At 61.7% G+C, this 113,337-nt stretch carries 100 protein-coding genes, 2 tRNA genes and 5 pseudogenes (2 of these 107 cut by a window edge); 47 read left to right on the top strand and 60 right to left on the bottom strand.

The window, feature by feature from the left end; genetic code table 11:
• The 14 genes and pseudogenes from pcaF to LE197_RS25845 all read left to right on the top strand — a co-directional run.
• Positions 1–55 carry the end of a 3-oxoadipyl-CoA thiolase gene (gene pcaF / locus LE197_RS25910; protein ID WP_226033743.1) on the top strand. It extends 1,151 nt beyond the left edge of the window, so only the last 55 of its 1,206 coding nucleotides appear in the window; its start codon lies beyond the left edge, outside the window; it ends in the stop codon at positions 53–55.
• A gap of 251 nt (positions 56–306) precedes the next feature.
• Entirely contained in the window at positions 307–1,386 is a 1,080-nt protein-coding gene (locus LE197_RS25905) for a lyase family protein (protein WP_413247427.1), read from the top strand.
• Positions 1,387–1,397: 11 nt separating this feature from the next.
• On the top strand, positions 1,398–2,186 hold the full coding sequence (gene pcaD / locus LE197_RS25900; protein ID WP_226033741.1) for a 3-oxoadipate enol-lactonase: 789 nt from the start codon (positions 1,398–1,400) through the stop codon (positions 2,184–2,186).
• Positions 2,187–2,223: 37 nt separating this feature from the next.
• Positions 2,224–2,616, top strand: a pseudogene (pcaC, locus tag LE197_RS25895) (4-carboxymuconolactone decarboxylase).
• A gap of 232 nt (positions 2,617–2,848) precedes the next feature.
• Positions 2,849–3,805, top strand: coding sequence for an AraC family transcriptional regulator (locus tag LE197_RS25890; protein WP_226033740.1), 957 nt, complete (start codon positions 2,849–2,851; stop codon positions 3,803–3,805).
• Between the two features lie 184 nt (positions 3,806–3,989).
• A complete protein-coding gene (gene benA, locus LE197_RS25885; protein ID WP_226033739.1) occupies positions 3,990–5,351 on the top strand; it encodes a benzoate 1,2-dioxygenase large subunit in 1,362 nt (453 codons plus the stop codon).
• Positions 5,352–5,840 (top strand): benzoate 1,2-dioxygenase small subunit, encoded by a 489-nt coding sequence (gene benB / locus LE197_RS25880; protein ID WP_226033738.1) that lies wholly within the window; start codon positions 5,352–5,354, stop codon positions 5,838–5,840.
• Positions 5,841–5,921: 81 nt separating this feature from the next.
• Positions 5,922–6,932: a benzoate 1,2-dioxygenase electron transfer component BenC gene (gene benC / locus LE197_RS25875; protein ID WP_226033737.1), complete on the top strand. Its 1,011-nt coding sequence runs from the start codon at positions 5,922–5,924 to the stop codon at positions 6,930–6,932.
• Positions 6,933–6,963: 31 nt separating this feature from the next.
• Complete coding sequence (locus LE197_RS25870; protein ID WP_226033736.1) at positions 6,964–7,728, top strand: 1,6-dihydroxycyclohexa-2,4-diene-1-carboxylate dehydrogenase; 765 nt, start codon at positions 6,964–6,966, stop codon at positions 7,726–7,728.
• A gap of 64 nt (positions 7,729–7,792) precedes the next feature.
• Positions 7,793–9,133 (top strand): MFS transporter, encoded by a 1,341-nt coding sequence (locus LE197_RS25865; protein WP_226033735.1) that lies wholly within the window; start codon positions 7,793–7,795, stop codon positions 9,131–9,133.
• A 28-nt stretch (positions 9,134–9,161) separates the two neighbouring features.
• Positions 9,162–10,283, top strand: coding sequence for a muconate cycloisomerase family protein (locus LE197_RS25860; RefSeq protein WP_226033734.1), 1,122 nt, complete (start codon positions 9,162–9,164; stop codon positions 10,281–10,283).
• A gap of 16 nt (positions 10,284–10,299) precedes the next feature.
• On the top strand, positions 10,300–10,590 hold the full coding sequence (catC, locus tag LE197_RS25855; RefSeq protein WP_226033733.1) for a muconolactone Delta-isomerase: 291 nt from the start codon (positions 10,300–10,302) through the stop codon (positions 10,588–10,590).
• Positions 10,591–10,620: 30 nt separating this feature from the next.
• Positions 10,621–11,547 carry a catechol 1,2-dioxygenase gene (catA, locus tag LE197_RS25850; protein ID WP_226033732.1) on the top strand — a complete coding sequence of 309 codons (927 nt, stop codon included), beginning with the start codon at positions 10,621–10,623 and terminating at the stop codon, positions 11,545–11,547.
• 58 nt (positions 11,548–11,605) lie between these two features.
• Positions 11,606–11,869 (top strand): annotated as a pseudogene (locus tag LE197_RS25845) (RND family transporter); the annotation flags it as partial.
• On the opposite strand, the pseudogene LE197_RS25840 reads toward LE197_RS25845, so the two are convergent.
• The 15 genes and pseudogenes from LE197_RS25840 to LE197_RS25770 all read right to left on the bottom strand — a co-directional run.
• Positions 11,854–12,237 (bottom strand): annotated as a pseudogene (locus LE197_RS25840) (transposase); the annotation flags it as partial. The pseudogenes LE197_RS25845 and LE197_RS25840 sit on opposite strands and share 16 nt — an antisense overlap.
• 93 nt (positions 12,238–12,330) lie before the next feature.
• Positions 12,331–13,086, bottom strand: a complete 756-nt coding sequence (locus LE197_RS25835) for a chalcone isomerase family protein (protein WP_226033731.1) — start codon at positions 13,084–13,086, stop codon at positions 12,331–12,333.
• Between the two features lie 276 nt (positions 13,087–13,362).
• Positions 13,363–15,171 carry a sigma-54-dependent Fis family transcriptional regulator gene (locus LE197_RS25830; RefSeq protein WP_226033730.1) on the bottom strand — a complete coding sequence of 603 codons (1,809 nt, stop codon included), beginning with the start codon at positions 15,169–15,171 and terminating at the stop codon, positions 13,363–13,365.
• Between the two features lie 226 nt (positions 15,172–15,397).
• Positions 15,398–16,702 (bottom strand): MFS transporter, encoded by a 1,305-nt coding sequence (locus LE197_RS25825; RefSeq protein WP_226033729.1) that lies wholly within the window; start codon positions 16,700–16,702, stop codon positions 15,398–15,400.
• A gap of 102 nt (positions 16,703–16,804) precedes the next feature.
• Complete coding sequence (locus LE197_RS25820; RefSeq protein ID WP_226033728.1) at positions 16,805–17,647, bottom strand: alpha/beta fold hydrolase; 843 nt, start codon at positions 17,645–17,647, stop codon at positions 16,805–16,807.
• 42 nt (positions 17,648–17,689) lie between these two features.
• On the bottom strand, positions 17,690–18,829 hold the full coding sequence (locus tag LE197_RS25815; RefSeq protein ID WP_226033727.1) for an OmpP1/FadL family transporter: 1,140 nt from the start codon (positions 18,827–18,829) through the stop codon (positions 17,690–17,692).
• A gap of 93 nt (positions 18,830–18,922) precedes the next feature.
• Positions 18,923–20,041: an NAD(P)-dependent alcohol dehydrogenase gene (locus tag LE197_RS25810; protein ID WP_226033726.1), complete on the bottom strand. Its 1,119-nt coding sequence runs from the start codon at positions 20,039–20,041 to the stop codon at positions 18,923–18,925.
• Positions 20,042–20,063: 22 nt separating this feature from the next.
• Complete coding sequence (locus LE197_RS25805; protein ID WP_226033725.1) at positions 20,064–21,533, bottom strand: benzaldehyde dehydrogenase; 1,470 nt, start codon at positions 21,531–21,533, stop codon at positions 20,064–20,066.
• 767 nt (positions 21,534–22,300) lie between these two features.
• Entirely contained in the window at positions 22,301–22,465 is a 165-nt protein-coding gene (locus LE197_RS25800) for a hypothetical protein (protein WP_226033724.1), read from the bottom strand.
• Positions 22,462–23,211 (bottom strand): IS21-like element IS1474 family helper ATPase IstB, encoded by a 750-nt coding sequence (istB, locus tag LE197_RS25795; RefSeq protein ID WP_126621874.1) that lies wholly within the window; start codon positions 23,209–23,211, stop codon positions 22,462–22,464. The genes LE197_RS25800 and istB overlap by 4 nt, the downstream gene beginning before the upstream one ends.
• Positions 23,099–24,784, bottom strand: coding sequence for an IS21 family transposase (gene istA / locus LE197_RS25790; protein ID WP_126621873.1), 1,686 nt, complete (start codon positions 24,782–24,784; stop codon positions 23,099–23,101). Before istA ends, istB begins: the two co-directional genes overlap by 113 nt.
• Before the next feature lie 275 nt (positions 24,785–25,059).
• The gene (locus LE197_RS25785) at positions 25,060–25,446 is read right to left on the bottom strand and encodes a hypothetical protein (protein ID WP_226033723.1); all 387 of its coding nucleotides are present in this window, start codon (positions 25,444–25,446) and stop codon (positions 25,060–25,062) included.
• Positions 25,447–26,361: 915 nt separating this feature from the next.
• Positions 26,362–28,503, bottom strand: a complete 2,142-nt coding sequence (locus tag LE197_RS25780; protein ID WP_226033722.1) for a DEAD/DEAH box helicase — start codon at positions 28,501–28,503, stop codon at positions 26,362–26,364.
• A gap of 100 nt (positions 28,504–28,603) precedes the next feature.
• On the bottom strand, positions 28,604–30,205 hold the full coding sequence (locus LE197_RS25775) for a dsDNA nuclease domain-containing protein (protein ID WP_226034113.1): 1,602 nt from the start codon (positions 30,203–30,205) through the stop codon (positions 28,604–28,606).
• A gap of 230 nt (positions 30,206–30,435) precedes the next feature.
• Positions 30,436–31,707: an IS4-like element ISPa45 family transposase gene (locus LE197_RS25770; RefSeq protein ID WP_020924943.1), complete on the bottom strand. Its 1,272-nt coding sequence runs from the start codon at positions 31,705–31,707 to the stop codon at positions 30,436–30,438.
• A gap of 719 nt (positions 31,708–32,426) precedes the next feature.
• On the opposite strand from LE197_RS25770, the gene LE197_RS25765 reads away from it, so the two are divergent.
• Together LE197_RS25765 and LE197_RS25760 are read left to right on the top strand one after the other, a co-directional pair.
• Complete coding sequence (locus LE197_RS25765) at positions 32,427–34,244, top strand: hypothetical protein (RefSeq protein WP_226033721.1); 1,818 nt, start codon at positions 32,427–32,429, stop codon at positions 34,242–34,244.
• Positions 34,245–34,440: 196 nt separating this feature from the next.
• Positions 34,441–35,499 (top strand): hypothetical protein, encoded by a 1,059-nt coding sequence (locus tag LE197_RS25760; protein ID WP_226033720.1) that lies wholly within the window; start codon positions 34,441–34,443, stop codon positions 35,497–35,499.
• A gap of 96 nt (positions 35,500–35,595) precedes the next feature.
• Here LE197_RS25760 and LE197_RS25755 read toward each other — a convergent pair whose 3' ends face one another.
• The 4 genes from LE197_RS25755 to LE197_RS25740 form a co-directional block, all read right to left on the bottom strand.
• Positions 35,596–35,790 (bottom strand): AbrB/MazE/SpoVT family DNA-binding domain-containing protein, encoded by a 195-nt coding sequence (locus tag LE197_RS25755; protein ID WP_017675966.1) that lies wholly within the window; start codon positions 35,788–35,790, stop codon positions 35,596–35,598.
• 19 nt (positions 35,791–35,809) lie between these two features.
• Positions 35,810–36,208 carry a DUF6957 family protein gene (locus LE197_RS25750; RefSeq protein ID WP_226033719.1) on the bottom strand — a complete coding sequence of 133 codons (399 nt, stop codon included), beginning with the start codon at positions 36,206–36,208 and terminating at the stop codon, positions 35,810–35,812.
• A gap of 78 nt (positions 36,209–36,286) precedes the next feature.
• A complete protein-coding gene (locus tag LE197_RS25745; RefSeq protein ID WP_226033718.1) occupies positions 36,287–37,018 on the bottom strand; it encodes a phage antirepressor N-terminal domain-containing protein in 732 nt (243 codons plus the stop codon).
• 4 nt (positions 37,019–37,022) lie between these two features.
• A complete protein-coding gene (locus tag LE197_RS25740) occupies positions 37,023–37,511 on the bottom strand; it encodes a hypothetical protein (RefSeq protein WP_226033717.1) in 489 nt (162 codons plus the stop codon).
• Between the two features lie 110 nt (positions 37,512–37,621).
• Here LE197_RS25740 and LE197_RS25735 point away from each other — a divergent pair, with 110 nt between their 5' ends.
• Positions 37,622–37,885: a helix-turn-helix domain-containing protein gene (locus LE197_RS25735; RefSeq protein ID WP_026088481.1), complete on the top strand. Its 264-nt coding sequence runs from the start codon at positions 37,622–37,624 to the stop codon at positions 37,883–37,885.
• A gap of 916 nt (positions 37,886–38,801) precedes the next feature.
• Here LE197_RS25735 and LE197_RS25730 read toward each other — a convergent pair.
• The 11 genes from LE197_RS25730 to LE197_RS25680 all read right to left on the bottom strand — a co-directional run bounded on the left by LE197_RS25730 (position 38,802) and on the right by LE197_RS25680 (position 49,259).
• Positions 38,802–38,877 (bottom strand) — tRNA-Thr (locus LE197_RS25730).
• 73 nt (positions 38,878–38,950) lie between these two features.
• Positions 38,951–40,480, bottom strand: coding sequence for a DHA2 family efflux MFS transporter permease subunit (locus LE197_RS25725; protein WP_003096173.1), 1,530 nt, complete (start codon positions 40,478–40,480; stop codon positions 38,951–38,953).
• Between the two features lie 10 nt (positions 40,481–40,490).
• Positions 40,491–41,675 carry an efflux RND transporter periplasmic adaptor subunit gene (locus tag LE197_RS25720; RefSeq protein WP_023108861.1) on the bottom strand — a complete coding sequence of 395 codons (1,185 nt, stop codon included), beginning with the start codon at positions 41,673–41,675 and terminating at the stop codon, positions 40,491–40,493.
• A gap of 14 nt (positions 41,676–41,689) precedes the next feature.
• Complete coding sequence (locus LE197_RS25715) at positions 41,690–43,168, bottom strand: efflux transporter outer membrane subunit (protein WP_003112617.1); 1,479 nt, start codon at positions 43,166–43,168, stop codon at positions 41,690–41,692.
• A 3-nt stretch (positions 43,169–43,171) separates the two neighbouring features.
• Entirely contained in the window at positions 43,172–43,642 is a 471-nt protein-coding gene (locus LE197_RS25710) for a MarR family winged helix-turn-helix transcriptional regulator (RefSeq protein ID WP_003110596.1), read from the bottom strand.
• Positions 43,643–44,045: 403 nt separating this feature from the next.
• On the bottom strand, positions 44,046–45,266 hold the full coding sequence (locus tag LE197_RS25705) for a methyltransferase (protein WP_023108860.1): 1,221 nt from the start codon (positions 45,264–45,266) through the stop codon (positions 44,046–44,048).
• A gap of 68 nt (positions 45,267–45,334) precedes the next feature.
• Entirely contained in the window at positions 45,335–46,027 is a 693-nt protein-coding gene (locus tag LE197_RS25700; protein WP_003096163.1) for an ABC transporter permease, read from the bottom strand.
• The gene (locus tag LE197_RS25695) at positions 46,024–46,719 is read right to left on the bottom strand and encodes an ABC transporter permease (RefSeq protein ID WP_023108859.1); all 696 of its coding nucleotides are present in this window, start codon (positions 46,717–46,719) and stop codon (positions 46,024–46,026) included. The genes LE197_RS25700 and LE197_RS25695 overlap by 4 nt, the downstream gene beginning before the upstream one ends.
• A 61-nt stretch (positions 46,720–46,780) precedes the next feature.
• Positions 46,781–47,533 carry an ABC transporter substrate-binding protein gene (locus tag LE197_RS25690; protein WP_003096156.1) on the bottom strand — a complete coding sequence of 251 codons (753 nt, stop codon included), beginning with the start codon at positions 47,531–47,533 and terminating at the stop codon, positions 46,781–46,783.
• Positions 47,534–47,547: 14 nt separating this feature from the next.
• Positions 47,548–48,321: an ABC transporter ATP-binding protein gene (locus tag LE197_RS25685; protein WP_003096153.1), complete on the bottom strand. Its 774-nt coding sequence runs from the start codon at positions 48,319–48,321 to the stop codon at positions 47,548–47,550.
• Between the two features lie 248 nt (positions 48,322–48,569).
• Positions 48,570–49,259: a DUF502 domain-containing protein gene (locus LE197_RS25680; RefSeq protein WP_003105540.1), complete on the bottom strand. Its 690-nt coding sequence runs from the start codon at positions 49,257–49,259 to the stop codon at positions 48,570–48,572.
• Positions 49,260–49,417: 158 nt separating this feature from the next.
• Here LE197_RS25680 and LE197_RS25675 point away from each other — a divergent pair, with 158 nt between their 5' ends.
• Complete coding sequence (locus tag LE197_RS25675) at positions 49,418–50,155, top strand: SDR family NAD(P)-dependent oxidoreductase (RefSeq protein WP_010793676.1); 738 nt, start codon at positions 49,418–49,420, stop codon at positions 50,153–50,155.
• A 319-nt stretch (positions 50,156–50,474) separates the two neighbouring features.
• Here the strand turns inward: LE197_RS25675 and LE197_RS25670 are convergent, their stop codons facing one another.
• The 5 genes and pseudogenes from LE197_RS25670 to LE197_RS25650 all read right to left on the bottom strand — a co-directional run bounded on the left by LE197_RS25670 (position 50,475) and on the right by LE197_RS25650 (position 54,092).
• Positions 50,475–51,401 carry an ImmA/IrrE family metallo-endopeptidase gene (locus LE197_RS25670; RefSeq protein ID WP_226034112.1) on the bottom strand — a complete coding sequence of 309 codons (927 nt, stop codon included), beginning with the start codon at positions 51,399–51,401 and terminating at the stop codon, positions 50,475–50,477.
• A 135-nt stretch (positions 51,402–51,536) separates the two neighbouring features.
• Positions 51,537–51,590, bottom strand: a pseudogene (locus tag LE197_RS36950) (hypothetical protein); the annotation flags it as partial.
• 83 nt (positions 51,591–51,673) lie between these two features.
• Positions 51,674–52,321, bottom strand: a complete 648-nt coding sequence (locus LE197_RS25660) for a hypothetical protein (RefSeq protein ID WP_079753920.1) — start codon at positions 52,319–52,321, stop codon at positions 51,674–51,676.
• Between the two features lie 143 nt (positions 52,322–52,464).
• Positions 52,465–53,292, bottom strand: a complete 828-nt coding sequence (locus tag LE197_RS25655; protein WP_016852236.1) for a hypothetical protein — start codon at positions 53,290–53,292, stop codon at positions 52,465–52,467.
• 578 nt (positions 53,293–53,870) lie between these two features.
• Positions 53,871–54,092 (bottom strand): hypothetical protein, encoded by a 222-nt coding sequence (locus LE197_RS25650; RefSeq protein WP_123809162.1) that lies wholly within the window; start codon positions 54,090–54,092, stop codon positions 53,871–53,873.
• Between the two features lie 1,199 nt (positions 54,093–55,291).
• Here LE197_RS25650 and LE197_RS25645 point away from each other — a divergent pair.
• The 5 genes from LE197_RS25645 to LE197_RS25625 all read left to right on the top strand — a co-directional run bounded on the left by LE197_RS25645 (position 55,292) and on the right by LE197_RS25625 (position 63,376).
• Entirely contained in the window at positions 55,292–57,556 is a 2,265-nt protein-coding gene (locus LE197_RS25645; RefSeq protein WP_058017355.1) for a DotA/TraY family protein, read from the top strand.
• Between the two features lie 604 nt (positions 57,557–58,160).
• The gene (locus tag LE197_RS25640) at positions 58,161–59,201 is read left to right on the top strand and encodes a hypothetical protein (protein WP_126605002.1); all 1,041 of its coding nucleotides are present in this window, start codon (positions 58,161–58,163) and stop codon (positions 59,199–59,201) included.
• 188 nt (positions 59,202–59,389) lie between these two features.
• Positions 59,390–60,598 carry a class I SAM-dependent DNA methyltransferase gene (locus LE197_RS25635; protein ID WP_079753921.1) on the top strand — a complete coding sequence of 403 codons (1,209 nt, stop codon included), beginning with the start codon at positions 59,390–59,392 and terminating at the stop codon, positions 60,596–60,598.
• 16 nt (positions 60,599–60,614) lie between these two features.
• Positions 60,615–62,345 carry a zinc ribbon domain-containing protein gene (locus tag LE197_RS25630; protein ID WP_058017354.1) on the top strand — a complete coding sequence of 577 codons (1,731 nt, stop codon included), beginning with the start codon at positions 60,615–60,617 and terminating at the stop codon, positions 62,343–62,345.
• Positions 62,342–63,376, top strand: a complete 1,035-nt coding sequence (locus tag LE197_RS25625; RefSeq protein WP_126605000.1) for a hypothetical protein — start codon at positions 62,342–62,344, stop codon at positions 63,374–63,376. The genes LE197_RS25630 and LE197_RS25625 overlap by 4 nt, the downstream gene beginning before the upstream one ends.
• Positions 63,377–63,474: 98 nt before the next feature.
• On the opposite strand, the gene LE197_RS25620 is transcribed toward LE197_RS25625, so the two are convergent.
• From LE197_RS25620 to LE197_RS25575, 10 genes and pseudogenes are all read right to left on the bottom strand, one after another.
• Positions 63,475–63,867 (bottom strand): hypothetical protein, encoded by a 393-nt coding sequence (locus LE197_RS25620; protein ID WP_058017352.1) that lies wholly within the window; start codon positions 63,865–63,867, stop codon positions 63,475–63,477.
• A gap of 163 nt (positions 63,868–64,030) precedes the next feature.
• Positions 64,031–65,146, bottom strand: a complete 1,116-nt coding sequence (locus LE197_RS25615; RefSeq protein WP_058017351.1) for a site-specific integrase — start codon at positions 65,144–65,146, stop codon at positions 64,031–64,033.
• 95 nt (positions 65,147–65,241) lie between these two features.
• Positions 65,242–65,317 (bottom strand) — tRNA-Phe (locus tag LE197_RS25610).
• A gap of 113 nt (positions 65,318–65,430) precedes the next feature.
• Complete coding sequence (locus LE197_RS25605) at positions 65,431–66,513, bottom strand: oxidoreductase (protein WP_003123651.1); 1,083 nt, start codon at positions 66,511–66,513, stop codon at positions 65,431–65,433.
• Positions 66,514–66,540: 27 nt separating this feature from the next.
• On the bottom strand, positions 66,541–66,813 hold the full coding sequence (locus tag LE197_RS25600; protein ID WP_003096100.1) for an oxidative damage protection protein: 273 nt from the start codon (positions 66,811–66,813) through the stop codon (positions 66,541–66,543).
• Positions 66,814–66,856: 43 nt separating this feature from the next.
• Positions 66,857–67,924: an A/G-specific adenine glycosylase gene (mutY, locus tag LE197_RS25595; RefSeq protein ID WP_023108855.1), complete on the bottom strand. Its 1,068-nt coding sequence runs from the start codon at positions 67,922–67,924 to the stop codon at positions 66,857–66,859.
• Positions 67,921–70,173, bottom strand: coding sequence for an AsmA family protein (locus tag LE197_RS25590; RefSeq protein ID WP_023108854.1), 2,253 nt, complete (start codon positions 70,171–70,173; stop codon positions 67,921–67,923). Before LE197_RS25590 ends, mutY begins: the two co-directional genes overlap by 4 nt.
• Positions 70,174–70,266: 93 nt before the next feature.
• A pseudogene (locus LE197_RS25585) lies at positions 70,267–71,371 on the bottom strand (NAD(P)/FAD-dependent oxidoreductase).
• Positions 71,368–71,604 (bottom strand): hypothetical protein, encoded by a 237-nt coding sequence (locus tag LE197_RS25580; RefSeq protein ID WP_003112622.1) that lies wholly within the window; start codon positions 71,602–71,604, stop codon positions 71,368–71,370. The pseudogene LE197_RS25585 and the gene LE197_RS25580 overlap by 4 nt, the downstream one beginning before the upstream one ends.
• Before the next feature lie 36 nt (positions 71,605–71,640).
• Entirely contained in the window at positions 71,641–72,039 is a 399-nt protein-coding gene (locus LE197_RS25575) for an acetyl-CoA sensor PanZ family protein (RefSeq protein ID WP_003457678.1), read from the bottom strand.
• A 160-nt stretch (positions 72,040–72,199) separates the two neighbouring features.
• Here LE197_RS25575 and hisB point away from each other — a divergent pair, with 160 nt between their 5' ends.
• From hisB to LE197_RS25535, 8 genes are all read left to right on the top strand, one after another.
• Positions 72,200–72,793 (top strand): imidazoleglycerol-phosphate dehydratase HisB, encoded by a 594-nt coding sequence (hisB, locus tag LE197_RS25570; RefSeq protein WP_003096088.1) that lies wholly within the window; start codon positions 72,200–72,202, stop codon positions 72,791–72,793.
• Positions 72,793–73,431, top strand: a complete 639-nt coding sequence (hisH, locus tag LE197_RS25565; protein WP_003096087.1) for an imidazole glycerol phosphate synthase subunit HisH — start codon at positions 72,793–72,795, stop codon at positions 73,429–73,431. Before hisB ends, hisH begins: the two co-directional genes overlap by 1 nt.
• Positions 73,432–73,434: 3 nt before the next feature.
• Complete coding sequence (locus LE197_RS25560; RefSeq protein ID WP_023108852.1) at positions 73,435–73,695, top strand: DUF2164 domain-containing protein; 261 nt, start codon at positions 73,435–73,437, stop codon at positions 73,693–73,695.
• Between the two features lie 48 nt (positions 73,696–73,743).
• Entirely contained in the window at positions 73,744–74,481 is a 738-nt protein-coding gene (gene hisA / locus LE197_RS25555) for a 1-(5-phosphoribosyl)-5-[(5-phosphoribosylamino)methylideneamino]imidazole-4-carboxamide isomerase (RefSeq protein ID WP_003106336.1), read from the top strand.
• Positions 74,482–74,491: 10 nt separating this feature from the next.
• Positions 74,492–75,262: an imidazole glycerol phosphate synthase subunit HisF gene (hisF, locus tag LE197_RS25550; RefSeq protein WP_023108851.1), complete on the top strand. Its 771-nt coding sequence runs from the start codon at positions 74,492–74,494 to the stop codon at positions 75,260–75,262.
• Between the two features lie 171 nt (positions 75,263–75,433).
• Entirely contained in the window at positions 75,434–76,180 is a 747-nt protein-coding gene (locus tag LE197_RS25545; protein WP_003106332.1) for a substrate-binding periplasmic protein, read from the top strand.
• 90 nt (positions 76,181–76,270) lie between these two features.
• A complete protein-coding gene (locus LE197_RS25540; RefSeq protein ID WP_003106330.1) occupies positions 76,271–77,023 on the top strand; it encodes a substrate-binding periplasmic protein in 753 nt (250 codons plus the stop codon).
• 149 nt (positions 77,024–77,172) lie between these two features.
• Complete coding sequence (locus LE197_RS25535) at positions 77,173–77,928, top strand: substrate-binding periplasmic protein (RefSeq protein WP_003096075.1); 756 nt, start codon at positions 77,173–77,175, stop codon at positions 77,926–77,928.
• Between the two features lie 36 nt (positions 77,929–77,964).
• Here the strand turns inward: LE197_RS25535 and LE197_RS25530 are convergent, their stop codons facing one another.
• The 6 genes from LE197_RS25530 to gpmM all read right to left on the bottom strand — a co-directional run bounded on the left by LE197_RS25530 (position 77,965) and on the right by gpmM (position 85,742).
• Complete coding sequence (locus tag LE197_RS25530; RefSeq protein WP_017148656.1) at positions 77,965–79,446, bottom strand: hypothetical protein; 1,482 nt, start codon at positions 79,444–79,446, stop codon at positions 77,965–77,967.
• 68 nt (positions 79,447–79,514) lie between these two features.
• A complete protein-coding gene (locus LE197_RS25525; RefSeq protein ID WP_003118013.1) occupies positions 79,515–80,288 on the bottom strand; it encodes a divergent polysaccharide deacetylase family protein in 774 nt (257 codons plus the stop codon).
• Positions 80,288–81,598 carry a proteolytic complex protein CptA gene (gene cptA / locus LE197_RS25520; protein WP_003096067.1) on the bottom strand — a complete coding sequence of 437 codons (1,311 nt, stop codon included), beginning with the start codon at positions 81,596–81,598 and terminating at the stop codon, positions 80,288–80,290. Before cptA ends, LE197_RS25525 begins: the two co-directional genes overlap by 1 nt.
• Before the next feature lie 28 nt (positions 81,599–81,626).
• Positions 81,627–82,913, bottom strand: coding sequence for a murein hydrolase activator EnvC family protein (locus LE197_RS25515; protein ID WP_003123645.1), 1,287 nt, complete (start codon positions 82,911–82,913; stop codon positions 81,627–81,629).
• Positions 82,914–83,062: 149 nt separating this feature from the next.
• Positions 83,063–83,881, bottom strand: coding sequence for a CPBP family intramembrane glutamic endopeptidase (locus LE197_RS25510; RefSeq protein ID WP_004365496.1), 819 nt, complete (start codon positions 83,879–83,881; stop codon positions 83,063–83,065).
• Between the two features lie 313 nt (positions 83,882–84,194).
• The gene (gene gpmM / locus LE197_RS25505) at positions 84,195–85,742 is read right to left on the bottom strand and encodes a 2,3-bisphosphoglycerate-independent phosphoglycerate mutase (protein WP_010793679.1); all 1,548 of its coding nucleotides are present in this window, start codon (positions 85,740–85,742) and stop codon (positions 84,195–84,197) included.
• Between the two features lie 324 nt (positions 85,743–86,066).
• Between gpmM and LE197_RS25500 the strand changes: the two genes are divergently transcribed.
• The 3 genes from LE197_RS25500 to secB are packed head-to-tail and all read left to right on the top strand — an operon-like array spanning position 86,067 to position 87,270.
• Positions 86,067–86,486 carry a rhodanese-like domain-containing protein gene (locus LE197_RS25500; protein ID WP_003096058.1) on the top strand — a complete coding sequence of 140 codons (420 nt, stop codon included), beginning with the start codon at positions 86,067–86,069 and terminating at the stop codon, positions 86,484–86,486.
• A 1-nt stretch (position 86,487) separates the two neighbouring features.
• A complete protein-coding gene (gene grxC, locus LE197_RS25495) occupies positions 86,488–86,742 on the top strand; it encodes a glutaredoxin 3 (protein WP_003096057.1) in 255 nt (84 codons plus the stop codon).
• Positions 86,743–86,778: 36 nt separating this feature from the next.
• A complete protein-coding gene (gene secB / locus LE197_RS25490; RefSeq protein ID WP_003096050.1) occupies positions 86,779–87,270 on the top strand; it encodes a protein-export chaperone SecB in 492 nt (163 codons plus the stop codon).
• A 58-nt stretch (positions 87,271–87,328) separates the two neighbouring features.
• Here secB and trmL read toward each other — a convergent pair whose 3' ends face one another.
• Positions 87,329–87,790, bottom strand: coding sequence for a tRNA (uridine(34)/cytosine(34)/5-carboxymethylaminomethyluridine(34)-2'-O)-methyltransferase TrmL (trmL, locus tag LE197_RS25485; protein ID WP_003096047.1), 462 nt, complete (start codon positions 87,788–87,790; stop codon positions 87,329–87,331).
• Between trmL and LE197_RS25480 the strand changes: the two genes are divergently transcribed.
• Positions 87,789–88,256, top strand: a complete 468-nt coding sequence (locus LE197_RS25480) for a hypothetical protein (protein ID WP_003096038.1) — start codon at positions 87,789–87,791, stop codon at positions 88,254–88,256. The two genes, trmL and LE197_RS25480, sit on opposite strands and share 2 nt — an antisense overlap.
• Positions 88,257–88,923: 667 nt before the next feature.
• On the opposite strand, the gene ntrC is transcribed toward LE197_RS25480, so the two are convergent.
• The 4 genes from ntrC to LE197_RS25460 all read right to left on the bottom strand — a co-directional run bounded on the left by ntrC (position 88,924) and on the right by LE197_RS25460 (position 92,794).
• Positions 88,924–90,354 (bottom strand): two-component system response regulator NtrC, encoded by a 1,431-nt coding sequence (gene ntrC / locus LE197_RS25475; RefSeq protein ID WP_003104661.1) that lies wholly within the window; start codon positions 90,352–90,354, stop codon positions 88,924–88,926.
• A 2-nt stretch (positions 90,355–90,356) separates the two neighbouring features.
• Entirely contained in the window at positions 90,357–91,433 is a 1,077-nt protein-coding gene (gene ntrB, locus LE197_RS25470; protein WP_003096033.1) for a two-component system sensor histidine kinase NtrB, read from the bottom strand.
• Positions 91,434–91,703: 270 nt separating this feature from the next.
• Complete coding sequence (locus tag LE197_RS25465; RefSeq protein WP_023088661.1) at positions 91,704–92,276, bottom strand: DUF4124 domain-containing protein; 573 nt, start codon at positions 92,274–92,276, stop codon at positions 91,704–91,706.
• On the bottom strand, positions 92,273–92,794 hold the full coding sequence (locus LE197_RS25460; protein WP_003104660.1) for a DUF4124 domain-containing protein: 522 nt from the start codon (positions 92,792–92,794) through the stop codon (positions 92,273–92,275). Before LE197_RS25460 ends, LE197_RS25465 begins: the two co-directional genes overlap by 4 nt.
• A 287-nt stretch (positions 92,795–93,081) precedes the next feature.
• On the opposite strand from LE197_RS25460, the gene LE197_RS25455 reads away from it, so the two are divergent.
• Complete coding sequence (locus LE197_RS25455) at positions 93,082–95,289, top strand: mechanosensitive ion channel family protein (RefSeq protein WP_003104646.1); 2,208 nt, start codon at positions 93,082–93,084, stop codon at positions 95,287–95,289.
• On the opposite strand, the gene LE197_RS25450 is transcribed toward LE197_RS25455, so the two are convergent.
• Positions 95,286–95,690 carry a hypothetical protein gene (locus tag LE197_RS25450; protein ID WP_003096019.1) on the bottom strand — a complete coding sequence of 135 codons (405 nt, stop codon included), beginning with the start codon at positions 95,688–95,690 and terminating at the stop codon, positions 95,286–95,288. The two genes, LE197_RS25455 and LE197_RS25450, sit on opposite strands and share 4 nt — an antisense overlap.
• Before the next feature lie 147 nt (positions 95,691–95,837).
• Positions 95,838–97,247, bottom strand: a complete 1,410-nt coding sequence (gene glnA / locus LE197_RS25445) for a glutamate--ammonia ligase (RefSeq protein ID WP_003096016.1) — start codon at positions 97,245–97,247, stop codon at positions 95,838–95,840.
• A gap of 336 nt (positions 97,248–97,583) precedes the next feature.
• On the opposite strand from glnA, the gene thiI reads away from it, so the two are divergent.
• Entirely contained in the window at positions 97,584–99,038 is a 1,455-nt protein-coding gene (thiI, locus tag LE197_RS25440) for a tRNA uracil 4-sulfurtransferase ThiI (protein ID WP_003096011.1), read from the top strand.
• Positions 99,039–99,254: 216 nt separating this feature from the next.
• Positions 99,255–101,072: a translational GTPase TypA gene (gene typA, locus LE197_RS25435; RefSeq protein WP_003096009.1), complete on the top strand. Its 1,818-nt coding sequence runs from the start codon at positions 99,255–99,257 to the stop codon at positions 101,070–101,072.
• A gap of 83 nt (positions 101,073–101,155) precedes the next feature.
• On the opposite strand, the gene LE197_RS25430 is transcribed toward typA, so the two are convergent.
• Positions 101,156–101,581 carry a helix-turn-helix domain-containing protein gene (locus tag LE197_RS25430; protein WP_003114472.1) on the bottom strand — a complete coding sequence of 142 codons (426 nt, stop codon included), beginning with the start codon at positions 101,579–101,581 and terminating at the stop codon, positions 101,156–101,158.
• An 83-nt stretch (positions 101,582–101,664) separates the two neighbouring features.
• Between LE197_RS25430 and LE197_RS25425 the strand changes: the two genes are divergently transcribed.
• The 9 genes from LE197_RS25425 to LE197_RS25385 all read left to right on the top strand — a co-directional run bounded on the left by LE197_RS25425 (position 101,665) and on the right by LE197_RS25385 (position 112,770).
• Entirely contained in the window at positions 101,665–102,249 is a 585-nt protein-coding gene (locus tag LE197_RS25425; protein WP_003114471.1) for an SAM-dependent methyltransferase, read from the top strand.
• A gap of 138 nt (positions 102,250–102,387) precedes the next feature.
• Positions 102,388–105,993 (top strand): DUF2339 domain-containing protein, encoded by a 3,606-nt coding sequence (locus LE197_RS25420; RefSeq protein WP_023108850.1) that lies wholly within the window; start codon positions 102,388–102,390, stop codon positions 105,991–105,993.
• On the top strand, positions 105,990–107,384 hold the full coding sequence (locus LE197_RS25415; protein ID WP_003146454.1) for a DUF3999 domain-containing protein: 1,395 nt from the start codon (positions 105,990–105,992) through the stop codon (positions 107,382–107,384). The genes LE197_RS25420 and LE197_RS25415 overlap by 4 nt, the downstream gene beginning before the upstream one ends.
• Positions 107,385–107,492: 108 nt before the next feature.
• On the top strand, positions 107,493–109,433 hold the full coding sequence (estA, locus tag LE197_RS25410; RefSeq protein WP_003115524.1) for an esterase EstA: 1,941 nt from the start codon (positions 107,493–107,495) through the stop codon (positions 109,431–109,433).
• 153 nt (positions 109,434–109,586) lie between these two features.
• A complete protein-coding gene (gene gloA / locus LE197_RS25405; RefSeq protein ID WP_003101793.1) occupies positions 109,587–110,117 on the top strand; it encodes a lactoylglutathione lyase in 531 nt (176 codons plus the stop codon).
• Between the two features lie 139 nt (positions 110,118–110,256).
• Positions 110,257–111,267, top strand: coding sequence for a class 1 fructose-bisphosphatase (locus LE197_RS25400; RefSeq protein ID WP_003095990.1), 1,011 nt, complete (start codon positions 110,257–110,259; stop codon positions 111,265–111,267).
• A gap of 4 nt (positions 111,268–111,271) precedes the next feature.
• A complete protein-coding gene (locus LE197_RS25395) occupies positions 111,272–111,874 on the top strand; it encodes a DUF924 family protein (protein ID WP_023108849.1) in 603 nt (200 codons plus the stop codon).
• A gap of 72 nt (positions 111,875–111,946) precedes the next feature.
• A complete protein-coding gene (bamE, locus tag LE197_RS25390) occupies positions 111,947–112,204 on the top strand; it encodes an outer membrane protein assembly factor BamE (RefSeq protein WP_003095983.1) in 258 nt (85 codons plus the stop codon).
• Positions 112,201–112,770: a lipocalin family protein gene (locus tag LE197_RS25385; RefSeq protein WP_003114468.1), complete on the top strand. Its 570-nt coding sequence runs from the start codon at positions 112,201–112,203 to the stop codon at positions 112,768–112,770. The genes bamE and LE197_RS25385 overlap by 4 nt, the downstream gene beginning before the upstream one ends.
• A 146-nt stretch (positions 112,771–112,916) precedes the next feature.
• Here LE197_RS25385 and LE197_RS25380 read toward each other — a convergent pair whose 3' ends face one another.
• Positions 112,917–113,337, bottom strand: partial view of a formimidoylglutamate deiminase gene (locus LE197_RS25380; protein WP_003114467.1) — the 3' portion only. It continues 941 nt past the right edge of the window; only the last 421 of its 1,362 coding nucleotides appear in the window; its start codon lies beyond the right edge, outside the window; its stop codon occupies positions 112,917–112,919.

The raw sequence follows: 113,337 nt of genomic DNA, 5'->3' as shown, positions 1-113,337 counted from the left end.
GACCATGTGCGTCGGCGTTGGCCAGGGCCTGGCGCTGGCCATCCAGCGGATATGAGCTGGGTGGCCCCTGTAGCCCGGATGTAATCCGGGACGATTGCACGGGCTAACCCCGGATTTCATCCGGGCTACCACAGTGTCGGGTGCAGCGCAGTACTAGTGCCCTCTCCCCTTGGGGAGAAGGGCGAGGGATAGGTGCCGCGCTGAATTCGCCGGAGCCATACTGCGACCCTAGGCATAACGCCAGATTCTTGGGAATCATCCGTTGTGAGCAACCAACTCTTCGACGCCTATTTCACTGCACCGGCCATGCGCGCGATCTTCTCCGATCACGGCCGGGTGCAGGGCATGCTGGATTTCGAGGCTGCCCTGGCGCGTGCCGAGGCCAGCAGCGGGCTGATCCCGCAGGCGGCCGTGGCGCCCATCGCCAGCGCCTGCCAGGTCGAACGCTACGATTTCGCCGCGCTGGCCCAGGCCATCGTCACCGCCGGCAACTCGGCCATTCCGCTGGTCAAGGCACTGGGCAAGCAGGTCGCGGCGCAGAGTGCCGAGGCCGAGCGTTATGTGCACCTCGGCGCCACCAGCCAGGACGCCATGGACAGCGGCCTGGTCCTGCAGTTGCGGGCGGCCATCACTTTGCTCGAACAAGACCTGGCGCAACTGGCCACGGCCCTGGCCCGCGAACTCGACCTGCAACTGCCGGAGCAGCCCTGGCATACCCAGCGCGACCGTCTGGTGGAGTTCGCCAGCCTGCTCGGCCTGATCGCCGGCAGCCTGGGCAAGTTCGGCCGCGATCTCAGCCTGCTGATGCAAACCGAGGCCGGCGAAGTGTTCGAGGCGGCCGCGCCGGGCAAGGGCGGTTCCTCGACCATGCCGCACAAACGCAACCCGGTCGGCGCCGCCGTGCTGATCGGCGCTGCCACTCGTGCCCCCGGTCTGGTGGCGACCATGTTCAGCGCCATGCCCCAGGAGCACGAGCGCAGCCTGGGCCTGTGGCACGCCGAGTGGGACACCCTGCCGGAGCTGTGCTGCCTGGTTTCCGGCGCGCTGCAGCAGGCGCTGCAGCTGGTGCCGGGGCTGGAAGTGGATGCCGCGCGCATGCGCAGCAACCTCGACCTGACCCAGGGGCTGGTGCTGGCCGAGGCGGTGAGCATCGCCCTGGCCCAGCGCATCGGCCGCGATGTCGCCCATCATCTGCTCGAACAGTGCTGCCAGCAGGCCGTGCGCGAGGGTGTGCACCTGCGCCAGGTGCTAGGCAGCCATGCCGAGGTCAGCGCGCAGCTGTCCGCCAGCGAACTGGATCACCTGCTCGATCCGGCCCTGTACCTGGGCCAGGCCCGCCGCTGGGTCGAGCGCGCCGTGGCCGAGCATCATCATTTTTCGCACTAGGAGTGCTTTGCATGCCTGCCGTACAACTCGCCGATGGCGAACTTTTTTACAGCCTTGAAGGCCCCGTGGATGCACCGGTACTGGTGCTGTCCAACTCGCTGGGCACTGACCTGCATATGTGGGATGCGCAGATCCCGGCCTTCGCCGAGCACTTCCGCGTGTTGCGCTACGACACCCGTGGCCATGGCCAGTCGCTGGTGACGGCGGGCCCCTACAGCATCGAGCAGAACGGCCGCGATGTGCTGGCCCTGCTGGACGCCCTGCATATCGAGTGCGCCGCCTTCTGCGGCCTGTCCATGGGCGGGCTGATCGGCCAGTGGCTGGCGATCAACGCGCCGGAGCGTATCCAGCGCCTGGTGCTGTGCAACACGGCGGCGAAGATCGGCAGCCCGGAAGTGTGGAACCCGCGCATCGACACCGTGCTGCGCGACGGCCAGGCAGCCATGCTGGCGCTGCGCGATGCCTCGATTGCGCGCTGGTTCACCCCCGAGTTCGCCGCGACCGAACCGGCGTTGGTCGGGCCGGTGGTCGGCATGCTGGCCGCCACCTCGCCCCAGGGTTACGCCGCCAACTGCGCGGCGGTGCGCGATGCCGACTTCCGCGAGCAGGTCGCCGGCATTGTCGCGCCGACCCTGATCGTCTGCGGCACGGCCGATGCGGTGACCACCCCGGAGCATGGCCGCTTCATGCAGGAACATATCCGTGGCGCCGAGCTGGTCGAGTTCCACGCCGCGCACCTGTCCAACGTCGAGGCCGGCGAGTTGTTTACCCGCCGCGTGCTGGACTTCCTTACCGCCTGAACAACCGGGTGCGCCTTGCCGCACCCTGGAGCCGAAGATGGATGAGAAACAACGCTACGAAGCCGGCATGCAGGTACGCCGCGCGGTACTCGGCGACGCCCATGTCGACCGCAGCCTGCAGCACCTGACGCCGTTCAATGAAGAGTTCCAGGAAATGATCACCCGGCATGCCTGGGGTGATATCTGAACTCGCCCCGGCCTGCCGCGCCACACCCGCAGCCTGATCACCATCACCATGCTGATCGGCATGAACCGCGAAGGCGAACTGCGCCTGCACCTCAAGGCAGCGAAGAACAACGGCGTGACCCGCGACGAGATCAAGGAAGTGCTGATGCAGAGCGCGATCTACTGCGGCATTCCGGCGGCCAATGCCACCTTCCACCTGGCCGAGGAGGTGTGGGACGAGATGGGGGTGGAGTCGCTTCTCTAGATCTGTGGGATATTCAGCTAAAAACGTACTAAGTGGTGTCTACGTATGGGCCTGCCTCGTTAGATACTTGAAAATGGTGGTGCATCGTACGGGTTCTACCCCGTTAGCACGGACACTTTCGAGTGTGACCGTCTATCCCCAGCCATCGCGACAATGCCTGAAGTAGCGTAGGCTTAAACAGTAATCAGTCCGCCAGAGAGCGGCACCAAATAACTACAAGAGTGCCTTGCCCATGGAGCATCGCCTGCTGAGCGAGCGCAGCGCGGTATTCTACCGTGCCGACCCCTATGCTGTGTCCGACTATGTGAACCAGCATGTCGGTCAGCATTCCATCGGTCTGTCTAAGAGCACCCATCCTCAGGCCAGTCTCAATCACCGCAAGTTTGCCGACCTCGATCTGTGCCGTATCAGCTATGGTGGCAGCGTGCGGGTTACGTCCCCAGCTCTGGAAACTATCTATCACCTGCAGGTACTGCTGCGTGGTAGTTGCCTGTGGCGCGGGTACAAGCAGGAACATTACTTGGTGCCGGGCGAGTTGCTGCTGATAAATCCCGACGACCCTGTCGACCTGACCTATTCCAAGGATTGCGAGAAATTCATCCTCAAGGTGCCGGTAAGGGTGCTTGAGGGCGTGTGCGATGAGCAGCGCTGGCAGCGTCCCGGCAGTGGCGTGCGCTTCCTGCGCAACCAGTATCGACTGGAGGAGCTGGAAGGTTTCATCGGTTTGCTGGCAATGATCTGTCAGGAGGCCGAGGTCGGTGAGCCGCTGTTGCGGGTGCAGGAGCATTACACCCAGATCGTCGGCAGCAAGCTGCTTTCTTTGATGCAGACCAACATTCGCCGCGAGGCGCTGAACTCGCCCAGTGTCAGCTTCGAGCGTATCCTTGATTACATCGAACGCAACCTAAAGCAGGATTTGTCTAGCGAGCACCTGGCTGAGCAGGCTAGCATAAGCCTGCGTTCCTTCTATGCCTTGTTCGAGCGCCAGCTGGGCGTGACGCCTAAGCAGTACATCCGCCAGCGCAAGCTGGAGCGTATCCATACCTGCCTGAGCGACCCGAACTGCATGGTACGCAACCTCACCGAATTGGCGCTGGACTACGGCTTTCTGCACCTGGGGCGTTTCTCGGAAAACTATCGCCAGCAGTACGGCGAGCTTCCCTCCGACACCCTCAAGCGCCGCACCTGAGTCCTATCTATCGATGTGCAGCTGCTTTTGTGGCGGCCCGTATCCGCTTTAGTTGAAACATCTTGAAGCATTCAGTGCGCGAGGCTGCACAAAACGGATAGCGATCTGCACAGAGCGGATATTGCCCGTCAGTTCCAGGCCATAGCCTTCATACCGTTGACACAATAACAACGGAGCCATGGCGATGAACCTGGGACTCGACTACCTGAACGGCCTGCTGCAAGAAGACAAAGAGCAGGGCATTTTCCGCTGTAAGCGGGAAATGTTCACCGACCCGCGCCTGTTCGACCTGGAGATGCAACACATCTTCGAAGGCAACTGGCTGTACCTGGCCCACGAAAGCCAGATCCCGCAAAACAACGACTACTACACCACCCACATGGGGCGCCAGCCGATCTTTATCGCGCGCAACAAGGAGGGTGAGCTCAACGCCTTTATCAACGCCTGCAGCCACCGCGGCGCCATGCTCTGCCGCTTCAAGAGCGGCAACAAGGCCACCTACACCTGCCCGTTCCATGGCTGGACCTTCAACAACAGCGGCAAGCTGCTCAAGGTCAAGGATCCCAAGGAAGCCGGCTACCCGGACAGCTTCGACTGCGACGGCTCTCACGACCTGAAGAAGGTCGCCCGCTTCGAATCCTACCGTGGCTTCCTGTTCGGCAGCCTGCGTGAAGACGTGGCGCCGCTTGAGGATTTCCTCGGCGAGTCGAAGAAGATCATCGATATGATCTGCGATCAGTCCAGCGAAGGCCTGGAAGTGCTGCGTGGCTCCAGCACCTATGTGTATGAGGGCAACTGGAAGCTGCAGGCCGAGAACGGCGCCGACGGCTACCACGTCACCGCCGTGCACTGGAACTACGCCGCCACCCAGCAGCAGCGCAAGCTGAAAGAAGCCGGCGACGACATCCGCGCCATGAGCGCTGGCGGCTGGGGCAAGAAGGGCGGCGGTTTCTACTCCTTCGAGAACGGTCACCTGCTGCTCTGGACTCGCTGGGACAATCCCGAGGACCGTCCGCTGTTCGCCGACCGCGAGCGCCTGGCCGCCGAGTTCGGCGAGGCTCGCGCCGACTGGATGATTGGCCATTCGCGCAACCTCTGCCTGTACCCCAACCTGTACCTGATGGACCAGTTCGGCTCGCAGTTGCGCGTGGCCCGGCCGCTGTCGGTCGACAAGACCGAAGTGACCATCTATTGCATCGCGCCGAAAGGCGAGTGCAGCGAGGCCCGCGCCCGCCGCATCCGCCAGTACGAAGACTTCTTCAACGTCTCCGGCATGGCTACCCCCGATGACCTGGAAGAGTTCCGTGCCTGCCAGCAGGGCTTCGCCGGCCGCGCTATGGAATGGAACGACATGTCCCGTGGGGCCAAGCACTGGGTCGACGGCGCCGACGAGTCGGCCAAGGAAATCGACCTGCACCCGCTGATGAGCGGCGTGCGCACCGAAGACGAAGGCCTGTTCGTGCTGCAGCACCACTACTGGCAGCAGCAGATGATCGAGGCGCTGCAGAAGCAGCAGGACCAGCTGATCCACGTGGAGGGCGCGTAAATGAGCCTGACCTATGACGCCGTGCGCGACTTCCTCTACCGCGAGGCGCGCTACCTGGACGACAAGCAGTGGGACGAGTGGCTGGAGCTGTACGCGCCGGACGCCGAGTTCTGGATGCCAGCCTGGGACGACAAGGACGAACTGGTGGAAAACCCGCAGACCGAGATCTCGCTGATCTGGTACGGCAACCGCAGTGGCCTTGAAGACCGCGTGTTCCGCATCCGCACCGAGCGCTCCAGCGCCACCATTCCGGATACCCGTACTTCGCACAACATCAACAACATCGAGATCGTCGAGCAGGGCGATGGGCTGACCAAGGTGCGCTTCAACTGGCACACCCTGAGCTTTCGCTACAAGACCGTCGACCACTTCTACGGCACCAGCTTCTACACCCTCGATACGCGTGGCGAGAACCCGCTGATCAAGGCCAAAAAGGTGATCCTGAAGAACGACTACGTGCGCCAGGTCATCGACGTTTACCACATCTAAATCCGCTGCAGGTTGCCGGCGGGAGCCACTAGCTTCCGTCACGGGCCGCTGCACGTTGAATACTGCTTAGCGAGGTGCGCCATGAGCCACAAGATCGCCCTTAATTTCGAAGACGGGGTGACCCGCTTTATCGACGCCAAGGTCGGCGAAACCGTGGCCGATGCCGCCTACCGCCAGGGCATCAACATCCCGCTGGATTGCCGCGACGGCGCCTGCGGCGCCTGCAAGTGCTTCGCCGAAGGCGGCCAGTACGACCTGGGCGACGACTATATCGAGGACGCCCTGAGCCAGGCCGAGGCCGAGCAGGGCTACGTGCTGACCTGCCAGATGCGCGCCGAGAGCGACTGCGTGATCCGCGTGCCGGCTGCAAGCGACCTGTGCAAGACCCAGCAGGCCAGCTTCGAGGCGGCCATCAGCGCGGTGCGCAAATTGAGCGACAGCACCATCGCCCTGTCGATCAAGGGCGAGGCGCTCAATCAGCTGGCCTTCCTGCCGGGCCAGTACGTCAACCTCAAGGTGCCGGGCAGCGAGCAGACCCGCGCCTACTCGTTTAGCAGCCTGCCGAAGGACGGGGAGGTCAGCTTTCTGATCCGTAACGTGCCGGGCGGGCTGATGAGTAGCTTCCTCACCGGCCTGGCGAAGGCCGGCGACAGCATGACCCTGGCCGGCCCGCTGGGCAGCTTCTATCTGCGCGAGATCAAGCGGCCGTTGCTGCTGCTGGCCGGTGGCACGGGCCTGGCGCCCTTCACCGCGATGCTGGAGAAGATCGCCGAGCAGGGCAGCGGCCATCCCCTGCACCTGATCTACGGGGTGACCAACGACTTCGACCTGGTGGAAATGGACAGGCTCGAGGCCCTGGCCGCGTGCATCCCCAACTTCAGCTACAGCGCCTGCGTGGCCAACCCGGACAGCCAGTACCCGCATAAGGGCTACGTCACCCAGCACATCGAGCCCAAGCACCTCAACGATGGCGAAGTGGACATCTACCTGTGCGGCCCGCCGCCGATGGTCGAGGCCGTCAGCCAGTTTATCCGCGAGCAGGGCATCGCCCCGGCCAATTTCTACTACGAGAAGTTCGCCGCGTCGGCCTGAGGCGGACGCACCATTGAGTGAGGTGGGCATGATGAACAAACGATTCCAAGACAAGGTCGCCGTGGTCACCGGCGCCGCCCAGGGCATCGGCCGCCGGGTCGCCGAGCGGCTGCTGGAGGAGGGCGCACAGGTGGTCGCGGTGGACCGCTCCGAGCTGGTCTTTGAGCTGGCCGAGCAGCCCGGCGTGCTGTGCCTGACCGCCGACCTGGAGCAGGCCGGCGACTGCCAGAGCGTGATGCAGGCGGCTGTCGAGCGCTTCGGTCGCCTCGACATCCTGATCAACAACGTCGGCGGCACCATCTGGGCCAAGCCGTTCGAGCACTACGAAACCCAGCAGATCGAGGCCGAGGTGCGCCGCTCGCTGTTCCCCACCTTGTGGTGCTGCCACGCCGCGCTGCCGCACATGCTGGAGCAGGGCAGCGGCGCCATCGTCAACGTCTCCTCCATCGCCACCCGCGGGGTCAACCGCGTGCCCTACGGCGCGGCCAAGGGCGGGGTCAACGCGCTGACCGCCTGCCTGGCGTTCGAGACTGCCGAGCGCGGCATCCGCGTCAACGCCACCGCTCCCGGCGGCACCGAGGCGCCGCCACGGCGCATCCCGCGCAACAGCGCCGCGCCGAGCGAGCAGGAACAGGGCTGGTACCAGCAGATAGTCACGCAGACCCTCGAAAGCAGCCTGATGAAGCGCTACGGCAGCATCGACGAACAGGTCGGCGCCATCCTTTTTCTCGCCTCGGACGAGGCCTCCTATATCACCGGCGTGACCTTGCCGGTGGGTGGAGGCGACCTGGGCTGAGCACGAACCCTCCCACCGTTGCAATGCAGTGTCGACAACAAAAACAACAGAGAAAACCGATGCCATGCGACAGATAGACGTACACCAAGTCATCGACAACGCAGGCTTTAGCCGCTTTCACTGGATGGTCATGGCGCTCTGCGCGCTGTTGCTGATCTTCGACGGCTACGACCTGTTCATCTACGGCGTGGTGCTGCCGGCGATCATGCAGGAGTGGGGGCTGACCCCACTGCAGGCCGGCGCCCTGGGCAGTTATGCGCTGTTCGGCATGATGTTCGGTGCCCTGTGCTTCGGCACCCTGGCCGACAAGATCGGGCGCAAGAAAAGCATTGCGATCTGCTTCGCGCTGTTCTCCAGCGCCACCATCATCAACGGCTTCGCCAGCAACCCCAGCGAGTTCGGTATCTGCCGTTTCCTCGCTGGTCTCGGTTGCGGTGGCCTGATGCCCAATGCCGTGGCGCTGATGAATGAATATGCGCCCAAGCGCCTGCGCAGCACCCTGGTGGCCATCATGTTCAGCGGCTACTCGGTGGGCGGCATGCTAGCGGCGGGCGTCGGCATCTATATGCTGCCGCGCTTTGGCTGGGAGTCGATGTTCTTCGCCGCCGCCGTGCCGCTGCTGCTGTTGCCGCTGATCTTCTGGCTGCTGCCGGAGTCGGTCGGTTTCCTGGTGCGTCAGGGCCGTCATGAGCAGGCTCGCGCGGTGCTGAACAAGGTCGAGCCCGGCCTGCAACTCGATGAAACGGCCCATCTGCATATAAGCGAGACCAAGGGCAAGGGCGTAGCCATGTTCGAGCTGTTCCGCGACGGCCGCGCGCTGCGCACCCTGTGCCTGTGGCTGGCGTTCTTCTGCTGCCTGCTGATGGTCTACGCGCTGAGTTCCTGGCTGCCCAAGCTGATGGCCAACGCCGGCTACAGCCTGGGTTCCAGCCTGTCGTTCCTGCTCGCCCTGAACTTCGGCGGCATGGCCGGTGCCATCCTCGGCGGCTGGCTGGGCGACCGCTTTAACCTGAGCAAGGTGATGGTCGGCTTCTTCGTCGCCGCCGCCGTGTCGATCAGCCTGCTCGGCTTCAAGAGCCCAACACCGCTGCTGTACGGCCTGATCTTCATCGCCGGCGCCACCACCATCGGCACGCAGATCCTGCTGTATGCCGGCGCCGCGCAGTTCTACGGCCTGTCGATCCGCTCCACCGGCCTCGGCTGGGCCTCGGGCATCGGCCGCAACGGCGCCATAGTCGGGCCGCTGCTGGGTGGCGCGCTGATGGGCATCAACCTGCCGCTGCAACTGAACTTCATGGCCTTTGCCATCCCCGGCGCCATTGCCGCCATCGCCATGAGCCTGTTCGCCATCAGCGCCAAGCGCAGGCAGAGCGCGGTCGGCGAGCTGGTCGGCGCCAAGGCCTGAGCCTTAACCGTCTAACTGGAAGAGTGAAATGAGCCAAGTCCTGATCGAAAGCGTGTCGGCGGTAATCGTCGACCTGCCGACCATCCGCCCGCACAAGCTGGCGATGCACACCATGCAGCAGCAGACCCTGGTGGTGATCCGCGTGCGCTGCAGCGACGGCCTCGAAGGCATCGGCGAGTCGACTACCATCGGTGGCCTGGCCTATGGCAACGAGAGCCCGGAGAGCATCAAGCAGAACATCGACAGCCACCTCGGCCCGCTGCTGGTCGGTCAGGACGCGGCCAATATCAATGCCGTCATGCTGCGCTTGGACAAGGCGGCCAAGGGCAACACCTTCGCCAAGTCCGGCCTGGAAAGCGCACTGCTCGACGCTCAGGGCAAGCGTCTCGGCCTGCCGGTCAGTGAACTGCTCGGCGGCCGCGTACGCGACAGCCTGGAAGTGGCCTGGACATTGGCCTCAGGCGACACCGCCAAGGACATCGCAGAGGCCGAGCAGATGCTCGATCTGCGCCGCCACCGCATCTTCAAGCTGAAGATCGGCGCCAACCCGGTGAGCCAGGATCTCAAACACGTCATCGCCATCAAACAAGCCTTGGGCGAGCGTGCCAGCGTGCGCGTCGACGTCAACCAGTACTGGGACGAGTCCCAGGCCATCCGCGCCTGCCAGGTGCTGGGCGACAACGGCATCGACCTGATCGAACAGCCCATTTCGCGGATCAACCGGGCCGGGCAGGTGCGCCTCAACCAGCGCAGCCCGGCGCCGATCATGGCCGACGAATCGATCGAGAGCGTGGAAGACGCCTTCAGCCTGGCCGCCGACGGCGCCGCCAGCATCTTCGCCCTGAAGATCGCCAAGAACGGTGGCCCGCGCGCTGTGCTGCGCACCGCGCAGATCGCCGAAGCGGCCGGTATCGCCCTGTACGGCGGAACCATGCTCGAAGGCGCCATCGGCACCCTGGCCTCGGCCCATGCTTTCGTCACCCTGCGCCAGCTGACCTGGAGCACCGAGCTGTTCGGCCCGCTGCTGCTGACCGAAGAAATCGTCACCGAGGCGCCGGTCTACCGAGACTTCGCCCTGCAGGTGCCGCGCACCCCGGGCCTCGGCCTGACTCTGGACGAAGAGCGCCTGGTGTTCTTCACCCGCAAGTAGAACGGAGGAAATCCCCATGCTGTTCCACGTAAAGATGACTGTGAAGCTGCCGGTGGAAATGGACCCGGCCAAGGCTGCCCAGCTCAAGGCCGACGAGAAGGAACTGGCCCAGGGCCTGATGCGCGAAGGCAAGTGGCGCCACCTGTGGCGCATCGCCGGGCACTACGCCAACTACAGCGTATTCGACGTGGCAAGCGTCGAGGCCCTGCACGACACCCTGCTGCAGCTGCCGCTGTTCCCCTACATGGATATCGAAATCGACGGCGTCTGCCGCCACCCCTCGTCGATTCACAGCGACGACCGCTAAGCCCCGACAACAACAAGCGAGGAAATCATCATGACCGTCAAAGTTAGCCACACTGCCGAAGTCCAGGACCTGTTCAAGGAGGCCGCCGGCCTCAACAACGACCAGGGCAGCCCACGGGTCAAGCAGATCATGCTGCGCATCATCAATGACGCGGCGAAGATCATCGAAGACCTGGAAATCAGCGACGACGAATTCTGGAAGGCGGTGGCCTACCTCAACCGCCTGGGCGGGCGTAACGAAGTCGGCCTGCTGGTGCCGGGCCTGGGTCTGGAGCATTTCCTCGATCTGCTGCAGGACGCCAAGGACGCCCAGGTCGGTCTCACCGGCGGCACCCCGCGCACCATCGAGGGCCCGCTCTACGTGGCCGGTGCACCGCTGGTTGAAGGCGAGGCGCGGATGGACGATGGCACTGAGCTGGACCAGGCCACCGTGATGTTCCTCGAAGGCGTGGTGCGCGACACCGACGGCCAGCCGGTTGCTGGCGCCGTGGTCGACCTTTGGCACGCCAACACCCAGGGCAACTACTCCTACTTCGACAAGAGCCAGAGCGCCTACAACCTGCGCCGGCGCATCGTCACCGACGCCGAGGGCCGCTACCGGGCCCGCAGCATCGTGCCGTGCGGCTACGGCTGCGCCCCGGACGGCCCGACCCAGGAATGCCTGGACCTGCTCGGCCGCCACGGCCAGCGCCCGGCGCATATCCACTTCTTCATCTCCGCGCCGGGTCATCGGCACCTGACCACTCAGATCAACCTGGCCGGTGAGAAGTACCTGTGGGACGACTTCGCCTACGCCACCCGCGACGGCCTGGTCGGTGAAGTGCAGTTCCGCGAGGACGGCGCGCGTGGTATGCCGGGGCGCTATGCCGAATTGAACTTCGACTTCCAGTTGCAGAAAGCCTGGGTGCTAGCTGCCGAGCAGCGTAGCCAGCGCCCGCGAGCTCTACAGGAAGCCTGAGTCGCGACGGGCCGCCGCAGTGGCGGCCCGCATACCGTGACAAGAGCGCGTCGGATACCGCCGCGGCGAAATCTACGACTCACAGTACTTGCAAGTGCTGCAATCGTTGAGTGATGAGATTTATCTGCTGCCAGGTGTCGATAGCGCTTAGAAGTCATTATGGACTCCTGCTACATGGACTCCTGCTACGCGCTGGGCTTCGGTTACCGAGGACGGTATCGATGGCGGTCCAGTGATTCCGGAAAACTACGATGGCTCGGCCGCCTCCCTTGCCGAGCTGCGCCGTAACGTACAGCTCTCTAATGAGATCTCACGTACGGTCATGCCGCGGGCATACAGCGAGAGGATCTTGTCGTCGAAGCCCGCCCAACGGGTTTGGTTCTTCTCGACGATCTGCGGCTCGAAAGTCCCATGACGATCGCGGGGTATCTCGATGGGCAGCTCACCGAACTCGCCCTTGAGCTTCTTGCGGCTGAAGCCGTAGCGGGTATTGCCAGCTAGGTTGCTGGCCGGCTGATGTTTGTCGTGGCCCAAGTGATGGGTCAGTTCGGCATCCAGCGCACGCTCGACCAGCTTCTTGGTCAACTGCTTGAGGATGCCTTCTGCGCCGATTAGGTCTTCAGGTTTCTGGTAGTTAGCCAGGAGCTGATCCAGTAACTCGTCGGTGATGGGGTGTTTCGTCTTGATCATGGCGTCCCCGGTTCGGAGCGACGGTGTCGCTCATGAGCCGGTTACACAAAAAATCGTACACCCTCGCCGCTGGATCGAGTCTGACCATTCTGATTAAGGGGATCCGAGTAGTCGACTTTTAATCAGCCTACTTGTCGGGCGCGGACCGAGCCACTGCGTCAGAAAGGATGCGATAAAGACCTTGCCTTCCACAGTGCCTAGAGGAATCCCATTCATAGAAATTTGGGTGCCAATCTTTGGGGTATAAGAAAATACCGCAGTATCTCCAGCTGTAAATCCGGAACCAGGAGCAAGTGACATGAGTTTATTGAGGTCTGGCAATAAAGCTTGAAGTTGGTTTTTTTCTAAATTAACAAATAAATCTTCAAGCAATATTGTTCGAGCCCTTTGCGTGCTCATGTCCATGCTAAAACGAATAACCACAGCTCGATCCGTGTCAGAATTAACTATTTCTACAGCATTATCAGAATGCTTAAATAAATATAGCGCGACTGCGTACTGAGAAACTCCACTAAGGGATTTTCTTTCGGCGACACCATTGAGGACCAGCTGTTTGGTAGAAGAAGAAAACAGATTCGGGAATGGCGAGGGGGCAGGGTCGGCACTAGCGGTACCACTAAATGCAATGGCCACTAATGTGGTGACAGCCAAGCAGTACACGTAGCAAACGCCGATCACATTCATCAATCTATGGTGTAACGAGGCTTGATTAGGGCTGGTTAGATGAGTGAATGGCCTTCGATAAATCGAGGTGATAACCTTTGCAGCTACCGCAGAATCGATAGAACTAATCATAATATTATCTTTTTTGTATTGTTTATAGTTAGCCAGAATGAAATCTAGCAACATTGGCAAGCGAAAACCATGCCAACAAAGGGGCGGGGCTAGAGTTGCGCAGAGGTTATGCGGAGGCGGAGATCGTCCATTAATTGAACATATACGTCCAGGATATGGATATCGCGGTGACGACAAAGAAAAATCAAAAAACTTCGCTTCAGATTTCCTGAAGGCAAACGGTATTATATGGAACGGTTCAAGCCGGCTAGGATATTGGAAAAGCTAAAATGGCTTGGGTAGCCCAGCGTAAATGGGCAGAGAAAAGTCCCGCTGCCGGTTGACCTAGAGCTAAGAAGGCCGAATTTTCTTGTACAAAGTAGTACGAGATATGCCCAGTGCGCTCGCTGTAGCCGATATATTCCCATTATGGGAGCGCAAGGCTTGCTCAATAGTGCGTTGCTCCGCTGCAAGTAATGGAGGGAGCGTCTCAGCAACGGGGGAGGCCAAGCCAATTAAGTGTTCAGGCAAGACCTTTCCTTGATCTCCTGCTAACGCCGCAGCAAGTCGTATAACCTGCTCTAGCTCGCGAACATTTCCTCGCCACTCATTCGCTCTAAGTTGATCAAGGCATTGTACGTCGATATCATTAACTGAATACCGTAACAGAAGCGACTGGATTATATGGTCAATATCTTGCCGCTCACGCAATGCCGGCAGCTTAACCTGGAGACCGGAAAGGCGATAATACAAATCTTCTCTGAAACTTCGAGTGGAGATCATGTGCTCCAAGTCACAATGAGTTGCGCTAACTATATGCAAATTCAACGGCTTTGGTATGGAGCTTCCAAGTCGAGTGATCTGACGCTCCTGCAGAACCCTAAGTAACCGAGTTTGAAGGGAAATAGGCATATCACCGATTTCATCAAGTAGTAGCGTTCCGCCATTTGCTTCTTCAAACCGTCCTGCCGCCCCACCTTTCTTTCCACCCGTAAACGCCCCGTCGGTATAGCCAAACAACTCCGACTCGATCAAGCTCTCGGGAATAGCCGAACAGTTTATTGCAACGAACGGCGCCCCTGGAGTGCATGCATCGTGCAACGCTCGTGCAAATACTTCTTTGCCAGTACCACTCTCGCCTCGTAGCAAGACGGGTATACCAACCTTGAAGGCCTTTTGTGCAGCATCAAACTGTCGATTAAGAGAAGTATCCTGCCCCAAGGGTGTTTGGGACGAGCCTCTTCCAATAATTATGGTAGGTGTAGACGGTGCCTGAGAAATGGCATGAGCATAGATTCCTGAACCGTCAGTGAGTCGGATCAAACTAGGGGATCGCTGTGAAGCGGCTGAAAACGGTTCTACTTCAAAGTAGTTATCCCATCCAGAGAGTAAGCGGATATTCTCTTGAACTCCGAGTAGTTTCCGTGCTGTTGAGTTTGCAGCAACCAACCGTCCACGCGAGTCAATCGCGAGAAGTCCTTGAAAAGGAGTTCCGATCAAACGCGGGTCGTGCTGTACAGCGAGAATCTCGCAATCAGTTAATCCTGCATACAACCGGTTTTCTGCACCCATTGCTGCGATGCATAGTTGCTCAATAACTGCCTTTGTATTACGCTCGCCTAAACCAGTTATATCGAGCGCTCCGATCACATCTCCGTATACACCATGCACCGGAACAGACACACAGAAGAAATTATTGAACTCAGCAAGGTAATGCTGCCCGCCGCATATAACCGCAGGCTTGCCGTCAAGCAATGTGCAGCTTGGGGCGGTAGTGCCAATATCTTTTTCTTGAATTCGTCGTCCAATCCGAAGGCTATTTAGTGGCCCGACTTCCTCCGCATGTTGCGCATCAACAATGACCCCCTGCGTATTCATGCAAAATAACGTCCAAGACTTCCCTCCGAATGCGTGCCACAGGCGCTCTAGTTCGGGGCGAACACTGGCTTGGAGCTGAAAATCCAAATCATTCAACTCAAACTCCTGATCATCGCGGCCAGACAGACGCTGAGCCCAAGGGCTCAGGCCGGAATCGCGCGAACGGACCCATGAGCGAGCAACCGCCGGCGAAAGCAAGCCATCTGGAAGCGATTCGCCTTCAAATAAGCGGCGGCGTGCGATGTCTAAGGCTTGGAGATCGATCAACGGGTAGCCGTTCATAGGCATCACCTATTGCATGGAGAGGGAGTAAGACACTCTGATTCTCTTATTAACGGAGTTTAGGTTATGAGTCAAGTAATGCATTCACTTGGCAGATCAATGGATCCTGCAGGATTAGTTTAAAACTCTTTTTACGTCGTGTCAGCGCATTCAACTTAGTGATAACCATAAGATATATAATGTGTCCATCACGGCTCTTGAAAGTAGCTAAAAGAAAGCACTTAGGTTAGTGCTCAGCCTCTGGTTTGGGGACTAAGGTAGTTGCCAAAGCTGCCAGAAGAGTGCATATAGAAATTAACACCAAGTATGCGCCGACAGTTAGATAGCCTCCGATGAGAATGCCTCCAACAACTGGTCCTGATATTGCTCCGATTCGTCCCACACCTGAAGCGTAAGCAATGGCTGTCGACCTTAACGGAGCAGCATGGTTATGAGCAATTAAAATATAAACTAACGTTTGAGAACCTATTGTTGTTCCACCCAAGGCGATAACAAGAACATAAAGAAACTCCTTGCTTTCGACCTGGCTAATAAGTATCAAACAAAATGCACACACCACAAAGAATAGAGCCAATACTTTATCAGTTGAGAACTTGTCGCCAAGGATGCCGCCTAATACACCGCCAATGATTGCGCCGACATTCAGCATTACAAAGAACAAAATACTGGAATCAACAGCAAATCCGCGGGCGAGCATAATTTTCGGCAACCAATTTATGATTGAGTAAGCAACGAAAAGGCAGCCGAAGAAAATTATCCAGAAAATTAAAGTTGCGAATCGTCGCCGTTGACTGAATAGTTCCAGGGCGGAGTGCTGGTCGTGCTTTTGATGCCTGGAAATTACGACGCTGTTAATATCAGGTTTGTATTCTCCATTTGCATTTTTAAGCAGGGTGTTGACAGCGTCTAAGTCGCCCGAATGAATAAGTGAGTTGATGTCGGCTGGTACAATACTTAAAACAAAAGGGATAATTAACAGTTGGGCGCCACCTGCATAAAACAGTACGCGCCACCCATATTTCTCTGACAGAGACAGTCCGATAACGGAGGCGACAATTCCTCCAAAGGAATAGCCACTGACCATTATTGCTGTTAAGACGTTTTTTTGCTTGCGAGGCGAGTACTCGCTCATCGTCGATATTATACTCGGCATTAGCCCGCCGATTGCCAAGCCGGAGAGAACTCGTAACGCCGCAAATTCCTCGTAACCTGTGACCGTGCCTTGTATTAAGGAAGCTACACCCAGTACGAACAGGCAAAAGGCGATTGTATTTTTACTTCCCAGAGCGCGGGAGATGTACCCGAACGAGAAATCTCCAATCATCATCCCGACAAGAGCATAACTGCCGAGAAGGCCTGCCTGGAGAGTAGTAAGACCCCAGTCATGAATAAGAATCGGAAGTGCAACGCTGTAAGATAATAAATTATTTCCAGCAAAAGCCACTGCCAGGGTAGTGATCACTAGCAATTTATAATGGAAAAGACCTAGCCTTGCATTAAGTATGACTTCTTGCGCGACGATTTTATTCATAAAGTTCGCAGATAAAAAAGAAGCCGAACAGTTTCGGCTTCAAAGGGTGGAGCGACAACGGGTAACACAAAATACCCTAGTGGCTTTAAAGCATCGCCTTTGCTATCTAGAAACTTTCCACTCGCCAGGTATCTCTCCTAAGCGGGTTGCAAGTTGGGTTGCAATAATCCTGAGTGATGCAGCAAACTCCACTGGACGTTCCATGAATGGCAAATGATAGCCGGTGAATTCAGTCCATGGCAGACCTAGTTTCTCTGCAATAATTTGAGACGGACGAGCGTAGTGAAGTCCTCGATCCTCTCGGCCGGCCGCCATGATGAGCGGGAATTTCAGGTTGGCGAGTGCGTCAAAGTCAGGGATAAAGCTTCCCGAAGCCTCGAGTTCGTTATTAAAGAACTGATCAAAATTCCCAAATACACGTTGAGTGACATCAGCGGGCCACTCATATTGACCCTCACCTCGAACGCCAGAAACAAACTTTTGCGCCCCGGCGATATTCCCTTCTTTAATAGCGAACTCACGCAAGTCGTCAAAGTAACTCCGCATCGGGTCACCCTCTGGAAGTAGCTTCACAATCGGTGGTTCGTGCGCAATCATTCCATCCACTACTTCAGGATGATATTTGGCAAGAGCCAAACTAATAATCGCGCCGCCGCTATTACCGAAAACAATGGCTTTGCCGCCGGCGAGTTTTTTAATGACGTGATAGGCATCTTCTGCCTGCTTCTGGACCGTCATTTTAACATCGTAATTGCCAGTGCTTCGGGAGTTGCAGCGTCGATCATATGTGACGACTGTGAAGGTATCTGAGAGCATCTCAGCTACAGCCGAATAATATCCGGCATCCCCACCTGCGCCGCTAACCATAAGCAGCGCAGGGCCTTGGCCGTGAACTTCACAGTGAAGAACTGCGCCATCAGGGGTAACTACATTTTCTTTCCGCATTATTCAATCCTCTCTTCTTGTTTTGAAACTATGTGTTGCCGATCAAAATGATTTAGAGATCCCCAGTACAAAAAAGCCGTAGTTAACGTCTAAATTTGTTCCAGTGCTTTGGCCTGTGCCGCGCATCGAGCGTGGAATGTGGCGCTCAATGCCTCCTGCAATTTCATATCCTCCAGCGAGCTTGTAACTAGCGCCAAGGCCAAAGCTTTTGTTTGAAATTGCCGGGCCATTAAAATTGGCGTTTAAAAACTCTGAATCAATGATGTTGTCTGCATAGCTAAATCCGCCTCGCAAAGTCAAATCCCGGGTGACGTCGTATGAAACACCCGCACGCCAAACATTCTGATTCTTGTAGCCTCCGTTGTTTTTTTTGCTAAGAAAATCGACATCACTCCAGAAGATCCTCAAGTAGTCAGCAGCCACTGTTAATCTATCCGTTGGCTTGTATGCAAAGCCAATAGAGAACTGCTCTGCTAAGTCGTACCTGCCGCGCGCAGGTTCCAATAGATTATCTTTGTAATGATCAAATTCGCTCATTTTCGTTCGGGGCGTATACATTGATCCGATCGAAAGCTGCGGTGTTAAATCCCAGAGAAGTCCCAGGCGAACACCCAAGCCATGGGCGGTGTCTTTTTTATCATCAATACCAGGAACGCCCTTTGCTTGAAAAACTGAATAATTGAGCGTGGGGGAAATACCGATATAAACGCTGTCTCCAAACTTGCGAGTCAAAGTCGGAGCCAGTGTAATCTGAGTGGCATTTGCGAAAAAGTCATCGAGACCGGGAATAGGCAGCAACGGTTTATCGTAATCCGACAACATACCTGAGCCGTACATAGAAAGCCCGAAGGTTGTCCTGTCGTCGATTTGGTAATTAAACCCCATTTCAGGAAATGCTGTTGTCATATTTAGCGAGTTTTCATTATCCTCGCTTAAAAATGTGTTATGCGCAGTTCCTCTAAATACTCGGACGCCTAGATCTACCCGAGTCCCGACCTTTGCCATGCCTGCTGGGTTGTTTGCGGCTGCAATAGAGTCGAGCGGCAGGGCGGTACCAACACCCCCCATGGTTATATTCTTTATACCGTAGCCGGACATAACCGTGCCGTTGCTGGCTACAGCTTCGGTGGCAATAATCGCAGACAGGGCAATCAATGTGTTTTTAAGCTTACTCTGGCGCACATGAGTCTCCTATTTTTATTTTTGTTTTTAAAATTAACATTATCTTGAATCTATGGGCTTAAGCGACGGAAGAGTCCCGTCGCTTAACTGCACCTAACTGATTCTTAGTACCGGCTTTAAGGTGATACCTCTTTCGCTATCTTCAGCAGCTTGATTGATTTCTTCAAACGGATAGATCTTGATTAGCTTGTCGAAAGCAAATCGACCTTGAAGATACAGCTCTACGAGTTGCGGGATGAATTTCTGGGGCACGCTATCCCCTTCCACGATCCCGCGAATAGACTTACCGCCCAAAAGAAGATCATTCACATCGAACTCGGCGGTCGTCCCAAGTGGGGGGGCACCAACGACACCAAGGCAACCAAGCCCACCGAGCGAGTCGACCGCATTTCTCAAGACTTCTGGTCGACCGGTGGACTCCAGCGCAAAATTGACTCCGCCCTTGGTAATCACCCGGATTGCGTTTACCACATCCGTTTCTCGACTATTCACTGCATGCGTGGCGCCGAGTTCGAGAGCCAACTCGAGCCGAGAGGGCACGACATCGACGGCGATAATGGTCGATGCGCCTGCAACCTTTGCTGCCAGGACGGCGGAAAGGCCAACCGCACCCGCACCAAAGGCTGCAAAACTGCTACCAGCCGTGACTTTTAGGGAGTTGATAACAGCCCCTGCGCCTGTCTGAATTCCGCAACCCAACGGTCCAAGAAGCTCGATGGGTGCTTCTTTCGAAACCTTAATGGCATTGTTTTCACGACTCAGAGCAAAGGTGGCAAACGATGATTGAGCAAAGAAGTGGTCGTGCAATGGGGACCCGGAAGCGTCTTCAAGGGCGCACTGTCCATGCGGATCAGCTCCACTGAAGTTTCGCCCAAAAAACTCCTGACAGTACGAAGCATGACCACTGCCGCATGGAAGGCAGTGTCCACAGTATCCATAAGTCAGTACAACGTGATCTCCGACCTCCAACCCCTTCACGCTCGGTCCCACAGCCTCGACAACCCCTGCGCCTTCATGGCCCAGCACTGCCGGGAGAGGAACTGGATAGTACTGATCGCGGACGATCATGTCGGTGTGGCACATACCCGTGGCCACGATGCGCACCAGTACCTCATCGTTCTGGGGCGCTCGAATGCGGGCAGATTCGATGACGAAAGGTGCACCTTTGCTACGTGTTACGGCAGCTTTAATTTCACGAAAGGCAGCGCTCATTTGTAGTTGTTCTCCTGGCCCATTAGAGAGGATAAGCAGGCGCATCACCCTTGAGGGTTAGCCACTGCCATTGGGTGTACTCTTCCCAATTGGCGACGCCGCCAAGGCTCGTTCCGTTGCCGGAGGCGCCAACGCCCCCGAAAGGATTGACCACCTCGTCATTCACCGTTTGGTCATTGATATGCAGAAGCCCGGTTCGCAGTTGCTCGCCTAGTTTAAGTGCGCGTCCAACGTCCTTAGAGATGATTGCAGCTGACAGACCATAGTCAGTGTCATTCGCAAGGCGAACAGCGTCTACGTCGGAGTCGAACGGGACGACCACGGCGACGGGACCGAAGATTTCTTCATGGAAAGCTGGATTGTTCGGTTGCACGCCGCTGAGCACCGTTGGCTGGAAGAAAAGACCTTCGTAGCTTCCGCCTACCTCCAGCTTGGCACCTGCCTTTACTGAATCGATGACTGCCCGATGAGCGTGATCTCGTTGTTGTGCATTGATCAGTGGTCCGAGAGCGACACCAGCGTCGGTCGGGTTACCAACCGATAGGGTACGGGCCTTCTCAATTAACCGGTCGAGGAAGCTCTGATAGATACCCCGCTGAACAAGAACCCGCCCTGTGGACATGCATATTTGCCCTTGGTGGAGATAAACTCCCCAAGTTGCATTTCGCAGTGCGATTTCTAAATCTGCATCATCCAGAATAATTAATGAATTCTTTCCACCGAGTTCAAGTGATACTTTTTTCAGATGTCGGCCTGCGGCTTCTCCAACCTTGCGGCCTGCGCCGGTTGAGCCAGTAAATTGGATCATTGCGATGTTGGAGTCGCTAACGAGTGCTTCACCGGCATCTGCTTGTCCAGGCAGTACATGTAGGACACCTTTCGGTAAACCCGCTAACTCAAAGATCCGAGCTATGGCAAACCCACCGCAGACTGCTGTGCGCGGATCCGGCTTAAGTACAACGCTGTTTCCAAGAGCTAATGCTGGAGCAACAGCGCGCATCGCTAAGTAAAGGGGGAAATTAAAAGGTGATATGACACCGATTACACCTAGAGGACGCCTGCGGGCGATGCTTAGCCTTCCTGCAGTAGACGGAAGAACTTCACCTTGACTTCGGGAAGGAAGTGCCGAGCTTTCGTAGAGTGCCTTAATGCTTAGACTGACCTCAAAAGCTGCCTTGGCTTGTACGGAACCGCTTTCACGAATGATCCAGCCAACTATTTCATCGAAGTAGTTTTCGGCAATTTGTGCAGCCTTACGCAGCACCGAAGAGCGTTCATCATACGACAATCCATACCAGCTGGCCTGCGCCGCACGAGCTGCTCGATTAGAAGCTGCGACAACGTTGGCGTCAGCCAGGGCGATACGACCAAGGGAGTTACCGGTCGCGGGCTCAATTACATCCATTGGTGATAGCGGACTAGTCACCCAATCCCCATTGAATAGGCGCTCTTGCCATAGATTTAAAGGCAGCAGCGAAGAACTTCCGCTCATTAATCAGATCCTCTTGTTGTGTTTTCGTATTTCATCGGCTGCATGTGCGGCAAGTTGTCTTAAGCAAGGGTTATGCCAGGCCTTGATCTGGGCGTCTTATCGACTGAGCAGTGGCGATGTCCGACAATGACCAGCATCTGAATACGATAATCGCGGGGTTTGAGTGTTCACTATCTGGACACATCTGTTCTATAAGTGGACAAATAGCGTTTGCACTGAGCGGCTGGGTAATGCGGTAGGGCTCAGAGACCACTGGAATACTATTTCAATAGACCAGCAGAAGCCTGTTTGGAGTTTCCTTAGCCCGGCTCACGGATTGTGCTGGCTCTTACCGTTTCGTCGTTGCTTCATCTCCGTATACCAATGTCCCCTGGTTGCAGCAGGAAACTCGATCATCCCCAGACTGCGTCCTTGTCCGTATCTTGGAGGCTTATGTGGCTGGCGAATGCTTGTCAGGTCAGCACTGTCGGCAGGACGAACGTGAGCCTTCATGCCTGCTCCCAGTCGACTATCCCCGTAAACGCTCAGCGAGCTGATGCACCGATGTCCCATGACGTACGCCTGGGTTTCTGGGCTTTCTCCGGAAGCCTTAAGGATGGAGCCCATCTGATGCCGGAAGCTCTTCAGTGTCGGAACCTGTTTGCGTCTCGACCATAGAGATCGTGACTCCCGGCGAAACCGATCCCGAATAGCCGTGTTGGTGCGCGGGCACTTCGACATCCTATGTGCGGCCCATTCAATCAATTTCAGAATGTTGGGTTTGTCGATCACCAGGGTTCGGTCGGCGCCGCGGTGTAGCTCTGCGGATTTTTTGCCACCGATGATTTGCACAAGGTGCGGATTTCGGTGAACGTGACCGAGCGTTTCGCTAATACGTGACCGGTGCTTCCGCCCCGGTTGCGCGGGTTGTGGATTGTAATCGCATCGGTCACGATGCGGTTTGCTCCTCAGCTTTTTTCCGGCGCAGTGACTCGCCCTTCAACGTCAGTCGGTAAGCGCTGTGCACCAGGCGGTCAAGGATGGCGTCGGCCAGGGTCGGGTCGTTGATCCAGCCATGCCAGTGTTCGATTGGTAACTGGCTGGCCAGGATGGTGGAGCGGTTGCCGGCACGGTCGTCGATCACTTCCAGCAGGTCGTGCCGGGCACCTTCTTCCAGCGGGGCCAGCGCCCAATCGTCCAGCACCAAGACATCGACCTTGGCCAGCTGTTGCAGGGTACGGCCGAAGCTGCCGTCGCCATGAGCGATGCGCAGTTGCTCCAACAGGCGCGGGGTGCGCAGGTACAGAGTGCTGTAGCCCTGGCGGCAGGCCTGGTTGCCCAGGGCGCAGGCCAGCCAGGTCTTGCCGGCGCCGGTCGCGCCGGTCAGCAGCAGGTTGTGCTGCTGGCGGATCCAGTCGCCGCCTGCCAGGCTGGCGATCAGGCGCTCATCCAGGCCGCGGCCAGGGCGGCGGTCGAGGTCTTCCAGGCAGGCGTTGGCATATTTGAGCTTGGCCTTCTTGCGCAGCCGTACCAGGCGCTGGTTGTCACGCCAGGCCAGTTCGCGGTCGAGCAGCAGGCCGAGGCGCTCATCGAAGCTCAGGCTGTGGCTGGCCGGCAGCGTCCATTGCTCTTCCAGGGCGCGGGCCATGCCGTCCAGGCGTAGCTGGTGCAGTTGATTCAGGGTGTGTTGCAGCATCATCGAACAGCTCCTGTTGCGGGGGGTGGTAGTAGTCGGCGCCACGGACGTTCTCGTGGTCGCTGGGTAAGCTCGTTTCGGCGGTGCGCGTGGGCAGCGGCTGCTGATCCAGGCCTTGCTGGAGCAGGTTGCGCACGCTGCGCCCGGTGAAGGCGCGCAGCTGGACGGCCCGTTCGGCGGCGGCTTCCAAGCGTGCATTGCCGTAGCGACGAGCCAGCGAGAGCAGGCCGAGACAGGCGCGGTAGCCCATCTCCGGATGCGGCTTGTGGGTCAGCTGGTGATCGATCAGTTGGCGCGTGTAGGGGCCGATCCGCGCGCCCCAGTCGAGCAGGCGTTGCGGCGTCCATTCGCGATGGGCCTGGTGTGCGGCGGGCATGTGTTCGCGCTGGGTGCTGTAGGCGCCGCGACGGCCCAGCAGCACATGGCTGGCCACGCGCCGGTTGCCATGCAGCACTTCCAGGGTGTGCGCTGTCAGCCGCACCTCGACGCTCTGCCGGGCCAGGGCGGAGGGCACGCTGTAGAAGCTGCCATTGACCTCGATGTGGTAGTCGATGTTGACCTTGCAGCGCTTGAAGCTGGCGACCTCGTAGGGATGTACCGGCAGCGCTCGCAAGGCCGGGCGATCCAGGCGCTCGAACCAGTCGCGCCGGCAGCCATCGAGGCGCTTGAACGGGCGTCGATTCAGCTCCTCCAGCAGCTCGGCGATGGCCTGGTTAAGCGCATGCAGGCTGAAGAACTGCCGGTGGCGCAGTCGCGCCATGATCCAGCGCTCGACCACCTGCACCGCCACCTCGGCCTTGGCCTTGTCCTGGGGTTTGCGTGGCCGGGCCGGCAGGATCACCGTCTGGTAATGCCGCGCACACTCCAGCGTTGCCCGGTTCAGACCCGGCTCGTAGCGATCTGGCTGGGCGACCAGGGCGCGCGGATTGTCCGGCACAACCATCTCCGGCACACCGCCAAAGTAGGTCAGTGCCTGGCCCAGCGAAGTCAGCCAGTCCACCTGGGTTTCGCCCGGCGTCGCGCAGGCATAGGTGTAATTCGAGGCGCCCAGGGCGGCGACGAAGATATGCGCCCGGCGGACTTCGCCGGTGGCCGGGTCGACCACCGGCAGCGTCGGCCCTGCATAGTCGATGAACAGCTTCTCGCCCGCGCGGTGCACCTGGCGCATCGAACGTTTGAGCGTCTGGGCGTAGCGCCGGTAGTGCTCGACGAACTGGGTGTAGCGGTAGGTCGGCTGGCCCGCATGCGCGGCGAGATATTCCTCCCACAGCAGCTGCAAGGTCACGCCCTTGCGCCGCAGCTCGCGGTGGATGCTCAGCACGTCGGGTGGCACCCGCTCACCGCGCGGCTTGTTTGTCGGCGCCGACGCAAACAAGGCGGCCGCCAGTGCGGCCTCGTCCATGGCCGCCAGCGCCGGCCAGTCCAGTCCGGCCACGCGCGCCGCCGTGACGTATTTGCTGACCACGCCTTTGGACAACTGCAAGGCGCGGGCGATCTTCTCGTGGGACAAACCGGCCTCGAACTTGAGGCGCAGACATTCTTTGATGTTTCGCATGGCTACTCGCGGCGCCGCCATCTTCCCCTCCCGAAATCGGGCGAGGGTGACGGCGCATCAGGTCATGCGCAACGAGAGGGAAGGCTTTCGCTAAGCCGTGACCGGCGATTTCGGTAAGCCGTGACCGCCGGTTTCGGAACGGGCGGAAAATCGGTCACGTTGCTACCGAAATGAGCGGTCACGCGTTAGCGAAATGACCGGTCACGATCTACCGAAACGGCCGGTCACGATGCTCCGAAATCCGCACACAAGGTTCCCTGTGACAGAGATCGTGCGCATCTCACAAGGACGCACGCCTATGCAGTTCGCCAGGACAAGCGAAGCGGCTTCATCGAGATTACCCCGGCATGAAGGTGCTTGTACAGTGCTTTGAAGTCCTCGAAGGGGACTTTACGAATCTGTTTCAGCTTGGGTTTTCTGGTCATCTTGCTATCAGGCGCTGTGACCGGATTGATCAGCTTTCTGATTGCAGCTGCTGCGTTGCTGTTGCTACGAGCGAGCTGATCGTTCATCAGCGAATTTTTGAGCGTGCTGAACGAGTTGGGGCGGTACTCGCTAGCGCAGGCCTGCAAAGCCGCGCAAATCTGCGCCGAAGATGGATCGTCCTCGCCGCAGCGAGTCCGATAGAAATGTTGTGCTCTGGTCTGATACCGCTTCAAGGTTGTCGGTTGCATCGCTGTCATCTCTCTTCTTGTTGTTTTGATGACAAAGCTAAGCCGCTTCGCGAATGGCGTTGTGTCAGTTCGGCCTACACTGAAATGCACTACGCCTTCGCTTCGTTTTTTCTCGTTCCGTCCGAACTGCCACAACGCCCTCTTACTCGCGCCGCGAGTAAGAGGTGCGCGCTCTCACTCACGCGACACGCCTCATCTAAATTCAGCGTGCGCCGTGAGCAAAAGCGCGCGCAAGCGGTTTGTCATCAAAATCAAAAAGCAGCCAGCGCCATGGCGCTGAAAGGGCGAGCCCAGCAGCACGAACCTGCTCATCGGCGATTTAGCGGAAATCGGAGCATTCAAAAATGCTGGCCAGTGGAGGGCGATTTGGTTATGTTATATTTATATAAGTCATTGATTTAATTGACTTACATTTAAAAGTATAACCGATAAAAGCAGTGCCAGTTTGGGCACACTTTGCGCCATAAGTGGCACTCGCTGTGCCGGTTTTGGCTGCTTTCGGTGCCCCGTCAGGCAGTGTGTATGCCGCATGCGGCACTGCAAGAGTGTCGCAAACCGCATGTGCGATATGCAGGGTGTATCGCAGCTAGTGCATGCGACAGGGGTAGCGTATCGCAGCGCGAGTTTGCGACAGCCCAGGTGTGTCGCTCCGGTGTCTGGCGATACTCCCGGAGTGCCGCAGGTTACCCCATCGATACTCAGGTTATGTCGTCGGGGGCACCTTTCGTGCAGAGGGTTCTGTCTGTTGCAGTTGCCAATGAGTAATTGCGCTCATCTGACCAGCCATTTGCATCCATTTGGCCGACGGAGCATGTAGGAAGAGTCCGTCACGACAGGCGACAACCGGCCAAAATCGGTCGGTCAGCAACATCAGTATTGTGGTCTGTCCCCGATTGCTCAAGGCTCTGCATGCTGCCAGGCACGTTACATTTCGGCCACTGCCCAACGCATTAAGCTCTTCTCAAAGCCGGTCAGTTGAAGGCGCTCTACTCTTGGAGCCAGTGCCCGAAGTTTCGCCAGCAGGTCGTTCAGATGTTCCGACGGCAAGATGAGGTTCTTGATCTGGGTCGAGATCTGAGTGGGAATTCCGTATTCGTCCAATGCGGTGAGTAGCGGGTCAAGGAACATGTTTTCCAACTGTTCAGCAAAGAAGCTGAAGTCGCCCGGCTCGATCGCTCTTTTCGCCAGCACGTCAGCCTGAATTTTGTTGACGGCCATGATGTCTCGAGGCAATCGGAAGCAGACCATGTTCCTAATGAATTTTAGGCGTAGGTTGATCGCTTCGCTGGGTGTGTTCTCCTGCCACCGATTCGCCACCGCGTCTCTTAAGTAAGCTGGCAGGTCTTTCTGAGTTCGGAGCTCATTGATGTGCCAAGCCAATTGCGAGCTGGACGATATCCCGTAATCCATCAGGTTACTGCCCTCCAAGCTGTAGACCAGCTCACACAGGTAGTTGACCTGGTTCGGCTCAGGGATGCCTTTCCAGCCCAGCAGTTTTCGACTATTCGGCAGGTCTCGAATGATCGTTTCCGCCACCTCGACTTGCCGTTCAATAGGAATGTGCCGATTCTCGATCAGAGTGGTCGGCAAAAGTACGGGGTTGGCGTACGCTTCTTGGAGCCGTCCACGCGAGATGTCGGTCAGGTACTCGTTCTCCAGTTGCATGAGAAGCCCCATCGGGGAGCTCTCGTCCTGATGGCCGATGGGATACTCGACGGTGAGGCCTTGCTCAAGGGGGGGCGCTTCGAGCATGAAGACCTTGCCAATGAAATACTTGTTCATGCGGCCTGCACGACCGGAAATGTTTTTGTACGTGAAGTAATCGAACGTCGAGGTGTTCAGGCGACGGTCGTAAATGATCACGTTTTCTGCTGAGGTGTTAACGCCCTCGATCATTGTCGACGTACAGATGATCCGCTTGATTATGCCCTCGTTGAACAGCTTGACGATGTACTGCTGCAGTGCACGCGGCACCCCGCCATGGTGAATCCCGATACCCAAAGAGATTGCCTTGGCAACGTTCCATTCAGGGTGGTAGTGCTTGGAAATCCAAGCGGCGATTTCTTTCGTTTCCGGCACAGGGGTCAGCCCAGCTTCCTGGATCAAATACTCGGCGACTCTGTTCGCGCTGGGGGGGGCCTGGCAGTAGATCAGGGTAGGCGAGTCCAGAGTTGCGACCAGCTCCAGCAGCTTTTCCTTTCGCTCTTCGGAGCGCATACCCAGATTGAAATTCTGGATGTCGACCGCGACGGTACTGTAGTCGGACGGGATGAAGTGGTACTCGTAACCATCCAAGCCAGAGATCTTCTGGATGTGTGGCCCGAGCATGTAGAACTGAGCGCCAGTCTTGGCGAGCTTGTGGAAGGCCAGGCTCAGATCAATGGCTCGGGTGCTTTCGTCTGTGTCGTTCGCCAAGTCGATTTTGTAGAACTCGTCTAGGACGAAGAACTCCACATCCGAAAGGTCTGGACGCTGGATAACACGCTCCTGCGTGAGGAGGTAGACGTTAGTTGTGTCTGGCTCTGCTTCCTGGCTAGGATGCGTGATCAGGTTGAAGTCCCTGAACCGTTTGACCAAGCGACGACGGGTTTCGTCGATCAGAGCAATGGTCGGAACGATCACAACCACCTTTTTGAATCGCCGCTGTGCCAGTACAGCGTCGATTACGAGGCTCTTTCCGACGCTTGTAGAAGCACTGAGCACCACGTTTCGGCCTTGCATGATCAAGCTGAAAACGTGGGCCTGCAGATGATGAAACACCATACCCTGCTCTACACCTTCAACCCTGTGAGCCTCGTAAGCTAAGCGGTCAGAAAGCGCCATGCTACTGAGGTGAGGCGTGATGTAGGGGAATAGCCCGACGGCGCGTACCATGTTGAGCAGCAACGACTGTTCGACTGCGTCGAAAAGCTTGAGTTTGTCGAGTGCTCGGATCACTAGGTCGCGGCCTTCCCACTCAGAGCTACTTCTGTTGACGACGGCGTTGATGGCCTGCAGCACATCAATCGTCGATGCACCCTCATCACCTAGTTTCGTCAGCTTGTTCTTGATCGTTTCGTAGTTCATGACCGCATCATCCCTTGAGGTCTCCGAGGCAAGGTGACCCGCTCGGGATACCGTCACCCTCTTGTACCTTCTGCTGTGCAACCGACGAGCCGGTATCAGCTCATGCCTGTAACTCTTCCAGCTTTTTGCAGCGAGCGTTGAACGCCTTGATCAGCAGTTCAATGCTTTCCATTGGCACCAGAAAGACCATCACCTTCACCTGTTTGATGTTCTCCGGCAATTGTGTGGTGAACGTGCTGAAGTGGGTCTCGATCTCTGTCTTGAGTTTGTTTATGTAATCAGCAAGCCAGCCTGACGAGAGCGCTTCACTTTCATAGGTCAATAGGATGGGGAGGCCGAGGACATTCAGCATGTCATCGACCGGCGAATTGCGATGCAGAGCCTGGTTTAAGGCATCTGCTTTAGGCTGGTGGTGTAAGGGTTCGCGCAGAGAAATGATGATTTCGCGCTCTGCCGACAGCACCGTTTCTGAGATCGTTCCGTCAAGGACTTCGCAGATCTGCTCCAGCGTTGCATCCATATCGTTTGCTTCGATCAGGCGAGCAAGACCTAGCCATAACTGATCACCCTGACCAGGTAGCTGAACGATATGAGCGTTGCCAAACTCCGAAAGCTTGCCGGCGGTTTTGTAGAAGACTTTGCATGCAACGGGCTCGCTGTTTTGGCTGCTGCGCAGGATGGAATGGAGAATAAGTTCCGCGATGAGCCTGTCGCGCGGGAGCTCACTGTCGCTGAAGGCACTGATTGATCGAGCCAAAATCGCTTCTGCGTTGTGCGCAAGTATGTTGACGATCTCGCTGGCCTTAAGGGAAAACTCAGGCAGCCATTCGATGAGATGTTTCGCAAAGTTCTCGTGACGCCATTTTTTTAGCGAATACTTCACGTCAAAGCCAGAAAATGAATGCAGCAGACCGTCTTTGGTGCTCGCGTGAAACTCGACCAAGAACGGATCCGGGCGCTTCTTATAGGGTTTGGATGTGGCCGTTGACTTGTCATCAGCCTCGTCCAAAAGCTTCTTCAAGTGAGCCAGCGCAGGGCCACGGAGAATGATCTTTGACGCAGCAGCTGTTTTCACGTTGGCCGTGGCAGCCTTGTCGGCAATCTCCAGGAATTCGTCGTAAATTGCCTGCAGCTGGGTGAAGTTGGGCCGGTTTCCGAGTTCTTCCGCGAGCTGGGACAAAGCCTTGATATTGACCGCTTCCAGCGCATCGACATCACCGTATACCTGCCAGACACAATTTTTCGCCCAGTAGGAAAAATCTCGATTTTGCGGGGAGGCGAACGTCTTAAACGCCTTTAGCAGTGCCTTGCCTCGGGCCGTGGTGGTATCAGGAAGAGCTCGCTTATTCAGCTCTTTTTTGAAGCCTTCAAGAATTTTTGCGACGTCGCGCTTAGTCACGATCCGGAAGCGGGCAAGGCCAGGGCGCACGTCGCATTTTAGTGATTTGTGCAGTAGGGAAGAATCGGCCTTGATACCATCGAGCGCGATTACTTCTTGCCAATTCCATTTGTTGTCACCTTCGGTCGTCTTGACCTGGATGTACTCGTTGACTAGCTCCCCCGAACAGTAGAACACAGCGACTATATCGTCCGCTGTCTCGCATTCCACCTGGGAGTAGCTGCTATCTCGGAGCATCTTGAAGATGAAGCTGACGGCTACGTGGTCTTGATACTTGAATCCTTGCCTTGCTGCCAATGTCATCAACTTAAGCCCCCAGCCCTGGCCGGGGCAAGAAATCCCGGGCTTGGACGCGCGGTTGCAGCAGTGCCTTCACTGGTTTTGCTCCCCAGTTCAGCGCATGTGCGACCCAGACGCCAGCTTAATGGATGCCGGTTCGCCTCGGCGGGCGGGATTTCTCGTTTTCCGGGCGAGCGCGTGCCGGCCGCTGTCTGGCCAGCTTTTTTGCGGTGCAGTTCGGGTGCTGCTTGTTCTTAGCGCGTCGGTTTGTAGCCCTCGCAGCCGCGACTGGCCAGGCGCATACGCTGGCGCGGGAAGCTGCGGCCCGGGCGCACAGCGCTGAGGCTGTTGGCCATCAACTCCATCACGTTGGCCAGCCCCTGCACACCGGGGCGTACCAGCAGGTCGACCAGGGTGTTCTTGAGGCGTGACACCCCTTGGGTGAAGTTGACCTTCCAGCGCAGCTTGCGGCCTTTGTGGCGCTGCTCGATGACCGGTTGCAGCAGATGTTGCATCAGCAGCGCTAGGTTTTTCAGCAGTTGCCCGGCATGAAAGTCCTGCTTCACGGCCGTCACGCTACGGCCGCTAAAGTTGTCGAGGCAGAGGGTCTGCTTGAGGCGGCGGTAGTCCGTTTCGATGCCCCAGCGGCGGTGGTAAAGATCCGCGAACACCTCGGCCGGGAAGGCCTGTCGATCCAGCAGGGAGGTCAGCAGCACTTCGCTTTCACCGCTGGCTAGCTCGACCCGGATCAGGCGCAATTCGACCCGGCCCGCGGGATCGACGCCGGCCTCGGTACAGAACAGGCGCGCCTCGGGATGACTGGCAGAGAAGAACTGCGTGTCTTCTGTCTGCCCCGAGCGGAGAAACTGTTTGACCTGCGCGTTGTAGCCACACGGCAGGCGCATCAGGAAATGTCGCCGGTGCTGCTCGAACAGCGCAAACAGCCAGTGTCCGGGGTAGCCGCGATCAAACAACGTCAGGCTGTCAGCGGGCAGATGCTCGAGGTGCAGATGGGCGCAATCGCGCTCGCCGACTGCGGATGGCACGATCAGGCTGTGTAGCGTCTGGCCGTCGGCGACGTCGTAGAGCATGGACAGACGGGCAACGGGAAACTCGCTATGGCAGCCGAAAAAGCGCGTCATGACCGACTCCAGCGGTAAATGGACGGTCGAGCCGTCCACGGCGAGTACCCGTAACCCGCGCCACGTCTGGCGCAGCCCGAGGCTGTCGAGCTGTTGCTGAAGGGTTTGGTTGAGGCTCTCGAAGACCTCGGGCTTGAGCTTGCCGCGCGCCTTGCTGAAGGCCTGCGCGGTGACCACCTGGGTCTCGGCCGAGGCCTGGTTGAGCACGCGATAGAACTGATCGAGCTCGGTTTGCAGGGCGGTGCGTGGCTGATTGAGCAAAAACAGGACGAGGTTCTTGAAGGTCAGTTGGCGTCGGCGGGTAAAGTCGTGAGGGCGCTGGCGGTGGGTATCGATGAAGTCGGGACAATCGAGCTGACTGGTTATTTTTTGTACAATTTTCAAGCCAGGGTTTGCTGGGCGGTGTCAAACGGTGTGGAATGAGGGGCCAAAAGGGTTTCTCCTATGCGCTGAATTTAGCGCTAATTATATGATATTTATAGGAAAAATTCCTTAAGTTGATGACATTGGCCTTGCTGCAGGCCCACCTGCATTGGATGGGCTAGTAATACGCGCCATGACATCCCTGTTTCGCGAGAAGAATTGCAGAAATCGGACATGCGCTCTGTCGACCAGAGCAACACACACGGAGCCTGTTAAAACTGCAACGCTACCACTAATGGCAATTGGCCGGCCATCAGCAATAGTGGTCTGGTTTTTCCCAGGCTAAGTGGGCAATTGCATAAGGTAGATTGAGTCGCCCCTGCATTCGTGAGCACCTGATGATCGCTTTTGGCCGATTCTGTTGAAAAAGTGCTTTGCCTGTACTGCCTTAATAGTGACCAATGAAAAGCCCTTTTCTGTGTATCGCTACGTGAAATTTGAGCCCGCAAACCTCTGCCGAATTTTAAAATTTCAATCGCAGGTGCCAACTTTTCCGCCGCGGAAACCAAGGTCGACTTTTTCAACAGAATCGGCCAGGAGCGGTCCTTTACGACAACCTGCTACAGCTCGCAGAAGCCATACCCTGTTGAAGTGCATTCATCTAGACAGCCTTAATGGCACTGGGCTACCGTCCAGCCTGACGGACTCCACGCTTCACCCCTTGCCGTAGGGAAACGGACATGATCGATGAGCTTCAAGCCAGCAAATCCTGTTACTTCTATCGCCAAAAAGCTCCGATCACAACGGTCGCGATCACGGCTTTGTTCCGGGCGGTTAGAGGTGCCCAAACGTCCCCCTCGAACAACCTTTTCTCTTTCATACGGCAGTCTCACGGGGCGTCAATCTGGTCTGCTCTTTGCTTTCAATTCGACAAGACACCAGCTTTCCTGCCTGGCGCTGACGATGTGATCGACCGGGTAACCGGGTATTTGCTGATAGTCGAGCACCGTGATTATGTGGCCATTTTTAAATCCCAGATCGACGTCCCTGCCGATTTCGCCAAGCGGCATCTGCAGCGCATCGGTGCGCAGGATGTCGACCGTGGACTGACTAGCAAGGACTCGGTATTCGCCCGGGTTCGGCTGAGGCATATGACACTGTCCCGCTTTGCTTTGCGCAGCAAGACACTTGAAGGCGAGAACCTCCAGAACAACGTGGGCATGGCCTCTTCGGCTCGATTTGCACCGTTGGGTTACAGCTTCACCGAGGCGGACGAACACTTTTCAACGACGCCACGAACCGGACGGATTTCACTTCGGGCGGATCGTGCCGGCTATCTAGAGTTAGTGGACTATGCCAGCAGTATTATCGACCGCCTGCACCCTCGACCTGGAAGACCATCGTCTTCCCCTTTCCTAGCGGCTTTCGCACGACCGCTGGAGCTATCGGATCTAACGGCTAGCCCTACCCAATTCGCGGTTGATACCGCCATCCTCGGGCAGGCCATCTTTGACGACAAAATCATCCGCTTGGTCAAGCGTGACGAAAGGGGCTATCGAGAGCTGGCAAAGGCAGAGGTCGATCTGATACTTACAGAGCTGACAGATGTCTTGGGGGTCGCCAAAAACGCCGCCGGCAAGCTCCTGGTGTCCCAGCTTGCAACAGGAGTCGAGGTAGGTGAGATAGCGATCAACAAAACGCGAATCGCCTTGAAACGCCTTACGCTACCTCTACTCGCTGATGTCTACGTCGAGGAGACCCAGTTCGCCCTCGGGGCGGACGGTGATCGCGCACTGCTTAAGCAGTTCATCGACAAACAGGACACGTTCATCGTCCTGTTCGACCAGCCGCGTTTTGCCTACCTGGACGGCAGCCTTTATCAGGACGACTCCTTGGTCAACGGTGGCACTCAGTTCTTGGGCTACATTTTCGGCAATGCAGAGCTGGCAACTGTCACGGATGAGAAAGGTACCTTTACCGCTGCCCATCGTACGTTTGATCCAGACTCCACGTTCGGCGCGGTACTGTCGACGGTCGCCCCCGAGGATGACGTCATGGTCTGCGATGATCTTGGGGATGAGTGGGCTGACTTCATTGGATTTCGAACGGATCCAGCTTTTCCCAGGGTCACCTTCTACCATGCTAAGCATGGCGAGCTGACACTCGGTGCCGGCGCGTTTCACGTTTCTGTCAGTCAGGCTATCAAGAATCTGGGCAACCTCACATTGCCCGCACCGGCTATCACCAAGAAGTTTGCTCGATGGAATCGGCTTTATACCAATCGTAAGGTAAGGACAGGTATCCATCGCACATGCCGAGGCACACCTGCTGATTCCAGAGCTGCGGTGGAGTTCTGCCGGAATGCCCCTCACACGTTCAAACGGGTGGCCATCGTGACCTCATCACTGAGCAAGGCCGCAGTTGAGCAAGCGTTTCATGACATCGAAGCAGGCCACACTGCCAGCCCCTACTTCGTCCAGCTGTATTGGTTACTGTCGTCCTTCTTTGCTGCCTGTGCCGAGGTCGGAGCCTTCGGATGCGTAATATGTCAGGAGTGATGGAACAGGCTCAAAGGTAGAGGCTCACGAACCCGGATTCTCAGCCATCGTCCGCTACTGGCAGAGGGTAGACTCTATGGCGTTTTAGACATGTGCCATCCATGAAAATCGGAGCCATCGCGTACTGCTGAATGGAGTCCTGCCCAACGAACGAGCCCGCCAGCGTAGCCTCAGCCTATCCAGCAAGGAAGAACTCATGCGCCTCGATCAGATGCCGTACCACTCGATGTCAACCCTGGCTGTACTACCGTTCCGTCAATTCCGTATCGGCTGGACATGGCAACTACGAGCACTGAAGCTCTTCCCTGATTACCAGCTGGCTTGGAAACGGTACTTCTACGATAACGGTAATGGGCATGCGAGGGCGGCCGTGTTCACCTCCTATAAAGAGGCTATGGAGGCGGCGGATGAATTTAATCAACTCACCAATGAGCGCGCGGCGCAGGCAGTAGCGGATCCGGTCCTCCAGGCCTCAACCCTCTTAAAGGTCGACAAGGCTTTGACGGCGGCTCGCCGCATTCAAGACGAAGAAAAGTTGATGGAGCGCGAGGCGATCAAGCGAAATGCTCATCTGCCCAGTCCAGCCATCGAGGATCTAGAGCTGCCCGAAAAAATGGACATATTGCGGCAACCACTGCACGAGCAGCTTGAGCGTGCGCCCTATTTGCAAGTTGTTGCCCTCCCGACTTTTAACGTCTGTCTTCGCCGTACCGAAGACCTCAAATGGGAAGAGATCGGTGCTTTGTCCTCGAAGCGCTCACAAGTATGTCTCAGAGAATTGACTGCCAGGGGCTTTGGCCTTTCTGGGGGAGATCATTGGGGTAGAACCAAGGCGCAGATTCGTGCGCTGTTACTTCCCCGAGCCAACCAGCTCCTTCAGTTGGCCAGCGTCAGACAAATGCTTGCCGAGGCGAGAATGCGCGGCCAGAGGGTATTAGTCTGCGGGGGATTTGTGTTCTGGTTTGAAGATGATGGGGTACCTTGGTGGATTGTAAAAAACACCGGAGGAGAGTCCAACAGCGATGAAGGTACAACCCTATGGCACGAGGGCACGATCCTGTCCAAGAACCATGGTCGGATCGTAGTACTCCCATACATCAAGGAAAATGGAGAACAGATTCAAGGCCACACGAAGAACGCTCCGCATGATGGTAAGGCTCTGCCTCGCCATCGAGATCAATACGTCACCCTCCCGTTCGAGATCCTGGAAGGGGATCTGATGATCGGATTGTTTGGTGAACTGCACTATGAGTGAGAACTAAGGCGATTCGAAGGGCTGATAATGGCCGGCTCCAGCCCGCTGCACTGGCGACTCCCGGCCAATAACGGATGCTGCCAGCAGTCCGCCCTATCAGGATGAGTTCACGGCTCGCTGTTTGAGCTTTAGGGAAATGCCTTCCTCTCCCTTCTCAATTGCAAGCTCGTCTCCCAAAGTCCAACCAAGCTTCTCAAGTAGCTCGGATGGAAGCTCAACGATAACGTCTCCGCTGTCATCCCCTGGATCTTGGCAGACAACTCGCTGGACTACCCCCGCTCCAATAGACATTCCCGGCCTACTCCATGGCTTAAATCAGGCATGCGATGGTATCGGCACTGGCACGCTTGCGGGAGCCAGGACCCAGTAGCAGGTACACCGAGTTGAGCGTCTTGAAATGAAACCCCTTACTGAACTGATGCAGTAGCGAGGTTCTCACGAAGTCGCCCACGTCCCATCGTCGCTCGCTGTCGAAAACTACCTGGTGCGCATAAATCAAGGCCGGCTCGCGTTGTGATTTCTCCAGAGCGTGGCGTTGCGCGTCGGTGGTCTCTATGTCGAGCCACAGCCAGTCACGTACCAGACAGAAATTTCCAAACGGAAAGTTCTTTCGGGCATAGCTGAGCGCATCTTCGTCGGACATGGAGCTGCCAGGCATGGGCACTCCCGCTGCGTACAACAGCTCTGTGATTTCTTTCAGTGAACTCATGGCTGACCGCTCTGCATCCCGGGGGATGACTGGTAACGTTTCGGGTGGTAGCTGGGGCAGCTGACTGCCCGCTACCTCTCATAGCGTCTGCTGCATGCTGCAGGCCTGACGATGCTGCTGCTCCAAGTCGATGCCGCAGAGCAGCGCGGCGAAGTCCGCATCAGGCAAATGCATCCGCTGTGTGCGCGTCTCAACAATGGATTTGATGATCGCATCGACACGCAGCGAAATTGGCATCTGGCTCGGCGTCTTTGAGCGATCATGCTGATAGATGATCGAGCTGAGAGAAGCGACTGCTGTACGTAGTTGGTGGTCTTGGGTCTCGGCAATTCCAAAACCGTTAGCCCCACGGAATTGGTTGGCAATCTGCTTGAGCAGTTCCGGACGATTGGCTGGATCTGCTTGTTGCGCTCGCCAGTTCAGAATTCGGTTCAGGACTGCTGGCGCAGCCGCTGGTGCTGTCACTGCAGACTGCTCCTCCACAGTCAGTGCTCCGCCAAAGAAGTGAGTACGCAGCTGGTCAAGGTGGCGCCGAACGACAGGGGACACTTTGCGCGAGCTCAAGCTTTTCAGCCAGAACTCGAACTCTGACTGCGGCAGGCACAGCGCCCGTTTCATAAGAGGCTGGCCTGGCAGTGCTACATCATGCTCACGAGGGCTGTATCGAGGGGGATGCAGCTTGGCCGCTTGAGAGTGCCAGTTCAGCCCCATCGCTTCGCAGATCGGCCGCATAGGCCAGTAACGCTCATTGTCGCTGCCGATCAGATAAGGAATCGTCAGCCCCTGAATTTTGATTTTGGATGTGCGCATTGGATTACTGGCCCCCTTGGCTGGCAGGGGTTGGGACATAAGCTGGCGTGCGCTTAGATTGCGCAGCGATGAGTTCGTGAAGTGCATAGCTGGCCGGAGCAGTTTTCATCCACTGCTGCATGAGGCCGAGTACTTCGGGCCTGCTGGTCTGCGTCAGCGTAATGAGCTTGTTGGTGCTTGCTGCCACCGCACGGAAGCCATCCCTGAACTGGACGGCCTCCGTGCGGCTCTCAATGCTCAGTTGATCAATGATCTGATCAATGAACGCTGGAATCAGCCGGACCGGCAGGGAGTACAACGTGGATTTAGATTCAGCGTCATCTTCGATCAGGAGGTCGCTTTCCCATGCCGTAGCGGCAACCTGGGCCAAGCCAGTTGGTGCGCCGATTGAGGTGAGTAGAGCGTTCAGCTCCATGTGGATTTCTAGCGTTTGCTTGTTCAACGTGAGCTGAAGCTTCGGGCTTGGGGAAGAGGGTTGTGTTGTGGTGTTCATCGAGGAGTTCCTTGGTAAGGGGATAATCAAGATAATCTGAATATCCGTAAATCAGGTATCTGTAGATTAGATATACCCTCGTGGGCTGTCAAGCTGTGAGGTGGTCCCCGTTGGAAAAGTCGGTGTATCGAGATGAGAACCTGGTGCTGCTCAGACTGCTGAAGCAGTGCAGGGTGGAGGCTGGGTTGACCCAGGCGCAGTTTGCTCAGGCGCTTGAGCGTCCGCAGTCTTTCGCGAGTGACATCGAGCGGGGGTTGCGCCGGCTTGATCTCGTTCAACTGCGCGATATCTGCCAGGCGTTGAACATCGGCCTTGTCGAGTTTGTGCAGCGATTTGAAGATGAGCTTTCGGTTTCAAAAGGGGCGGGTGAGTAACACCTGCCCCTTTTGAAAATGGACGCGCGGTTCGCTCAGTGGGGCGCTCCGAATACTGCCCATTTACTGGATGCCAGTGAGGGCTTGTCTTGGAGGTGGGCGGATGAGATGGCTGCCCCCTTACCCTTGGTCACTGTGCTTTAGGCGGCGGCTCGCTGCATGCTCTCCCATGCTGCTGAGTACAGCCCTGCAGCATCGCTGCACAGCAGTCGAATCGCTTGCATGCATCCACCTAGTGGCTCGTCTGAAAGCTCATTCAAAATGGATGTACCACTGAGCGCGCAGAGTAGGCCTAAGACGGCGTGCTGTCGGTGCATGGCTTCGTCATAGAGTTCGGCTGCTTGGGCATCGCTTCGATAGCCAAGCAGGCTGTTGTGCTCGTCGGCATGTAGCGGGGTAAAGCCCGGGGATGAGTTGCTCTGGTGCATAGGGTGACCTCTAGAGTTTTAGAGGCCGCCATTACTCGCTACCAAACGAGAGGGTGGCGGCTGTATGCGGGTTGGTAGACCGAGACTCTAGGAACTCGGTGCGCCGAAGCGCCCCGCATACAGCCACCATAACAAGTTACCTCATGGTGGTAGTGATCCTAGAGTCAGGTCTGTTGACCCGCCCATTCACACTATTCAGCTCTCAGGGGCTGTGCAAGATCCCACTTTACGGCATCCGGACGAAAAAGGCCTTCGCCATGAATGGCCTTCAAGATGACTAAAAATGCGTCTTGCGATTTTAGGGCAGCTAGGAAATCCGCACCAAGATGATCCGGGTCGCGATAAATTCCAGACGTACGGAATTGAGGTCGGCGCGATTTTTTCTAACCAACAGGGCAGGGGGTGTCAAATCCCTACCCCAATCCTACCCCAGGCCAAATTTTGCCCACAAAAAAGGCCTACGCTTTCACGTAAGCCTTTGATTTGTATGGTGCCGGCACCAGGAATCGAACCCGGGACCTACTGATTACAAGTCAGTTGCTCTACCAGCTGAGCTATACCGGCGAAGAGGGCGACATTATAGCCAGCCGCCGCCAGGAGTAAACCACTGATTTTCCTGCCCGAATGCCGTTCGTCCTCAGTGCCCGGAGGCGGCCGCGCCGGGCTTGGCGCCGAACGGCGGGCGGGCCAGCCAGATGATCACCAGCAGGGCGAGGAACAGCCAGCCGAGCATGGTGAAGTAGTCGATGGTGGACATCATGTAGGCCTGGCTCTGCACCATCCGGTCGAGCAGCGCCGCGTTCGCCTGGGTGTTGCCGCCGAGCTGGGCGAGGGTTTCGTGGGTGGCCGGGTCGTAGAGGCTGATGTTTTCGCTGAGGTAGGCGTGGTGTTGCGTGGCGCGGCGGTTCCAGATCCAGGTGGTCAGCGAGGCGGCGAAGCTGCCGCCGAGGGTGCGCAGGAAGGTGGCCAGGCCGGAGCCGTCGGCGATCTGGTCGGGGGGCAGGTCGGAGAGCAGGATGCTCAGGATCGGCATGAAGAAGAACGCCACGCCGAGCCCCATGATCAACTGCACGATGGCGATGTGCTGGTAGTCGACCTCGGTGGTGAAGTTGGCGCGCATGAAGCAGGTGATGGCCATCGCCAGGAACGACAGGCCGGCGAGCATGCGCAGGTCGAAATGGTTGGCGTAGCGGCCGACCAGCGGCGAGAGGAACACCGGGAGGATGCCGATTGGCGCGGCGGCCAGCCCGGCCCAGGTGGCGGTGTAGCCCATCTGGGTCTGTAGCCATTGCGGGAGCAGCAGGTTGATGCCGAAGAACGCGGCATAGCCCAGCACCAGCGCCAGGGTGCCGGCGGCGAAGTTGCGGTGGGCGAACAGGCGCAGGTTGACGATCGGATGGCGGTCGGTGAATTCCCAGATGATGAAGAAGGCCAGGGCGATCGCCGCGATCAGCGCGCCGCCGACGATGAAGTTCGACTCGAACCAGTCCAGGTCGTTGCCCTTGTCGAGGACGATCTGCAGGGCGCCGACGCCGATCACCAGGGCGATCAGGCCGACGTAGTCCATCGGCGCCTTCTTGATCACCACCGGGCGTGCCTTCAGTTGCTGGTAGACGACGAAAGCGGCGAACAGGCCGACCGGCACGTTGATGAAGAAAATCCACGGCCAGCTGTAGTCGTCGGTGATCCAGCCGCCGAGGATCGGCCCGGCGATCGGCGCCACCACCGTGACCATCGCCAGCAGGGCCAGGGCCATGCCGCGCTTCGCCGGTGGGTAGATGGAGATCAGCAGGGTCTGGGTGATCGGATACAGCGGCCCGGCGACGAAGCCCTGCAAGGCGCGGAAGCCGACCAGAGAAGGCATCGACTGGGCGATGCCGCAGAGGAACGAGGCGAGTACGAACAGCAGCGCGGCGGCGATGAACAGGCGCACCTCGCCGACCCGCCGGGCCAGCCAGCCGGTCAGCGGCAGGGCGATGGCGTTGCTCACGGCGAACGAGGTGATCACCCAGGTGCCCTGTTCCGAACTTACCCCGAGGTTGCCGGAGATGGTCGGCAGGGCGACGTTGGCGATGGTGGTGTCGAGCACCTGCATGAAAGTCGCCAGGGACAGGCCGATGGTCGCCATCACCAGGCTGGGCGGGGAGAAGCTGCTGCTTTCGCTCATGCTGGCGGGCTCAACGCTGGGCGGTCTTGCCGTGGTCTTCGGCGAGGTTGGCTTCGATCAGGCGTTCGATCAGCTTGTCGGCCGAGGCCAGTTGCTGCTGGTAGACATCGGTGGAGAACAGCGCTTCGCGCGGTGGCTGCTGGGCCAGGGCCGGGCCGCTCTGGTCATGCAGATCGACCTTGACGTCCATCGACAGGCCGATGCGCAGCGGATGCATCTGCAATTCTTGCGGATCGATATGGATGCGCACCGGCACCCGCTGGACGATCTTGATCCAGTTGCCGGTGGCGTTCTGCGCCGGCAGCAGGGAGAACGCGCTGCCGGTGCCCACGCCGAGGCTGTCGACGGTGCCGCTGTAGCGCACGTCGCTGCCGTAGAGGTCGGAGCGGATCTCCACCGGCTGGCCGATACGCATGTGCTTGAGCTGGGTTTCCTTGAAGTTGGCGTCGATCCAGATCTGGTCCAGCGGGACCACGGCCATCAGCGCATTGCCCGGTTGCACGCGCTGGCCGACCTGTACGCTGCGCTTGGCGACGTAGCCGGTGACCGGCGCGACGATGGTCGAACGGGCGTCGTCCAGGTAGGCCTGGCGCAGTTGCGCGGCGGCGGCCTTGACGTCCGGATGGGAGGTGATCTGGGTGTCGTCGACCAGCGCGCGATTGGTGTTCAACTGCTGTTCCGAGCTGGTCAGCGAGGCTTTCGCGCTGTCCAGCGCGTCGCGGGCGTGGGCCAGTTCCTCCTGGGAAATGGCGCCGTCGTCGGCGAGGTTCTTGCGCCGCTTGTAGTCGGCCTCGGCCTTGGCCAGCGCGACCTTGCGGGTGGCGACCTCGGCGCGATAGCCGTCGACGTTGCTGAACAGCCCGCGTACCTGGCGCACGGTGTGGGCCAGGTTGGCCTCGGCGCGCTGGAGGGCGATGTCGGCGTCGCTGGGATCGAACCTGACCAGTTCCTGGCCCTTGCGCACCAGGTCGCCGTCGTCGGCGCCGATGCTGACCACGGTGCCGACGATCTGCGGGGTGATCTGTACCACGTTGCCGTTGATGTAGGCGTCGTCGGTGTCCTCGTGCCAGCGGCCGTAGAAGAACTCCCAGGCCACGCTGGCCAGGGTGGCGAGGACGATCACGGCGAGCAGGATCAGCAACCAGCGCTTGCGCTTCGGGTTGCCGGCGGGGGTTTCGCTGTTGGCGGTAGTCATGGTGGGTGCCTCGTTCATTCTGCCGGCGCTTTCGCGGTAGCGAGCGCAGCGGAGCGGGAATCGGGTTGGAAACCGCCGCCCAGGGCCTGGACCAGCTGGACGGAAAGATCGATCTGCTGGCTCTCCAGGCTGGCCAGCTGGCGTTCGGCGACCAGCAGTTGCTGTTGCACGCTGAGGGCGTCGAGGTAGCTGCCGACGCCTTCGCCGTAGCGACGCATGGCCAGGTCGAAGTTGGACCTGGCGATATCGCGGGCCTGGCGCTGGTCGATCACCTGCTGCTCCAGGGAGCGCAACTTGCCGAGGTCGTCGCTGACCTCGCCGAGGGCCTGGACCAGCGTCTTGTTGTACTGGCCGACGGCCAGGTCGTAGTCGGCGTCGCGTTCGGCCAGGTTGGCGCGGCGGCGGCCACCGTCGAAGATCGGCAGGGAGATCGCCGGCGCCACCTGGAAGAAGCGGCTCGGCGCCTGCAACACGTCGCTGGTGTGCAGGGCGGCGAGGCCGGCCATCGCGCCGAGATTGAGGTTGGGATAGAACTCGGTCTTCGCCGAGTCGATGTTGCGGCGCGCCGCCTCGACCCGCCAGCGCGCGGCAACGATGTCGGCGCGGCGGCCGAGCAGTTCCGCCGGGAGCACCGAGGGCAGGCTCAGGCTGGCCGGGTTCAGCGGTTGCGGGCGCTGCAGTTCGAGACCGCGATCGGGCCCCTTGCCCAGCAGCACGGCGAGGGCGATGCGGGCGCTGGCGATGTCCTGCTCGGCGGCGCTGAGCTGCTGGCGGGCGGTGGCCAGCTGGGTCTGCGTCTGTTGCAGCTGGACCTTGCTGTCGAGCCCGGCGCTCATGCGCTTCTGGCTCAGCTCGGTCATGCGCTGCGAGCGCTTCAGTTCTTCCTCGGCGAGATCGCGCACGGTAAAGGCGTGGGCGAGGTCGCTGTAGGCGCGGGCGATGCTCGCCGAGAGGCCGATGCGCGCGGCCTGGCTGTCGATCCGGGCGGCATTGGCCTGGCCGAGGGCGGCTTCCCAGGCGGCGCGCTCGCCGCCCCAGAGGTCGAAGTCGTAGTTGAAGCCGAGCGACAGGTACTTGATCGCCGAATAGCGGCCGCCGAGCGGTGCCGGGGCCACGCTGGTCGGCGCGCGGATGCCGGAGTAGCTGGCCTTGGCGTCCAGCGTCGGCTGGCGCGCGGCATCTTGCGCCTGGGCCGTTGCCGCCGCCTGGCGCGCACGCGCCTCGGCGATCTGCAGGTCGGGGGTGCCTTGCAGGGCTTCGCCGATCAGTTGGTCGAGCTGCCGGTCGCCGAGCCCGGTCCACCAGTCCTGGCGCGGCCAGGCCGCTGGCGAAAGGGCTACGCCGTCCAGGCTCCTGCCCGCCTGGAGGGCGCCTGCCGGTTGCAGTCGGGCGTTCGGTTCCAGGCCTTCGGAAGTGACGCAGCCGGCGGCCAGCAGTATCGCCGAGGCCAGCGCCAATCGCTGCGGCCAGGGATGGAGAAGAGGGAACGGCATGGATCAGGACTCCTGCAGGCTGGCCCTAGGGCAGCCGGCGTGTAGCAGAACCTTGGTCAGCAGATGGGTCAGCGTCTGCAATTCTTCCGTGCTCAGGCAGGCGACCAGCTCGTTCATCGCCGCCGAGGCGATCAGCGGAAGCTGCTCCTGGACCTTCCGTCCCGCTTCGCTGAGATCCAGGCGCAGGCAACGGCGGTCTTCGGGACAGCGGCCGCGCAGCAGCAGCCCTTTTTTCTCCAGGCGCGCCAGCATGCGCGTCATCGAGCCGCTGTCCACCGACAGCTCGCGACACAGTTCGACCGGACTGTTGGCGCGGTTGAGACCGACGAAGATCAGCACCTTGAACTGGGCGGCGGTGATGTCCAGCGCGGCGAGGTGCTTCTCGAGGATGCGGTCCTTGGTCGCGGCACTGACGCCGATGAGCTGGCCAATGGAGCCCTTGAAGGGAAAGTCGGAGGCGCTGTAGTGACCCATGGTGGAGGGGATCGCTGTCTAGGCAGGGAAAGTGTTTCAAAATAATACTGCCTAGGCAGCGATTAACAAGAGCTCAACCGTTGCAATAAAAGAACAATCCGTTCCTTCGAACGTCATGCGATGCCGTTCTGCAACTATTGCCGGTGCTGAAGTCCACTTTCGGATTAACCGGAAAGCCAGGCTTATGCACAAGTGGGCAAGGGATAGGAAGGAAACGCTCTAAGAATCGCTGCGGTTATCTCGGTTGTTATCAAGATATTGTTTTATATGGATTTTATTTTTTCTGTTCATTTTTTGAACAGCATTGACCGCCCCTGGATACGGGCCCCTCGGCAGATGTTTCCCAGAACTTGTCACCAGACTTATCCACAGGTTGTGTGGGCAACCATCCGGAACACCCGTATCAGCTGCGCTCCGCAAGGATCAGCAGGTTTCGCGGAGACAGGAAGGTCGGACAGAACTCGCCCAGGCGGACGCTATAGCCCTGTTCGACCAGATACAGGCAGCGGTCCAGCAGCAGCCAGAGTTCCAGCGGGCGGCGGAACAGGGCGCGCACCAGTTCCAGGTTGCGAACCATCGCCAGGCGCTTCCAGCCGGCCGCTTCCAGCGCCTGCCAGTCGCGCGCGGCCGGTTCGGGAAGTCCCTTGAGGGCGGCGAGTTCGCGACAGTAGTCGGCGTATGGACGTTCCAGCCAGGCCACCGGAAGGGAAGGCACGCTGAGGTACTGGTCGATTCCGCGTAGCTCGCGCTGCAGCAGGTCGAAACCCAGGCGCCGGGCCATCGACTGGTCGCGCTGGCGACGGACCCGTTGGCTGGCGGTGACTGTCTCGCTCAGGGGCAGGCGCAGGTCGTCAAGCGATAGCGCGAGCAGCGATCGGCCTGCTGTTTGCGAGAGTGGCTGGTAGAAAGGCCCCGGAATGCGGTTGTAGCAGCATGGCGCCACCGCCAGTTGGCGACAGCCGGCCTGGCTGGCCAGGCGCAGCAGGCGCAGGTGTAGTTCGCCGCAAGCGTGCAGGGCCACTGGCGTATGCCCGGGAAGCAGGCGCTCGGCGCAGTCCGCGGCCAGCACATCCTGGCGGAGGTGGTGGGCGGAGAGCCCCAGGCGGTCGCTCAGGCGCTGTCCGTCGGCGACCAGCGCGGGATCGTGTTCGAGGCAGGTCAGCGGTTGCCCCGCATGGGCCAGCAGGCGGCCCAGATGGCCCTTGCCGGAGCACCAGTCGAGCCAGTGGACGACCGGCCGGGCGAACTGCAGGCGCCCGGCGAACAGGCCGATCTGCTGCCACTTGCGTCCCGGTACGTCGACGTTGAAGCGGTTCGGTGCCTGCGGGCGTTCCGCCAATGGCAGTTCGCCGACCGCGCCCAGCGCCGCGGCTTGGGCGGCGAGCTGCGGATAAGGCGCGGGCGCGGCCAGGCGGGTGGGCTGGTTGTGCTCCGCGTCGGCCTGTTCGAGGCTGCGCCCGCGCAGCCAGGACGCCAGCTCGGCGTGTTCGGCTTCCCACGCCAGGGTCGGTTCGCTGAACGGGCGGGGTCGCCAGAGCCGCTGGTGTTCGAGGAGGAACGCGTCCAGCGCGAGGAAGCGCTGCGACAGGGCGTCGCCAGTGAGGAACGGGAAGGTTTCGGACACGATGCAAGCGGCAGCGGGAAAACGGGGCGGCGATTATAGCCGCCCCGCAGGCATCGGAAAGCGCCCGCTCAGCGGCCCTGGGTGGCGTCGACCCGCAACCAGCGTTCGATCAGGCGGAAGATCCGCGTCAGCACGATGGTGATCACCAGGTACAGCGCGCCGGCCAGGCAGAAGAACAGCATCGATTCGTAGGTGCGGGCGATGATGGTCCGGGCCATGCCCATGATGTCGAACAGGGTCACGGTGTAGACCACCGCGCTGGCCTTGAGCATCAGGATCACTTCGTTGCTGTAGGCCGGCAGGCCGATGCGCACCGCGCGCGGCAGGATGATGTGCCAGAGCGCCTGGCGCCGCGACATGCCGAGGGCGCGGGCGGCCTCCACCTCGCCGACCGGCACCGAGTGGATCGCGCCGCGGAGGATCTCGGCGATATAGGCGGCGGTGTGCAGGGTCATGGTCAGCAGCGCGCACCAGTACGGATCGCGCAGGTAGGGCCAGAAGGCGCTCTTGCGCACTTCCTCGAACTGCGCCAGGCCGTAGTAGACGATGAACAGTTGCAGCAGCAGCGGCGTGCCGCGGAAGAAGAAGATGTAGGCGTACGGCACCGCGCGCACGTACCAGTGCCGCGAGGCGCGGGCGATGCCCAGCGGCAGGGCCAGGGCGAGCCCGGCGACCACCGCGATCGCCAGCAGCTCCAGGGTCAGCGCCGCGCCCTGGAGCATCTTCGGCATCCACTTGAGGATCAGCTCCCACTCGCTCATAGCTCGTTCCTCACGAAACCACGGCCGGCGCGACGTTCGAGGAAGTGCAGGGCGACCATGATGACGACCGTGAGGCTCAGGTAGATGGCGGCCGCGGTCATGTAGAAGGTGAAGGGTTCCTTGGTCGCGTTGGAGGCGACCTGCGCCTTGCGCATGATCTCGTCGAGGGTGATCAGCGACACCAGCGCGGTGTCCTTCAGCAGGATCAGGTACAGGTTGCCGAGGCCGGGCAGGGCGACCCGCCAGATCTGCGGCAGGACGATGCGCCAGAATATCCGTCCGGGCGACAGGCCGAGCGCCTGGCCGGCCTCGCGATGGCCGCGCGGAATGGACAACAGCGCGCCGCGGAACACCTCGGTGGCGTAGGCGCCGAAGCACAGGCCGAGGGCCAGGGTGCCGGCGGCGAACGGCGAGAGCGCCAGGTCCGGCTTGCCGAAAAGGTCGCCGAGGGCGTTCAGGCCGTTCACCGTGCCGAAATAGATCATCAGTACCCAGAGCGTTTCCGGCACGCCACGGACGATGGTGGTGTAGGTGCCGCCGAGGAAACGCAGGGCCGCGTACTTCGAAGTCTTCGCGATGGCGCCGAGGAGGCCGAGCAACAGCCCCACGCAGACCGCCGCCAGCGACAGCTTGAGGGTCATCCAGGTACCGGCGAGCAGTTGCTCGCCGAACCCATGCAGGTCGAGAATCATGAGAAGTCAGGCCTGAAGGCGGCCACCGCCGGGACGCGCCCGGCGGTGGCCTGGCTTGGCATCAATAGATGCTGAAGGGGAAGTACTTGTCGTTGATCTTCTTGTAGGTACCGTCGGCGACGATTTCCTTCAGCGCGGCGTTGAGCTTCTCGCGCAGCGGGTCGCCCTTGCGCACGGCGATACCGATCTTGTCGTTGTCGAACACCGGTTCGCCCTTGAACTCGAACTCCTTGCCGGCGTCGCTCTTCAGCCAGTCGTACTGCACGAACTTGTCGGCCAGCACGCCGTCCAGGCGCCCCGAGGAGAGGTCGAGGTAGGCGTTCTCCTGGGTGTCGTAGAGCTTGATGGTGACCACGTCGGCCATGTTGTCTTCCAGCCAGGTGCCGGCGATGGTGGCGCGCTGGGCGCCGATCACCTTGCCCTTCAGGGAGTCCTTGTCGGTCTTGAAGTCGACGCTCTTCGGCGCGACGAACTGCAGCTTGTTGGTGTAGTAGGGATCGGTGAAGTCGACTGCCTGCTTGCGCTCGTCGGTGATCGACATGGACGCGACGATGAAGTCGAACTTCTTGGCGTTCAACGCCGGGATGATGCCGTCCCAGTCGGAGGTCACCACCTCGCACTCGGTCTTCATCTTGGCGCACAGCGCCTTGCCGATGTCGAGGTCGAAGCCGACCGCCTGGCCGCTGGCATCGATGCCGTTGAAGGGCGGGTAGGCGCCTTCGGTGCCGATGCGCAGCTTGTCGGCGGCGCTGGCGTCGAGGGCGAAGGCCAGGGTTGCAGCGGCGGCCAGCAGGATCTTCTTATAGTTCTTCATGCGGTGTTGCTCCGTTAGCGGTGGCTGGACATGAACTGTTTGCAGCGCGCCGACTGGGGGTTTTCGAAAACCTGTTGCGGCGTTCCCTGCTCTTCTACCAGGCCCTGGTGGAGGAATACCACCTCGCTGGAAACCTGGCGGGCGAAGCTCATTTCGTGGGTGACCAGCAGCATGGTCCGGCCCTCTTCGGCGAGCGCACGGATCACGTTAAGCACTTCCTGTACCATTTCCGGGTCGAGCGCCGAGGTGGGCTCGTCGAACAGGATCACCTTGGGTTGCATGGCCAGGGTCCGGGCGATGGCCGCGCGTTGCTGCTGGCCGCCGGAAAGTTGCGCGGGATAGCTGTGGCGCTTGTCGGCGATGCCGACCTTGGCCAGCAGGCCCTCGGCGATCTCGATCGCTTCGGCCTTGCTCTTGCCCAGTACGCGACGTGGCGCCTCGATCACGTTGTCGAGGATGCTCATGTGCGGCCACAGGTTGAAATTCTGGAAGACGAAACCGAGTTCGCTGCGCAGCCGGTTGATCTGCTGGCTGTCGGCGGCGACCAGGTCGCCGTTCTTGCTCTTCTTCAGGCGCAGCTCTTCGCCGGAGACCAGGATCTGGCCCTGGTGCGGGTTCTCCAGCAGGTTGATGCAGCGCAGGAAGGTGGATTTGCCCGAGCCGGACGATCCGAGGATGGAGATCACGTCGCCGTCGCGGGCGGTGAGGGAGATGCCCTTGAGCACTTCGAGGTCGCCGTAGCGCTTGTGCAGGTTACGGATTTCCAGTGCGGGGGTGGCCTCGGCCATGGATTTTCCTCTTGTTATTCGGATTGGAAGGGCCTTCCTGGCGAAGGCAAGCTAGCACAGCGCTTCAACCGGAGCCAAGCAGGCGGCGTGCCTCTGGAGCGGGGTTGGCGGCATCTTGTCGCATCGCTGCAGTGCGCTGTCGCGTAGGAACAAAACTGTCGGCTTTCGAAGAAAACTCCTGGCGAACCCTGACCTGAAGCAGAGCCTGGAGGTCGGTGCGCGCCCCGTTCCCGGGCATGCGGGACCGCCTATGGAGCCGCCGGCGGCTGCTCCGCGCGCGGCTCCGCCAGCACCTTGGCGGCGGCCAGCGGCGGCGGTGGGGTGATGCCCATCGACACATAGATGCTGGTGAAGGTGTCCATGCCGATCTGTGCCGGTTTCACCCATTCCACCGGAACGTAGAGCAGGCCGCCGCCCACCGGGATCGGCGCGGTCGGCACCAGGATCGCGTAGTGCGCGCGGCCGTCCAGTTCCACCGCTTCGGGGTTGGGCATCAGCGCCAGCACGGCGGCGCCGTCGCCGCCGAAGAAACACCACACCGGACTCATCGCGGCGATGTCGGCGTCCTGCTTCTTGTCCAGCAGGCCGACGAAACGGTCGGCCAGGTTGTACAGGTTGCCGATCAGCGGGGTGCGCCGCAGGGTCAGGTCGAACAGGTTGGCCAGCGGCCGCTTCAGGCCTAGCTGTACGCCGAGGCCAAGCAGGTAGATGGCTACCAGCAGTAGCGCGGTACCGAGCAGGTAGGCCAGTGGCGAATCGCCGGCGAGCGGCTGGCCGATGGCGGCGAAGCCGCGACCGATCAGGCTGGATGGACCGACGAAGCGGTTCAGCAAGCTGACCACCCAGGCCAGCAAGGCCAAGGTGAGTACCAGCGGCAGCATCACCAGCAGGCCGGCGAGCCAGGTGGTGAGCAGGGAGTTGAAGCTTTTCTTCAGCATCGATCGGGGGTCCGGACAAGGTCCGCCTAGTCTATCGGCACTGCCTGGCTCACGCTCGGCCGTTCGCCGGGATGGGCGAAAGATCCGCCGCGGCGATTCGTCATTCCTTGTAGGCTGTGCGAGTCGCGTTCATTCCAGCAGGCCTTCACGGAGGGCGTATGGCGGAGAGAAAGACCCTGTTGCTGACCGGGGCGAGCCGCGGTATCGGGCATGCCACGGTGAAGTACTTCAATGCCGCGGGTTGGCGGGTGTTCACCGCGTCGCGGCAGAGCTGGGCCAGCGAATGTCCCTGGGCGGACGGCGAGGAAAACCACATCCATCTGGACCTGGAGGACATTCCCGGCGTCGAGGCCAGCCTGGAACTGATCCGCGAGAAGCTCGGCGACGGTCGGCTCCACGCACTGGTGGACAATGCCGGCATCTCGCCCAAGGGCGAAGACGGCGCGCGCCTCGGTGTGCTGGAAACCGACTACGCCACCTGGCTGCGGGTGTTCAACGTCAACCTGTTCTCCACCGCGCTGCTGGCGCGCGGCCTGTTCGCCGAGCTGAAGGCGGCGCAGGGAACGGTGATAAACGTGACCTCCATCGCCGGCTCGAAGGTGCATCCGTTCGCCGGGGTGGCCTACGCCACTTCCAAGGCGGCGTTGTCCGCGCTGACCCGCGAGATGGCCCACGACTTCGGCCCGCATGGGGTGCGGGTGAACGCCATCGCGCCGGGGGAGATCGACACCTCGATCCTGTCGCCGGGCACCGAGGAGATCGTCGAGCGCAGCATCCCGCTGCACCGCCTCGGCCGGCCGGAGGAGATCGCTTCGCTGATCTACTTCCTCTGCACCAGCGGCGCATCCTACGTGAATGGCGCGGAAATCCACGTCAACGGCGGGCAGCACGTCTAGGCGAACGGCGGAAAGCAAAAAGGCCCACCCGGAGGTGAGCCTTTTCGTCGTATTCATGGTGCCCAGGGACGGAATCGAACCGCCGACACGGGGATTTTCAATTCGCCAGTGTCATTATTCCACCAGGTACCAGTAACACTCCAGTGAGTCACGGTACATCACATGAAATCACTATGAAATCAACGCATTAGGTCTCAATGCATCACAATCGGGAAAATCAGTGCTGCACCACTAGTGTACCTCCAGATGCCTCCTTTTAGGCGGTGGTACGCCTTTGGGAGCGGATGAGTCGGCCAGCAGGTACTGGACGACTCATTTTTCAGCGGCGATTGAACGGGATGATGCTCGCCCCGTCAGCAATAACGTTGCCAGGTGTCTTCCGGGCGAGTCCTGCTTTGAGCCTGGATAGGTTTACAACAGAAGCTCTCTGACTCAGATAGCCATCAGGCAAACCTGTAAGCCGCTCAATGTCGGTTGCTGCCAGCCCTATGTGGTTTGGTACTGATTCCACCGGCATAACGCCCGAGGACGCTAACAGTTCGATTGTTCTCTTCAGCAGACGAGGTTGTTCGGGAGCTCGTGCATCATCACCTGGTTCGGATTTGACTCCCCAGCGGGCAGAGCGCCGTTTGAAGAGCAGTGTCTTCGCCTCCTGATCAATAATCCCCAGTGCCTCCAGTCGCATAATGATTGCGGCTACAGAGACCCCCCAGCGCTGCTTCAGCAGGAGCAAACTGTCCAAGGTAACTGGAGTCTTCACTTCTGCTGCAAACGCTTCTGCAGGCAGCAAAAAGGCTCCAGCAAAGCGATGTGCCTGCGACTCCATCTGCTTGTATCGAACTGGATCTGTTGAACGGTCGATGCCCTTGTGCAGTACGAGGTGTCCCAATTCGTGCGCTAGATCGAATCGGCTGCGAAAGCCGTTGGCTTTGTCTGCGGACAACAGAACCATTGGACGCTGCAGTGCTGCACTCCACGCGGATAGACCTTCAATAGGTGCAATCCCTGTCTCCTCGCGGACTAGAATGACCCCCGCACCTTCAACTGCAAGTGCGAGATCTGGAATAGCCCGCCGGCCGAGGTTCCACAAATCTCGGCACTCACAGGCCGCCTCTTCGATGTCAGCATCACTGATTTGCTCTGGTGCTTTGAACGCCCGGATAGGCAGGTTCACTTCCGGGAAGTCCACAAACTCCTCAAGCGCAATTGAAATATCTTGAGCCCACTCAAGGCGTGCTTCGAGCATTTCGCGTGCAGCCACATGGGCAGATGCGTTACTACGAAAAAGCGGTACAGACACCTTCGTGGGCAACGGGCGCGTAAACCACTCCGGGCTAACATTTATGACGGATGCGAGCCGTTCCAGCGTCTCTGCCTCTGGTGCCTGTTGCCCCGACCTCCACTTGCTAACGGTTGCGGGCGAAACGCCGACCATTGCCGCAAGCTGTACTTGAGGTAAACGACGGGCCGCGAGAGCTTGGCTCAGGCGGCCCGGGTGGAAACCATTGACTCCCCGACTCATGACTGATCTTTCCGATTTTTTGCTGCCACACCAGGCTTGAGTTTTGGTTTCGCCGTATCTGGCTGTAGTGGGTTTTCGATCTCGAAGTAGCGAGAGCAGAAGCGCTCCAAGGGTTCTTGGAATATCCAGGACTTCATCTCTTTGTCCGGTACAGCAACATAGATCACCTGTGGCGTATCTGGCTGAATGTCCATCGATCCGCTGAAAGCAGCCACGAAAAACAGAGACGCCTGTGAGACTGGCTGAGCATCAAAAAGTGCTGGCTGTATGAATTGTTCAATTGCCCGGTTGGCCTCAGCCAGATGTCGACGTGTGATGCTTCGGCGAGCGTTGTTCCAAACTCCAGCAGAAATGTTGAATCGGCTCAAGGCAATCACGCCAGAGCGACCTACAACAAGGCCATTGCCTCTGATCGGAGTCGGATTGGCATTTCCAGCAACGAGCGCATCATTGAAAGCTTCGTTCATATGGAAATGACGCATCTGACCTACGGCGTTCTTCACATGCCCCTTATTCATGCCCTTTGCAGATGCGTAGCCCCGCATAGCTCCAGTGTTCAGCGCGTCCTCAACGCCCAGCATGAGATCGCGGGGAACGTTTCGCATGATGAATTCAGCAATAGCCTTGCTACTACGTTGGGACATTTGGAGTGCTCACTAGGTTTCGTTATGCGGGATTCTACACTCAAAAAGTTTCGTGTAAAGCGTTCTTGAGTCGCGGTAGCTTTCTTGTGGTTCGGCTTGGTGCGTCTCGCAGCCATCTAGCGCCAGACCGCAGCGGATGCGTGTCAGAACCCAAACCCTTGGTACCATCCGATCCCTCGGGCGAGTAGCAGGCCAAACACGAATGTCACAATGCAGAGTGGCCAGTTCAGCATCGTAGTGATGGCAGATAGGCGCTTGGATACGCTGTTATAGTGCTTGCGATAGTAGGCTTTGGATGCCTTCAGTCCGGAAGCTTTCTCCCGGATAACGTCCAGTTCGCGCCAAGCCTGGCTAAGTGCAGAAAAGCCATAGTACGGCTCGATGTTCGGCCAATGGCTGTAGGGGGCGAGATCTGCCACGGTGAGATCGGGGGCGGAGCGGCCGCCTGCACCAGGTGTATCGGTCCAGATAAACCTGATTCCAGAATTGGTGTAGAGCTTGTTACGGCGCTCACGATTTTCTGGCCCTGCATCTCCAGCGATTACCATGATTGGGACGATCCGGGCAGACGGATCAAAGCTTTTTGCCCAGCTAGTTATCTTATGGAATAGGTAGGTGCCTATGTGCAGGCCACGGAGGGCAGATTCAATCATTACGCTTCCGTTGGTCAGCTTTACGCTATTGTTATAGCTCCTAAAGTTTCCGCCCATGGTACTGACCACCATACCTTCTCGGTGGCCATAAGGATGCCCATATAGGTAGGTAGCCTTGACATCTATGCTGGCCTCGACATGTGTTTGGTCGCCCACTTGCTGTACGTACTCGCGCGTTTGGGTCTCAACGAGAAGGAAATGCACGCGTTTACTGTGGGACAGAGACTCCGTTACGGAGATGATCTCGAAGTCGCTATTGTCCCTTTTATGGGTGGCGTTGATCTGTACGCAGACAGCTGGAGACGTTATCTCTGACATGCTGAAGCTATTCCTTATGAAACTGAACCGAATCCTGGCTTCGGATGAAACCCATCCGATCTAAAGCTACCCTTTCTGCCGATTTTCGGCGAGTTATTGGTGCGATCATGGTCAGACCGCTCGTAATTAGCGGGGCATTCATTTGGAGTTGACGAGAATGGCGAGCAAAAGTCGTCCAACTTGTGTCGATAAGCGAGCGAGAGCCGCCACCACGATTTCGCTGCCCTCTACCGGAGACGATGCATTCAGAGGTGGAGTCAATAGGTCTAGAGGAGCGGTTGGGGGCCTGTGCTGTGAAATTTCAAATAGACAGCGTGCAGTACCAGGATATCTTTTCATGTTTAGACGAGGCTCTGCTTGTTGCAGGGCTGCTGCGCTCGCCGGCGGTGGGGGCAAGTGACATTAGGATTCTGGCTTCTAAGAGTGTGGAGGGGAGCTACGGTTCGGCGACAGAGTGGGGCCGCTCCAGATTAGGTGATGCAGCTCTGCGCGATTTGTTGAGTTGGTGGGCGTTGTAAAGAATACAGTTGGCTGGCCCCATCTGGCCGATAGTTAGATGAGGCCAAGAGTGTTGCTGCCTAAGTTGCTGAAATCATATTTTGCAAAAAGCGTTTGAAGGCGCGCTCAGCGCTTTTATGGTTGGCGACTTCGGCATATGCCCCGACAACCTTTTCGCAAGCCGGGGCAAGAAGGTTTCGTAAGGCTTTGAGCTCAGATTCAGCTCGAGGGCTCTCCAATCGTGGGTTGGCGCTTACTAGTACATCGTCCAATACAAGATCGGGTATAGTTTTCTTAGCCATTTGGGACCCTCCTTCGGTCTCGGGTGGTAGGTGCTGGTCTGGGTTGCCGCCCTGACCAGCGCCGCTTCCTTACTCTACTTTCCCTCCTTGTTTCCGTCCAGTCTGTCTGTATGTTTGTTTTTCTTTTTAAAAAAGAGCAGACATACAAACAAAGAGATAAATTTTCTGTGTTTAAGCTGTTGTTATTTAAGGGATTTTTGTTTTTATGGTGAACGTTTATGGGGTGTAAGGTGAACGTTTATGGGGCAAAGGTGAATAGATATGGGGCGAAAGGTGAAAGCTTATGGGGTGGAGAGTGAAAATTTATGGGGAGCCATGGTGAAAGGATATGGGGCGAAAGGTGAATGTTTATGGGGTGGACGGTGAAAGGATATGGGATGAAAGGTGAAAACTTATGGGGGTATTGTGGTTTTTTATTGATTCTGTGATGTTAATAAAAATAAATTCTATTCGGGGTTTGTGATGTATTTTATTGGGCTAAAGCCCGAGCGATTTCGGTGTGGCGGAATTTTCCTCGGGGTTTAATAGGTCTTTTCCCATGGAAAACCCCGAGTGGGACAAGAGTCACTTAATTTTGCGCTTGTTGACGTACTGCTTGGCTATCGTGAGCATTTGAGCACCTGTCGAGATATTACAAAGGTTGCTCCAAATGAACGCGGTTACGATGACTCAGCAGAACCAGAAAGCAAAATTTGAACAAGACTTTTTGAATCGATTTGGTCCGTTAGTTTCCCAAAGCCAGCTTGCTGATCTATTGGGAATGACTGCCAGAGGGTTGAGCACATTTCTATGGCGCAAAACTGAGTTAGCTATAGGTATTCGTGAGTGTCGAGTTAAAGTTGGTCGAAGAGTGCTTTATCGCACTGTAGAAATTGCGGGGCTACTCGCATGCCAACAGTAAATTTCGATGCGATTCTAGGTTCTCCTGCATTCACGCGATTTACTCATCGTGCCTTTTATCTACTGTTGCTTCTGACTAACTTGGGAGCTCCACTAGGCCAGCATCGTGTTTGGGGTGGGTTACCAGGCTGGTGGGTGTTCCCCGCAACAGCCGTACTGGCCCTTTTGGCCGTGCAGCAGTATTTGTCCGGCGGGAGTCACTTTTATGCACTCGCCGGCATTCCGTATGCCCTGCTGTATGTGCATGACGCTCTTTGCACGCCTTTTGTGCTACCTCCGGCACAACGGAGAGAGGCCAGATGAGAAAATCGCTGCTGCTTTGCCTACTTCTGGCCGCATTTTTCGGGGGAGCAGCCCACGCTGAATCCTCAGGCGGACTAAACCAATTCACCCCGCCCCCGGGCGACACTTCCGTCGACTTCCTGGAGGAAGTGTTCGGCTCGATCGTGGGGGCTATCCACTCTGGCGGGAACGTGGAGGGCGGCGAGACCGAGGACGTGCTGGGCAGCATGATGTCCGTGTTCGGCGGTGCCGTGATGTTCTTGGGCATGATCTTTATCGCCTACACCACGATCAAAGGCACTGTTGACTCCGCTCAGGACGGCGAGGTCCTTGGCCGGAAGATGAGTGACATTTGGATCCCGCTGCGTACCGCCGCTGGCGGCGCCCTGCTGCTACCGCTTGGGCATGGCTATTCGCTTATCCAGATCATGGTGCTATGGCTCGCGATTCAAGGCGTCGGGGTGGGGGATGCAATCTGGAGCCAAGCCGTCGACCAGATTGGCAAGGACGGGATGCTATCGCGGCCGCTGATCCCTGACTCTCGACCGCTCGCGGCCAACATTCTGAAATTCGAAGTCTGCACCGCGGCGATGAACAAGCAGTTCGAGGCCTCTGGCCGGTCGACTCGCATCCAGGCTGTCGCATCCACCCGCAAGGTCGTCAATACAGGGGAGATCGACGTCGACATCACCGATGCCATACCGGTCTATGGCGGCATCAACATGGTGCAGAAATACAACAGGGCGAGCTATAACGTCACCGACTACAAGTGGAAGGCCAACGACAATTCCTACATCAACCCGGATGTGTGCGGCGCACTCACCTGGAGGCAATCATGGGAGGCCTCGGAGGGCAACAGCAACACCAAGGTCATCAAAGAGCCGATCCTCGCGGCACACGCTAAAGCCATCCAGCAGATGATCCAAGATATCCGGCCGACGGCACAGCAGATCGTCGCCGGGCAAAAACCGGCCCCTGGCGTGATTGACGCCGCGGCGAACACCTACGAAAACTCGCTTCGCGCCGCCGCCAAGACTGCAGTGATGCAAACCAGTGATCGCGCTGCAGCGGACTTCCTCAAGGCCGCCAAGGACGGCGGCTGGCTGTTCGCCGGCACCTGGTACAACCACATCGTCAAAATGAACGACGTGATGCAATCCACGTTGAACGGTCTGCCGGCGGCTGATCCCATTGCCATCGTCGACAAGGAGACCAACGAGACACTTCAGACATACGCCGACGTCATGCTCACCGCCGACGAGTATGCCAAGCACCGCGTCGACTCGCTCCGGAACACCTACTACGCCGAGACCAACGTGCGAGAGCCCCGTGACGGCGAAGGGGCCTGGGAGTACGTCAAGAAGATGATGTCGGCCCCGTTCATGGGCGCGATCAACCAGATGACGCAGAGCATCGCCGGCTCCAACCTCAACCACATGAGCCAGATGAAAAGCTTCGGCGACGTTATCGTCACCATAGGGGAGGTAATGCTCGCTGCGATGGCCGGAGTGAGTGGAGCTGCAAATTCGCTGGCGGCCAAGGTCACTGTGGGAAGCGTCTTCGACGTAGGAGCCGTAATTCAGTTTGCGTCTGGCCTCGTGACGACGTTGGTGCTGTTGTTGTTCTTTTTCGGTGTGACGTTGAGCACCTATGTACCCATGATTCCCTTTATCACCTGGACGACCTCGATTGTGAACTGGTTCGTTCTGGTGCTGGAGTCTGTTATTGCCGCTCCGCTGTTCGCTGTCGCGCACATCCACCCGGACGGTGATGACACGGTCGGACGTGCGGGCCAGGGTTACATGATGATCCTCTCGCTCGTGATGCGGCCTGCCCTGATGCTATTCGGCTTGGTTGGAGGGATGTTGCTCACCCAGCCTATCGTCGGCTACATCAATGCGGCCTTCATGTCTGTCGTCTCGGGGATCCAGGCGGACAGCATGACCGGCATGGTGAGCTTCATCGCCTACGTGGCCATCTACGTTGTGATCATGACTACGGTCGTGCACATCGTCTTCAGTCTGATTCACTGGGTACCGGACAATATTCTGCGCTGGATCGGCCAAGGCGCTACCGGAGGTATCGCTGACGCAGAGCGCACCGGTGATGGTGGTCAGGACGTGTTTGTGGCAGGGGTTAGGGAAAGCAAGCACGGGGCTGCTGGTGGCCTGGGTGGTGGGGCGAAACATGGCAATAGGCCAGACAACTCTACTCCTGGCGCTACTGGCCGAGGCATGCCAGACAACAACACACTGTTGGGCGGCCCGCCTCCCGGAGGTTAATTACCTCCGGGCGCGTGAACTTGGCCCCTCATATCCGCGATCTTCTAGATATCTATCAAAGGCCTTCTGGCGAAGCGAGTCTCTGTTTTCCTTTGACAGTAGTGGAGAGTTAGGTGAGGTCCTTCTTAACTCTTCCAACAACAGAAGCAAAACATAGTTATTCGCTTCAAAGTGGCCTTGCATGATTTCGATACGTTCATTCAAGGCGTTCACTTGATGCTTCAGGTTCTCTGAATGCAAACGCCATTCATTAATTGCAGCTTCGTATGATGCTTGGGTTGCGCGAGAGTGCGCGTAACCAGCAGATAGACCAACTTGATATCCGGAGGATGACATTGAAAGTCTCCATGCACGAGGCGATGAGAGTATTCAAGCAAAGTGATCTCAGATGTACAAGCATTAGCCAAAGAAAAAGTCGCATGTGACCTAAAAGCCGATGAGTCATGTGTGACCTAAAAATGATAGGTCGTAAGTGACCTAAAAAGAAAACACATTCACGCAGCTGCGTGAATGTGGGCACCGGTCGCCGGAACGGCGATTCGCGTAGCGAAAGGTGCCCTATTAGCCAGCCAACTCAATCGAGTTAGGTCACAGGAAAAATTTTATGAAGACCCAAGCTGAGATTTACGAGCTCGTAAGAGCCGGGCGCAAGCGGATGAAAGAATTGCCTTCCAGAAATCTATCTAAGTCGACTGATGACGGCTATGTCCGCGAGTACAACCGACTTGTTGGCGATGAGGGTGCTGAGCCAGAAAAGCTATGGTCTGCTATTTGCAGAACTAGCAGTAAGTCGACCTACCGAAGAAGAGTGGCTGCAGTAATGCACTGCTGCAGATCCCAACTATTAGAGGCATTGCGAAGTCAAGACGCGGCTCAGCGCGCAGGGGATATGAGCAGTCTGATAGAACATGTGTCAGTAATTGAAGGGGTGATAGGAATCATAAATATTGTCGAGCAGCACAAGGGAAAGAGCCCTCTCGAAACCACAGTGAGACGAAAATCAAAACGGTCTGACTTGAAAAAATTACCGAATAATTGGCGTGAGCAGCTGTACAAGCAGTTCGCACTTAGTAGGTACGCTATGGCCTATCTGGTTGAGGCGGTGTCTGGATGCCGACCAGGTGAGCTTGAGAAGGGCGTCAAAGTTATTTGTACCGAAGAAGGCAGGCTGATAATCCGGATCGATAATGGTGTCAAGGTTACTGAAGAGAGAGGGCAGCCTTGGCGAGAAATCAGTTATCAACTTGACCAGGGCGCGCACCCATTGATCAGGGCTCTCTTTGATGCCTGCAGAAAGCCAGAAGACGTAGGTGAGGTCGAGATGGTTGTGCGCATTGAGAAAAGCACCAACTGGCGGGCAGCACTATCGTCGGCTGGACGGAAGCTCTGGCCGCAGTTGCCATTCAGAATCTGTCCCTACCATCTCCGAAATGCGGCGGCTAGCGATTTTAAGCGCTCAGATCTGAGTGACGAGAAGGTCTCGGCAGCTCTAGGTCACTGTGTAAACAAAACAGCTAGCCTGTACGGGCAGTTTCAAATCGGGCGGGGGGGAAAGGGATTAAGCCCCGAGATGGTCAATGCTGCTCGTCCCGTTCTGGACACGCGCAGTTCTGTTCCAACAGTGTGCCTGTCCAATGCGCGGTAGCACGCCTAGCGCCGCTGAGCCCCACGCTCGTGCGCCCAGCGAGGGCCTGCTAGGGCCAGTGGCAAGCCTTCAGCAAGGAGAAAGCATCGAATCTCTACAACGGTACCAGCCCGTGGCACAATTGCTCCCATGCAGGGGCCGAGAGGCATCACGCCTCACCGAGTCACCATTTTTTGCGGGTTCACAGAATGCTATCTCCATTTGGCTCTCTCAGCGATCCATTGGGCAGGTACTATACAAAAGAGACTATCAGCAAGCTTTTGGTCTCTGAATTGTCGGCGACAGAGCCGAAGCTGATCCTAGATCTTGGATGCGGTGACGGTGCTTTGTCTCGCGCAGCAGCGTCCAGATGGATAGATGCTCTATACGTTACTGTCGATATCGACAGTAAGCCTGAAATATTTTCGTCAGATGAAGCTGGGCTATCAGTCAAGCACTTGCATCATCATGCAGATGCGCTTTCGCCTGATCTAATCCGATCCATTGGAATCGCACCTGAGTCCGTTGACCTTGCACTTTGCAACCCTCCTTTCGTCAAGAAAAAATGGCAAGCAGGATACGACGCAATCCTTAAGTCAGCTGGACTAAGCGTTGATGTAAAAGCCGTAAGACATGCTTCGGCAGAATTCATTTTCATTGCACAGAATTTGACCTCTCTTAGACCGGGCGGCCAGCTTGGTCTGATTGTTCCTGACGGCTTTGTGTCTGGAGAGAAGAATAAATCACTTAGGCAATCTATCCTAAATGAGAACTCAATAGACACTGTAATAAAACTTCCGCGCAACATGTTTGTCGGTACAGAAGCTCAGGCTCATATAATAATAATTACTAAGGGTGGAGCAGCGGAGGGTCCGATCAAAGTCAAGAGTTTCATGGGGCTAGGGAATGAAAAACAGACCGTTCTCATTGATCCCAAGGATGCCATAAATACATTAGACTACGATTACTATTCGATATCGTCGGTTCAGAGAAATAAAGCCGGAGTGCGCCTTAAAGATCTGGGATGCGAAATTGTTCGTGGTAGATTAAATTCAAAGGAAGCGAGACAGTCAGGATTCGATGTGCTGCATACAACAGGTCTGCGCCCTTGGGAGCTTTCCATAAACCTGCCTCACGGAAACTATACTTCTTCTCCTGGCTTAGTTTTGGCGGAAGCAGGAGATATACTTGTCGCCCGTGTTGGGCGAGACTTGCATGCTCGGATCTGTATGGTCAAATCGGGCTGTATGCCAATAACCGACTGCATTTATCGCTTGCGTCCACCGATTGCGCTAAGAGAGCAGGTTTTTCATTCGCTCATATCGGATATAGGTAGATATTTTATAATGTCCCGCGCACATGGCGTAAGCGCAAGGCATCTCCCAAGGGACTACCTTCTAGATCTTCCAATTTACTAAGGGAACCTCCAAGGCAATGGAAACCGAGATCAACGAAAAAGAAATCGATATTGCTTTAGAGCAAAGAGCCGATTACATAACAAGCAAAGAGCTCAAGGACGGAACTGCGACAAGCGATTTCTTTGACGAAATAATTTCAACTCTACTAAAGAAGCAAACAACGCTTATTGTCGGTCCGCGTGGTTGCGGGAAAACGCACATGATGCGCTATGCTTCAATTTTATGTAAAGATGATGTAAAAAAACCTCTAGCAATCTATGTTTCTTTCAATAGGTATTATCGGCTAGAGCCTATGCTGATTAGTCGCGCCAATGCGATAAACTTGTTCCATACATGGGTGTTGTCCCGGATAATTGTCGCAGCACACGAGACTTTGGCTGAGCAGGATGAAGTATTTTCCGAAGATGAGCTGCAGGAAGCGCTAGAATATATTGATATAAGCGATCTTCAGAATTTAATTGCTAAGCTTGAGCGCAGTCTGCCTCTTACGCAAGATGAACTAGACCTCGCAAATAGCATCACCCTGCACACCACCAAGAAAATAATTGATAACCACACTGGCCTTGGGAACAGACCCCGAGCGATTCTACTCCTAGATGATGCAGCCCTAACACTCACCCCAGAGTACATGGCTGAGTTCTTTGAGATATTCCGTAGCATAAAGAGTCCTTACATATCCCCTAAGGCCTCCGTTTATCCAGGAACGACTGAGTATGGAGCGAGATTTCATCCGACGCAGGAGGGTGGGTTTGAGCATGTTTGGCTGTCCGTCTCTAGTCCGCACTATATTGAAACAATGCTCTCTATCGCAGCTCATAGAATCCCTGATTTTTCGAGCATCCCTGATGAGATCCGCCAATACTTAGCCTATGCCGCTTTTGGAATACCAAGGGCCTATTTGCATATGATAATGGAGTTTCAGAAGAAAAAATTCTCCACTGTTCAGCAAGGTCTGAACAGGATAGTCCAAAGCCATACCGAGGCACGAATCGAAGAGTTTTTAACTCTCGCAATAAAAGCCCCGAAATTAAAAACGATAATAGAGCAGGGGAACGCACTTTTCAGTAAGCTTGTCCTGCTTCTAAAAGAGTTCAACGATAAGTTGGCCCCCTCGGGGACTAAGCAGCTGCTTATCGGGATAACAGGGATAAAGGACCAGCCAATGGTTGAGCGTATGTTCAATCTTCTTATAGAAGCTGGACTTCTTTATCCGGTAGCAGAAAAGGTCTCGCATGGCGAAGACCGAAAATATGACAGGTATACCCCTCACATTGCTGCACTTTTGCACGAGCGAGCCTTTTCTGCGAAGGCTAGAGGCTGGTCTGCACGAATAGTTGTCGACAAAATAAATCAAAAAACCAGTAGGCAACCTTTACGGCGCTCTGTCTCAAGTCTGTTTTCCTCAGAAGAACTTTCGTCGCTGAAGTTTGATCTGCCAGCTTGTTCGACTTGTGGTAAGGAAAGAATTACAGCAACGCAAAAATATTGTCATCACTGCGGTGCCGAGCTGCTTGATAGCTCAACCTTCGAAACCTGCATGTCACTCCCCCTGCACGAAGTCCCAGGCTTAACAAAATGGACTGTCGCAAAGCTAAAGCAAGAGCTACCGCGTTTCAAAACTATCGGCGACCTGCTATCAGTCCAGGACCCCGGTACTGAACTACGAAAAATACACAGGGTAGGTCAGGCACGCGCAGAGAAAATCATTAGGCTCGTAACCAGCTTCGTTGATGAGTTCCTGCAATGACCATACAAACACCAGGAAGTAGCACTTCATCGGCCGATTATTCAGCGATCGTCAAGGTCACGCCTTTTACCCAAATTCTTTCTACAGAGGCGCTTTTTGACAAAAGCCACAAGCTGAGCAAATTATCCCCAATAGATGAGTTTATTGAGAATGCTAACAAATTAAATTTACTCTGGATTAATCAAGATGAAATCTCTAGTGAGTTTGCTAGTATTCTTTTTCTAGGGTATTTTTCGGCGGTAGAAAGTTATGTTCGTGCACTTGTAAGAACCTTAATACAGACTGATATTTACTCTCAGAAGTGCGCGGAAAACCAGCAGATTACTTTCGGGGCGGCTCTGCACCATAACAAGCAGCTCCTTCCAGAGGCTCTGATGGATAATCATTCATTTACGGCCTCTGAAAACATACTTAAGACATTCAAGAGCCTCACTGATATAGAGTTGGTTATTGATGAGGCTATCACAACTGAGCTGGACAAAATATGCCAGCTAAGACATTGCTGCGTGCATAGATTTGGCAAGCTTGGTGCAAAGAACGCCATGGCCCTTGGTCTGACCTCGCATAGCAAACTTTTTGAGAAGCCTTTAACGCTAAGTAGAGATGATCTGCTCTTGGTGTCCAGTACGCTAAGGTCTGTTGTTAAGACAATTAATAACGCTGCATATAAAGCCGTCTTAGATAGAACATTCCCTACGGTCCCAGTTGGCAAGGGCGATAAAAAGAGATTGCCTAAGTCGTTATGGTCAAAAGACTATGAGGCAGACAAGGAACTTTTCATAAAATACTACAAAGTGTTCTCCTCAACAAATAAAGACGAATCACCGAAGATGAAGGAGATGTACACGCGCTTCATCGCGGAAAAAGAACAGGCTCTGCAGAAAATATCTAAAGGTGCGGCCAAGAAACCTAATATTCCGCAGGGCCAAGGTGATGCTAATGGCCACCCGCAAGGCGATACTAGTCACCAGCAGGAAAATAACGCTGTTGATGTACCTCAAGAGCAAGTGGCTCAAGAAGGCGCGAAATAGCTGCAGAACTGTCTTTCCGGCATCCCTGCCGGCGCTGGTGGCCAGGCCCCGGGCAAAAAGCCGCCCGGGGCCTGGCGCGGCATCCATGCCTCACCAGCTCACTTGCGCCGCTCGGCAGCGTAGTGTCTGGTCTGGTAGGGCAGGATTGCCTTGGTGTTCGGGGTTTCGGTCTCGTCCAGGTCCCAGGCATTGAGCAGATCCACCATCGACCCTCCCTCAAAACTAACTTTCAGGTCTACCAGGTCGCGTAGCGCCCGCTGGCGTTCGAGCTCTATGCAGGGGTAACGACGGATCACATCCAGGGCGAACCTGGCGCGGCGCTGCTGGATGCCCTCCAGGGCCTCCAGGGCGCGTTTCAGCGAGGGGAGAGGGTCTGGGGCGTACCAGACGAACAATGCGACCTCGATCAGCGTCTCAGGCGCAGCCTGGCCCAAGGGCGCCCTGGCCAAAGTAATCAGCGCGGTTATCGAATTCTCTGACTGCTCTGTCATGAGAAGGCCCTTCGGTACGTTTTAGCTCGCTGAGCATACGCTCGGACTGGCCCAATGGCTTAAATCGAGCTGGTGAGGCATGGATGCCGCGCCAGGCGCCGGGCGGCTTTTTGCCCGGGGCCTGGCCACCAGCACCGGCAGGGATGCCGGAGGCGGGCTTGAGTCAGGCGCTAGGCCTTGCGCCCAGGCGCAGCTGGTCGATGTTATCTAGTGCTTTGACCAGGTCTTTTGCTCGAAGGTGTGTGTAGCGCTTGAGCGTTTGCATCGACTTGTGCCCGCTGATTGCTGCAACTTGCTGATCAGTGAGCTGGCCGCTTTCTACGAGCCTGCTCACGGCTTCATGCCTAAGGTCATGGAACCGGAAATCCGACATGCCGAGCCGCTTTTTCATCCCATTCCAGACTTTCGAGAAGACATAGGGCCTTCTCTTTTTGTCCTTGCCTGGTTCGCCGAAGAATATGAGATCGGTATCAATGGGGCGTATGGGGTTCTCTAGCGCCTCTTGGAAGGCTTGGGTTGCTGCTTGGGTCAGCGGTACGGTGCGGCTTTCCCCGTTTTTCGTGTCCAGGAGCTTCACCACGCGTTTTTTGACGTCTACCTGATGCCTACGTAGTGAGGTGATCTCTGAGGAGCGCATGCCGGTCTCCACGGCGATCCTGACTATCCATCCCAGCATTGGATTGTGGTAGGCGTTTACAGCCTGGAACAGCTTCCGCTCTTCGTCCAGGGTGAGTCGTCGGTCGCGTCCCTCCCCAGGGCTTGGCTTGCGGATATTCAGTACGGGATTTTGGGGGAGTCCGATTCGCCATTCTTGAATGGCCACCGTGAAGAGGTTGCTGAGTAGGGCCAGCTCGAGGCGGACGGTGTTGGCGCTAACGGTTCTAACGGCAACGTCGCTGCCTTCCTTGTATTTGGTGCGGACGGGTTCTTTCAGGCGCTTGTCGCGGTACTCGGCGATCACGTCGGCTGAGAGCGCGGCGAGGGAATACTTGCCGAGGTGGCGGATGAGCGCGGCGGCCTTGGTCTGCTCGGCTTTTTGCGTGGAGGCTTTCTTGGTCGGGGTGACTTCCTCTAGGTAGCGCCCTAGGGCTTTTTCTAGAGTCATCTTCTCGGAAGGGGAGCGGCGCAGATATACACCGCGAACCATCTCGTCCTCAGTGGAGCGAGCCCAGTCATCGGCATCACGTTTGGTGCGAAAGGTCTTGGAAGCCGTGGGCCACCCTTGCTTGCGGATGACAGCTTTCCAAGTACCAGAGGGAGTTTTTACGATTGTCGCCATCATTATCTCCAGTAGCAAAGTGCCGGCACTGTACCGAAACTGTACCACTGGAGCGTGGGACTGAACCAAGCGTTGCGCTAAGTCCTTGAAATTAGTGGTGCCCAGGGACGGAATCGAACCGCCGACACGGGGATTTTCAATCCCCTGCTCTACCAACTGAGCTACCTGGGCAACGGGGCGCAATTAAACGGGTTTAGCGCGGCAGTGTCAACACCGGCGAAGAAATTTTTTTTGTTTTTTAACGCCTTACGATCCCCTCGCGGTTTCCGCCGGACTGCCGGGCCTCAGTTCCAGGCCTGGCGTTCCTCGTCGCGCAGCTCCACCGGCAGGCTCCGGCCTTCCTCGGCGGAGCGTCGTGCCAACTCCAGCAGGGCCATCAGCGCGCAGGCCTGTTGCGCCGACACCGGGTTGCGCGACTGGCCGCGGATGGCGGCGGCCAGCGCCTGGTAGTAGCGGCTCTGGTCGCCCGCCGGGGTGACCAGCGACTGGCGCAGGCCCTGGCCATCGATGTGCTGCAGCAGGTCGGGATCGCGGCCCCAGCCGGCGGAACCGGGGTGCAGTCCCTGGAGCAGTTGCGCTTCCTGGATGTCGGCGCCGGCCTTTAGCAGGCTGCCGTGGTCGCCGTGCACATTGAAGCGTGGCGCCGGATTGGCGGCGAGCATGCTGGCGCGCAGCGCTACCTGGCAGTGCGGATAATCGAGCAGGACCTCGAACCAGTCGTCGGTCTGCGCACCCTCGCGCAGCCGGCGCAGGTGTCCGTGCACACGCTGCGGTACGCCGAACAGGCACAGTGCCTGGTCGAGCAGGTGCGGGCCGAGGTCGAACCACAGCCCGGAGCCGGGCAGGTCGTGTTCGCGCCAGCGGTCGCGGACCTGCGGACGGAAGCGCTCGATGGCCGACTCGAAGTAGCGCACCGGGCCGATGCTGCCGGCCTGCAGGGCGGCCTCCACGGCGAGGAAGTCGCTGTCGAAGCGCCGGTTCTGGAACACCGAGAGGACCTGCCCAGGCCGTTCACGGGCGAGGTCGGCGAGGCGCCGGGCTTCGGCCAGGGTGACGGTGAACGGCTTGTCCACCACCACGTGCTTGCCGGCGCGCAAGGCCCGTTCGGCGAGGCTGGCGTGGGTGGCATTGGGCGAGGCGATGACCACCAGGTCGATGTCGGCGGCCTCGATGGCCTCATCCGGATCGGCGCTGACCCGGGCTTCGGGCAGGTCGGCGTGCACCCGCCCAGGGTCGCGGGAGACCACGTGCTCCAGGCACAACGCCGGTACCGCGCGGATCAGCGGGGCGTGGAAGGTCTTGCCGGCGAAGCCGTAGCCGATCAGCGCGGTGCGGATCGGAGGCAGGCCAGAGAGGGATGGGGTCATGGCGGCCTCCGTCGGGCGGGGTGGGGGTCAGGCGGATGGCGGCACGTAGCCGTCGGCCTTGGCGTAGTCCTCGCCGGAGAGGAACTTGTCCATCTCCTGCTGGAGGAACTTGCGGTCCTCGGCGTTCATCATGTTCAGGCGACGCTCGTTGATCAGCATGGTCTGGTGCTTCTGCCACTCGTCCCAGGCCTTGCGCGACACGTTGTTGTAGATGTCCTCGCCCTTCGCGCCAGGATACGGCGGGCGGTCGAGGCCGGGCAGCTCTTCGTGGTACTTGCGGCACATCACGGTGCGGCTCATGGTCGTTCTCCTGCAGTTGCCGCCGGGCCCGCGGGCCCGGCATTCACGCGGTCGTGCCGCGTCCGAGTTCCTGTTCTGCGCGCTTGAGCAGCTTCTTCACCGGAGCGGCGAGGCCCAGGCGCGGCGGGGTGGCGAGGTTATACCAGAGCCAGTCGCCCTCGGCCACGGCGCGCGGAGCGCCTTCCACCGCCACCAGCCAGGGCTCGATGGCGAGCTGGAAATGACTGAAGGTATGGGTCAGGCCGCTCAGTTCGCGGCGCTCGCCGAGGGCCAGGGAATGGCGCGCGGCGAGCGGTTCGAGGCCGTCGAGGTCGTCCAGTTCGGGGAGGCTCCAGAGCCCGCCCCAGAGTCCGCTGGAAGGCCGCCGGTAGAGCAGTACGGCGCCGTCGCGGTTGGCCAGGATCGGCATCAGCGTGCGCTTCTGCGGCAACGCCTTGCGCGGCTTGGGCTGCGGATAATCGGCTTCGCGGCCGAGCAGGTGCGCGCGGCAGCCCGAGACCAGCGGGCAAAGCAGGCAACTGGGCTTGCTGCGCGTGCAGAGGGTGGCGCCGAGGTCCATCATCGCCTGGGTGTAGTGGTTGACCCGTGCGTGCGGGGTGAAGCGTTCGGCGGCTTCCCACAGCGCCCTGGCCACCTTCGGTTCGCCGGGATAGCCGTCCTGCGCCAGGTAGCGCGCCAGTACGCGCTTGACGTTGCCGTCGAGGATCGGTGCGCGCAGGCCCATCGACAGGCTGGCGATGGCTCCAGCGGTGGAGCGGCCGATGCCGGGCAGTTCGGCGAGTTGCTCGACGTCGCGGGGGAACTCCCCCGCATGCCGCTCGACCACGATCTGCGCGGTCTTGTGCAGGTTGCGCGCACGGCTGTAGTAGCCGAGCCCGGTCCACAGGTGCAGGACTTCGTCCTCGGCCGCCGCGGCCAGTGCCTCGACGTCGGGCAACGCTGCCATGAAACGGTCGAAGTAACCGAGCACGGTGCTGACCTGGGTCTGCTGCAGCATGATTTCCGAGACCCACACCCGGTAGGGGGTGATGCCCTGCTGCCAGGGCAGATCCTTGCGACCGTGACGGTCGTACCAGTCGAGGACCGCGCCGTTGAAGCCTTCAGGTGTCATTTGCGGTTGAACAGCCCTTTGAGTGCGTCTTTCAGCTCCGGACTGACCTTGTCGCCGAGCTTCTCTTCGAGTTTTTCGTTGAGGCGATTGCCGGCCAGTTTCGCGGCGACCTTGCCCAGGCCTTCCTTGTCCAGGCGGCAGGCCTTGGCGCCGAGTTCCAGCGGGCCGCGGCAGAGCAGCGGCCATTCGATGCCGGCGTAGCGCTGGTTGACCTGGCAGGCCGGGTCCGGCATGTCGCTCTTGTCGCCCTGGATCTCCACGCCGATGCGATAGTCCATGCCCAGCACGCGCAGGTCGATATCGCCGTGGCCGCTGACCGCCAGGCCGGGAATGGCCACTTTCAGGTCAGGGTTGCTGGCCACGCCGTTGGTGAAGTTCAGGCTGCCCTTGAGCTCGCGGAAAGGCGTGTCCTTGCCGCCGTGAGTACCGGCAAGGGCCTTGCGGTTGAGGGTAGCGATGCCCTGGCAGAGCTGTTGCTCCAGGTTGGCGTCGGGCAGCACGCCGTTGATCAGGCTGAAGCGTGCGTTGCCGTTGAGATGGTCGATCCAGGATTTCTCGCTGTTGCCGCTGGTGCGGATGTCGGCATCGAGGTCGAGCAGCCCCTTCACCGGCGGTTTCTTGCCCTGGGCTTCGAGCAGGCGCTCCACCGGCACGTTGGCGATGTGCTTGGTGGCGGTCAGCACGGCGCTGTCCTGGCGTACATCGAGGTTGGCCTTGGCGTTGAAGCGGCCGTTGTACAGCCCGCCGCGCATGTCGTCGAGGCTGATCACGCCGCCCTGGCCGCGCAGCTTCAGGCTGGCGTCGTCGATCGGCAGCTTCTCGACGGTCAGCCGGCCGAAGTTCAGCGCCACGTCCAGGTCGAGCTTGCGCAGGGTCGCGATGGGCAGCAGCGGCGCGTCGCTCCAGGCCTGCCTGGTCGGTTTTTCCGGTAGCGGCGTGTTGCCCTGGGCGGCACTGGCCACGGTGGCGTCGACTTCCGCCTTGCGCGTGGCGCTGGCGGCATCCTGGGCTTGCTTGGCCTTGGCCGGCAGGTAGCGGTCGAGGTCGAGCTTGTCGCCCTTGAGCTGGGCGCGCAGCGATTGCCTGGCGAAATCGGCGATGCCGAAGCGGCCGCTGAAGGCAGTGTCGTCCAGACCCAGCTTGAGGTCTTCGAGATTCAGGCTGTTGCGGCTGCCGGCCAGGCGGGTGTTCAGCTCGAACTTGCCGAGGGTGTTGGCATCGGCCGTGGCCGGCAGGGTCACACCGATGCCGGCGAGGAACTCGCGCAGGTTCATCGGCGCGATCGACAGGCCGCCGCTGAACTTGGTGTCCTTGTCCAGCTCGCGGGCCTTCAGTTCGCCGAGGGCGCGCAACTGGTTGACGCTCAGCTTCAGGCCGTTCCACTCGGCGATCTGCGCCGACTGGTCGAGCAGCAACTGGCCCTGGGCGGAGAAGGTGGCGGTCTTGCCTTGCAGCGGCTCGCCCGAGGCTTCGCCGGAGAGCCTGGCGTCTTCCAGTTGGTAGCGCCTGAGCGCGGTGTCGAAGCGCAGGTTGCCGGTCAGCTCGGTCTTGACCCGTACCACCGGCTGGTTGGTGCCGAGGTAGGCGTTGAGCTTCAGCGGAATGCTGCTGCCTTCGCGAATGGCGCCGGTGCTCAGCTCGATGCCCTCGACGTTGTACTGCTTGCCGCTGGCTTCGTCGGTATAGGTGACGCGGGCGTTGTTGACGTTGAGGCTGTCGATGTCGAGCTTGATCGGGGTACGCGGGCTGTCGTTCTGCGGCGCCTGCTCCGGTGCCTGCGCCTGGGCGCCCTTGCCGTCCGCTGCCGGCGGGGTGGCGGAAGGAGCGGCCGGGGCCTGGGGCTGGGCCGGCTTGCCGATGTTTTCCCAGTTGCCCTTGCCCTGCTTGTCGCGGACCAGGTCCAGGCTCAGGCCTTCGACGCGGATCGCGCTCATCTGCACGTCCTTGCGCAGCAGCGGCAGGACCCGCACCGACAGGCCGAGCATCTGCAGGTCGGCGAACGGCTTGGTCGGCGTGGCGGCGCTGGCGATGCTGGTGTCGTGCAGCTCCAGGCCCAGCCAGGGGAACAGGCTCCAGCCGATGTCGCCCTTCAGGTCCAGCTCCAGGTTGGCCTTGTCGCGGGCGATCTGGCGGATTTCGTCCTTGTAGTCATTGGGATCGAACAGGTGGGTCAGGGCGAAGCCCAGGGCCACGACGAGCAGTAAGAGTCCCAGGAAGAACAGCCCCAGGACCTTGCCGAATGCTTTCATGGACGAATCCTTTGTGCTGGCAGCGGTGAATGTGCGGGCGAGTATAACAACGCCGTTTTGCCAGGCCGACCCTGCGCGCGGCGAAACCTCGTCTCAGAGTGCGCGGGCGACCCGTTCGGCGAGCGCCAGGCTGGCGGTGAGGCCGGGCGACTCGATGCCGAACAGGTTGACCAGGCCGGGCAGGCCGTGTTCGGCAGGGGTTTGGATGATGAAGTCGGCGGCGGGTTCCCCCGGCCCGCCGAGCTTGGGCCGGATGCCGGCGTAGCCGGCGGCCAGGCGCCGAGGATCGATGCCGGGGAAGTAGCGCGAGATGGCCTGGGCGAAGGCGGGGCGGAGGGATTCGTCGACGCGGTAGTCGAGGTTGTCCACGTAATTCACGTCGGGACCGAAGCGCAACTGGCCGCCGAGGTCGAGGGTGGCGTGGATGCCGAGCCCGGCGGTGCGCGCCTCGGGCATCGGGTAGACCAGGTGGCGGAACGGCGAGCGGCCGCTGTAGGAGAAATAGCGCCCCTGGCACAGGTGCAGCGCCGGCACCTGGCGCGGATCGAGGCCTTCGGTGCGTTGCGCCAGCGCCTGGGCGAACAGGCCGCCGGCATTGACCACCCAGCCCGCGCGCAACCGGAACGCTTCGCCGACGCTCTGTCCTTCGGCGCGCCAGCCGCCGGCGTGGCGCTCCAGGCGGTCGACCCGGGTGTCCAGCGCCAGTTGTGCGGTGGCGTTCGGCGACGGCCTGCAGCGATTGCAGGTAGGCGTGGCTGTCGATGATTCCCGTGCTCGGCGAGAGCAGGGCGGCGACCCCGCGGACCTGGGGCTCCAGCGCGCGCAGCGTGGTGCCGTCCAGCGGCATCAGGTCGTCGACCCCGCAGGCGCGTGCGTTGGCCGCCAGGGCCTGGAGCCTCTCGCGCTCGTTTTCCTCCACCGCCACCAGCAGCTTGCCGATGCGCCGGTGGCCGACGCCGTGGCGGGCGCACCAGGCGTACAGGCGTTCGCGGCCTTCCAGGCAGAGATCGGCCTTGAGCGAGCCGGGCGGGTAGTAGAGGCCGGCGTGGATCACTTCGGAATTGCGACTGGAGGTGTGGCTACCGACCAGCCGTTCGCGCTCCGCCACCAGTACGCCGTGGCCGGCTTCGGCCAGGCGCGCGGCGCAGGCCAGGCCGAGGGCGCCGGCGCCGACTACCAGTACGTCGACGTCGTTCATGCGTCGCTGGCTGCGCGCTGCAGCACGGCGACGATCGCTGCCCGCGCCTGCGGGCTGTTCTTCCAGCAACTGGAGCCGGTCAGGGCCGCGCCCTGGGCGAGGATACTCGCGGCGTCGCAGTCGCGCAGCCGGACGAAGCTGTCAAGGCCCATCTGCTCCAGGCGTTGCAGCACGGTCGGGCCGACCCCCTTGAGGGCAAGCAGGGCGGCGCGTTCGGCGGAGGAAAAGGACATGGCGAAGCTCCGTGGCGGGGACCGCCACCGAGCATATCAGAGGCTGTCCAGCGGCAGCCCGTGGCGTGCCGCGAGGGCACGGGCCTCCAGGTGCCCGTCCGGGGCGACCAGGCGCAGCGGCTTGCCGGCTTCGGCAGCCAGGCGCCGGGCCTCGTCGAGGAGGCGTCGGCCGACCCCGCGGCCGCGGGTGATGCCGCGCACGCAAAGGTGCGACAGCTGCCAGGCGTCGTCGCCGCGCCGCAGCAGGGCGGCACCCAGCAGGCGGTCGTTGAAGCGCCCGGCGATCAGCTCGTCGGCGGCCAGCCCGGCCGCGACCAGCGCCGCGCCGTCGGCATGCGGGGCGAACAGCCAGTCCGGCGCGTCGGCGTAGATCTTCGCCAGGTCCAGGCGATCCTGGGCGCTGGGTTGGGCGAGGGTTTCGACGATCACGGGCATGCGGCTCTCCGCGGCGGGATGAAAGGAGCGCAGTGTAAGGCCTGGCCCGCCGCCCGTGGGGCGATTCGCGCCGACGGTCGCGGCTGGCAGCGCCAGCCCGGGCCTGCCTATAATGCTGGCCCTCTTATAATTACGTGCAGTGTTAGCTGTGGAGCTGGTGATGGCCGAACGCAAGGCATCCGTCGCGCGCGACACCCTGGAGACCCAGATCAAGGTCTCCATCGACCTGGATGGGACCGGCAAGGCCCGGTTCGATACCGGGGTTCCCTTCCTTGACCACATGATGGACCAGATCGCCCGCCACGGCCTGATCGACCTGGACATCGAGTGCAAGGGCGACCTGCATATCGACGATCACCACACCGTCGAGGACATCGGCATCACCCTCGGCCAGGCCTTCGCCAAGGCCATCGGCGACAAGAAGGGCATCCGCCGCTACGGCCACGCCTACGTGCCCCTCGACGAGGCGCTGTCGCGGGTGGTCATCGACTTCTCCGGGCGGCCCGGCCTGCAGATGCACGTTCCCTTTACCCGTGCCAGCGTCGGCGGCTTCGACGTCGACCTGTTCATGGAATTCTTCCAGGGCTTCGTCAACCACGCCCAGGTGACCCTGCACATCGACAACCTGCGCGGGCACAACACCCACCACCAGATCGAGACCGTGTTCAAGGCCTTCGGCCGCGCGCTGCGCATGGCCATCGAGCTGGACGAGCGGATGGCCGGGCAGATGCCGTCGACCAAAGGGTGCCTGTGATGCAGACGGTAGCCGTGATCGACTACGGCATGGGCAACCTGCACTCGGTGGCCAAGGCCCTTGAGCACGTCGGTGCCGGCCGGGTGCTGGTTAGCAGCGACGCGGCGGTGATCCGCGAGGCCGACCGGGTGGTGTTCCCCGGGGTTGGCGCGATCCGCGACTGCATGGCCGAGATCCGCCGCCTGGGCTTCGACGCCCTGGTCCGTGAGGTCAGCCAGGACCGCCCGTTCCTCGGCATCTGCGTCGGCATGCAGGCATTGCTGGAGCGCAGCGAGGAGAACGACGGGGTCGACTGCATCGGTCTGTTCCCCGGCCAGGTGCGCTTCTTCGGCAAGGACCTGCACGAAGCCGGCGAGCACCTGAAGGTGCCGCACATGGGCTGGAACCAGGTGAGCCAGGCGGTGGAGCACCCGCTGTGGCACGAGATTCCCGACCAGGCGCGCTTCTACTTCGTGCACAGCTATTACATCGAGGCCGGTAACCCGCGCCAGGTGGTGGGGCACGGGCACTACGGCGTCGATTTCGCCGCCGCGCTGGCCGAAGGCTCGCGTTTCGCCGTGCAGTTCCACCCGGAAAAGAGCCATACCCACGGCCTGCAACTGCTGCAGAACTTCGTGGCCTGGGACGGGCGCTGGTAGGCCATGGCCAGGGCGAAGAGCAAGACGCCGATCCTCCAGCTGGACGCCGCGCAGACCCAGGACGCGGTACTGGCGATCAAGCACTTCATGGAGGACCGCTTCGAACTGGAGCTGGGTTCCTTCGAAGCCGAGGAACTGCTCGATTTCTTCGCCCGCGAGTTCGCCCCGTACTTCTACAACAAGGCCATCCTCGACGTGCAGTCGTACCTGAAGGAACGGTTCGAAAGCATCGAGAGCGATGTCTGGGCGCTGGAAAAGAGTTGAGTTTCCGCGCGCCTGCCCACCGAATACAGACTTGAACAGGGTTCACCGATGCTGATCATTCCCGCGATCGACTTGAAAGACGGCGCCTGCGTGCGTCTGCGCCAGGGCCTGATGGAAGACGCCACGGTCTTCTCCGACGATCCGGTGGCGATGGCCGCCAAATGGGTCGATGGCGGTTGCCGCCGCTTGCACCTGGTGGACCTGAACGGCGCTTTCGAAGGCAAGCCGGTCAACGGCGAGGTGGTCACCGCCATCGCCCGTCGCTACCCGGACCTGCCGATCCAGATCGGTGGCGGCATCCGCTCGCTGGAAACCATCGAGCATTACGTTCGCGCCGGCGTCAGCTACGTCATCATCGGCACCAAGGCGGTCAAGCAGCCTGAGTTCGTCGGCGAGGCCTGCCGCGCCTTCCCGGGCAAGGTCATCGTCGGCCTGGATGCCAAGGACGGTTTCGTCGCCACCGACGGCTGGGCCGAGGTCAGCGAAGTCCAGGTGATCGACCTGGCCCGTCGCTTCGAGGCCGACGGGGTGTCCGCCATCGTCTACACGGATATTTCCAAGGACGGCATGATGCAGGGCTGCAACGTCGAGGCTACCGCCGCGCTGGCCAATGCCACGCGGATCCCGGTGATCGCCTCCGGCGGCATCCACAATCTCGGCGACATCCAGAAGCTGCTGGACGCCCGCACCCCGGGGATCATCGGCGCCATCACCGGCCGGGCGATCTACGAAGGCACCCTGGACGTGGCCGAAGCCCAGGCGCTGTGCGACAACTTCAAGGCCTGAGGCGAACCGCATGGCACTGGCAAAACGCATCATCCCCTGCCTCGACGTGGACAATGGCCGAGTGGTCAAGGGCGTCAAGTTCGAGAACATCCGCGACGCCGGCGACCCGGTCGAGATCGCCCGCCGTTACGACGAGCAGGGTGCCGACGAGATCACCTTCCTCGACATCACCGCCAGCGTCGACGGGCGCGACACCACCCTGCATACCGTCGAGCGCATGGCTAGCCAGGTGTTCATTCCGCTGACCGTGGGCGGCGGCGTACGCAGCGTGCAGGACATCCGCAACCTGTTGAATGCCGGCGCGGACAAGGTCTCGATCAACACCGCTGCGGTGTTCAACCCCGAGTTCGTCGGTGAGGCCGCCGACCGCTTCGGCTCGCAGTGCATCGTGGTCGCCATCGATGCGAAGAAGGTTTCCGCCCCGGGCGAGGCGCCGCGCTGGGAAATCTTCACCCATGGCGGGCGCAAGCCCACCGGGCTGGATGCCGTGCTCTGGGCGAAGAAGATGGAAGACCTGGGCGCCGGCGAGATTCTCCTGACCAGCATGGACCAGGACGGCGTGAAGAGCGGTTACGACCTGGGCGTGACCCGCGCCATCAGCGAGGCGGTGAACGTGCCGGTGATCGCTTCCGGCGGCGTCGGCAACCTGGAGCACCTGGCCGCCGGCATCCTCGAGGGCAAGGCCGACGCGGTGCTCGCGGCGAGCATCTTCCACTTCGGCGAGTACACCGTGCCGGAAGCCAAGGCCTACCTGGGCAGCCGCGGTATCGTGGTGCGCTGAGGCACGTTGCGCCGCAGCGCACAGGGCCGGTGATCGGCTAGCCATTCCTGAGCGCGAGTCGACACTCGCGCGGCTTTCTTTCAGGTACAGTCACGCCCCCCGCATCAGGTGCCGCTAGAGCGCCGATGCCCTGCCATAACGACAAACATTGCGACCGACAGGGAGTCCTCCATGTCCATCTTCCGTCTGGCTCTCGGCTGCGTCGGCAGCCTGGCCCTGCTATGCGCTAGCGCCCTGGCGCGCGCCGAAACCCTGGTCCTGCTGACCGAGAACCTAGTGCCGTTCAACATGGCGGTGAACGGCGGCAACTACGCCAAGGACGATGGCATCAGCGGCATCAGCACCGATACCGTGCGCGCCGCCTGCGAGCGCGCGCAGATCGAGTGCCAGCTGATCCTGCGTTTCCCCTGGGACCGGGTCTACCAGCAGGCGCTGAGCGAGCCCGGCTATGGCGTGTTTTCCACCGCCCGTACGCCGGAGCGCGAGGACAAGTTCAAGTGGGTCGGCCCGCTGGCGGTCAACGACTGGGTACTGATGGCCCGCGGCGACAGCAGCATCCACCTGAACAGCCTGGAAGACGCCGCGCGCTATCGCATCGGCGGCTACAAGAACGACGCCATCAGCCAGCACCTGGTCGACCGCGGCCTGCAGGTGCAATTGGCGCTGCGCGACAACGAGAACGTCGACAAGCTGGCCAGCGGGCAGATCGATCTCTGGGTCACCGCCGATCCGAGCGGGCGCTACGTCGCCCAGCGCGAGGGCCTCAAGGAGGTGAAGGTGGTCCAGCGTTTCCATACCGCCGAGCTGTTCCTGGCGCTGAACAAGGACACCCCGGACGAGCTGGTGCAGAAGTTGCAAACGGCGGTCGACGCGCTGCGCAGCGAAGGCTTGTTGAAGCAGATCCGCGAGCGCTACTGACGCCTCGCCGGCGATGCTGGCAAAAGGCTGGCCTGGCGGCGCGGCGCTGGTTATTCTGCCTCGCTCCAGGCCCCTGACAGGATGACAACAATGCAAAGAAGCCTGCTCTTCGCGCTGCTCGCAACCCTGCTGCTGGTCGGCGGCGCGCGCGCCGAAACCGATCCCGACTACAGCATGGTCCTGCTCACGGAGAACTTCCCGCCGTACAACATGGCGATCAACGGCAAGAACTTCGCCCAGGAAGACAACATCGACGGCATCGCCGTGGATATCGTCCGCGAGATGTTCAAGCGCGCCGGCATCAAGTACAGCCTGACCCTGCGTTTCCCCTGGGACCGCATCTACAAGCTGGCGCTGGAGAAGCCCGGCTACGGGGTGTTCGTCACCGCCCGCCTGGCCGAGCGCGAGGACAAGTTCAAGTGGGTTGGTCCGATCGGCCCGGACGACTGGGTGCTGCTGGCCAAGGGCGACAGCCCGATCACCCTGGGCAGCCTGGACGAGGCGAAGAAATACCGGATCGGCGCCTACAAGGGCGATGCCATCGCCGAGTTCCTCGGCAAGAACGGTTTCGAGGCCGACCTGGCGCTACGCGACCAGGAAAACGCGCAGAAGCTGGTCAAGGGCCAGATCGACCTCTGGGCCAGCGGCGATCCCGCCGGGCGCTACCTGGCCAAGCAGGAAGGCGTGACCGGCCTGAAGACGGTGCTGCGCTTCAACAGCGACCAGCTGTACCTGGCGCTCAACCGCGAGACTCCCGACGAAGTGGTGCAGAAGCTCCAGGCAGCCCTGGACGGCATGCGCAAGGAAGGCTTCGTCGAGGACATCCTCAACAGCTATCTCTGATTCGCTCCGTCCGGCCAACAGGGGGCCGGGCGGGGAAACGCCTTTGCCGGCCCCGCCGGCAATGCCATGGAAGGCCGACGAGCCAGGTATTTCGTCCTGACGCAGGGATGCCGCTAGCCAATAACGATAACCAAGCGAGCGGTGTGACCATGCTGAAAGTCCTGATCCAGACCCTGATCCTGGGGGTGTTGCTGGGGGCCTCCGCGGCCCGTGCCGAATTGCCCGCCGACTACAAGGTGGTGCTGCTGACCGAGAACTTCCCGCCCTTCAACATGGCGGTGGACGACAAGAACTTCGCCCGCGACGACGGCATCGACGGCATCAGTGCCGACATCGTCCGGGAGATGTTCAGGCGCGCCGGCATCGGCTATTCCCTGAGCCTGCGCTTCCCCTGGGACCGCCTGTACCGGTTGACCCTGGACAAGCCCGGCTACGGGCTGTTCTCCATGACCTACACCCCCGAGCGGGTGCCGCAGTTCAAATGGGTCGGCCCGCTGGCCGACACCAGTTGGGTGTTGCTGGCGCCGGCCGGCAGCAAGATCGCCGTGAAGAATCTCAAGGACGCCGCCCGCTACAAGCTCGGCGCCTACAAGAACGACGCGGTCAGCCAGCACCTGGAGGCCCAGGGCATCCCGGTGATCAACGCCCTGCGCGACCAGGAAAACGTGAAGAAGCTTACCGGCGGGCAGATCGACCTGTGGGCCACCACCGATCCGGTCGGCCGCTACCTGGCCAAGCAGGAAGGCGTGTCCGGCCTGCAGACGGTGCTGCGTTTCAACGAGGCCAAGCTCTACCTGGCGTTGAACAAGGACACTCCGGACGAGGTGGTGGAGCGCCTGCAAAAGGCCCTGGAGCAGATGCGCCAGGAAGGCTTCGTCGACGAAGCCGTCGCCAACTACCTCTGACTGGCGGGCGCCCCTCCGCCGGCGCGGCGAGGGGGCTCAGTCCAGGTCGTAGGCCTGGACGCCGAGGTCGCGGCTGTCGTACCAGTTGCCGCGGGCCCAGAACACCCGGTCGTGCGCCTCGTCGAAGCCGAGCACGCCGAGGTAGCCGGCGATGTCCAGGCGGCGCCAGGATGAGCCCCAGTCGTCCGAGTAGTACACCGCGTTGGCGGAGACGCTCGCCGGCTCCTCGTCGGGATACAGCCACAGCGGCACTTCGTAGTGGCTCATGGTGTTGGCCAGCAGCACATTCCTGCCCATGTAGAACTCGCGCAGCCCGGAACTGGACGGCAGGGGCCAGAACGGGCTGGGCAGCTTGCCGGTGATCTTCCATTCGAGCGCGTCGCGATCGAGCTCGGCGATCAGCGAGCGCGATTCGTCCGGGTGATCGAGCACTGCGATAACCCGACCGTCCGTGTTCTGTTCCAGGCGCTCGACGGCCACGCCGTCGGTGCGCCGGATCGCGCCCATCCGCCAGCGTCCGCCCTCGCGGCGCAGTTCGGCCTGGGTGGTGACCAATATCGAGCTGGTCAGGTAGCGCCCCTCGGGTGGGCCATAGCGGAAGGTCTGGCTTACCCAGATCGCGGCACGCTCCGCGTCCAGTTGAGCGACGTGTGCCTTGATCTGCCCGTGCTTGCCGTTGTAGTCGCCCCAGCTGACGCCGTTCGGCGCCAACTCGCGGGCGTAGGCGAGGTCGACCAGCAGCGGCGCGGAGGTGGCGATCGACTCGACACTGGCGCCGCGGTCGGGCGAATAGAACAGCCCGCTCGGCTGGCCGGGTTCCCGGCCGCCATCGGCACCGCCGTATTCGAAATCACCCCAGACCCAGACTTCGTCCTTGCCGTGGAAGCGCGGTGCGAGAGCCCAGCCCAGTCGATTCGCCTCGGCCATGAAGCCTTCCTCGAGCCGCCGCCAGCTCTTGCCCTGGTCGTCGCTGCGCAGCACCACTGTCTGCTCGCGCTGACCGTTGTCCTTGCCCGGGCGCCGCAGGCCGGTGAGCAGGAAGACGCTGGAACCGTCCGGCGTGACTTCCAGGCAGGCGGTCTCGCCGAGCCGCGCCACTTCGTGGAACACGCCGTCCGCGCCCAGGCGCGAGACATAGGTGGTTTCCGGATCGCCGCCGGATAGCAGCATGCCGTTGAGGAAGTTGAAGAGGTGGGGTTCGGACTCTTCTTCCCTGGGCTGGGCGGCCGCCACCAGGTCCAGGTCGATGACGCCCTCGGGCAGAGCCTGCTCGTCGCGGCCGACCTCGCGCCGGCCTACCAGCCAGGTGCCGGCGGGCGTCGCCCGCACGCCGGTGCAGAATTGCTCCATGGCGCGCTGGTCGATGTTCTCGACCTTGCCGACGGTGCTCTCGCCGGGGCTGGCGCCGCCTATCTCGAACTTGGCGCTGGTGAGGATCCAGATGAAACCGAGGGGAATCGCGCCTGCGACCAGCAGGGCGGCGGCGAGCAGGGGCATGGGAGGGGAAGGGCGGGCCATCGGTGCGTCCGTGCAGGAATGACGAGGACGTCACCTTAACCGCTGCCGCGACGCCGGTAAACCCGGCTTCAGTGCGGCGCCTGGCGTGGGTTGACGTTGCGGTTGCCGCGCTCGCCGATGAGCATCTGCGGCGGTACCAGCTCGATGCCCTGGGCGCGCAGCTTCGGCAGCTCCCGCGCCAGCACGTCGAGGGTGGCCTTGTGCGGGTGGCCGATGAGCAACGCCGAACCCTGCTTGCGGGCCAGGGCGACGCCGGCCTGCAGTTGTGCGGAGACCGCTTCCGGTGTGGCTTCGTTGTCGAGGAACACATCGCGCGAGACGCTCGCCAGGCCGATCCGCTGCGCCTCGCTGGCGGCCACGGTGGCGGCGCTGGTGCGGCTGTCGACCAGGTACAGGCCGCGACGCTGGAGTTCCTCGGCGAGCCAGGCCATCGCCGGGCGCACCGCGGTCATGCGGCTGCCCTCGTGGTTGTTCAGGCCTTGCACGAACGGCACCTTGGCCAGCGCCGCGTCCAGCCGCCGCGCACGCTCTTCCTGGGTCAGCTCCGGCCGCCAGGCGTAGGGACCGCCGGCCGGGTCCATCGGCATGTGCAGGATCACCGTGCGCCCGCGCTGGTGCGCCTCGCGGGCCAGTTCGGCGGCATGCGGGGTTTCCGGGATGATCGCCAGGGTTACGCCGGGGGGCAGGTCGAGGACCCGGCGGTCGCGCGCCAGGTTCTGCCCGAGGTCATCGATGACCACGGTCAGCAGCGGCGGGCGCTGGTAGGGGGCGGGGTCCTGGCGGGCCTGGGCCTGGTTGAACAGCAGGCACAGGCCCAGCAGGGCAACGCGAAACGCCGACATCAGTTGCCGCGGGTGACGCTCAGGCCTTTCAGCAGGCTAAGGGCCTGGCTGAGCTGGTAGTCGGAATCCTGCGGGCGCTCGCTCGGCGCGGCACGCTTGCCGGTGGGGCGGTCGGCACCGCCGTTGCCGTTGGCCAGGTGGCCCTGCAGGTCGGCTTCCTTGAAGCCCTCGAAGCTGCTCCGCTCCTGGGTCACCTTGGCGCGTCCGACTTCGATGTCCGGAACGATCCCCTGGGCCTGGATGGAGCGCCCGTTGGGGGTGTAGTAGAGCGCGGTGGTGAGCTTCAGGGCGCGGTCGTTGTTCAGCGGCAGCACGGTCTGCACCGAGCCCTTGCCGAAGCTGTCGGTGCCCATCAGGATCGCGCGCTTCTGGTCCTGCAGGGCACCGGCGACGATTTCCGCCGCCGAGGCGCTGCCACCGTTGATCAGCACCACCAGCGGAACCTTGTCGCTGGGATCGGCCGGGTCGGCGCTGAAGCGCAGCTCGGAGTTGGCGATGCGGCCCTTGGTGTAGACGATCAGGCCCTTGGTGAGGAAGGCGTCGGCTACCTCGACGGCGGACTGCAGCACGCCGCCGGGGTTGTTGCGCAGGTCCAGGACCAGGCCCTTGAGACGGCCCTTGTTGTCCTTGCGCAGCTGGTTCAGCGCCTTGACCACTTCCTCGCCGGTGTTGACCTGGAACTGGGTGATGCGCAGGTAGGCGTAGCCGGGTTCGAGGACCTGGCTCTTGACACTCTTGACCTTGATGATGGCGCGCTTGAGTTCGACGTCGAACGGTCTGCCGCCATCGCGGACGATGGTCAGGGTGATCGGGGAGCCGGCCTTGCCGCGCATGCTGTCGACCGCTTCGGTCATCGACTGGCCCTTGGTCGGCTTGCCGTCGATCTGCACGATCAGGTCGCCGGGCTGGATGCCGGCGCGGGCCGCGGGGGTGTCGTCGATCGGCGAGACCACCTTGATGAAGCCGTCTTCGCTGCCGACCTCGATGCCCAGGCCGCCGAACTCGCCGCTGGTGCTTTCCTGCAGCTCGGCGAAGTCCTCCGGGCCGAGGTAGGCGGAGTGCGGGTCGAGGTTGCTGAGCATGCCCTTGATGGCGTTCTCCAGCAGGGTCTTGTCGTCCACTGGCTCGACATAGGCGGCCTTCACCCGGTCGAGAACCTCGGCGAAGGTACGCAGCTCGTCGAGGGGCAGCGGGGCACTGCTACCGTTGGCCAGTGGCGCGGCGTCGGCCGGGGCGTCGGCAGCCTGGGCCGCGCCCGCGCCGAGCAGCAGGGCCAGCGCCAGGGTGGTGGGACGGAAGCAATGCAGCATGTTCAGCTCCTAATCACGAGTTCGGCGCCTATCCCTGTGCGCGGCACCAGGTAGTAGGGTCCGCCGGGCGGCCCTGATGGCGAATGGCGAAGTACACGGCCGGGCTACTCTGGCCGCCGCTGGTTCCAACGGTGGCGATCGGGTCTCCGGCCTTCACGGTGTCGCCGGCGTCTTTCAGCAGGCTTTGATTATGGCCATAAAGGCTGAGGTAGCCGCCACCGTGGTCGAGGATGACCAACAGGCCGGCTCCGCGCAACCAGTCGGCGAATACCACGCGTCCGCCGTGCACCGCGCGGACGGTGCTGCCGGCGCTCGCCGAAATCAGTACGCCGTCCCATTTCGCCCGCGGATCGTCGCCGCGCTGGCTGCCGAAGCGCGCCACGACGCGGCCATTCACCGGCCACGGCAGCTTGCCGCGGGCCGAGCCGAACGCGCCGCCGTAGACCGCGCCAGTGCTTGAGACCAGCGGGCCCGGCGCAGGTTCGCGCGGCGGGCTGGTGACTCGTCCGGGGGCGGCCTGCTGCTGGCGCGCACGCTCGCGTTCGGCGGCCAGCGCGCGCTGGCGCTCGCGCTCCGCCGCGGCGGCGGCTTCGCGGGCCTGGCGGGCCAGGGTTTCCTCGATGGTCCGCAGTACCTTGGCCAGCTCGGCCTGGTCCTGTTGGCGGGACTTGAGCTTCTGGTCGCGTTCGCGGTAGTCGCTGTTCAGCTTGGCCAGGGCTTGCTGGCGCTCCTTGCGGGTCGCTGCCAGCGCCTCGCGGCGGCTGTCCAGCTCGCCTTGCTTGCTCAGTTGTTCGGCTTTCTGCGCAGAGATGTCCTGCTCGACGTTGGCCAGCTGGCGGAGGGTTTCGTTGAAGCTGGCGAGCTGTTCGAGACGGGCTTTGTTGATGTAGTCGTAGTAGGTGAGGGTGCGGCTGAATTTTTCCGGGTGTTCCTGGTTCAGCAGCAGCTTCAGGTATTCCTCGCGTCCACTCTGGTAGGCCGCGCGGGCCTGGATGGCGAGGAGGCGCTGCTGCTCAATGCGCGCGTCCTGGAGTTTTTTTTTCTCCCCATCCAGCCGTTTCAGCTCGGCTTCGCTCTTGTCCAGCTCGTCCTGCAGGGCCTTGATCTGTTTTTCCAGGTCGCCCATCTCGGTCTCGGTGGACTTCAGCTGCTTCTGCACGCCGCTCTTTTCCTGCTGGATGCCGTCCAGCAGCTTCTTCAGCTCGCCGATGTCCTTCTGCGTCTGTTCCAGCTGGCGTTGGGTGTCGGCGCGCTCGTCGGCGAAGGCCGGAGCGAGACAGGCGAGGGATAGCAGGAGAGGAAGGAGGCGGAGCATGGGGTGGCGGGCACCTGGGAATTGGACCGGCCTAGTATGCCCGTGGCCGCCGTTAAAAAAAACGCCCCGCACCGCGCGCTGTGGGGCGCTTCCACGTATTTCAGCCGGATGGCAGCGGCGGATGTCGTCGACGACGAAGGCCACGGGCATCAGGCGGGTCTGTAGAGCGGGTAGGTGAACAGCAGCAGATGCGTCAGGTTCAGCCCGAAGTGGAACAGCGTCGCCACCCACAGGCGGCCGCTCCACAGCCAGGCCAACCCGTAGATCAGCCCGGCGAGGCCGGCGAACAGCATCAGCAGCGGGCCGCCGGCGAAGTGCGCCAGGCCGAACAGCGCCGAGGCCAGCGCCAGGGCGGGCCAGGGGCCCAGCCATTGGCCCAGGCGTTGCTGCAGGTAGCCGCGGAACAGCGCTTCCTCGGCAAGGGAAACGAAGAACAGGTTGGCCAGGACGAACTGCCAGAGCCAGGCCGGCGCGTGGAGTTCCGGCCGCAGCAGGCCGACGCCGACAGCCAGCAGAAGCAGCGCCGGCACCGCCGCCACGAGCAGCAGCCAGTGCCAGGGGCGGCCGGGAGCGCGGGCTTCGTCGCGGAACAGGCTCGGCAGGCAGGCCAGTAGCAGGAACGGCACCAGTGCCTTGTCGAAGTTGAAGTACATGGTGAACGGCAGGCTCTGCGGGCCGACCACCGCCTTGTCCAGGACCCTGGGGTTGGCGAAGCCGGGTAGCAGGTGCAGGAAAAGGCCCACCGCGCCGGCGACCAGCAGCAGCTCCAGGCCCAGGGCCCAGGCGCGGCGTGCCGCCAGGCGCCGGCGCAACAGGGCGAGGACGCCCAGTACAGCCAGGGCGGCGACCGCAGGCGGAGCGAGAACTCCGTCGTAGAAGGCGAGGCAGCAGGTCGCGAGCAGCAAGGCGAGAGCCAGCAGGCGCTGGAAGGACAGGGCGAGGAGCGAGGTGGCGAGGAGGAACCACATCGGCGGAAATCCTTGTAGGGCAGATGGAAAAGACAGCGCGGGCAAGGCTAGCACGGGCCTCGGCGACGTAGCGGGAGGCAGGGGGGGAGACGCGGAAAATGAAAACCGCGGCACACGTCTCGACGCCGCGTGGCCAGGCCTGTCGGCCGATCGGCAGCGTTAAAGCGGGGAAGGTGGCGTCGTGGAAACGGGGCGCGGCGCCCGGCCCGCTACGGCGGATAACGTCGCAGGCGTTATCCGTCGATGGCCTGCAGAAGCGGCGGATAACCGCGACGCGGTTATCCGCCCTGCGCGGGAGTTCGTCGTTCGCGGATCAGCCGAGGGTGACGATGCTGCGACCGGTCATTTCCGCCGGCTGCTCCAGCCCCATGAGGGTCAGCATGGTCGGCGCCACGTCGGCCAGCACGCCGCCTTCGCGGATGCTCAGCTTGCGCTTGCCGACGTAGACGAAGGGCACCGGTTCGCAGGTGTGCGCGGTGTGCGCCTGGCCGGTGGACTCGTCTTCCATCTGCTCGACATTGCCGTGGTCGGCGGTGATCAGGGCTTCGCCGCCGACCTTGTCCAGCGCCTCGACGATACGGCCCATGCAGGTGTCCAGGCACTCCACGGCCTTGACCGCGGCCTCGAACACGCCGGTGTGGCCGACCATGTCGCCGTTGGCGTAGTTGACCACGATCACGTCGTAGCGCTGTTGCTCGATGGCCTCGACGATACGGTCGGTGACTTCCGGCGCGCTCATCTCGGGCTGCAGGTCGTAGGTGGCGACCTTCGGCGAGGGGATCAGGATGCGCTCCTCGCCTTCGTAGGGTTCCTCGCGGCCGCCGGAGAAGAAGAAGGTCACATGGGCGTACTTCTCGGTCTCGGCGATGCGCAGCTGGGTCTTGCCATGCTTGGCCAGGTATTCGCCGAGGACGTTGGTCAGCGGCTCCGGCGGGAAGGCACAGGGCGCCGGGATGCTCGCCGCGTACTGGGTCAGCATGACGAAACCTGCCAGTTGCGGGGCTCGTTCGCGGGGGAACTCATTGAATGCCGGCTCGACGAAGGCGCGGCTCAGCTCGCGGGCGCGGTCGGCGCGGAAGTTCATGAAGATCACCGCGTCGCCATCCTCGACCCGCACCGCTTCGGCGCCGGCCGGGACCACCGCGGTGGCCTTGACGAATTCGTCGCTCTCGCCGCGGGCGTAGGCGGCCTCGAGGGCTGCCACCGAGGAGTCGGCGGTGAACTCGGCCTTGCCGTCGACGATCAGTTCATAGGCGGCCTGGACGCGGTCCCAGCGGTTGTCGCGGTCCATCGCGAAATAGCGGCCGATGATCGAGGCGATGCGGCCCTTGCCGAGCCCGGCGAAGGTGGCGTCGAGACGCTCCAGCGACGGTTGCGCGCTTTTCGGCGGGGTATCGCGGCCATCCAGGAAGGCATGCAGGTAGATCTTGCCGGCGCCGCGCCTGGCGGCCATCTGCGCCATTGCCACCAGGTGGTCTTCATGGCTGTGTACGCCGCCCGGGGAGAGCAGGCCGAGGATGTGCACCGCCTTGTCGGCGGCGACGGCCTTGTCGACCGCCGCGGCGATCACCGGGTTTTCGAAGAATTCGCCGTCGCGGATGGCCTTGGTGACGCGGGTGAAGTCCTGGTACACCACGCGGCCTGCGCCGAGGTTCATGTGGCCGACCTCGGAATTGCCCATCTGGCCGTCGGGCAGGCCGACGTCCATGCCGGAGCCGGAGATCAGGCCGTGCGGCTGGGTTGCCAGGAGGCGATCCCAGACCGGCTTCTTCGCGGCGTAGATGGCGTTGTAGTCAGGGCTTTCGCTGTGGCCGAAGCCGTCCAGGATGATCAGGACCAGGGGTTTGGGCGTGGCAGTCATATGTCCGGCTCTATTTCCGCGGGGTTCAGAAACTGACCAAATTTAGTGGGAACATTGTCGTTCAAGACGTAGGAAGAGGCTGATTGATTAAACCGATGACGCCGATCCGCAACCGAATGCCGCTATCCTCGCTCCCTCTGTCCCGCCCGAACCGTGCCCGGGCCGGAACTGGCCAGCTTCACAGAAAAGGACCGGCATTCTAACCGTGAAGTTTCCCGCGACGCCATTTCCTGGAGCCGAGCGGGGCGCCGCCCGGCGGGTTCCCCCCTGGCCGGCGCGGTCTGTATACTGGCCGGCATTTTTACGCCCTGGATATCCGTCACCATGCAATTCGTTTCCCGTCTGATCGAGTTCGCCACCAACCACTACCTGCTGGTCGCGGCGCTGCTGGTCCTGCTGGTCCTGCTGTTGCTGCACGAGCTGCGCAAGGGCGGCAAGAGCCTGTCGACCCGCGAGCTGACCGCGCTGGTCAATGCCGACCAGGCGGTGGTCCTGGATATCCGTCCGGCCAAGGAGTTCGCTAGCGGGCACATCGTCGACGCGCTGAACATCCCGGCCGACAAGCTGAACAGCCGCATGACCGAACTGGAAAAGTACAAGGGCAAGACCATCATCCTGGTCGACGCCATGGGCCAGCACTCCGGCACCTGGGGCGGCGTCCTGAAGAAGGCCGGCTTCAACGCCGCCAAGCTGTCCGGCGGGATCGGCAGCTGGCGCGGCGACAACCTGCCGCTGGTGAAGTGACATGCCGCCCGTCGTGATCTACACCACCGCCTGGTGTCCGTACTGCATCCGCGCCAAGCAGTTGCTGCAACGCAAGGGCGTGGACTTCCAGGAGATCGCCTGCGACGGCAAGCCCGAACTGCGCGCCGAGCTGGCACGCAAGGCGGGATCGACCACCGTGCCGCAGATCTGGATCGGCGAGACCCATGTCGGCGGCTGCGACGACCTTCATGCACTGGAGCGCGCCGGCAAGCTGGACGCGCTGCTGTCTGCCTGAAACCATTCATGAATTGACCCAAGGGAAGGCCCGAAAATGACCGAGCAAGCTACCAACGGCGCTGCCGACGAGCAGCAACCCCAGTTCTCCCTGCAGCGCATCTACCTGCGCGACCTGTCGTTCGAGTCGCCGAAGTCCCCGGAAATCTTCCGCCAGGAATGGAACCCGTCCATCAGCCTGGACCTGAACACTCGCCAGAAGCAGCTGGACGGCGACTTCTACGAAGTGGTCCTGACCGTATCGGTGACCGTGAAGAACGGCGAGGACACCACTGCCTTCATCGCCGAAGTGCAGCAGGCCGGCATCTTCCTGATCAAGAACCTCGATCCGTCGAGCATGAGCCATACCCTCGGCGCGTTCTGCCCGAACATCCTCTTCCCGTACGCTCGCGAAGCCCTGGACAACCTGGTGGTACGCGGTTCGTTCCCGGCGCTGATGCTGTCGCCGGTGAACTTCGACGCCCTCTACGCCCAGGAAATCGCCCGCATGCAGGCCTCCGGCGAGATCCCGACGCCGTCGGTCCAGTAAGCCCAGCGCTTGCGAAAAAGCCCGCCTTGCGCGGGCTTTTTCATGCCTGCCGGCCGGCTCAGTCCATGGCGAAGCCGAGCTGGCGCCAGGCTTCGTAGACGGTCACCGCCACCGTGTTGGACAGGTTCAGGCTACGGCAGCCTTCGCGCATCGGCAGGCGCAGGCGCCGATCGGTTGGCAGGGCGTTGCGCACGTCCTCCGGCAGTCCGCGGCTTTCCGGGCCGAAGAGGAAGGCATCGCCGCGCTGGTAGGCCACTTCGTGGAAGGCCCGCGACCCCTTGGTGGTGAAGGCGAACAGGCGTGGCTGGCCGAGGGCCTCGAGGCAGCTCTGCAGATCCGGGTAGCGGCGTACGCTGGCGTATTCGTGGTAGTCGAGGCCGGCACGGCGCAAGCGCTTGTCGTCCAGTTCGAAACCGAGCGGCTCAATCAGGTGCAGACTGCATCCGGCGTTGGCGCAGAGCCTGATAATGTTGCCGGTATTCGGAGGAATCTCCGGTTGAAACAGGATGACGTGGAACATGCAGGGCTCCGGAGCAGATAACGGGCGGCATTCTACCTCCGCCATCGACGATCTGCGGCGCCAGCGCTGGAAAGTCTGGGGTGCGCTGGTGCTTGCCGGGTTGTTGTTCGGGCTGATGCTCGGCAGGTTGTTCGGTCCCGCTTCGCTGCCGACGTCTGCGCCGCAACTGCTGGCGGTCGGGGAGAGCGAGCAGGGCCTGGTCCTGCGCTTCGATCGCCAGGCTGCGGTTACGGCGGCACGGGTGGAGGGTGCCCTGACGTTGCGCATCGTCGCCCGGGGCGCGGCGCAGCAGGGCGACGGGCGATGGCTGGGCCAGCCGTTGCGCTGGCGCGTCCGCGAGGAGGGAAAGGCGCTGCTGTTGAGCCTGGTCTCGACCCGCCCCTTGCAGGGGCGCTGGCAGTGGTCGGAGGACGGCGAGGGCTGGCGCCTGGTCGTCGAACTGCAGGAGCGCGACGGCCGGGAATAAAAGGGGGAATTCTCAGCCTGCCTGTACCGAGGTCCCCAAACGGGAGGGCGGAGGCGCGGATCGCTGCGCTGCCGCCGGGCATAAAAGAGGGGAGTTCTCAGCCTGCCTGTACCGAGGTCCCCGAAACGGGTGTGGCGGTTGCGCGCGGATGCTGCGTCTGCCGCCGGGTGTAAAAGAGGGGATTCCCCAGCCTGCCTGTACCGAGGCCCCCGAAATCTTCGTTATCTGCTCCAATGCAGGGGCTGTGCCAATTCTCATGAGACGCTGGCGGCGCGCTCGCTTTCCTGAAAGGTTGTGGATAAGTCTGTGGGCGAGCTGGTGATGAATGCCTCTGGAGGCCCGTGGATCAAGGGCTTGGCGGCATCCCAGGGGTTTGTGGGAAGTCGATTGCGGAAAAATGACGGAGCGGGCTTTTCCGCCAGCGATTGATGCCGATTTGTCGCCTGCTGGTGCACGCTGCCCAAAATCCGGGCAAGGGCCGCTGCCCCGCCGAACCGGCGGATAACCGCGATGCGGTTATTCGCCCTACGCCACGGTTTGATCGACGGTGCCGAGCGGGCGCTCTGCCGAGGCCGGGGCGGCGTCTCGCTTGGCACGGGCGCGCGACGGACCATTAAAAAACGGGGCCCGAAGGCCCCGTTGGGTCGCTCATGGGAGCAGTGGCGCTTCAGTCGTCGCCTTCGTCGTCGGCTCCATCGACGTTCATCCCCAGCTCCTTGATCTTGCGGGTGAGGGTATTGCGGCCCCAGCCGAGCAGCACGGCGGCATCGCGGCGGCGGCCGGCGGTGTGCTTGAGGGCGGTTTCTATCATGATCCGTTCGAAGGCCGGCACGGCGCTGTCCAGCAGGTTCGACTGGCCGCGGCCCAGCGCCTGGTCGGCCCACTGGCGAAGGGCCTGTTCCCAGTTCGCCGCCGGCGCGCTGTCCTGCGGCTGGGTCAGCAGCTCCGGCGGCAGGTCGTCGATGTGCACCTCGCGGCCGGAGGCCATCACGGTGATCCAGCGACAGGTGTTCTCCAGTTGGCGGACGTTGCCCGGCCAGCCGAGGTTCTTCAGGTACTCCTCGGTTTCCGCCTTCAGCAGCTTGGGTTCCACCGCCAGCTCCTGGGCGGCGCGGCTGAGGAAGTGCCGGGCCAGCGCCGGGATGTCCTCGCGGCGGTCGGCCAGCCGCGGGATGTGGATGCGGATCACGTTCAGGCGATGGAACAGGTCCTCGCGGAACTTGCCGTCGCGCACCAGGCTTTCCAGGTTCTGGTGGGTGGCGGCGATGATCCGCACGTCGACCTTCACCGGCGTGTGCCCGCCGACCCGGTAGAACTCGCCGTCGGCCAGGACGCGCAGCAGGCGGGTCTGGGTGTCGGCCGGCATGTCGCCGATCTCGTCGAGGAACAGGGTGCCGCCATCGGCTTGCTCGAAGCGTCCGCGGCGCTGGGCGGCGGCCCCGGTGAAGGCGCCCTTCTCATGGCCGAACAGCTCGGATTCCATCAGGTCCTTGGGGATCGCCGCCATGTTCAGCGCGATGAATGGCGAGGCTGCGCGCGGGCTGTGGCGATGCAGGGCATGGGCGACCAGCTCCTTGCCGGTACCCGATTCGCCGTTGATCAGCACGGTGATGTTGGAATGGCTGAGGCGGCCGATGGCGCGGAATACCTCCTGCATCGCCGGCGCCTCGCCGATGATCTCCGGCGTGCGCGCCTGGTTCGCCGGCAGCTCCAGGCCCTGCTGCTCCTGGGCGTGCTGGTTGGCGCGCTTGACCAGGGAGACCGCCTCGTCGACGTCGAACGGCTTGGGCAGGTATTCGAAGGCGCCGCCCTGGTAGGAGGCCACCGCGCTGTCGAGGTCGGAATGCGCGGTCATGATGATCACCGGCAGGCGCGGATGCAGTTCGCGGATCTGCGCCAGCAGGTCGAGGCCGCTGGCGCCGGGCATGCGGATATCGGAGATGATCACGTCCGGCTGCTGCCGGCCGAGGCGGCCGATGACGCTGTCGGCGCTGTCGAAGCTCACCGTGGTCATGCCTTCCTGTTGCAGGGCCTTTTCCAGTACCCAGCGGATGGAGCGGTCGTCGTCGACGATCCAGACGGTCTCTGATCGGCTCATGGTCAATGCACTCCTTGTTCCAGGGGCAGGAACAGACTGAACACGGTATGGCCGGGGTGGCTCTCGCATTCAATCAGCCCCTGGTGCTGGCTGATGATGTTCTGGGCGATGGCCAGGCCGAGTCCGGTACCGTCCGGACGGCCGCTGACCATGGGGTAGAAGATGGTTTCCTGGAGCTCGGCCGGGATGCCCGGGCCGTTGTCGATGATCTCCACCTTGCACACCAGGCGGTGACGCGTGTGGCCGATGGTGAACTGGCGCAGGGTACGGCTGCGCAGGGTGATGCGACCGAGGCGCAGGTCGTTCTGCCCGGCGATCGCCTGCATGGCGTTGCGTACCATGTTGAGCACGGCCTGGATCATTTGCTCGCGGTCGAGCAGCAGGTCGGGGATGCTCGGGTCGTAGTCGCGGACCAGGGTGATGCTGCCCTGGCTCTCCGCTTCCACCAGGCTGCTGACCCGCTCCAGCACTTCATGGATGTTGGTCGGCGCCAGGTTCGGCAGTTTGTTCGAGCCGAGCATGCGGTCCACCAGGTTCCGCAACCGGTCGGCTTCTTCGATGATGACGTTGGTGTAGTCCTTCAGCGACTCTTCCGGCAGCTCGCGGGATAGCAGTTGCGCTGCGCCGCGGATGCCGCCGAGCGGGTTCTTGATCTCGTGGGCGAGCCCGCGCACCAGCAGCTTGGTGGTCTCCTGCTTGGACAACTGCGCTTCTTCGCGGGTGATCCGCATCAGCCGGTCGCGCGGATGGACCTCGAGCAGCAGCAGCGTCTCGTTGCGGTTGAGGATGGGCGTCACCGCATAGTCGACCGTGATGCTGACGCCGGTGATCGAGGTCAGGGTCGCTTCGCGCTTGGTGAACGGATGTGCCTGTTCCACCGCCTGGCGCAGCGAGTTCAAGGCTTCCGGCGATTCGGTGAACAGCTCGCTGATGAATTGCCCGTGGCTGCGCTGGCCGCTCACGGCCAGGAGCATCTCCGCCGCCGGGTTCATGTACTCCAGGCGCAGTTCGCCGTTGAGCAGGATCACCGCGGTGGTCAGGTTGTCGAGCAACAGTCGGTGCAGGGTATCGGTCGGCATGGCGGGCAGCTGTTCCAAGGTTGGGCAGGAAAATGCAAAAAGCAAACCAGGCGCCGAAAAGGCGCGTTTTTTCTGCCGAGGCGCTGGCTAGAGGTGCGCCGGGAAGGTTTTCGGCGATGAGCGGTGACCCGAAATGGGGACAGTATAGAAAGTGGTGCGGGTAATCGCACCAATCTGGTGCGTTGGCGTGGCCGGCGGCGTTTTCGCCAGGAGAGTCGGGAAAAAAACCGGAAAATCCCGCCCACGGCGGGGTGGGCAGGGGAAGTTCGGCTAGCGCCCGCTCGGCTGTACCGCGCTGACCAGCGGCGTATCGACCTCCGGCAGGGGTTGGCCGGCGATGCTCACTCGATGCAGGTGGAAGGGCTGGCTCGGGGTGCTTTCGACGGTCATGCCGTCGCCATCGATGATTTCCACTGCGACCTGGTGGGTACCGCGATCGAGGTTCTTCAACGGGAACACCGGGCTGCGTCCCGGCGCTCCGGCAGGCTTGCCGTCGAGCAGCAGACGATAGCGATGGCCGGGCAGCAGCGCCGGCTCGCTGGTGACGGTGACGATGACGTCGCCGCTGTTGGCGCGCAGGGTCGCGTCCGGTTCGGGGAAGAGGATGCGCAGTAGCTGGTAGGCCGGCGGCTTCACCTCCAGCGGCGCGGCGGGCGGACGATAGCGTATGCCCGGCGGCGCCACGCTGTTGCCCGGCGCCAGTTCGACGCGTTGGGCCTTGCGCCCGCTGGGCGGCTGGTCGGTGTAGACGCGGTTGCCATCGGCGTCGATGTAGGTGTAGACCCCCGCTTGCGCGGCGCAGGCCAGGCACAGCAGGAAGGCGCCGAGAACGCGCGGGATCATCGCTTCTTCCCGAGGTGCACGCGCTGCACGGTGAAGGTCACCGGCGGGCTGGATTGCAGCACCCGTTCGCCGTTGAGTACCTGTACCGCGAGGCTGTGGTCGCCGCGGTCGATCTCGTGCAGGGTGAAGCGGGTGCCGCTGCTGGGCGTGCCGTAGGGTTTGCCGTCCAGCACCAGTTGCAACTGGTGGCCGCTGTGCAGGGCCGGGCGGATGCTGACGCTGACGTTGAAGGTGCCGTTGTTGGCGCGCAGCGCCTCTTCCGTGGGGAGGTCGCTGAGGGCAAGGATCTCGTAGGCGGCGGCCTCGCTATCGGCGGCCGGGGCATTGCCCGCGGAGGACTTTTCCGGCGTGTCGATTCCTACGGTATTGGTCGGCTGCAGTTCGACGGTCTGCGCCTGCACCCCGTCTGGCGGCTGGTTGGTGAATACCTTGTTGCCGTTGGCGTCGGTGTATTGGTAGATCTGCGCCATGGCCGGCAGGGCGGCGGCCAGGAGCAGGCAGCTGGTGATCAGGCGCATGGACGGTCTCCGGGTGAACCTGCCAAGCGTTGCACCGCATCGGCGCGCTGGCAAGCCGTGCATTGTGCGGCATGCGGGTATTCGAAGGTGTGCGCTGGGGCACGTTGGCGGTCGCTGTGCCCCGCCGCGCGGCTGCGTTCGTCTCAGCCGGCACTGGCGGGGCGAACCCTCGTTGCGCCAGAGTGTCTGTGCTTGCGCCGCCGGCCGGCGGCCCCGTTCGAAACGGCGGGTGTCCGGCTTGTATGATGCGGCTGTTTCGGTTTCTCACCTTGGGGACTGCCTTTCTCGTGCCGATCATCGCCCGCTTCACCCTTCGCTCCCGCGTCCTGGCGGCCCTGCTGCTGTGCCTCTGCGCCGCCCTGTTCTACTCGCCGCCGGGCGCCGCGGCGCTGCCGAACCCGTTGGCGGGGAGTTCCTCCGGTGGCGAGAAGGTCAGCGATGCGCAGTTGGAACAATCGCTGAACCAGGTCATCCAGACCCTGGAGAACGACAGGCAGCGCGCCGACCTGCTGAAAAAGCTGAAACAGCTGCGGGACGTGACCAAGAAAGGCAAGGAAAGCGAGGGTGGGGTGCTGGGGCTGATCGGCGATACCCTGACCAGCCTGGAAAAGCAGTTCCAGGGCGCGAACAGCCCGGTCGCGTTATGGGGCAACCAGTTCCAGCTGGCGCGTGCCGAACTCGAGGAGCGCTTTCCCAGCTGGCGCGACCTGCCGGCGATGGTCTTCGATTTTTCGGTGGTGATCCTCCTCTGGGCCTGCCTGGCTAGCGCGCTGCTCTGGCTCAGCCGGCGCATGCGCGAGCGCTTCGGCCTGTCGGCGGAGTTGCCGCAGCATCCGAAGACCCGCGACCTGCTGCTGTTTTCCCTGCGCAAGCTGGGCCCCTGGCTGGTGGCCTTCCTCATCACCCTGTACCTGTCGGTGGTGCTGCCGGACTCCCTGAGCAAGACCCTGGCGATGGTCATGGCCTATGTGTTGGTCTGCGGCACGCTGTTCTCCGCGCTGTGCGTGATTTCCCTCTCGCTGCTCAGCGGCCCGCACCGCCAGCGCGCCCTGGATATCCTGCGGCGCCAGGCGTTCCGCCCGTTGTGGCTGATCGGCAGCCTCGCCGCGCTGGGCGAGGTCGCCCACGATCCGCGGCTGATCGCCGGCCTCGGCGAGCACACCTCGATCTGCCTGAGTACCCTGGCCAACGCCAGCGCCGCGCTGTTCACCGCCTTGTTCGTGATGCGTTTCCGCCGGCCGATCGCCCACCTGATCCGCAACCAGCCGCTGGAGCGCCGCCTCAAGCGCCGTAGCCTGCACGACCTGGTGCAACTGGTCGGCTCGCTGTGGTTCGTGCCGGTGCTGGTGCTGGTGGGGATTTCCCTGTTCGCCACCTTCGTTTCCGCCGGCGACAGCAGTTCGGCGTTGCGCCGGGCGCTGGTCTGCGCGGTGCTGGCGGTGGTGGCGATGACCGTGATCGGGCTGATCCGCCGCCGTTCCAGTCGGGTCGGCGCCGGCCCGCGCCGCAGCGCGCCGTACATCGAGCAGTTGCAGAGCTTCGGCTACACCCTGCTGCACATCTTCGTGGTGCTGTTCTTCATCGAGGTCGCCTTGCGCGTCTGGGGCATGTCGCTGATTCGCTATGCGGAAGGCGAGGGCGAGCAGATCAGCATGAAGGTAGTCAGCTTCGGCACCACCCTGCTGGTCGCCTGGCTGATCTGGATCCTCACCGATACCGCGATCCAGCACAGCCTCGGCCTGGGCGGCAAGAGCCGGCCGAACACCCGCGCGCTGACCATGCTGCCGCTGATCCGCAACGTGCTGTTCGCCACCATCGCGGTGATCGCCCTGATCGTCGCCCTGGCCAACATGGGCATGAACGTCACCCCGCTGCTGGCCGGTGCCGGCGTGATCGGCCTGGCCATCGGCTTCGGTGCGCAGTCGCTGGTGGCGGACCTGATCACCGGCCTGTTCATCATCATCGAGGACTCGCTGTCGATCGACGACTACGTCGACGTCGGCGGCCACCTTGGCACGGTCGAGGGCCTGACTATCCGTACCGTGCGCCTGCGCGACCTGGACGGCGTGGTGCATACCATCCCGTTCAGCGAGATCAAGAGCATCAAGAACTACTCGCGCCAGTTCGGCTACGCGATGTTCCGCTGGCCGGTGCCGGCGAGCATGCCGATCGACGACGCGGTGGCGCTGGTGCGCGAGGTCGCGATGGAGCTGCGCAGCGACCCGGCGGTCTACCGCAACCTGTGGTCGCCGATGGAATTGCAGGGCGTGGAGAGTTTCGACAACGGCCAGGCGATCCTGCGCTTCCGCTTCAAGACCGCGCCGATCAAGCAGTGGGAGGTCCAGCGGGCGTTCAACCTGCGCCTGCGTCGGCGCCTCGACCAGGCCGGCCTCGAACTGTCCATGCCGCGTCTCAACGTACAGTTGAGCCGGGCGCCCAAGGCGAAATCCGCGGAACCGGACGAGCCGGGCACGCCGGCGGACGGCGGCATCTAGCGCGACAGGATGACCCGGCAGATGCGGCGCATGTCGCGGTCGTCGATGCCGTCGCACTGCCACGGCGCACGCGATACCACGGCCCGGCACTGGCGGCGCATGTCGCGGCTGTCGATGTCGTCGCAGCGCTTGCGGTCGCCGCGGACGATGGCGCGGCACTGGCGGCGCGTGTCGCCGTCGCGGATGTCGTCGCAGTCGTAGCGCTGTCCCGGCGCCAGCAGCGCGCCGCAGTAACGCCGCAGGTCGCGGCTGTCGATGTCGCCGCAATCCCCGCTGTCGCCGCGTTCCAGTGCGTTGCACATGCGCCGCAGGTCGCGGTCGTGGATATCGCGGCATTCGGTGGCGGCCTGGGCGGGCAGGCTGAGGATGGCGGCAAGCAGGAGCCAGAGAGAGTGACGCATGGACGGTCCTTATCCTTGGGGCGGGGAGCGCGGCAAGTCTAACCGAACGGCGCGGCGAACTTTGCGTTTCTCCATGGTCCGGCCCATAAAAAAGGCCTCCCGAAGGAGGCCTCAAGAGGGTGACTCGTTGTTATAGGAAAGGGTGGATCAGACGCTGTAGTACAGGTCGTATTCCAGCGGGTGCACGAAGGTGCGCACCTTGATCTCTTCTTCGCTCTTCAGCTCGATGTAGGCATCGATGAACTCGTCGGTGAACACGCCGCCCTTGGTCAGGAACGCGCGGCCCTTGTCGAGCTCTTCCAGCGCCTCTTTCAGGCTGCCGCAAACCTGCGGGATTTCCTTCGCCTCTTCCGGCGGCAGGTCGTACAGGTTCTTGTCGGCGGCATCGCCGGGGTGGATCTTGTTCTGGATGCCGTCCAGGCCGGCCATCAGCAGCGCGGCGAAGGCCAGGTAGGGGTTGGCTGCCGGGTCCGGGAAGCGCGCTTCGATACGGCGGGCCTTCGGGCTGGATACGTAGGGGATACGGATCGAGGCGGAACGGTTGCGCGCCGAGTAGGCCAGCATCACCGGAGCTTCGAAGCCCGGGACCAGGCGCTTGTAGGAGTTGGTCGAGGGGTTGGTGAAGCCGTTCAGGGCCTTGCCGTGCTTGATGATGCCGCCGATGAAGTACAGGGCGGTCTCGGACAGGCCGGCATAGCCTTCGCCGGCGAAGGTGTTCTTGCCGTCCTTGGAGATCGACATGTGCACGTGCATGCCCGAACCGTTGTCGCCGTACAGCGGCTTCGGCATGAAGGTCACGGTCTTGCCGTAGGCGTCGGCGACGTTGTGCACGCAGTACTTCAGGGTCTGCACTTCGTCGGCCTTGGCGACCAGGGTGTTGAACTTCACGCCGATCTCGTTCTGGCCGGCGGTTGCCACTTCGTGGTGGTGGACTTCGACCACCAGGCCCATTTCTTCCAGGGCGTTGCACATGGCGGTGCGGATTTCATGGTCGTGGTCGACCGGCGGTACCGGGAAGTAGCCGCCCTTCACGCCCGGGCGATGGCCCTTGTTGCCGGACTCGATGTCGGCGTCGGTGTTCCAGGAAGCCTGCTCGGAGAAGATCTTGAACATCGAGCCGGAGATGTCGGACTTGAACTTCACTTCGTCGAAGATGAAGAACTCCGGCTCCGGGCCGACGAACACGGTGTCGCCGATGCCGGTGGACTTCAGGTACTCCTCGGCGCGCTTGGCGATGTTGCGCGGGTCGCGCTCGTAGCCTTGCATGGTGCTCGGCTCGATGATGTCGCAGACCAGGATCAGGGTCGGCTCTTCGGTGAACGGATCGAGGACGGCGGTGCTGTCGTCCGGCATCAGGATCATGTCGGAGGCTTCGATGCCTTTCCAGCCGGCGATGGAGGAGCCGTCGAACATCTTGCCGGCTTCGAAGAACTCATCGTCCAGCGCGTCGCGAGCCGGCATGGTGACGTGTTGCTGCTTGCCCTTGGTATCGGTGAAGCGCAGGTCTACCCACTTCACGTCATGGTCTTTGATCAGTTGGTGCGACTTGTACGACATGCTGTCCTCCAGGAGGGATTAGAGCTGGGAGCTTTTTCTGTGCCCCAGTATCGGGTGATGCCGGCCGGAATACTCCGCCAGGGCAACCTGCCTCACAAGTGAGCAAGTTGCGTGCCAGTGCCCGGAATCGGGCAGGGCCCCATGTTTGGCGGGGCCAGGTCTTCTTCAGGGTAGCTGGGCGGCCTTCGGGTGCACCGTTATGGTGCTCCATGTTGGTGCATCATTCCATTTTGGTGCAGCAAAAATAACTGTGCATATTTCTGCTCAATACGTGAGCAATTTCAGATATAATTCCGCCCCTTTTTTTCCGTCGCCCCGCGCGTTCGCGTCCCTCGCATGAAACTCATCGTCAAGACCTTCCAGGAAATCACCATCAAGAGCCGGCCGGTGCGCAAGCGCTTCATCCGGCAGTTGGCGAAGAACATCCGCGCGGTGCTGCGCGACCTGGACCCGGAGCTGAAGGTCGAGGGCGAGTGGGACAACCTGGAGGTAGAGACCGCCGTGGTCGACGCCAAGGCCAGGCGCGAGATGATCGAGCGCCTGACCTGCACCCCGGGCATCGGTCATTTCCTCGAGGTTCACGAGTATCCGCTGGGCGATTTCGACGACATCCTCGCCAAGTGCAAGGCGCATTTCGGCGACCAGTTGGCCGGCAAGACCTTCGCCGTGCGCTGCAAGCGCGCCGGCAAGCACGCGTTCACCTCGATGGAGGTGGAACGTTACGTCGGCAGCGGCCTGCGCCGCGAATGCGGGGCTGCCGGGATCGACCTGAAGCAGCCGGAAGTCGAGGTGCGGATGGAAATCCGCCTCGACCGCCTGTTCGTCATCCATCGCCAGCATCCGGGCCTGGGCGGCTATCCGCTGGGCGCGCTGGAGCAGGTGCTGGTGCTGATGTCCGGCGGCTTCGACTCGACCGTGGCGGCCTACCAGATGATGCGCCGCGGGATGATCAGCCACTTCGTGTTCTTCAACCTCGGCGGGCGCGCCCACGAACTGGGGGTGATGGAAGTCGCCCACTACCTGTGGGAGAAGTACGGCCGCTCGCAGCGCGTGCTGTTCGTCAGCGTGCCGTTCGAGGAAGTGGTCGGCGAGATCCTCACCAAGGTCGACGACAGCTATATGGGCGTGACCCTCAAGCGCATGATGCTGCGCGCCGCCAGCCGCGTGGCCGAGCGCCTGGAGCTGGACGCGCTGGTGACCGGCGAGGCGATCTCCCAGGTGTCCAGCCAGACCCTGCCGAACCTCTCGGTGATCGACCGGGTTACCGACACCCTGGTGCTGCGCCCGCTGATCGTCAGCCACAAGCAGGACATCATCGACACCGCCCGGCAGATCGGCACCGCCGAGTTCGCCCGGCACATGCCGGAATACTGCGGGGTGATCTCGGTGAACCCGACCACCCAGGCCAAGCCCTACCGCGTCGAGCACGAAGAGTCGAAATTCGACATGGCGGTGCTCGAGCGCGCCCTGGAGCGCGCCACCCAGCGCACCGTCGACCGGGTGATCGACGAACTCGGCCAGGACCTGCAGGTGGAAGAGGTCGGCGAGGTGCTGCCCGGTCAGATTGTCATCGATATCCGCCATCCTGATGCCCAGGAAGACGAACCCCTGGCCCTGGAAGGCGTCGAAGTCCAGGCGCTGCCGTTCTACGCGATCAACAGCCGCTTCAAGGAACTGGACGCCAACCGCCAGTACCTCCTGTATTGCGACAAAGGGGTGATGAGCCGCCTGCATGCCCATCACCTGCTCAACGAGGGGCACACCAATGTGCGTGTTTATCGTCCGGCTTAAGCAGCCGGGCTTGTTCGGCGGCAGCATCCGCCACCGTCCTCCCGACACGTCCGCCGCCTAGGCCGATGCCCGCCCTTCGGCGTGCCGGCCGGACCGGGGCAGCGTCCTCCTGCTGCCCGCCCCTTAATTGAAGAAGCCTGTCGTGTCGGGCGCCGCCCTGTCCGACCCCACCACCGCCGCGAAGCCGCGCTTCGGGCGTTAAACGAGACAAGACTTGTGATCGAAAATCTGCGCAACATCGCCATCATCGCCCACGTCGACCATGGCAAGACCACCCTGGTGGACAAGCTGCTGAAGCTGTCCGGCACCCTCGACCGCAAAGAAGCGGAAAGCGAGCGGGTGATGGACTCCAACGACCAGGAAAAAGAGCGTGGCATCACCATCCTGGCGAAGAACACCGCGATCAAGTGGAACGGCTACAACATCAACATCGTCGACACCCCCGGTCACGCCGACTTCGGCGGCGAGGTGGAGCGCGTGATGTCGATGGTCGACTCCGTGCTGCTGGTGGTCGACGCCCAGGACGGCCCCATGCCGCAGACCCGCTTCGTGACCCAGAAGGCCTTCAAGGCCGGCCTGCGTCCGATCGTGGTGGTGAACAAGATCGACCGCCCGGGCGCGCGTCCGGACTGGGTCATCGACCAGATCTTCGACCTGTTCGACAACCTCGGCGCCACCGACGAGCAACTCGACTTCCCGATCGTCTACGCCAGCGCCCTGAACGGCATCGCCGGCCTCGACCACGAGAAGATGGACGACAACATGGACGCGCTGTTCCAGGCGATCATCGACCACGTCCCGGCCCCGGTGGTGGACACCGAGGGTCCGTTCCAGATGCAGATCTCGCAGCTGGACTACAACAGCTTCCTCGGCGTGATCGGTATCGGCCGCATCACCCGCGGCAAGGTCAAGTCCAACACCCCGGTGGTGGCCATCAGCGACGACGGCAGCAAGCGCAACGGCCGCATCCTGAAGATCATGGGCCACCACGGCCTGCAGCGCGTCGAGGTGGCCGAGGCGGAAGCCGGCGACATCGTCTGCGTCAGCGGCATGGAGGAGCTGTTCATCTCCGATACCCTGTGCGACCCGCAGAACGTCGAGGCGCTGCCGCCGCTGACCGTCGACCAGCCGACCGTGAGCATGACCTTCCAGGTCAACGATTCGCCGTTCGCCGGCCGCGAAGGCAAGTTCGTCACCAGCCGCAACATCAAGGAGCGCCTGGAGAAGGAACTGCTGCATAACGTGGCGCTGCGCGTCGAGCCGGGCGACAGCCCGGAGAAGTTCAAGGTTTCCGGCCGTGGCGAACTGCACCTGTCGGTACTGATCGAGACCATGCGCCGCGAAGGCTTCGAGCTGGCCGTGGGCCGCCCGGAAGTGGTGATCATCGAGAAGGACGGCGAGAAGCAGGAGCCCTACGAGAACGTCACCATCGACATCGAGGAGCAGCACCAGGGCTCGGTGATGGAGCAGATGGGCCTGCGCAAGGGCGACCTGAGCAACATGATTCCCGACGGCAAGGGCCGCGTGCGCCTGGAGTACACCATTCCGGCGCGCGGCCTGATCGGCTTCCGCAACAACTTCCTGACCCTGACCTCGGGCACCGGCATCCTGACCTCGACCTTCAGCCACTACGGTCCGATCAAGGCCGGCGAAGTCAGCAACCGCCAGAACGGCGTACTGGTCTCCATGGCCACCGGCACCGCCCTGACCTACTCGCTGGAGACCCTGCAGAGCCGCGGCAAGCTGTTCCTCGGCCCGGGCGACGAAATCTACGAAGGCCAGTTGGCCGGCATCAACAGCCGTGACAACGACCTGGTGATCAACCCGACCAAGGGCAAGAAGCTCGACAACATGCGCGCTTCCGGCAAGGACGAAGTCATCGCCCTGGTTCCGCCGATCCGCTTCACCCTCGAGCAGGCGCTGGAGTTCATCGCCGACGACGAACTGGTGGAAGTGACGCCGAAGTCGATCCGCCTGCGCAAGAAGATGCTCAACGAGAACGACCGCAAGCGCTACGAGCGCAGCAAGGTCTAAACCGTTGCCGTACCGGCGCGCCGCAACGGCGTGCCTCGCGGCCGGCAGGCAGGGCAGGGGTGCCCGGCCTACCGGCCGTTTTGCTATGCGCCGGGCGCTTTCCGGCGTGGTTTGATGGCCCCCGCGGCAGCGGCCCGCAGCAAGCGGCGGAACGTCGGGCAGTCCATGTGCTCGCGCGCCGGACAGGCCGCGGCATGCCGCAGGCCGTCGCGCATGGCGGCGAGGCGGCGGATCGTCCGGTCCAGTTCGTCGGCCTTGGCCGCCAGCGCCGCGCGGTCGATCCGCAGCGCGCCGTCGGCTGCGCCCATGCCGGCAATCTCGTCCAGCGACAACCCGGCGGCGCGGCCCAGCCCGATCAGCGCCAGCCGCTCCAGCACGCCTGCATCGAACAGCCGGCGCAGGCCGTGCCGGCCGCTGGAGGCGATCAGTCCCTTTTCCTCGTAGTAGCGCAGGGTCGAGGCCGGTACCCCGGATCGTCGCGCGACCTCGCCTATGTCCAGTTGCCGCATGCCCTTGACCTCAAGTCGACTTGAAGTGGAAGACTAGCGTTTCGGCACCTGGGCCGTGACGAAATACAGACGAGGTGAACCTCATGTGGGACGAACGCTATGCCGCCGAAGAGTATGTCTACGGAACCGAACCCAACGCTTTCCTGAAGGAGCATGCGCAGCGGCTAGCCGGGCCGGTGCTGAGCGTCGCCGAGGGCGAGGGGCGCAACGCGGTGTTCCTCGCTTCGCTGGGGCTGGAGGTGCTTGGCGTGGACGGCTCCACCGTCGGCCTGGCCAAGGCGCGCCGGCTGGCCGAGGCGAAAGGCGTGTCGATCGACACCCTGGTGGTCGACCTGGCGGACTACGAACCGCCGGCAGCGGCGTTCGGCGCGGTGGTGTCGATCTTCGCGCACCTGCCCAGTCGCGTGCGCGGCAGACTCAACCGCCTGCTGGAGCGTTCGCTGCGACCGGGCGGTCTCTTCCTGCTGGAGGCCTATCGGCCGGAACAGCTCGGCCGCGGCACCGGCGGCCCGGCGGACGTCGACATGCTGGTGAGCCGCGCGGCGCTGGAGGCTGAGCTGCCGGAGTGCGAAGTGCTGCTGGCGCGGGAAATCGAGCGCGAGGTGGTCGAGGGCCGTTTCCACACCGGCGCGGCCTGCGTGGTCCAGTTCATCGCCAGGAAGAGGTAGCTCGCCACGGGGCGGGCGTCGGAATGCGTCGAATCTCTGGAATGCGGGCTGTATACTCCCGGCGCGGGTTCCGCTCTGGCAGGATGGCCAGGGCAGGTATCAGTGGATCGTGGTACCTCTTGATCAAGGATTCGACGCATGCAATGGATTTTCATGCTGGTGGGCCTGATCCTCGGCGGCTTCGCCGGGGAATCGCTGGTCGGCGCCCTCCTCGGCGGCCTTTCCGGCCTGGCCCTGGGACAGGCCGTCTCGCTGCAGAACCTGGCGCAACAGAACGAGCGCCTGCGCAAGCAGATGAGCGAATTCGCCGAACGCTTCGAGCGCGGCACCGAGGTCATCCACCAGCGCTTGCTGCGCGTGGAGCGCCAGGCGCAGGACCTTCCCGAAAGCGTTCCCGAGCCGGCCGCCGGCATCGACCAGCCGCTCGCAGACACGCCTCCCGCTCCTCCCGCCGAGGTTGCCCCGCCGCTGGACTGGGACATCGAGCTACCGGCCGTCGAGGCTGCGCCGCCTCCGCCTCGTCCCCCCGAACCCGTCCAGCCCATCGAGCGTCAGCCGGCGTTCCAGCCTGACGCCCAGCCAGCGCCGCGCCGTGCCGCCCCTCCAGCGCCTCCACGCGAACCCTCGCTGGTCGAGCGTGGCTTCGCCGCGGCCAAGGGCTGGCTGTTCGGCGGCAACACGGTATTGCGCATCGGCGTGGTGCTGCTGTTCATCGGCCTGGCCTTCCTCCTGCGCTATGCCTCGGAACGGGTGGCGGTGCCGGTGGAGTACCGCTACGCCGGGGTGGCGCTGGCAGCGATGGCGCTGCTCGGCGTCGGCTGGTGGTTGCGCGAGCGGCGCGCCGCCTATGGCCTGATCCTGCAAGGCACCGGTATCGCGGTGCTGTACCTGACCATCTTCGCCGCCATGCGCCTGCATCCGCTGATCTCTCCCGGCGCGGCGCTGGCCCTGCTGGTGGTGGTGACGATCTGCTCGGCGATCCTCGCCGTGCTGCAGAACGCCATGGGCCTGGCGGTGGTGGCGGCGCTCGGCGGCTTCGCCGCGCCGATCCTGACCTCCACCGGCAGCGGCAACCATGTAGCGCTGTTCAGCTACTTCGCCCTGCTCAACGCCGGCATCTTCGCCATCGCCTGGTTCCGCGCCTGGCGGCCGCTCAACCTGGTCGGCTTCGTCGGCACCTTCGGCATCGGCTTCGCCTGGGGACTGCGCTCCTATACACCGGAGCTGTTCGCCAGCACCGAGCCGTTCCTGGCCCTGTTCTTCCTGATGTACGTCGGGATCGGCCTGCTCTTCGCCCGCCGCAAGCTGCTGGAGGCCGCGCAGGCGCCTGCCGAGCGCGGCGAACTGCTGCGCTGGTCGGCGCGACAGGCCGACTACATCGACGCCACCGTGCTGTTCGGCCCGCCACTGGTGGGGTTCGGCCTGCAATGCGCGGTGATCGGCCACATCGACTTCGGCATGGCCTTCAGCGCCCTGGCCCTGGGGCTCTTCTACATGGTCCTGGCGCGGGTGCTGCGCGGCCATGCTTCGGCCGGACGCACCAGCCTGCTGGTGGAAATCTGCCTGGCGCTGGGGGTGGTCTTCGGCACCCTGGCCATTCCGCTCGGCCTGGACGCGCGCTGGACCTCGGCCGCCTGGGCCGTCGAGGGCGCCGGCATCTACTGGCTCGGCCTGCACCAGCAACGCCGCCTGGCGCGGCTCTTCGCCCTGCTGTTGCAGGGCGGTGCGGCGTTGGCCTACCTGAATGGCGTGCGCCCGGGTGAGACGACGTTGCTGGAGGGTTCGCCGCTGGGCGCGCTGATGCTCGGTGCAGCGGCGCTGTTCAGCTTCTGGCAGCTGCGTCGCGCGTCGGCGAAAGCGCTGGCCGACTGGGAGCCCGCCTGCCGGCCGTTGCTGGCGGCCGCCGGCCTGGCCTTCCTCTACCTGGTCGCACCGCTCTGCCTGGCCGTCGACGGCACCGCCATCGCCTGGGCCGTGGCCGGCCTGGCGAGCTTGTTCGCCGGCTTGCGCCTGGGCTCGCGTACCTTCCTGTTCTGCGCCTTCGCCGTGCAACTGCTGGGCGGTGCGCTGTTCCTCCTGCATTTGCAGGGCGGCGATGGCCAGGGTGGGGTATTCGACTCGGGCTGGCGTGGCTTGATGACCGCCTCGCTGATTGGCCTGGCGCTGATCGGCGGCATGCTGCTGGCGGCGCGCGACCCGCTGGTGAAGGACGACAGTCGGCTGCTCATGGGCTTGAGCCTGGTGCTGCTGGCCGGTCTGGCGTTCGTCAACCTGGCAGTGCTGTTCGTCCTGCCTTGGCGCAGCGCCAGCGCGGTATGGGCCGGTAGCGGGCTGCTGATCATCTGGCTGAGCCTGGTGCTGCGCCAGCGCCTGAGCTTCTACTTCGGCCTCGCCTTGCAGGTAGTGGGCGGCCTGGCGTTCCTCCTCGCCGGGCCGTCGCTGTTCGGCTCGCTGAGCGGCGAAGGCCTGCGGCCCCTGGCCCATTCCGGGTTCTGGACGCCGGCAGTGCTGGCCCTGGCGGCGCTGGTCGGCGCCTGGCGGCTGCGCCGCGCCGGCGAGCGCGAGCGGGCGCTGGGTATCGGTACCCTCGGCCTGGCCGAGCTGTCGCACTTGCTGCTGCTCTGGGGAGCCGGCTGGTGGGCGCTGACCGCGCTGTGCGAAACCGTCCGCTTCGTGCCTTATGGCCTGCGCGAGCATGCGTTGCTGCTGGTGGCCGCGGCGACAGTGGCGTCGTGGATGCTGCTGGCGCTGCGCGAGCGCTGGCGCGAACTGGCCCTGCTGTGCCTGGCGCTGGTCCCGGTGGCGCTGTTGGCCCTGGCCAGTGCCTGGCGTTTCGATTACCAGCCGTTCGGCGAATTCGGCTGGCTGGCCTGGCCGCTGCTGTTCGCCACGCACCTGCTGTCGCTGCGACGCCTTGCCCCGTTGCTGCCGGCGAAGGCCCTGAGCGTTGCCCATGTGCTCGGTTGCTGGCTGTTGCTAGGGGTGCTGGCGCTGGAGCTGCGCTACCTGTTCGCCCTGCTCGCCGAACAGTACAACGCCTGGCGTTGGCTGGGCTGGGCGTTGGTCCCGAGCGCCTACCTGCTGCTGGTGGCTGGCGGGCGGAGCCTGCCCTGGCCGCTGCGCGACTTCCCGCGAGAGTATCGGCTGCTCGCCGCTGCGCCGGTGGCGCTGTTGCTGCTCGGCTGGTTCTGGAGCGCCAACCTGCTCAGCGACGGCGCTGCCGAGCCGCTGCCTTACCTGCCGCTGGCCAACCCGCTGGAACTGGGGCTGCTGATCGTGCTGTTCGCCCTCTACCGCTGGAGCGACGCCAGCCTGGCCTCGCTCGTCGATGGCAATGCCAGCGCGCGCCTGGGGCGCCAGGCGTTGGCCGGCGCCTCGCTGTTCGCCCTGCTGACCCTGGCGGTGTGCCGCGCCGCGCACCACCTGGCCGGCGTACCGTTCCAGGCCGAGGCGCTGGCCGCGTCGATGCTGGTGCAGGCGGGGCTGTCGCTGGTCTGGACGCTCTGTGCGCTGGGCCTGACCATCGCCGGTACCCGTCTCGGCCGGCGCGACCTGTGGATGGTCGGCGCGGCGCTGGTCGGCGTCGTGGTGGTCAAGCTGTTCTTCGTCGAGCTGGGCAACAGTGGCAGCCTGGAGCGAATCATCTCCTTCATCGGGGTCGGCGTCCTGTTGCTGGTCGTCGGCTACTTCTCACCCTTGCCTCCGCGTCGCGCCGAGGTCGCATCGGAGGCCGAGCAGCCATGACGCGCTCCTTTTCGTTCAGAACCGCCGGCCTGCTCCTGCTGGGCGCCTGCCTGTCCCTGCCGCTGTCGGCGAAGGAGTCTGCCGAAGGTTTCAGCCGCCAGGTGGCGCTGTCGCTGCAGGGCGAAGGTCCCTGGTATCGCCTGAGCATCCCGATGAGCGTGCAGTTGTCGGCTGCCCATGCCGACCTGCGCGACCTGCGGGTCTTCGATGCCGAAGGCGAGGCCTTGCCCTACGCCCTGGTGGCCGGCAGCGAGCGCCAGGCCAGCACGCCGCATGAGGCCGAGGTGCGGCTGTTCCCGTTGCGAGGCACGTCCGCCGCCGACGCGACGCAACCGAACCTGCGGGTGCAGCGCAACACCAGCGGCACCATAGTCGAGGTGCTGCCGGAAAACGCCGGGCCGGCTGCCGAGACTTTGCGCGGCTGGCTGATCGACGCGAGCGCGGTGACGTTTCCCCTGGAGCGCCTGCGGCTGGACTGGAGCAGCCCGGAGGAGGGCTTCCAGCGCTTCTCCGTGGAAGCCAGCGACGACCTCGAGCATTGGCAGGCCTGGGGTGACGGACAGATCGCCCGCTTGACCTTCAACGGCGAACGCATCGACGTCAGCGAGGTCAAGCTTCCCGGCCGCCAGGCCCGCTACCTGCGTCTGGCCTGGCCGGCCGGGGCAACCGCGGCAGACCTCCAAGGCGCCCGCCTGCAAGGCAGCACGCGGAGCACCGAGCCGGCGCCGATGATCTGGTCCGAGCCGCTGGCCGGGCGCCAGGCGGGGGACGGCGAGTACCGCTGGCAGTTGCCGCTGGCGTTGCCGTTGCAGCGGGTGCGGGTGTCCCTGGAGCAGGCGCTGACCCACACCATCGTCCCGGTGGAACTGTCCGGCCGTGATCGTACGGAGAACGCTTCGCCGCGCCGGGAGGCCGCCTGGAGCAGCCTGGCACGCGGGGTTCTCTACCGGCTGCCGATCGACGGCCGCAACGTACAGCAGAACGAGCTGGAACTGCCGGGCTGGGCGGTGCGCGAGCTGCGTCTGCAGGTGGACCAACGAGGTACCGGCCTGGGCCCGGAGGTCCCGTCCCTGAGTGTCGGCCTGCCGGCCAGCGAACTGGTGTTCCTGGTGCGCGGCAGCCCGCCGTACCGGCTGGCGTTCGGCAAGCCCGGCGCGCAGTCGGCGGCGCTGCCGCTCGGCGTACTGATTCCCGGCTATACCGAGAGCAAGCGCGCCACCCTGGGTAGCGCCAGCCTGGGCGAACCGCTGGAGGTGGCCATGGCGGTCGCGGCGCCGGCACCGGGTAGCGACTGGAAGAAGATCGGCCTGTGGGCGGTACTTCTGCTGGGGGTCGCTCTGCTGGTAATAATGGCAATGAGCCTGCTGCGTTCCTCGCCGAACAAGCCATGAGCCGGTTCCGCGCTATGCTGTTCGGCTGAGGAGGCTTTACGACGGGCCCCGGGGCGCATGCCGACGACGCGGCGGCCCGACAATAAAAACAAATCATGGAGTAAGAGAATGATCAGAATGGCGCTCAAGCCACTGGTAGCGGCCTGCCTGCTGGCTTCGCTGTCCACCGCCCCGCAGGCTGCTCCTTCGCCCTATTCGACGCTGGTGGTGTTCGGCGACAGCCTCAGCGATGCCGGGCAGTTCCCCGATCCTGCCGGCCCCGCCGGAAGCACCTCGCGTTTCACCAACCGGGTCGGCCCGACCTACCAGAACGGCAGCGGCGAGATCTTCGGACCGACCGCGCCCATGCTGCTCGGCAATCAGCTCGGCATCGCCCCGGGTGACCTGGCTGCCTCGACCTCGCCGGTCAACGCCCAGCAGGGCATCGCCGACGGCAACAACTGGGCGGTGGGCGGCTACCGGACCGATCAGATCTACGACTCGATCACCGCGGCCAACGGCTCGCTGATCGAGCGCGACAATACCCTCCTGCGCAGCCGCGATGGCTACCTGGTGGACCGTGCCCGCCAGGGCCTGGGTGCCGACCCGAACGCGTTGTACTACATCACCGGCGGCGGCAACGACTTTCTCCAGGGGCGCATCCTCAACGACGTCCAGGCCCAACAGGCCGCCGGTCGCCTGGTGGATAGCGTGCAGGCCCTGCAGCAGGCCGGCGCGCGCTACATCGTGGTCTGGCTGTTGCCCGACCTGGGCCTGACCCCGGCTACCTTCGGTGGTCCCTTGCAGCCTTTCGCCAGCCAACTCAGCGGCACGTTCAACGCCGAGCTGACCGCCCAGTTGAGCCAGGCCGGCGCCAACGTCATTCCGTTGAACATCCCGCTGCTGCTCAAGGAAGGCATGGCCAACCCGGCTTCCTTCGGCCTGGCCGCCGACCAGAACCTGATCGGCACTTGTTTCAGCGGCAACGGCTGCACCATGAACCCGACCTACGGGATCAACGGCAGCACGCCCGACCCGAGCAAATTGCTGTTCAACGACAGCGTGCACCCGACCATCACCGGCCAGCGCCTGATCGCCGACTACACCTATTCGCTGCTGTCGGCGCCCTGGGAGCTGACCCTGCTGCCGGAAATGGCCCACGGCACCCTGCGTGCCTACCAGGACGAACTGCGCAGCCAGTGGCAGGCGGACTGGGAGAACTGGCAGAACGTCGGCCAGTGGCGCGGCTTCGTCGGCGGCGGTGGCCAGCGCCTGGACTTCGACTCCCAGGACAGCGCCGCCAGCGGCGACGGCAACGGCTACAACCTGACCCTTGGTGGCAGCTACCGCATCGACGAGGCCTGGCGCGCCGGGGTCGCCGCCGGTTTCTACCGGCAGAAGCTGGAAGCCGGCGCCAAGGATTCCGACTACCGGATGAACAGCTACATGGCCAGCGCCTTCGTGCAGTACCAGGAAAACCGCTGGTGGGCCGACGCGGCGTTGACCGGCGGCTACCTCGACTACGACGACCTGAAGCGCAAGTTCGCCCTGGGCGGCGGCGAGCGCAGCGAGAAAGGCGACACCAACGGCCACCTGTGGGCGTTCAGCGCGCGCCTGGGCTACGACATCGCCCAGCAGGCCGACAGTCCCTGGCACCTGTCGCCGTTCGTCAGCGCCGACTATGCACGGGTCGAGGTCGACGGCTATTCCGAGAAGGGCGCCAGCGCCACCGCGCTCGACTACGACGACCAGAAGCGCAGCTCGAAGCGCCTGGGCGCCGGCCTGCAAGGCAAGTACGCGTTCGGCAGCGATACCCAGCTGTTCGCCGAGTACGCCCACGAACGTGAGTACGAGGACGACACCCAGGACCTGACCATGTCCCTCAACAGCCTGCCGGGCAATCGCTTCACCCTCGAAGGCTACACCCCGCAGGACCATCTCAACCGCGTCTCACTCGGCTTCAGCCAGAAGCTGGCGCCGGAGCTGTCGCTGCGCGGCGGCTACAACTGGCGCAAGGGCGAGGATGATACCCAGCAGAGCGTCAGCCTGGCGCTGAGCCTGGACTTCTGAAACGGCGGCCGGCGCCCGGTCGGCGCCGGTCGCGTTTCCCGTCGACGGAACGATCGGCGCGCGCCGGCATCAAGAGAGTAGTACCCCGCTGTTACTCGCCGCCCGGTCGACCGCCATACACTGCCGATCCGTTTCGTTCGAGGGAATCGCCCGATGAGTTTCAACACCGAAGTACAGCCCGGCATCTGCATGGAGCCGGACGCCATCACCCAGGAATACGTGTTCAACCACACCATGTTGCGGGTCAAGGATCCGAAGCGCTCGCTCGACTTCTACTCGCGGGTGCTCGGCATGCGCCTGCTGCGTCGCCTGGATTTCGAGGAAGGCCGCTTCTCCCTGTATTTCCTCGCCATGACCCGTGGCGAAGAAGTGCCTGATGCGGTTGACGAGCGCCAGCGATATACCTTCGGACGCCAGTCGGTCCTCGAGCTGACCCACAACTGGGGCAGCGAGAGCGACGACAGCCAGTACCACAACGGCAACCAGGACCCGCGCGGGTTCGGCCACATCTGCTTCTCGGTGCCCGACCTGGTGGCGGCCTGCGAGCGTTTCGAGACGCTCGGGGTGAACTTCGTCAAGCCGCTGGACCGAGGCATGAAGAACGTGGCCTTCATCAGCGATCCCGACGGCTACTGGGTGGAAATCGTCCAGGCCAGCCTGAACGGCGAGATGGGACGCGGCTGACGACCGTCGATCGGCTGCGCGCCGCGGAAATGAACCGCGCCACCGCCGCCGATCTCCAACCGGCGGTTGCGCGGAGTCAAGCGTGACCGCCAATTCCGCGTTAAACTGCGCGGGTTTTTTCCTCTCTCCGGAGCCATCCATGTCCCGCGTTACCCTGAGCCGCTATCTGATCGAGCAGACCCGCAGCCACAACACCCCGGCCGACCTGCGCTTCCTCATCGAGGTCGTGGCGCGTGCCTGCAAGGAAATCAGCCATGCGGTGTCCAAGGGCGCGCTGGGCGGCGTGCTCGGCAGCATGGGCACCGAGAACGTGCAGGGCGAGGTGCAGAAGAAGCTGGACGTGATGTCCAACGAGATCCTGCTGGAAGCCAACGAATGGGCCGGCAACCTGGCCGGCATGGCCTCCGAGGAGATGGACCACCCCTACCAGATTCCGGGGCGCTATCCGAAAGGCGCCTACCTGTTGGTCTTCGACCCGCTGGACGGCTCCAGCAACATCGACGTCAACGTCTCGGTCGGCACCATCTTCTCGGTGCTGCGCTGCCCCAACGAGTACCTGAACCAGAACGATACCCTGCGCGAGGAAGCCTTCCTCCAGCCGGGCACCACCCAGGTCGCCGCCGGCTACGCCATCTACGGCCCGCAGACCATGCTGATGCTGACCCTCGGCAATGGCGTCAAGGGCTTCACCCTGGATCGCGAGCTGGGCAGCTTCGTCCTCACCCACGACAACATCAGCGTGCCGGAAAGCACCGCCGAGTTCGCCATCAACATGTCCAACCAGCGCCACTGGGAAGCGCCGGTGAAACGCTACGTGGAAGAACTGCTGGCCGGCAAGGAAGGCCCGCTGGGCAAGAACTACAACATGCGCTGGATCGCCTCGATGGTCGCCGACGTCCACCGCATCCTGACCCGTGGCGGCGTCTTCATGTACCCGCGCGACGCCCGCGAGCCGGAGAAGCCCGGCAAGCTGCGCCTGATGTACGAAGCCAACCCGATGTCGTTCATCATCGAGCAGGCCGGCGGCGCCGCCACCAACGGCACCCAGCGCATCCTCGACATCAAGCCGGAGAACCTGCACCAGCGTGTCGCGGTGTTCCTCGGCTCGAAGCAGGAAGTCGAGCGCATCACCGGCTACCACGCGGAGTAGGCCGATGAGCGCGCCCTGGGAGACCTTGCTCGACTGGTGGTTCGGCACCTCCAGCGATGCCGCCGAGGTGGTTGCCCAGCGCAACGGCCTGTGGTTCGGCAAGAACGTCTGCCAGGACGCCGATGCCGGCGGCCGTTTCGGCGACCTGGTGAACCAGGCGCTGGACGGCGGCTTGCAGGAGTGGACGGCCGAGGCCGATGGCTGGCTGGCGCTGATCCTGTTGCTCGACCAGTTGCCGCGGATGATCTACCGCGACACGCCGCGCGCCTACGCCGGCGACGCCCGGGCGCAACGGGTGGTGCGCGAGGGCCTGGAAAAAGACTTCGACCGCCAGTTGCCGCCGGTGCGCCGGGTGTTCGCCTACCTGGTCCTGGAGCACGCCGAGGACCTGCCCAGCCAGGAGCGGGCGGTAGCCTGCTTCCGCGACCTGCGCGATCAGGTCGGTGGCAGCGTGCGCAAGCCCTTCGACGATTTCTACGACTATGCCGAGCGGCATCATGCGGTAGTCGCCCGCTTCGGTCGCTTTCCCCATCGCAACGCCATTCTCGGCCGCCCCTCCAGCGAGGAGGAGACGGCGTTCCTCAGGGAACCCGGTTCGCGTTTCTGACTCCAAGGCTCCGGATTTCCCCCGCGTGTGCCAAGCTGTAGGGCAGCGCTTCCCCCGAACAAGGAGTTCCTCATGGCGTCGTTCCGTACCCTGGCCGTGGTCGCTTTCTGCGTCGTCCTGGCCGCCTGCAGCAAGATCAACCAGGAAAACTATTCCAAGCTCAAGGCCGGCATGAGCAAGGCCGAGGTCGAGGCGATCCTCGGCAAGCCCACCGAGTGCTCCGGCGCGCTGGGCATGTCCAGTTGCACCTGGGGCGACGAGAAGGCTTTCATCAGCGTGCAGTACGCGGCCGACAAGGCGCTGCTCTTCTCCGGCCAGGGGCTCAAGTGATCGGTCTGCCGATCCGGGTGCTCTGCACCCTGTGGCTGGGCTTGCTGCTGGTCGGTTGCGCGGGCTCGCCGAAGAATCCGCCGGCCACCGAGCAGGTCGACCTCCAGCGCTACCAGGGCACCTGGTACGAACTGGCGCGCTTGCCGATGTTCTTCCAGCGCAACTGCGCGCAATCGGAGGCGCATTACCGCTTGCAGGAAGACCAGAGCATCCAGGTGATCAATCGCTGCCTGACCCTGGATGGCGACTGGGAGCAGGTGGCGGGGCGGGCGGTCGCCCAGCAGCCGGGTCGCACCGACAAGTTGTGGGTGCGCTTCGACAACTGGTTCGCCAATCTCTTCCCCAACGTGGCGCGCGGCGACTATTGGGTGCTGGCGGTGGACGACGACTACCGTACCGCGCTGGTGGGCAATCCGAACCGTGAATACCTGTGGCTGCTGTCGCGTACCCCGCAGGTTTCGCAGCAGACCCGCGAACGTCTGCTGGAAGAAGCGCGCAGCCGCGGTTACGCGGTGGACGAGCTGATCTGGCGGGTACCCGACGGCCAGTTGAAGCGGAGCCAGTGAAGGAACGCCCCGCCGGGGCGTTTTTTCTTTCCAGCGCCGTTCACGCCTGGCGGCTGGCGTGGGAAGTATCGGCGTTTAGCGCCCGACGGCTCGAACGAGTGGGGCGGATAAGCAAGCGCAACGCGGTTATCCGCCGCTGTGCAGGGTCAGTCGAGCAGTTCCCCCAGCACCTGGACGAATGCCCGTGCGCTGCGTTCTTCCCCTGCATGCCGGCCGTCGCGCACCACCCATCTGCCGGCCACCATCACGTCGCGCACCTGGCGGTCGCCGCCGGCGAACAGCCAGCGGTTGAGCAGGGCGTCGCCCTCGGCGCTGGCCAGGTAGGGGTCGTTGCCGTCGAGCACCAGCAGGTCGGCGCGACGGCCCACGGCGAGACTACCGATCGGCTGCCCAAGGGCCTGGGCGCCGCCAGCCAGAGCAGCGTCGTAGAGCGTGCGGCCGATCATCGGCTGGTCGTCGCGGTACAGCCGGTTGCGTTTCCGGTCACGCAGGCGCTGGCCGTATTCCAGCCAGCGGAGTTCCTCGACCACGCTGAGCGAGACGTGGCTGTCCGAGCCGATGCCCAGG

It is taken from the genome of Pseudomonas sp. PS1(2021) (assembly GCF_020405165.1).
GTDB classification, from domain to species: Bacteria; Pseudomonadota; Gammaproteobacteria; order Pseudomonadales; family Pseudomonadaceae; genus Pseudomonas; species Pseudomonas aeruginosa.
Note: the sequence above shows the minus strand (reverse complement) of the source record. Positions and strands in the feature narration are given on the sequence as shown.

What these genes read in the sequence shown, in the direction of transcription:
- LE197_RS25750 (WP_226033719.1), bottom strand. Translation starts at nt 36,208, where the DNA reads ATGAGTTCACTGAAAGAAATCACAGAGCTGTTGTACGCAGCGGGAGTG.
- cptA (WP_003096067.1), bottom strand. Translation starts at nt 81,598, where the DNA reads ATGCTGCATTGCTTCCGTCCCACCACCCTGGCGCTGGCCCTGCTGCTC.
- LE197_RS25640 (WP_126605002.1), top strand. Translation starts at nt 58,161, where the DNA reads ATGAAGACCCAAGCTGAGATTTACGAGCTCGTAAGAGCCGGGCGCAAG.
- LE197_RS25655 (WP_016852236.1), bottom strand. Translation starts at nt 53,292, where the DNA reads ATGTCAGAGATAACGTCTCCAGCTGTCTGCGTACAGATCAACGCCACC.
- LE197_RS25530 (WP_017148656.1), bottom strand. Translation starts at nt 79,446, where the DNA reads ATGGCCCGCCCTTCCCCTCCCATGCCCCTGCTCGCCGCCGCCCTGCTG.
- LE197_RS25675 (WP_010793676.1), top strand. Translation starts at nt 49,418, where the DNA reads ATGGCGGAGAGAAAGACCCTGTTGCTGACCGGGGCGAGCCGCGGTATC.
- estA (WP_003115524.1), top strand. Translation starts at nt 107,493, where the DNA reads ATGATCAGAATGGCGCTCAAGCCACTGGTAGCGGCCTGCCTGCTGGCT.
- LE197_RS25400 (WP_003095990.1), top strand. Translation starts at nt 110,257, where the DNA reads ATGTCCCGCGTTACCCTGAGCCGCTATCTGATCGAGCAGACCCGCAGC.
- gpmM (WP_010793679.1), bottom strand. Translation starts at nt 85,742, where the DNA reads ATGACTGCCACGCCCAAACCCCTGGTCCTGATCATCCTGGACGGCTTC.
- LE197_RS25765 (WP_226033721.1), top strand. Translation starts at nt 32,427, where the DNA reads ATGATCGATGAGCTTCAAGCCAGCAAATCCTGTTACTTCTATCGCCAA.
- LE197_RS25890 (WP_226033740.1), top strand. Translation starts at nt 2,849, where the DNA reads ATGGAGCATCGCCTGCTGAGCGAGCGCAGCGCGGTATTCTACCGTGCC.
- LE197_RS25830 (WP_226033730.1), bottom strand. Translation starts at nt 15,171, where the DNA reads ATGAACGGCTACCCGTTGATCGATCTCCAAGCCTTAGACATCGCACGC.
- LE197_RS25870 (WP_226033736.1), top strand. Translation starts at nt 6,964, where the DNA reads ATGAACAAACGATTCCAAGACAAGGTCGCCGTGGTCACCGGCGCCGCC.
- LE197_RS25710 (WP_003110596.1), bottom strand. Translation starts at nt 43,642, where the DNA reads ATGGGTCACTACAGCGCCTCCGACTTTCCCTTCAAGGGCTCCATTGGC.
- LE197_RS25535 (WP_003096075.1), top strand. Translation starts at nt 77,173, where the DNA reads ATGCTGAAAGTCCTGATCCAGACCCTGATCCTGGGGGTGTTGCTGGGG.
- LE197_RS25460 (WP_003104660.1), bottom strand. Translation starts at nt 92,794, where the DNA reads ATGCGCCTGATCACCAGCTGCCTGCTCCTGGCCGCCGCCCTGCCGGCC.
- thiI (WP_003096011.1), top strand. Translation starts at nt 97,584, where the DNA reads ATGAAACTCATCGTCAAGACCTTCCAGGAAATCACCATCAAGAGCCGG.
- istB (WP_126621874.1), bottom strand. Translation starts at nt 23,211, where the DNA reads ATGATGCTGCAACACACCCTGAATCAACTGCACCAGCTACGCCTGGAC.
- LE197_RS25620 (WP_058017352.1), bottom strand. Translation starts at nt 63,867, where the DNA reads ATGACAGAGCAGTCAGAGAATTCGATAACCGCGCTGATTACTTTGGCC.
- LE197_RS25715 (WP_003112617.1), bottom strand. Translation starts at nt 43,168, where the DNA reads ATGCCGTTCCCTCTTCTCCATCCCTGGCCGCAGCGATTGGCGCTGGCC.
- LE197_RS25415 (WP_003146454.1), top strand. Translation starts at nt 105,990, where the DNA reads ATGACGCGCTCCTTTTCGTTCAGAACCGCCGGCCTGCTCCTGCTGGGC.
- LE197_RS25690 (WP_003096156.1), bottom strand. Translation starts at nt 47,533, where the DNA reads ATGAAGAACTATAAGAAGATCCTGCTGGCCGCCGCTGCAACCCTGGCC.
- LE197_RS25575 (WP_003457678.1), bottom strand. Translation starts at nt 72,039, where the DNA reads ATGCCCGTGATCGTCGAAACCCTCGCCCAACCCAGCGCCCAGGATCGC.
- LE197_RS25635 (WP_079753921.1), top strand. Translation starts at nt 59,390, where the DNA reads ATGCTATCTCCATTTGGCTCTCTCAGCGATCCATTGGGCAGGTACTAT.
- LE197_RS25720 (WP_023108861.1), bottom strand. Translation starts at nt 41,675, where the DNA reads ATGACTACCGCCAACAGCGAAACCCCCGCCGGCAACCCGAAGCGCAAG.
- LE197_RS25515 (WP_003123645.1), bottom strand. Translation starts at nt 82,913, where the DNA reads ATGCTCCGCCTCCTTCCTCTCCTGCTATCCCTCGCCTGTCTCGCTCCG.
- gloA (WP_003101793.1), top strand. Translation starts at nt 109,587, where the DNA reads ATGAGTTTCAACACCGAAGTACAGCCCGGCATCTGCATGGAGCCGGAC.
- trmL (WP_003096047.1), bottom strand. Translation starts at nt 87,790, where the DNA reads ATGTTCCACGTCATCCTGTTTCAACCGGAGATTCCTCCGAATACCGGC.
- LE197_RS25905 (WP_413247427.1), top strand. Translation starts at nt 307, where the DNA reads ATGCGCGCGATCTTCTCCGATCACGGCCGGGTGCAGGGCATGCTGGAT.
- LE197_RS25685 (WP_003096153.1), bottom strand. Translation starts at nt 48,321, where the DNA reads ATGGCCGAGGCCACCCCCGCACTGGAAATCCGTAACCTGCACAAGCGC.
- hisF (WP_023108851.1), top strand. Translation starts at nt 74,492, where the DNA reads ATGGCACTGGCAAAACGCATCATCCCCTGCCTCGACGTGGACAATGGC.
- LE197_RS25670 (WP_226034112.1), bottom strand. Translation starts at nt 51,401, where the DNA reads ATGCTCGAAGCACGCCTTGAGTGGGCTCAAGATATTTCAATTGCGCTT.
- LE197_RS25860 (WP_226033734.1), top strand. Translation starts at nt 9,162, where the DNA reads ATGAGCCAAGTCCTGATCGAAAGCGTGTCGGCGGTAATCGTCGACCTG.
- LE197_RS25465 (WP_023088661.1), bottom strand. Translation starts at nt 92,276, where the DNA reads ATGATCCCGCGCGTTCTCGGCGCCTTCCTGCTGTGCCTGGCCTGCGCC.
- LE197_RS25660 (WP_079753920.1), bottom strand. Translation starts at nt 52,321, where the DNA reads ATGTCCCAACGTAGTAGCAAGGCTATTGCTGAATTCATCATGCGAAAC.
- LE197_RS25835 (WP_226033731.1), bottom strand. Translation starts at nt 13,086, where the DNA reads ATGTTGCTAGATTTCATTCTGGCTAACTATAAACAATACAAAAAAGAT.
- LE197_RS25605 (WP_003123651.1), bottom strand. Translation starts at nt 66,513, where the DNA reads ATGACCCCATCCCTCTCTGGCCTGCCTCCGATCCGCACCGCGCTGATC.
- LE197_RS25430 (WP_003114472.1), bottom strand. Translation starts at nt 101,581, where the DNA reads ATGCGGCAACTGGACATAGGCGAGGTCGCGCGACGATCCGGGGTACCG.
- LE197_RS25545 (WP_003106332.1), top strand. Translation starts at nt 75,434, where the DNA reads ATGTCCATCTTCCGTCTGGCTCTCGGCTGCGTCGGCAGCCTGGCCCTG.
- LE197_RS25740 (WP_226033717.1), bottom strand. Translation starts at nt 37,511, where the DNA reads ATGAACACCACAACACAACCCTCTTCCCCAAGCCCGAAGCTTCAGCTC.
- LE197_RS25785 (WP_226033723.1), bottom strand. Translation starts at nt 25,446, where the DNA reads ATGACAGCGATGCAACCGACAACCTTGAAGCGGTATCAGACCAGAGCA.
- ntrC (WP_003104661.1), bottom strand. Translation starts at nt 90,354, where the DNA reads ATGAGCCGATCAGAGACCGTCTGGATCGTCGACGACGACCGCTCCATC.
- ntrB (WP_003096033.1), bottom strand. Translation starts at nt 91,433, where the DNA reads ATGCCGACCGATACCCTGCACCGACTGTTGCTCGACAACCTGACCACC.
- LE197_RS25525 (WP_003118013.1), bottom strand. Translation starts at nt 80,288, where the DNA reads ATGTCGGCGTTTCGCGTTGCCCTGCTGGGCCTGTGCCTGCTGTTCAAC.
- LE197_RS25560 (WP_023108852.1), top strand. Translation starts at nt 73,435, where the DNA reads ATGGCCAGGGCGAAGAGCAAGACGCCGATCCTCCAGCTGGACGCCGCG.
- pcaD (WP_226033741.1), top strand. Translation starts at nt 1,398, where the DNA reads ATGCCTGCCGTACAACTCGCCGATGGCGAACTTTTTTACAGCCTTGAA.
- LE197_RS25480 (WP_003096038.1), top strand. Translation starts at nt 87,789, where the DNA reads ATGCAGGGCTCCGGAGCAGATAACGGGCGGCATTCTACCTCCGCCATC.
- LE197_RS25760 (WP_226033720.1), top strand. Translation starts at nt 34,441, where the DNA reads ATGCGCCTCGATCAGATGCCGTACCACTCGATGTCAACCCTGGCTGTA.
- LE197_RS25780 (WP_226033722.1), bottom strand. Translation starts at nt 28,503, where the DNA reads ATGAACTACGAAACGATCAAGAACAAGCTGACGAAACTAGGTGATGAG.
- catC (WP_226033733.1), top strand. Translation starts at nt 10,300, where the DNA reads ATGCTGTTCCACGTAAAGATGACTGTGAAGCTGCCGGTGGAAATGGAC.
- LE197_RS25500 (WP_003096058.1), top strand. Translation starts at nt 86,067, where the DNA reads ATGCAATTCGTTTCCCGTCTGATCGAGTTCGCCACCAACCACTACCTG.
- istA (WP_126621873.1), bottom strand. Translation starts at nt 24,784, where the DNA reads ATGGCGGCGCCGCGAGTAGCCATGCGAAACATCAAAGAATGTCTGCGC.
- LE197_RS25590 (WP_023108854.1), bottom strand. Translation starts at nt 70,173, where the DNA reads ATGAAAGCATTCGGCAAGGTCCTGGGGCTGTTCTTCCTGGGACTCTTA.
- LE197_RS25805 (WP_226033725.1), bottom strand. Translation starts at nt 21,533, where the DNA reads ATGAGCGGAAGTTCTTCGCTGCTGCCTTTAAATCTATGGCAAGAGCGC.
- LE197_RS25645 (WP_058017355.1), top strand. Translation starts at nt 55,292, where the DNA reads ATGAGAAAATCGCTGCTGCTTTGCCTACTTCTGGCCGCATTTTTCGGG.
- catA (WP_226033732.1), top strand. Translation starts at nt 10,621, where the DNA reads ATGACCGTCAAAGTTAGCCACACTGCCGAAGTCCAGGACCTGTTCAAG.
- LE197_RS25650 (WP_123809162.1), bottom strand. Translation starts at nt 54,092, where the DNA reads ATGGCTAAGAAAACTATACCCGATCTTGTATTGGACGATGTACTAGTA.
- hisA (WP_003106336.1), top strand. Translation starts at nt 73,744, where the DNA reads ATGCTGATCATTCCCGCGATCGACTTGAAAGACGGCGCCTGCGTGCGT.
- LE197_RS25865 (WP_226033735.1), top strand. Translation starts at nt 7,793, where the DNA reads ATGCGACAGATAGACGTACACCAAGTCATCGACAACGCAGGCTTTAGC.
- LE197_RS25420 (WP_023108850.1), top strand. Translation starts at nt 102,388, where the DNA reads ATGCAATGGATTTTCATGCTGGTGGGCCTGATCCTCGGCGGCTTCGCC.
- glnA (WP_003096016.1), bottom strand. Translation starts at nt 97,247, where the DNA reads ATGTCGTACAAGTCGCACCAACTGATCAAAGACCATGACGTGAAGTGG.
- LE197_RS25540 (WP_003106330.1), top strand. Translation starts at nt 76,271, where the DNA reads ATGCAAAGAAGCCTGCTCTTCGCGCTGCTCGCAACCCTGCTGCTGGTC.
- LE197_RS25425 (WP_003114471.1), top strand. Translation starts at nt 101,665, where the DNA reads ATGTGGGACGAACGCTATGCCGCCGAAGAGTATGTCTACGGAACCGAA.
- mutY (WP_023108855.1), bottom strand. Translation starts at nt 67,924, where the DNA reads ATGACACCTGAAGGCTTCAACGGCGCGGTCCTCGACTGGTACGACCGT.
- LE197_RS25745 (WP_226033718.1), bottom strand. Translation starts at nt 37,018, where the DNA reads ATGCGCACATCCAAAATCAAAATTCAGGGGCTGACGATTCCTTATCTG.
- LE197_RS25820 (WP_226033728.1), bottom strand. Translation starts at nt 17,647, where the DNA reads ATGCGGAAAGAAAATGTAGTTACCCCTGATGGCGCAGTTCTTCACTGT.
- LE197_RS25580 (WP_003112622.1), bottom strand. Translation starts at nt 71,604, where the DNA reads ATGTCCTTTTCCTCCGCCGAACGCGCCGCCCTGCTTGCCCTCAAGGGG.
- LE197_RS25810 (WP_226033726.1), bottom strand. Translation starts at nt 20,041, where the DNA reads ATGAGCGCTGCCTTTCGTGAAATTAAAGCTGCCGTAACACGTAGCAAA.
- benB (WP_226033738.1), top strand. Translation starts at nt 5,352, where the DNA reads ATGAGCCTGACCTATGACGCCGTGCGCGACTTCCTCTACCGCGAGGCG.
- benC (WP_226033737.1), top strand. Translation starts at nt 5,922, where the DNA reads ATGAGCCACAAGATCGCCCTTAATTTCGAAGACGGGGTGACCCGCTTT.
- benA (WP_226033739.1), top strand. Translation starts at nt 3,990, where the DNA reads ATGAACCTGGGACTCGACTACCTGAACGGCCTGCTGCAAGAAGACAAA.
- LE197_RS25725 (WP_003096173.1), bottom strand. Translation starts at nt 40,480, where the DNA reads ATGAGCGAAAGCAGCAGCTTCTCCCCGCCCAGCCTGGTGATGGCGACC.
- LE197_RS25395 (WP_023108849.1), top strand. Translation starts at nt 111,272, where the DNA reads ATGAGCGCGCCCTGGGAGACCTTGCTCGACTGGTGGTTCGGCACCTCC.
- bamE (WP_003095983.1), top strand. Translation starts at nt 111,947, where the DNA reads ATGGCGTCGTTCCGTACCCTGGCCGTGGTCGCTTTCTGCGTCGTCCTG.
- LE197_RS25615 (WP_058017351.1), bottom strand. Translation starts at nt 65,146, where the DNA reads ATGGCGACAATCGTAAAAACTCCCTCTGGTACTTGGAAAGCTGTCATC.
- LE197_RS25755 (WP_017675966.1), bottom strand. Translation starts at nt 35,790, where the DNA reads ATGTCTATTGGAGCGGGGGTAGTCCAGCGAGTTGTCTGCCAAGATCCA.
- LE197_RS25825 (WP_226033729.1), bottom strand. Translation starts at nt 16,702, where the DNA reads ATGAATAAAATCGTCGCGCAAGAAGTCATACTTAATGCAAGGCTAGGT.
- LE197_RS25600 (WP_003096100.1), bottom strand. Translation starts at nt 66,813, where the DNA reads ATGAGCCGCACCGTGATGTGCCGCAAGTACCACGAAGAGCTGCCCGGC.
- hisH (WP_003096087.1), top strand. Translation starts at nt 72,793, where the DNA reads ATGCAGACGGTAGCCGTGATCGACTACGGCATGGGCAACCTGCACTCG.
- LE197_RS25450 (WP_003096019.1), bottom strand. Translation starts at nt 95,690, where the DNA reads ATGCGTCACTCTCTCTGGCTCCTGCTTGCCGCCATCCTCAGCCTGCCC.
- grxC (WP_003096057.1), top strand. Translation starts at nt 86,488, where the DNA reads ATGCCGCCCGTCGTGATCTACACCACCGCCTGGTGTCCGTACTGCATC.
- LE197_RS25695 (WP_023108859.1), bottom strand. Translation starts at nt 46,719, where the DNA reads ATGATTCTCGACCTGCATGGGTTCGGCGAGCAACTGCTCGCCGGTACC.
- LE197_RS25625 (WP_126605000.1), top strand. Translation starts at nt 62,342, where the DNA reads ATGACCATACAAACACCAGGAAGTAGCACTTCATCGGCCGATTATTCA.
- hisB (WP_003096088.1), top strand. Translation starts at nt 72,200, where the DNA reads ATGGCCGAACGCAAGGCATCCGTCGCGCGCGACACCCTGGAGACCCAG.
- LE197_RS25700 (WP_003096163.1), bottom strand. Translation starts at nt 46,027, where the DNA reads ATGAGCGAGTGGGAGCTGATCCTCAAGTGGATGCCGAAGATGCTCCAG.
- secB (WP_003096050.1), top strand. Translation starts at nt 86,779, where the DNA reads ATGACCGAGCAAGCTACCAACGGCGCTGCCGACGAGCAGCAACCCCAG.
- LE197_RS25630 (WP_058017354.1), top strand. Translation starts at nt 60,615, where the DNA reads ATGGAAACCGAGATCAACGAAAAAGAAATCGATATTGCTTTAGAGCAA.
- LE197_RS25680 (WP_003105540.1), bottom strand. Translation starts at nt 49,259, where the DNA reads ATGCTGAAGAAAAGCTTCAACTCCCTGCTCACCACCTGGCTCGCCGGC.
- LE197_RS25775 (WP_226034113.1), bottom strand. Translation starts at nt 30,205, where the DNA reads ATGACATTGGCAGCAAGGCAAGGATTCAAGTATCAAGACCACGTAGCC.
- LE197_RS25510 (WP_004365496.1), bottom strand. Translation starts at nt 83,881, where the DNA reads ATGTGGTTCCTCCTCGCCACCTCGCTCCTCGCCCTGTCCTTCCAGCGC.